The sequence below is a fragment of the Planococcus wigleyi genome (assembly GCF_014836985.1).
GTDB classification, from domain to species: Bacteria; Bacillota; Bacilli; order Bacillales_A; family Planococcaceae; genus Planococcus; species Planococcus notacanthi.
In genome coordinates this window covers 346,029-461,371 of sequence record NZ_JACSPU010000004.1, presented here as the reverse complement: position 1 = coordinate 461,371, position 115,343 = coordinate 346,029, and the positions used below count along the sequence as shown (strand labels likewise).

106 protein-coding genes, 1 tRNA gene, 1 other RNA gene, 1 pseudogene, 1 riboswitch and 4 other annotated features (1 of these 114 only partly in view) are annotated in these 115,343 nt (G+C 46.8%); of the genes and pseudogenes, 98 read left to right on the top strand and 11 right to left on the bottom strand.

Going from position 1 to position 115,343, the window contains the following annotated elements:
• Both pheS and pheT read left to right on the top strand, forming a co-directional pair.
• Positions 1 to 721 carry the 3' portion of a phenylalanine--tRNA ligase subunit alpha gene (gene pheS, locus H9630_RS13665; protein ID WP_191716016.1) on the top strand. 317 nt of this gene lie to the left of the window's left edge, so only the last 721 of its 1,038 coding nucleotides appear in the window; its start codon lies beyond the left edge, outside the window; it ends in the stop codon at positions 719 to 721.
• A gap of 14 nt (positions 722 to 735) precedes the next feature.
• On the top strand, positions 736 to 3,135 hold the full coding sequence (gene pheT, locus H9630_RS13660) for a phenylalanine--tRNA ligase subunit beta (RefSeq protein ID WP_191716015.1): 2,400 nt from the start codon (positions 736 to 738) through the stop codon (positions 3,133 to 3,135).
• A gap of 54 nt (positions 3,136 to 3,189) precedes the next feature.
• On the opposite strand, the gene rnhC is transcribed toward pheT, so the two are convergent.
• The gene (gene rnhC / locus H9630_RS13655; protein WP_191716014.1) at positions 3,190 to 4,122 is read right to left on the bottom strand and encodes a ribonuclease HIII; all 933 of its coding nucleotides are present in this window, start codon (positions 4,120 to 4,122) and stop codon (positions 3,190 to 3,192) included.
• A gap of 82 nt (positions 4,123 to 4,204) precedes the next feature.
• Here rnhC and zapA point away from each other — a divergent pair, with 82 nt between their 5' ends.
• The 36 genes from zapA (at position 4,205) to H9630_RS13475 (ending at position 44,395) form a co-directional block, all read left to right on the top strand.
• On the top strand, positions 4,205 to 4,465 hold the full coding sequence (gene zapA, locus H9630_RS13650; RefSeq protein ID WP_065537053.1) for a cell division protein ZapA: 261 nt from the start codon (positions 4,205 to 4,207) through the stop codon (positions 4,463 to 4,465).
• 5 nt (positions 4,466 to 4,470) lie between these two features.
• A complete protein-coding gene (locus H9630_RS13645; protein ID WP_191716013.1) occupies positions 4,471 to 5,007 on the top strand; it encodes a CvpA family protein in 537 nt (178 codons plus the stop codon).
• Between the two features lie 56 nt (positions 5,008 to 5,063).
• Entirely contained in the window at positions 5,064 to 6,773 is a 1,710-nt protein-coding gene (gene polX, locus H9630_RS13640) for a DNA polymerase/3'-5' exonuclease PolX (protein WP_191716012.1), read from the top strand.
• Positions 6,774 to 6,850: 77 nt separating this feature from the next.
• Positions 6,851 to 9,211 carry an endonuclease MutS2 gene (locus tag H9630_RS13635; RefSeq protein WP_191716011.1) on the top strand — a complete coding sequence of 787 codons (2,361 nt, stop codon included), beginning with the start codon at positions 6,851 to 6,853 and terminating at the stop codon, positions 9,209 to 9,211.
• A 23-nt stretch (positions 9,212 to 9,234) separates the two neighbouring features.
• A complete protein-coding gene (locus H9630_RS13630; protein WP_191716010.1) occupies positions 9,235 to 9,648 on the top strand; it encodes a DUF350 domain-containing protein in 414 nt (137 codons plus the stop codon).
• A 266-nt stretch (positions 9,649 to 9,914) separates the two neighbouring features.
• Entirely contained in the window at positions 9,915 to 11,606 is a 1,692-nt protein-coding gene (locus H9630_RS13625; protein WP_191716009.1) for an AMP-binding protein, read from the top strand.
• Between the two features lie 94 nt (positions 11,607 to 11,700).
• Positions 11,701 to 12,285: a TetR/AcrR family transcriptional regulator gene (locus H9630_RS13620; RefSeq protein WP_191716008.1), complete on the top strand. Its 585-nt coding sequence runs from the start codon at positions 11,701 to 11,703 to the stop codon at positions 12,283 to 12,285.
• A gap of 17 nt (positions 12,286 to 12,302) precedes the next feature.
• Positions 12,303 to 13,076 carry an enoyl-CoA hydratase gene (locus H9630_RS13615; RefSeq protein ID WP_191716007.1) on the top strand — a complete coding sequence of 258 codons (774 nt, stop codon included), beginning with the start codon at positions 12,303 to 12,305 and terminating at the stop codon, positions 13,074 to 13,076.
• Between the two features lie 20 nt (positions 13,077 to 13,096).
• A complete protein-coding gene (locus H9630_RS13610; protein ID WP_191716006.1) occupies positions 13,097 to 13,870 on the top strand; it encodes an electron transfer flavoprotein subunit beta/FixA family protein in 774 nt (257 codons plus the stop codon).
• A gap of 303 nt (positions 13,871 to 14,173) precedes the next feature.
• A complete protein-coding gene (locus H9630_RS13605; protein ID WP_191716005.1) occupies positions 14,174 to 15,139 on the top strand; it encodes an electron transfer flavoprotein subunit alpha/FixB family protein in 966 nt (321 codons plus the stop codon).
• 157 nt (positions 15,140 to 15,296) lie between these two features.
• Complete coding sequence (trxA, locus tag H9630_RS13600; protein ID WP_008431421.1) at positions 15,297 to 15,611, top strand: thioredoxin; 315 nt, start codon at positions 15,297 to 15,299, stop codon at positions 15,609 to 15,611.
• Between the two features lie 54 nt (positions 15,612 to 15,665).
• Positions 15,666 to 17,462: an excinuclease ABC subunit UvrC gene (uvrC, locus tag H9630_RS13595; RefSeq protein ID WP_191716004.1), complete on the top strand. Its 1,797-nt coding sequence runs from the start codon at positions 15,666 to 15,668 to the stop codon at positions 17,460 to 17,462.
• A gap of 37 nt (positions 17,463 to 17,499) precedes the next feature.
• Positions 17,500 to 17,675, top strand: a riboswitch (Lysine riboswitch).
• A gap of 140 nt (positions 17,676 to 17,815) precedes the next feature.
• Complete coding sequence (locus H9630_RS13590) at positions 17,816 to 19,054, top strand: aspartate kinase (RefSeq protein WP_191716003.1); 1,239 nt, start codon at positions 17,816 to 17,818, stop codon at positions 19,052 to 19,054.
• A gap of 378 nt (positions 19,055 to 19,432) precedes the next feature.
• Positions 19,433 to 20,047, top strand: coding sequence for a succinate dehydrogenase cytochrome b558 subunit (locus H9630_RS13585; protein ID WP_191716002.1), 615 nt, complete (start codon positions 19,433 to 19,435; stop codon positions 20,045 to 20,047).
• 45 nt (positions 20,048 to 20,092) lie between these two features.
• Positions 20,093 to 21,841 (top strand): succinate dehydrogenase flavoprotein subunit, encoded by a 1,749-nt coding sequence (gene sdhA / locus H9630_RS13580; protein WP_191716001.1) that lies wholly within the window; start codon positions 20,093 to 20,095, stop codon positions 21,839 to 21,841.
• Between the two features lie 22 nt (positions 21,842 to 21,863).
• Positions 21,864 to 22,634 carry a succinate dehydrogenase iron-sulfur subunit gene (sdhB, locus tag H9630_RS13575; protein ID WP_191716000.1) on the top strand — a complete coding sequence of 257 codons (771 nt, stop codon included), beginning with the start codon at positions 21,864 to 21,866 and terminating at the stop codon, positions 22,632 to 22,634.
• A gap of 123 nt (positions 22,635 to 22,757) precedes the next feature.
• Positions 22,758 to 23,225, top strand: a complete 468-nt coding sequence (locus H9630_RS13570) for an acyl-CoA thioesterase (protein ID WP_191715999.1) — start codon at positions 22,758 to 22,760, stop codon at positions 23,223 to 23,225.
• Between the two features lie 74 nt (positions 23,226 to 23,299).
• A complete protein-coding gene (locus H9630_RS13565; protein WP_191715998.1) occupies positions 23,300 to 23,752 on the top strand; it encodes a MarR family winged helix-turn-helix transcriptional regulator in 453 nt (150 codons plus the stop codon).
• 16 nt (positions 23,753 to 23,768) lie between these two features.
• A complete protein-coding gene (gene racE, locus H9630_RS13560) occupies positions 23,769 to 24,572 on the top strand; it encodes a glutamate racemase (protein ID WP_191716075.1) in 804 nt (267 codons plus the stop codon).
• A gap of 77 nt (positions 24,573 to 24,649) precedes the next feature.
• Entirely contained in the window at positions 24,650 to 25,399 is a 750-nt protein-coding gene (gene rph / locus H9630_RS13555; protein WP_191715997.1) for a ribonuclease PH, read from the top strand.
• On the top strand, positions 25,396 to 26,001 hold the full coding sequence (locus H9630_RS13550) for an XTP/dITP diphosphatase (RefSeq protein ID WP_191715996.1): 606 nt from the start codon (positions 25,396 to 25,398) through the stop codon (positions 25,999 to 26,001). The genes rph and H9630_RS13550 overlap by 4 nt, the downstream gene beginning before the upstream one ends.
• Before the next feature lie 144 nt (positions 26,002 to 26,145).
• Positions 26,146 to 26,219, top strand: a tRNA-Arg gene (locus H9630_RS13545).
• A gap of 205 nt (positions 26,220 to 26,424) precedes the next feature.
• A complete protein-coding gene (locus H9630_RS13540) occupies positions 26,425 to 26,724 on the top strand; it encodes a TIGR04104 family putative zinc finger protein (RefSeq protein ID WP_191715995.1) in 300 nt (99 codons plus the stop codon).
• An 87-nt stretch (positions 26,725 to 26,811) separates the two neighbouring features.
• Complete coding sequence (locus H9630_RS13535; protein WP_191715994.1) at positions 26,812 to 27,792, top strand: tetratricopeptide repeat protein; 981 nt, start codon at positions 26,812 to 26,814, stop codon at positions 27,790 to 27,792.
• Positions 27,793 to 27,894: 102 nt separating this feature from the next.
• Positions 27,895 to 29,181, top strand: a complete 1,287-nt coding sequence (gene tig, locus H9630_RS13530) for a trigger factor (protein ID WP_191715993.1) — start codon at positions 27,895 to 27,897, stop codon at positions 29,179 to 29,181.
• A gap of 173 nt (positions 29,182 to 29,354) precedes the next feature.
• Positions 29,355 to 30,626 carry an ATP-dependent protease ATP-binding subunit ClpX gene (clpX, locus tag H9630_RS13525; RefSeq protein WP_191715992.1) on the top strand — a complete coding sequence of 424 codons (1,272 nt, stop codon included), beginning with the start codon at positions 29,355 to 29,357 and terminating at the stop codon, positions 30,624 to 30,626.
• A gap of 226 nt (positions 30,627 to 30,852) precedes the next feature.
• Positions 30,853 to 33,180, top strand: coding sequence for an endopeptidase La (gene lon / locus H9630_RS13520; RefSeq protein ID WP_191715991.1), 2,328 nt, complete (start codon positions 30,853 to 30,855; stop codon positions 33,178 to 33,180).
• Complete coding sequence (yihA, locus tag H9630_RS13515; protein WP_191715990.1) at positions 33,177 to 33,761, top strand: ribosome biogenesis GTP-binding protein YihA/YsxC; 585 nt, start codon at positions 33,177 to 33,179, stop codon at positions 33,759 to 33,761. Before lon ends, yihA begins: the two co-directional genes overlap by 4 nt.
• A 314-nt stretch (positions 33,762 to 34,075) precedes the next feature.
• Positions 34,076 to 35,446: a glutamyl-tRNA reductase gene (gene hemA / locus H9630_RS13510; protein WP_191715989.1), complete on the top strand. Its 1,371-nt coding sequence runs from the start codon at positions 34,076 to 34,078 to the stop codon at positions 35,444 to 35,446.
• A gap of 84 nt (positions 35,447 to 35,530) precedes the next feature.
• Positions 35,531 to 36,361 (top strand): cytochrome c biogenesis protein CcsA, encoded by an 831-nt coding sequence (ccsA, locus tag H9630_RS13505; protein WP_191715988.1) that lies wholly within the window; start codon positions 35,531 to 35,533, stop codon positions 36,359 to 36,361.
• A 17-nt stretch (positions 36,362 to 36,378) separates the two neighbouring features.
• Positions 36,379 to 37,308, top strand: a complete 930-nt coding sequence (gene hemC / locus H9630_RS13500) for a hydroxymethylbilane synthase (RefSeq protein ID WP_191715987.1) — start codon at positions 36,379 to 36,381, stop codon at positions 37,306 to 37,308.
• Complete coding sequence (locus H9630_RS13495; protein ID WP_191715986.1) at positions 37,301 to 38,002, top strand: uroporphyrinogen-III synthase; 702 nt, start codon at positions 37,301 to 37,303, stop codon at positions 38,000 to 38,002. Before hemC ends, H9630_RS13495 begins: the two co-directional genes overlap by 8 nt.
• Positions 37,999 to 38,982: a porphobilinogen synthase gene (gene hemB / locus H9630_RS13490; protein ID WP_191715985.1), complete on the top strand. Its 984-nt coding sequence runs from the start codon at positions 37,999 to 38,001 to the stop codon at positions 38,980 to 38,982. Before H9630_RS13495 ends, hemB begins: the two co-directional genes overlap by 4 nt.
• Positions 38,979 to 40,265: a glutamate-1-semialdehyde 2,1-aminomutase gene (gene hemL, locus H9630_RS13485; protein ID WP_191715984.1), complete on the top strand. Its 1,287-nt coding sequence runs from the start codon at positions 38,979 to 38,981 to the stop codon at positions 40,263 to 40,265. Before hemB ends, hemL begins: the two co-directional genes overlap by 4 nt.
• A 153-nt stretch (positions 40,266 to 40,418) precedes the next feature.
• The gene (locus H9630_RS13480; protein ID WP_191715983.1) at positions 40,419 to 41,468 is read left to right on the top strand and encodes an AbrB family transcriptional regulator; all 1,050 of its coding nucleotides are present in this window, start codon (positions 40,419 to 40,421) and stop codon (positions 41,466 to 41,468) included.
• A 21-nt stretch (positions 41,469 to 41,489) separates the two neighbouring features.
• Positions 41,490 to 41,711: a binding site (T-box leader), on the top strand.
• Between the two features lie 50 nt (positions 41,712 to 41,761).
• The gene (locus H9630_RS13475) at positions 41,762 to 44,395 is read left to right on the top strand and encodes a valine--tRNA ligase (RefSeq protein WP_225218545.1); all 2,634 of its coding nucleotides are present in this window, start codon (positions 41,762 to 41,764) and stop codon (positions 44,393 to 44,395) included.
• Between the two features lie 159 nt (positions 44,396 to 44,554).
• On the opposite strand, the gene H9630_RS13470 is transcribed toward H9630_RS13475, so the two are convergent.
• Together H9630_RS13470 and H9630_RS13465 are read right to left on the bottom strand one after the other, a co-directional pair.
• Positions 44,555 to 45,352 carry an ATP-grasp domain-containing protein gene (locus H9630_RS13470; RefSeq protein ID WP_191715982.1) on the bottom strand — a complete coding sequence of 266 codons (798 nt, stop codon included), beginning with the start codon at positions 45,350 to 45,352 and terminating at the stop codon, positions 44,555 to 44,557.
• Complete coding sequence (locus H9630_RS13465; RefSeq protein ID WP_191715981.1) at positions 45,349 to 46,212, bottom strand: ATP-grasp domain-containing protein; 864 nt, start codon at positions 46,210 to 46,212, stop codon at positions 45,349 to 45,351. Before H9630_RS13465 ends, H9630_RS13470 begins: the two co-directional genes overlap by 4 nt.
• Before the next feature lie 72 nt (positions 46,213 to 46,284).
• On the opposite strand from H9630_RS13465, the gene H9630_RS13460 reads away from it, so the two are divergent.
• Positions 46,285 to 47,469 (top strand): bifunctional folylpolyglutamate synthase/dihydrofolate synthase, encoded by a 1,185-nt coding sequence (locus H9630_RS13460; protein ID WP_191715980.1) that lies wholly within the window; start codon positions 46,285 to 46,287, stop codon positions 47,467 to 47,469.
• A 51-nt stretch (positions 47,470 to 47,520) separates the two neighbouring features.
• Positions 47,521 to 49,224 (top strand): sensor domain-containing diguanylate cyclase, encoded by a 1,704-nt coding sequence (locus H9630_RS13455; protein ID WP_191715979.1) that lies wholly within the window; start codon positions 47,521 to 47,523, stop codon positions 49,222 to 49,224.
• Between the two features lie 61 nt (positions 49,225 to 49,285).
• Here the strand turns inward: H9630_RS13455 and H9630_RS13450 are convergent, their stop codons facing one another.
• From H9630_RS13450 to H9630_RS13440, 3 genes are read right to left on the bottom strand one after another with little or no spacing between them, the layout of a single operon-like run.
• Positions 49,286 to 51,082: a hypothetical protein gene (locus H9630_RS13450; protein ID WP_191715978.1), complete on the bottom strand. Its 1,797-nt coding sequence runs from the start codon at positions 51,080 to 51,082 to the stop codon at positions 49,286 to 49,288.
• On the bottom strand, positions 51,075 to 51,638 hold the full coding sequence (locus H9630_RS13445) for a PulJ/GspJ family protein (RefSeq protein WP_191715977.1): 564 nt from the start codon (positions 51,636 to 51,638) through the stop codon (positions 51,075 to 51,077). The genes H9630_RS13450 and H9630_RS13445 overlap by 8 nt, the downstream gene beginning before the upstream one ends.
• Positions 51,631 to 52,047, bottom strand: a complete 417-nt coding sequence (locus H9630_RS13440) for a type IV pilus modification PilV family protein (RefSeq protein WP_225218544.1) — start codon at positions 52,045 to 52,047, stop codon at positions 51,631 to 51,633. Before H9630_RS13440 ends, H9630_RS13445 begins: the two co-directional genes overlap by 8 nt.
• Positions 52,048 to 52,347: 300 nt before the next feature.
• On the opposite strand from H9630_RS13440, the gene H9630_RS13435 reads away from it, so the two are divergent.
• From H9630_RS13435 to H9630_RS13390, 10 genes are all read left to right on the top strand, one after another.
• A complete protein-coding gene (locus H9630_RS13435; RefSeq protein WP_191715975.1) occupies positions 52,348 to 52,746 on the top strand; it encodes a hypothetical protein in 399 nt (132 codons plus the stop codon).
• The gene (locus H9630_RS13430; RefSeq protein WP_191715974.1) at positions 52,739 to 54,154 is read left to right on the top strand and encodes a VanW family protein; all 1,416 of its coding nucleotides are present in this window, start codon (positions 52,739 to 52,741) and stop codon (positions 54,152 to 54,154) included. The genes H9630_RS13435 and H9630_RS13430 overlap by 8 nt, the downstream gene beginning before the upstream one ends.
• A 22-nt stretch (positions 54,155 to 54,176) precedes the next feature.
• The gene (locus tag H9630_RS13425; RefSeq protein ID WP_191715973.1) at positions 54,177 to 55,835 is read left to right on the top strand and encodes a GspE/PulE family protein; all 1,659 of its coding nucleotides are present in this window, start codon (positions 54,177 to 54,179) and stop codon (positions 55,833 to 55,835) included.
• Between the two features lie 4 nt (positions 55,836 to 55,839).
• Positions 55,840 to 56,880, top strand: coding sequence for a type IV pilus twitching motility protein PilT (locus H9630_RS13420; protein ID WP_191715972.1), 1,041 nt, complete (start codon positions 55,840 to 55,842; stop codon positions 56,878 to 56,880).
• A gap of 1 nt (position 56,881) precedes the next feature.
• Entirely contained in the window at positions 56,882 to 58,093 is a 1,212-nt protein-coding gene (locus H9630_RS13415; protein ID WP_191715971.1) for a type II secretion system F family protein, read from the top strand.
• Between the two features lie 123 nt (positions 58,094 to 58,216).
• Positions 58,217 to 58,681, top strand: a complete 465-nt coding sequence (locus H9630_RS13410; RefSeq protein ID WP_191715970.1) for a prepilin-type N-terminal cleavage/methylation domain-containing protein — start codon at positions 58,217 to 58,219, stop codon at positions 58,679 to 58,681.
• Positions 58,682 to 58,705: 24 nt separating this feature from the next.
• Positions 58,706 to 59,632: a type IV pilus biogenesis protein PilM gene (gene pilM, locus H9630_RS13405; protein ID WP_191715969.1), complete on the top strand. Its 927-nt coding sequence runs from the start codon at positions 58,706 to 58,708 to the stop codon at positions 59,630 to 59,632.
• A 2-nt stretch (positions 59,633 to 59,634) separates the two neighbouring features.
• The gene (locus H9630_RS13400; RefSeq protein WP_191715968.1) at positions 59,635 to 60,357 is read left to right on the top strand and encodes a PilN domain-containing protein; all 723 of its coding nucleotides are present in this window, start codon (positions 59,635 to 59,637) and stop codon (positions 60,355 to 60,357) included.
• Positions 60,354 to 61,142, top strand: coding sequence for a pilus assembly protein PilO (locus tag H9630_RS13395; RefSeq protein ID WP_191715967.1), 789 nt, complete (start codon positions 60,354 to 60,356; stop codon positions 61,140 to 61,142). Before H9630_RS13400 ends, H9630_RS13395 begins: the two co-directional genes overlap by 4 nt.
• 347 nt (positions 61,143 to 61,489) lie before the next feature.
• Positions 61,490 to 62,245 (top strand): prepilin peptidase, encoded by a 756-nt coding sequence (locus tag H9630_RS13390; protein WP_191715966.1) that lies wholly within the window; start codon positions 61,490 to 61,492, stop codon positions 62,243 to 62,245.
• 40 nt (positions 62,246 to 62,285) lie between these two features.
• Here H9630_RS13390 and H9630_RS13385 read toward each other — a convergent pair whose 3' ends face one another.
• Positions 62,286 to 63,812, bottom strand: coding sequence for an AbgT family transporter (locus H9630_RS13385; protein ID WP_191715965.1), 1,527 nt, complete (start codon positions 63,810 to 63,812; stop codon positions 62,286 to 62,288).
• 375 nt (positions 63,813 to 64,187) lie between these two features.
• On the opposite strand from H9630_RS13385, the gene H9630_RS13380 reads away from it, so the two are divergent.
• From H9630_RS13380 to pheA, 15 genes are all read left to right on the top strand, one after another.
• A complete protein-coding gene (locus H9630_RS13380; RefSeq protein WP_191715964.1) occupies positions 64,188 to 64,796 on the top strand; it encodes a Maf family protein in 609 nt (202 codons plus the stop codon).
• The gene (gene radC / locus H9630_RS13375; protein ID WP_290185165.1) at positions 64,790 to 65,482 is read left to right on the top strand and encodes a RadC family protein; all 693 of its coding nucleotides are present in this window, start codon (positions 64,790 to 64,792) and stop codon (positions 65,480 to 65,482) included. The genes H9630_RS13380 and radC overlap by 7 nt, the downstream gene beginning before the upstream one ends.
• A 94-nt stretch (positions 65,483 to 65,576) precedes the next feature.
• Complete coding sequence (locus H9630_RS13370; RefSeq protein WP_191715963.1) at positions 65,577 to 66,605, top strand: rod shape-determining protein; 1,029 nt, start codon at positions 65,577 to 65,579, stop codon at positions 66,603 to 66,605.
• 13 nt (positions 66,606 to 66,618) lie between these two features.
• Positions 66,619 to 67,503, top strand: a complete 885-nt coding sequence (mreC, locus tag H9630_RS13365; RefSeq protein ID WP_191715962.1) for a rod shape-determining protein MreC — start codon at positions 66,619 to 66,621, stop codon at positions 67,501 to 67,503.
• On the top strand, positions 67,500 to 68,030 hold the full coding sequence (gene mreD, locus H9630_RS13360) for a rod shape-determining protein MreD (RefSeq protein ID WP_191715961.1): 531 nt from the start codon (positions 67,500 to 67,502) through the stop codon (positions 68,028 to 68,030). Before mreC ends, mreD begins: the two co-directional genes overlap by 4 nt.
• A gap of 23 nt (positions 68,031 to 68,053) precedes the next feature.
• The gene (gene minC, locus H9630_RS13355; RefSeq protein ID WP_191715960.1) at positions 68,054 to 68,719 is read left to right on the top strand and encodes a septum site-determining protein MinC; all 666 of its coding nucleotides are present in this window, start codon (positions 68,054 to 68,056) and stop codon (positions 68,717 to 68,719) included.
• A 1-nt stretch (position 68,720) separates the two neighbouring features.
• Positions 68,721 to 69,521: a septum site-determining protein MinD gene (gene minD, locus H9630_RS13350; RefSeq protein ID WP_191715959.1), complete on the top strand. Its 801-nt coding sequence runs from the start codon at positions 68,721 to 68,723 to the stop codon at positions 69,519 to 69,521.
• A gap of 60 nt (positions 69,522 to 69,581) precedes the next feature.
• Positions 69,582 to 70,520: a nuclease-related domain-containing protein gene (locus tag H9630_RS13345; protein WP_191715958.1), complete on the top strand. Its 939-nt coding sequence runs from the start codon at positions 69,582 to 69,584 to the stop codon at positions 70,518 to 70,520.
• 241 nt (positions 70,521 to 70,761) lie between these two features.
• Positions 70,762 to 70,843 (top strand) — a sequence feature (ribosomal protein L21 leader region).
• Between the two features lie 14 nt (positions 70,844 to 70,857).
• Positions 70,858 to 71,166, top strand: a complete 309-nt coding sequence (gene rplU / locus H9630_RS13340; RefSeq protein ID WP_146557532.1) for a 50S ribosomal protein L21 — start codon at positions 70,858 to 70,860, stop codon at positions 71,164 to 71,166.
• A 2-nt stretch (positions 71,167 to 71,168) separates the two neighbouring features.
• Positions 71,169 to 71,498, top strand: a complete 330-nt coding sequence (locus tag H9630_RS13335; protein ID WP_191715957.1) for a ribosomal-processing cysteine protease Prp — start codon at positions 71,169 to 71,171, stop codon at positions 71,496 to 71,498.
• A 13-nt stretch (positions 71,499 to 71,511) separates the two neighbouring features.
• Complete coding sequence (rpmA, locus tag H9630_RS13330; RefSeq protein WP_008431505.1) at positions 71,512 to 71,802, top strand: 50S ribosomal protein L27; 291 nt, start codon at positions 71,512 to 71,514, stop codon at positions 71,800 to 71,802.
• A gap of 143 nt (positions 71,803 to 71,945) precedes the next feature.
• Entirely contained in the window at positions 71,946 to 72,461 is a 516-nt protein-coding gene (locus H9630_RS13325; protein WP_191715956.1) for a Spo0B domain-containing protein, read from the top strand.
• A 1-nt stretch (position 72,462) separates the two neighbouring features.
• Positions 72,463 to 73,752, top strand: a complete 1,290-nt coding sequence (obgE, locus tag H9630_RS13320; RefSeq protein ID WP_191715955.1) for a GTPase ObgE — start codon at positions 72,463 to 72,465, stop codon at positions 73,750 to 73,752.
• A 16-nt stretch (positions 73,753 to 73,768) separates the two neighbouring features.
• Positions 73,769 to 74,221: an ACT domain-containing protein gene (locus H9630_RS13315; RefSeq protein WP_225218543.1), complete on the top strand. Its 453-nt coding sequence runs from the start codon at positions 73,769 to 73,771 to the stop codon at positions 74,219 to 74,221.
• Positions 74,222 to 74,236: 15 nt separating this feature from the next.
• Positions 74,237 to 75,100: a prephenate dehydratase gene (gene pheA, locus H9630_RS13310; protein ID WP_191715954.1), complete on the top strand. Its 864-nt coding sequence runs from the start codon at positions 74,237 to 74,239 to the stop codon at positions 75,098 to 75,100.
• Positions 75,101 to 75,431: 331 nt separating this feature from the next.
• Here pheA and H9630_RS13305 read toward each other — a convergent pair whose 3' ends face one another.
• On the bottom strand, positions 75,432 to 75,965 hold the full coding sequence (locus tag H9630_RS13305) for a transcription repressor NadR (RefSeq protein ID WP_191715953.1): 534 nt from the start codon (positions 75,963 to 75,965) through the stop codon (positions 75,432 to 75,434).
• A 125-nt stretch (positions 75,966 to 76,090) separates the two neighbouring features.
• Between H9630_RS13305 and ruvA the strand changes: the two genes are divergently transcribed.
• From ruvA to dtd, 14 genes are all read left to right on the top strand, one after another.
• Complete coding sequence (ruvA, locus tag H9630_RS13300; protein WP_191715952.1) at positions 76,091 to 76,687, top strand: Holliday junction branch migration protein RuvA; 597 nt, start codon at positions 76,091 to 76,093, stop codon at positions 76,685 to 76,687.
• 18 nt (positions 76,688 to 76,705) lie between these two features.
• Positions 76,706 to 77,704 (top strand): Holliday junction branch migration DNA helicase RuvB, encoded by a 999-nt coding sequence (gene ruvB / locus H9630_RS13295; RefSeq protein WP_191715951.1) that lies wholly within the window; start codon positions 76,706 to 76,708, stop codon positions 77,702 to 77,704.
• A gap of 26 nt (positions 77,705 to 77,730) precedes the next feature.
• Positions 77,731 to 78,783 carry a tRNA preQ1(34) S-adenosylmethionine ribosyltransferase-isomerase QueA gene (gene queA, locus H9630_RS13290; protein WP_191716071.1) on the top strand — a complete coding sequence of 351 codons (1,053 nt, stop codon included), beginning with the start codon at positions 77,731 to 77,733 and terminating at the stop codon, positions 78,781 to 78,783.
• Positions 78,780 to 79,922 (top strand): tRNA guanosine(34) transglycosylase Tgt, encoded by a 1,143-nt coding sequence (gene tgt / locus H9630_RS13285; protein ID WP_191715950.1) that lies wholly within the window; start codon positions 78,780 to 78,782, stop codon positions 79,920 to 79,922. Before queA ends, tgt begins: the two co-directional genes overlap by 4 nt.
• 42 nt (positions 79,923 to 79,964) lie before the next feature.
• Positions 79,965 to 80,240 (top strand): preprotein translocase subunit YajC, encoded by a 276-nt coding sequence (gene yajC / locus H9630_RS13280; protein ID WP_191715949.1) that lies wholly within the window; start codon positions 79,965 to 79,967, stop codon positions 80,238 to 80,240.
• Between the two features lie 119 nt (positions 80,241 to 80,359).
• Positions 80,360 to 80,674 (top strand): post-transcriptional regulator, encoded by a 315-nt coding sequence (locus H9630_RS13275; protein WP_191715948.1) that lies wholly within the window; start codon positions 80,360 to 80,362, stop codon positions 80,672 to 80,674.
• 150 nt (positions 80,675 to 80,824) lie between these two features.
• Entirely contained in the window at positions 80,825 to 83,098 is a 2,274-nt protein-coding gene (gene secDF / locus H9630_RS13270) for a protein translocase subunit SecDF (RefSeq protein WP_191715947.1), read from the top strand.
• A 76-nt stretch (positions 83,099 to 83,174) separates the two neighbouring features.
• Positions 83,175 to 83,528 (top strand): LapA family protein, encoded by a 354-nt coding sequence (locus H9630_RS13265; protein ID WP_191715946.1) that lies wholly within the window; start codon positions 83,175 to 83,177, stop codon positions 83,526 to 83,528.
• A gap of 85 nt (positions 83,529 to 83,613) precedes the next feature.
• A complete protein-coding gene (gene recJ / locus H9630_RS13260; RefSeq protein WP_191715945.1) occupies positions 83,614 to 85,956 on the top strand; it encodes a single-stranded-DNA-specific exonuclease RecJ in 2,343 nt (780 codons plus the stop codon).
• Complete coding sequence (locus tag H9630_RS13255) at positions 85,947 to 86,459, top strand: adenine phosphoribosyltransferase (RefSeq protein WP_191715944.1); 513 nt, start codon at positions 85,947 to 85,949, stop codon at positions 86,457 to 86,459. The genes recJ and H9630_RS13255 overlap by 10 nt, the downstream gene beginning before the upstream one ends.
• 93 nt (positions 86,460 to 86,552) lie before the next feature.
• A complete protein-coding gene (locus H9630_RS13250) occupies positions 86,553 to 88,106 on the top strand; it encodes a glycoside hydrolase family 55 protein (protein WP_191715943.1) in 1,554 nt (517 codons plus the stop codon).
• Between the two features lie 25 nt (positions 88,107 to 88,131).
• On the top strand, positions 88,132 to 88,656 hold the full coding sequence (locus tag H9630_RS13245) for a type 1 glutamine amidotransferase domain-containing protein (RefSeq protein ID WP_191715942.1): 525 nt from the start codon (positions 88,132 to 88,134) through the stop codon (positions 88,654 to 88,656).
• A gap of 80 nt (positions 88,657 to 88,736) precedes the next feature.
• Positions 88,737 to 90,929, top strand: coding sequence for a RelA/SpoT family protein (locus tag H9630_RS13240; RefSeq protein ID WP_191715941.1), 2,193 nt, complete (start codon positions 88,737 to 88,739; stop codon positions 90,927 to 90,929).
• Positions 90,930 to 90,938: 9 nt separating this feature from the next.
• The gene (dtd, locus tag H9630_RS13235; RefSeq protein WP_191715940.1) at positions 90,939 to 91,379 is read left to right on the top strand and encodes a D-aminoacyl-tRNA deacylase; all 441 of its coding nucleotides are present in this window, start codon (positions 90,939 to 90,941) and stop codon (positions 91,377 to 91,379) included.
• 290 nt (positions 91,380 to 91,669) lie between these two features.
• On the opposite strand, the gene H9630_RS13230 is transcribed toward dtd, so the two are convergent.
• Positions 91,670 to 93,241: an SH3 domain-containing protein gene (locus H9630_RS13230; RefSeq protein ID WP_191715939.1), complete on the bottom strand. Its 1,572-nt coding sequence runs from the start codon at positions 93,239 to 93,241 to the stop codon at positions 91,670 to 91,672.
• Positions 93,242 to 93,541: 300 nt separating this feature from the next.
• Positions 93,542 to 93,781, top strand: a binding site (T-box leader).
• Between the two features lie 52 nt (positions 93,782 to 93,833).
• On the opposite strand from H9630_RS13230, the gene hisS reads away from it, so the two are divergent.
• From hisS to H9630_RS13210, 4 genes are all read left to right on the top strand, one after another.
• On the top strand, positions 93,834 to 95,117 hold the full coding sequence (gene hisS, locus H9630_RS13225; RefSeq protein WP_191715938.1) for a histidine--tRNA ligase: 1,284 nt from the start codon (positions 93,834 to 93,836) through the stop codon (positions 95,115 to 95,117).
• Between the two features lie 2 nt (positions 95,118 to 95,119).
• The gene (aspS, locus tag H9630_RS13220; RefSeq protein WP_191715937.1) at positions 95,120 to 96,904 is read left to right on the top strand and encodes an aspartate--tRNA ligase; all 1,785 of its coding nucleotides are present in this window, start codon (positions 95,120 to 95,122) and stop codon (positions 96,902 to 96,904) included.
• Positions 96,905 to 96,948: 44 nt separating this feature from the next.
• A non-coding RNA gene (ssrS, locus tag H9630_RS13215) (6S RNA) lies at positions 96,949 to 97,131 on the top strand.
• Between the two features lie 102 nt (positions 97,132 to 97,233).
• On the top strand, positions 97,234 to 97,998 hold the full coding sequence (locus H9630_RS13210) for a tRNA threonylcarbamoyladenosine dehydratase (RefSeq protein ID WP_191715936.1): 765 nt from the start codon (positions 97,234 to 97,236) through the stop codon (positions 97,996 to 97,998).
• 107 nt (positions 97,999 to 98,105) lie between these two features.
• Here H9630_RS13210 and H9630_RS13205 read toward each other — a convergent pair whose 3' ends face one another.
• Entirely contained in the window at positions 98,106 to 99,395 is a 1,290-nt protein-coding gene (locus H9630_RS13205) for a replication-associated recombination protein A (RefSeq protein WP_191715935.1), read from the bottom strand.
• A gap of 273 nt (positions 99,396 to 99,668) precedes the next feature.
• Here H9630_RS13205 and cymR point away from each other — a divergent pair, with 273 nt between their 5' ends.
• From cymR to mtnN, 15 genes and pseudogenes are all read left to right on the top strand, one after another.
• Positions 99,669 to 100,085: a cysteine metabolism transcriptional regulator CymR gene (gene cymR / locus H9630_RS13200; protein WP_191716070.1), complete on the top strand. Its 417-nt coding sequence runs from the start codon at positions 99,669 to 99,671 to the stop codon at positions 100,083 to 100,085.
• A 15-nt stretch (positions 100,086 to 100,100) separates the two neighbouring features.
• A complete protein-coding gene (locus H9630_RS13195; RefSeq protein ID WP_191715934.1) occupies positions 100,101 to 101,234 on the top strand; it encodes a cysteine desulfurase family protein in 1,134 nt (377 codons plus the stop codon).
• Between the two features lie 14 nt (positions 101,235 to 101,248).
• Positions 101,249 to 102,367 (top strand): tRNA 2-thiouridine(34) synthase MnmA, encoded by a 1,119-nt coding sequence (gene mnmA / locus H9630_RS13190; RefSeq protein ID WP_191715933.1) that lies wholly within the window; start codon positions 101,249 to 101,251, stop codon positions 102,365 to 102,367.
• A 14-nt stretch (positions 102,368 to 102,381) separates the two neighbouring features.
• A complete protein-coding gene (locus H9630_RS13185; protein WP_191715932.1) occupies positions 102,382 to 103,041 on the top strand; it encodes a tetratricopeptide repeat protein in 660 nt (219 codons plus the stop codon).
• A gap of 24 nt (positions 103,042 to 103,065) precedes the next feature.
• Positions 103,066 to 105,483, top strand: coding sequence for an SF1B family DNA helicase RecD2 (recD2, locus tag H9630_RS13180; protein WP_191715931.1), 2,418 nt, complete (start codon positions 103,066 to 103,068; stop codon positions 105,481 to 105,483).
• A gap of 410 nt (positions 105,484 to 105,893) precedes the next feature.
• Positions 105,894 to 106,103 (top strand) — a binding site (T-box leader).
• Between the two features lie 41 nt (positions 106,104 to 106,144).
• Positions 106,145 to 108,769, top strand: coding sequence for an alanine--tRNA ligase (gene alaS, locus H9630_RS13175; protein WP_191715930.1), 2,625 nt, complete (start codon positions 106,145 to 106,147; stop codon positions 108,767 to 108,769).
• Positions 108,770 to 108,858: 89 nt separating this feature from the next.
• Positions 108,859 to 109,125: an IreB family regulatory phosphoprotein gene (locus H9630_RS13170; RefSeq protein ID WP_191715929.1), complete on the top strand. Its 267-nt coding sequence runs from the start codon at positions 108,859 to 108,861 to the stop codon at positions 109,123 to 109,125.
• Positions 109,126 to 109,127: 2 nt separating this feature from the next.
• Positions 109,128 to 109,544, top strand: a complete 417-nt coding sequence (gene ruvX, locus H9630_RS13165) for a Holliday junction resolvase RuvX (protein ID WP_191715928.1) — start codon at positions 109,128 to 109,130, stop codon at positions 109,542 to 109,544.
• A gap of 13 nt (positions 109,545 to 109,557) precedes the next feature.
• On the top strand, positions 109,558 to 109,866 hold the full coding sequence (locus H9630_RS13160) for a DUF1292 domain-containing protein (RefSeq protein ID WP_191715927.1): 309 nt from the start codon (positions 109,558 to 109,560) through the stop codon (positions 109,864 to 109,866).
• Between the two features lie 125 nt (positions 109,867 to 109,991).
• Positions 109,992 to 111,116 carry an endolytic transglycosylase MltG gene (mltG, locus tag H9630_RS13155; RefSeq protein ID WP_191715926.1) on the top strand — a complete coding sequence of 375 codons (1,125 nt, stop codon included), beginning with the start codon at positions 109,992 to 109,994 and terminating at the stop codon, positions 111,114 to 111,116.
• Between the two features lie 91 nt (positions 111,117 to 111,207).
• Positions 111,208 to 111,813: an O-methyltransferase gene (locus H9630_RS13150; protein WP_191715925.1), complete on the top strand. Its 606-nt coding sequence runs from the start codon at positions 111,208 to 111,210 to the stop codon at positions 111,811 to 111,813.
• Positions 111,814 to 111,835: 22 nt separating this feature from the next.
• Positions 111,836 to 112,474: pseudogene (gene udk, locus H9630_RS13145) on the top strand (uridine kinase); the annotation flags it as partial.
• 80 nt (positions 112,475 to 112,554) lie between these two features.
• Positions 112,555 to 113,031: a transcription elongation factor GreA gene (gene greA, locus H9630_RS13140; RefSeq protein WP_191715923.1), complete on the top strand. Its 477-nt coding sequence runs from the start codon at positions 112,555 to 112,557 to the stop codon at positions 113,029 to 113,031.
• A gap of 132 nt (positions 113,032 to 113,163) precedes the next feature.
• Positions 113,164 to 113,892 carry a DUF1510 family protein gene (locus H9630_RS13135; protein ID WP_191715922.1) on the top strand — a complete coding sequence of 243 codons (729 nt, stop codon included), beginning with the start codon at positions 113,164 to 113,166 and terminating at the stop codon, positions 113,890 to 113,892.
• Between the two features lie 79 nt (positions 113,893 to 113,971).
• On the top strand, positions 113,972 to 114,676 hold the full coding sequence (mtnN, locus tag H9630_RS13130) for a 5'-methylthioadenosine/S-adenosylhomocysteine nucleosidase (protein WP_191715921.1): 705 nt from the start codon (positions 113,972 to 113,974) through the stop codon (positions 114,674 to 114,676).
• 57 nt (positions 114,677 to 114,733) lie between these two features.
• On the opposite strand, the gene pssA is transcribed toward mtnN, so the two are convergent.
• Positions 114,734 to 115,273 (bottom strand): CDP-diacylglycerol--serine O-phosphatidyltransferase, encoded by a 540-nt coding sequence (gene pssA / locus H9630_RS13125; protein ID WP_191715920.1) that lies wholly within the window; start codon positions 115,271 to 115,273, stop codon positions 114,734 to 114,736.
• Between the last annotated feature and the right edge of the window lie 70 nt (positions 115,274 to 115,343).

Here is a 115,343-nt window from a genome sequence, read left to right as displayed (position 1 = left end):
TTCGCATCCGTTGACGCGCGTTGTGGAAGAAATCGAAGACTTGTTTATTTCCATGGGCTACGAAGTGGCAGAAGGACCGGAAGTGGAAAAGGATTATTATAACTTTGAAGCGTTGAATTTGCCGAAAGGTCATCCGGCTCGCGATATGCAGGATTCCTTCTATATAACAGAAGATATTCTATTGCGTACACATACGTCACCGGTACAGGCGCGTACGATGGAAGCCAAAGGCGGAGAACCGATTAAAATCATCTGCCCAGGCAAAGTGTATCGCCGCGACAGCGATGACGCAACGCATTCGCACCAGTTCACGCAAATAGAGGGATTGGTCATCGGAGAAGATATCCGCATGAGCGACTTGAAAGGGACACTTTCCGTCTTCGCCAAGAAAATGTTCGGCGACGACCGCGAAATCCGTCTTCGCCCAAGCTTCTTCCCATTCACGGAGCCTTCTGTGGAAATGGATATTTCCTGCTTCAAATGCGGCGGCAGTGGCTGCAACGTCTGTAAAAAAACAGGCTGGATCGAAATTCTGGGCGCTGGAATGGTGCATCCGAATGTTCTTGAAATGGCCGGCTATGATTCAAAACGCCTGACTGGATTCGCTTTCGGCATGGGGCCTGAGCGCATTGCCATGTTGAAATATGGCGTTGAAGATATCCGTCATTTCTATACGAACGATGTCCGCTTTTTATCCCAATTCCAACGTACAGAACTTTAAGGAGGAAATAAAACATGCTCGTATCCATTAATTGGTTGAAAGACTATGTAAATACACAACAATTGCCACCCGCTGAATTGGGTGAAAAAATAACGCGTTCCGGTATCGAAGTGGACGCAGTCATCGACCGTTCGCATGGCATGACAAATATCGTCGTCGGCTATGTCGAGTCGTGCGTCAAGCATCCGGAAGCCGATAAACTATCCATTTGCCAAGTCAATATTGGCGAAGAAACCACTCAAATTATCTGTGGCGCACCGAATATCGCAGCTGGACAAAAAGTCATTGTGGCTCGTCCTGGCGCAAAACTTCCTGGCGATATCAAGATCAAGAAAGCGAAGCTTCGTGGAGAAGAATCCCGTGGCATGATCTGCTCGCTGCAGGAACTGGGCATTGAAGGCAAGCTGGTACCGAAAGCTTATGCAGAAGGTATCTATGTATTGCCGGAAGATGCGGAAACAGGATCTGACGTCATCACCAATTTCGATTTGGATGACACAGTGTTGGAACTGGGCTTGACGCCAAACCGTGCAGACGCGATGAGCATGCTTGGAGTCGCTTATGAAGTGGGTGCGATTCTTTCCGAAGAAGTGCAGCTTCCTGAAATCAGCTACAACGAAGTATCCGATACTGCGGCGTCAATGTTGACGTTGAATGTGGATGCACCTGAAGCCAATCCATTATATGTCGCAAAAGTGGTCCGCAACATCAAAGTACAGGAATCGCCAATGTGGCTGCAACAGCGTTTAATGGCAGCCGGCGTCCGCCCGCATAACAATGTGGTCGATGTCACCAACTACATTTTGATGGAATACGGCCAGCCGCTTCACGCATTTGATTACGATGCACTGGGAACTGGGAATATCACAGTTCGCTACGCCAAAGAAGGCGAAATGATCACTACGCTTGACGACGCAGAACGTAAATTATCCGGCCATCACCTGGTCATCACCAATGGTGAAAAACCAGTGGCGATTGCTGGTGTAATGGGTGGAGCCAACTCAGAAGTAAGTGATTCGACAACGACAGTTGTCATCGAATCGGCTTATTTTGCATCAGGATCTGTTCGCCAGACATCGAAAGATCACGGACTTCGCAGCGATGCAAGTTCACGCTACGAAAAAGGCGTTGATCCAAATCGTGTCATCCCGGCTGCAGAACGTGCGGCGCAATTGCTGTCTGAACTTGCCGGCGGGGAAGTATTGGCGGGATCAGTGGTATTTGACGAATTAAATAAAGAAGAGAAAATCGTTAAAGTTTCTCCGGATTTCATTAACAGCCGTCTCGGCATGAAAATTGCTTTCGAAGACATGCTGGACATTCTGAAGCGCCTGAAATTCGATACACAAGCAGTAAATGGCCAATTGGTGATTTCGGTACCAACACGCCGCCAGGATATTCAAATTCCTGAAGACGTGGTGGAAGAAATCGCACGCCTTTATGGCTATGACGAAATTCCAGCAACCTTGCCGGAAGCGGAAACAACGCCAGGCGGTTTGACGCCTTACCAGGCAAAACGCCGCATTGTCCGCAACCTGATGGAAGGCGCCGGTTTGCTTCAGGCGACGACGTATTCACTGACTTCCGAGAAATCAGCGAAGCAATTCGCTTTGGAAGAAACGGATACGACGCGTCTGTTGATGCCGATGAGCGAAGAGCGCAGCATCCTTCGCCAAAGCTTGCTTCCGCATCTTTTGGAATCTGTTACGTATAACACAGCGAGAAGAATGGATTCAGTGGCATTGTATGAAACTGGTTCAGTCTTCCTAAAAGGCGATAACGAGCTTTTGAACGAGCAGGAGCATTTGGCAGTCGCAATGACCGGTCTTTGGCTTGATAACAGCTGGCAGGGCGAGAAAAAGCCAGTCGACTTTTTCGTCCTGAAAGGCATTGTGGAAAGCCTTGCCGATAAACTTGGCGTCCAATTGACGTTTGAACGCGGCCAAATGGATGATTTGCATCCAGGCAGAACGGCATTCATCATGCACAACGGCCAACGCATCGGTGTTATGGGCCAATTGCATCCGTCCGAGCAAAAAGCACGCGACTTAAAAACAACGATTGTCATGGAATTAAACCTGGCAGCGCTGTTGAACCTGGAATCAGAAGCTTTGGTCTATACGCCAGTGCCGCGCTATCCATCCATGTCACGCGATGTGGCATTAGTCCTTTCGAAAATTGTCGAAGCGGCAACGATTGAAACAGTCATCCGCAACGCAGGCGGCAAGCTATTGAAAGACGTCCGTGTATTTGACCTATACGAAGGCGATAAAATGGAAGAAGGCAAAAAATCAGTGGCCTTCTCCTTGACCTACTTCGATCCTGAGAAGACCTTGACGGACGAAGAAGTCATCAACGCACATGATAAAGTATTGGCAGCATTGACGGAAGTCGGCGCTGAGTTAAGAAGCTAATTTATTTTTGACTAAAATAACCCCTCGAGAAATTTTCTCGAGGGGATTATTTGTCTATCCACGCCGTTTCCCAGCCAACACCTTCGCCTTCCCCGTATTCGCAAAATGCACCTTCGTCAAACTCTTCAAATATTCCTCACCATGCTTCAGCAAAATCTTCGCTGCCGCTTCATCAACAATTTTCCCTGCCCCTTTCGGCAACGTGACGCCGGCTTCAGCGCTCATGCGGTCCATTTCTTCGAGAAAAGCGACACGGGCGATGATGGAAGCACAGGCAACTGATACATGGAGACCTTCTGCTTTAGTGGAGAACAGGACGTTCTCGCGGATGATTTCAGGTTCTTCTTTGATGTGTTTGTAGTAGATGCCGCGCTCGGCAAATTGGTCAATCAGGATGGCGTCCGGTTTTTCCGGCGCGATCTCATGAAGCACATGCTTCAGCGCCTGATTATGCAAAAGCGCTTTTATTTTACCTTGTGACCAGCCCTGGCCTTGCACTTTGTTGTATTTATCATTTTTCAAAGTCAGCACTTTATGGGCAAATGCTTCCCTTAAGTCGGGTGCCACTTGGCGCATCCATGCATCGGTAAGCTGCTTGGAATCTTTGACGCCGAGTTCATGGGCGAGTTCGACTTTGTCTGCAGGTACGTAACAGGCGGCGACAGTAATCGGGCCAAAGAAGTCGCCTGTACCGGTTTCGTCAGATCCGAGGACGGACAGCTTGGCGAAGCCGTCAGGCAGTTTATCGCCTTTAGTGGATACAGTTTTTTCAACTGCTGATTCTGCAGCACCCCATTTAGCGGCTTCACGAGCGGCACCGTTTCCTTGGAACATAACTTTTCCGGAAGTATAGACGGTGACAACGGCATCTGGCAGTTTAGCGCTGAAGCGGGCATAGGGATTTTTGGATTGAATTTGGTTTTTCTGGTAATGCGAGATCACCTGGAGGAGACTTTCTTCCGGGAGTTTCAGAACTGTATTTGACATGGATACGTCACCTTTCTTTGATTCACAATCGGCTTGTGTTCATGGTATGATGGTCTATAGAATTCCAAAGGGGGATATTGCATTGTCAGAGCAACATAAAATTCACACGGTCGTTGATATCTATGGCAACACCTATAAAATGGTCGGTACCGAGACTTCCGGCCACATGCGCCTGGTCGCATCGATCGTCGACAGCAAAATGCGCGAGATCAATGCCTTGAATCCATCACTGGATCAGGCGAAGCTTGCGGTCTTGACTGCATCAAATGCGGTACATGACTATCTTAAACTGAAAGAGCAAGTTGAACAATTAGAAAATGAATTGAAAAAACTGAAGGGTTGACGCTAATGCTTGATATACTTTTACTCATCATCCTGCTTGGCGGCATCATCGTTGGCGCCAAACGAGGCTTTATTGTCCAGCTGATCCACATGGTCGGCTTTGTTGTCGCTTTGATTGTGGCTTATAAGTACTATAAACCCTTGTCCGAATACTTCACGTTATGGATTCCGTACCCGGCAGTAAATGAAAACTCGCAGTTCACGATCGTCGTAGACCAATTGGATCTGGATCAGACTTTCTATCAATTATTGGCGTTTGCGCTTATTTTCTTTGTAGTGAAGTTCGGGTTGCAGCTGATTGCCTCTATGTTTGATTTCTTGAAGTTTTTGCCGGTGCTCGGATTTTTCAGCAAGATTCTTGGAGCGGTACTGGGTCTTATCGAAGTTTACATCCTATTGTTCATTTTCATCTATGTGTTCGCGCTGCTGCCTGTTGATGCAGTGCAGAACCAATTGGAGAATTCGGGAATTGCCCAGTCTATGCTTGAACATACGCCTTATTTCTCTGAGAAAGTGAAAGAATGGTGGTATATTTATATGTAGTAGGAACTTCTCTCTTACGAGGGAAGTTTTTTTAATCGAAATGGGGAGGGCTCTCGTTGAATAAAAAAATCATCATCCGTACGCTTGAAAAGATAGCATTATATATGGAGCTTAAAGGGGAAAACCCGTTTAAAGTATCAGCTTTCCGAAAAGCCGCGCAGGCGCTTGAACTGGATCAGCGCAGCCTGGACGAAATTGAAGATGTTACGAAGCTGAAAGGCATCGGCAAAGGCACGGGAGACGTCATCCTCGAATTGATCAACGACGGCAAATCGACCGTTCTTGAAGAGCTTCAGGAAGAGGTGCCGAAAGGCCTCATCCCAATGATGAAGCTGCAGGGAATGGGCGGCAAAAAGATCGCCAAACTCTACAAGGAACTTGGCATCGATTCGATGGAAGCCTTGAAAGCAGCTTGCTTGAACCAGGAAATTCAAAAGCTTCCAGGGTTCGGGCCGAAGTCGGAAGAAAAAATCTTGAAAGAACTGAATGATTTTGAGACGAAACCTGATCGCCAGCCGATCTGGAAAACGGAAGAAACCGTGGCATTCATTGAAGACGTATTGATCACGATTGCGGAAGTCACTGAGTTTTCAGTGGCCGGCAGTTTCCGGAGAACCAAAGAAACCAGCAAGGATTTGGACTTCATCATTGCGACGGCTGAACCGGCGCTCGTGAAGGAGCAATTGCTGGCAGCGTTGCCTGTACAGGAAACGATTGCATCAGGAGAAACGAAAGTCTCTGTCACTGTAGATGTATTGGAACCGATCGATGTCGATTTCCGCCTGGTGGCGCCTGAAGAGTTCGTCACCGCTTTGCATCACTTCACCGGATCTAAAGACCATAATGTCAAAATGCGCCAATTGGCGAAATCCCAGAACAAGAAAATCAGTGAATACGGAGTAGAGCAAGAAGACGGGGCAGTTGTGACTTTTGCATCCGAGAAAGAATTTTTCGCGCATTTCGGACTGCCTTTCATTCCGCCATCCGTTCGTGAAGATGGGCGTGAGCTTGACCGCCTGGAAGAATTGCCTGAGCTGGTGGCGATTGAAGACATCAAAGGCGATCTTCATATGCACACCACCTGGTCGGACGGAGCCAATTCCTTGAAGGAAATGGTCGATGCCTGTGTGGCGAAATCCTATGAATTCATGGTCATCACCGACCATTCTCAATATTTGAAAGTCGCTAACGGCCTGACACCGGAGCGTTTGACGGAGCAGCATGGACTGATCCGCGAAATCAATGAGCAGTACCCGGCGATTGAAGTGTTGTCCGGAACAGAAATGGACATTTTGCCGGACGCCACATTGGATTTTGACGATGATATGCTGAAGCAATTGGATTTTGTCATTGCCAGTATCCATTCTAGCTTCCAACAGCCACAGGAACAGATCATGGCACGCATTTTGACTGCGATGAAGAATCCGCATGTCCACATGATTGCACATCCGACTGGCCGAATCGTAGGCCAACGCGAAGGGTACGATCCGGATGTTGAACAGATTCTGGATTGGGCCAAGGAATACGGCAAAATTGTCGAGTTGAACGCCAGCCCGTACCGTTTGGATCTTGCTGTCCCATATTTGGTGATGGCGCAGGAAAAAGGTGTGCCTGTCGCAATCAATACGGATGCCCATGCCATTGAAGGTCTGGAAGTCATGGAAACAGGCGTCAAGCATGCTCAAAAGGCATGGCTGAAAAAAGACAATGTAGTAAACACATGGTCGCTGGAAAAATTGAAAGCCTATTTGAATAAATCGAAGTAAATTAGTTTTTAAAATAAAATGAAGTTGTTTTTCGGAATATCTTTATTAATTTATCTGAAACGTTAGGAGGTTCTTAAATGATCGCAGAACGCGCGTTAAGAACACTTGAATTTTATAAAATCCGGGATGACGTGGCACGGTATTGCACATCGTCACTAGGAAAAGCCCATGTGGATAACTTGCTGCCATCTACAGATATCAACGAAGTTAATCGTTTGCTCGAAGAAATGGATGAAGGCGCACAAGTATTGCGTGTCAAAAATAATGTGCCGATGGGCGGTATTTTTGATATCCGTCTGCATGCACGGAGAGCGCAAATTGGCGGCAGCCTGAGCCCGATGGAGTTGATGGAAGTTTCATCGACCATCCGTGCCAGCCGCATCCTGCGCCAGTTTTTCGAAACGATCCAGGAAGAAGCAGTGATTCAAATTCCACATTTCCTGGAGAAAAAAGAATCGATGCCGATTCTGACAGCTCTCGAACATGCCATCAACATCTGTATTGACGATAACGGCGGCGTTTTGGACAGTGCGAGTTCTGAATTGCGCTCAATTCGCCAGCAACTGCGGACGCAGGAAAGCCGTGTCCGTGAACGGCTGGAAAGTCTGGTGCGCGGTAAAAATGCATCGAAAATGCTGTCGGATTCCATCGTCACCATCCGCAATGACCGTTTTGTTATTCCCGTTAAACAGGAATACCGCAGCCATTATGGCGGCATTGTGCACGATCAATCATCATCCGGGCAAACATTGTTCATTGAACCGGATGCCGTGGTACAGGCCAATAATGAAGTGCGCCGCCTGAAAATGAAAGAAAAAGAGGAAATCGACCGCATTCTGCAAATGCTGTCAGCACAAGTGCAGGAAGTGGCTCATGAACTATTTGATTTAGTGGAAGTGCTTGGGGAAATCGATTTGATTTTGGCAAAAGCGAAATACGGAGCTGCCCATAGAGGGACCAAGCCGACTATGAACACAGAAGGCTACATCAATTTGAAGAAAGCCCGCCACCCCTTGATTCCGAAAGATGAAGTGGTGCCGAATGATATCGAATTCGGCGGAGAAATCACTGCAATTGTCATTACGGGCCCGAATACAGGCGGTAAAACAGTGACGTTGAAAACAGTTGGCTTATCAACTTTGATGGCACAATCCGGTTTGCCGGTTCCTGCGCTCGATGGATCGGAACTGGCGGTATTCGATCAGATTTTTGCGGATATCGGCGATGAACAGTCCATCGAACAAAGCCTCAGTACCTTTTCATCCCATATGGTCAATATCGTTGATATCCTGACCAAGTTCGATGAGAATTCATTGGTGATTTTTGATGAGCTGGGTGCAGGTACAGATCCGCAGGAAGGGGCAGCACTGGCCATTTCACTGCTGGATGAAGTGCATGGCAGAGGAGCACGTGTCATTGCAACGACCCATTACCCGGAATTGAAGGCTTATGGCTTTAACCGTCCCGGTGTAGCCAATGCCAGTGTGGAATTTGACGTAGAAACACTAAGCCCGACTTATCGTCTGTTGATCGGAGTACCAGGCCGAAGCAATGCTTTTGAAATCTCCAAGCGACTCGGCTTACCTGAACATATCATCAGCCATGCCAAGAGCTTTACAGGAACTGACAGCAAAGCAGTCGATTCGATGATCGCTTCTCTTGAAAAGAGCCGCCGTGAAGCGGAACAGGACGCCGAAGAAAGCAAACAGGTGCTGGCGGAATCAGAACGCTTGAAAAAAGAGTTGGCGAAGCAGCTGGAAGAGTACGAACAGCAAAAAGAACGGCTTGAAGAAAAAGCGAAAGAAAAAGCCCGGAAAATCGTTGAGCAGGCACGGGCAGAAGCGGAAGCTGTCATTTCGGATCTTCGCAAGATGCAGCTGAATCAAAGCTCGTCTGTAAAAGAGCATGAATTGATCGATGCGAAAAAACGCCTGGAAGACGCGATGCCTCAAAATCGAATCCTGAAAAAAGCGGCAAAAGATAACGCAGCCAAACCGCTGAAAGCCAATGACGAAGTCAAAGTGATTTCCTTTGGCCAAAAAGGGACATTGGTTGAGAAAGTGTCGAAAAATGAATGGATTGTTCAAATCGGCATTTTGAAAATGAAGTTGCCGGAGTCTGATTTATCCTATACCAAACCCGAAAAACAGAAAGAGACCCGGACCATGGCAACCTTGAAAGACCGGGACAGCCATGTGAAGATGGAACTCGATTTGCGCGGAGAACGATATGAAGATGCCCTGGCGCGTGTTGAAAAATACCTAGACGATGCGTTATTATCAAATTACCATCAAGTATCGATCATCCATGGAAAAGGGACCGGTGCATTGCGCCAAGGTGTCCAGCAATATTTGAAAAAGCATCCACGGGTGAAAAGCTATCGTTTTGGTGAAGCAGGGGAAGGCGGCTCGGGCGTTACCGTAGCCGAGTTAAAGTGAGTTTCCGCAGAGGAGTATAGGACATGACAGAGAATGGATTTTGGACGCACCCAGTAGTCGAATCAGCTGGCTACTTCAGTGTGGTGGTATTGTGCCTGATCGTTGCCATGGTAATTTTTGAAATGGTGACAAAATATAATAACTGGGAACAAATCAAAAAAGGGAATTTGGCGGTAGCAATGGCTACAGGCGGAAAGATTTTTGGTGTCACCAATATTTTTCGCTTTTCAATTGAACAGCATAATTCCTTGTTCGAAATGATCGGCTGGGGATTGTTCGGTTTCACCTTGCTGATTTTTGCTTATATCCTGTTTGAGTTTCTGACACCTAAGTTCAAAGTGGATGATGAAATTGAGCAGGACAACCGGTCTGTCGGATTGATTTCAATGGTCATTTCTGTCGGTCTGTCTTTTGTGATCGGAGCCAGTATTCAATAGGAGTTGGATGTCGTGGAAAACTTAATCAAGATATTATTTGTATTTTGTGCAATCTTTCTGATTGTGGGAGTCATTTTTCTGTTTCTTTTCTAAAGAGCAGCGCCAGCCTTGGAGCTGGCTTTTTTCTTGCCTTAATCCAAGAATAGACAGATTTAAGCAAGATAGTACAATATATAAAAAATATAGTTTGTAAGCGGTATCATTTTTCTTTATAATTAAATATAGGAATATTCGCACGATTCTAAAAAAACTAGGGGGTCAAAAGAATGACTGAAAAGCCGTGGTTAGCCCATTATCCACCGGAAGTTCCGCACACGTTAACGTATCCCAGCATGCCGGTACAGGATTACTTAACAAAGGCATACAGAAAGTTCCCGAAAAAAATAGCCATCCATTTCATGGGGAGAGAACTTTCTTATGAAGAACTTTATCAATCCTCTATGAAGTTTGCCAACTACCTGCAGAAACTGGGCATCCAGAAAGGCGATCGGGTTTCAATCATGTTGCCGAACTGTCCGCAGGCGGTCATCAGTTTTTATGGGATCCTCTATGCCGGCGGTGTTGTCGTTATGACCAATCCGCTGTACACAGAACGGGAAATCGCTTACCAAATGAAAGATTCAGGAGCCCGTGCCATTATTGGGTTGGATATCCTGTTCCCGAGGATTTCGAAAGTATTGAAGGAAACGGATCTGGAAAATGTCATCGTCACAGGCATCAAGGATTACCTGGCATTCCCGAAAAATTTGGTTTATCCGTTTATCCAGAAAAAGCAATATGGCATGAATGTGAAAGTGGAACATCGTGGCATCAATCACTTGTTTACTGAAATCATGAAAACGGCGCAGCCGACTGTAGCGGAAACGCCATTTGATTTCGATGAAGATTTGGCTTTGCTGCAGTATACAGGAGGCACAACAGGTTCTCCGAAAGGCGTCATGCTGACGCATAAGAACCTCATCTCCAATGCAACAATGTGCGACAGCTGGCTATACAAAACAACGGACGGGGAAGAAACGATCATCGGAATCATCCCGTTATTCCACGTTTATGGTTTAACGACGGTCTTGATTTTATCGGTCATGCAGGGAAATAAAATGGTGTTGCTTCCGAAATTCGATCCGGAAACGGCATTAAAGACCATCAATAAGCAAAAACCGACGCTTTTCCCTGGAGCGCCAACTTTGTATATCGGCTTGATGAACCATCCTGACATCGCCAAATATGATTTGTCTTCCATTGAAGCCTGCTTGAGCGGTTCAGCACCACTGCCCGCTGAAGTACAAGAGAAATTTGAAGCATTGACCGGCGGGAAATTGGTCGAAGGCTATGGTTTGACGGAAACATCACCGGTAACCCACTCGAACCTGGTTTGGGGCGAACGGACAAAAGGATCAATCGGCCTTCCATATCCGGATACGGACTGCAAAATTTTTCAAACGGGCACTACCAATCCGATACCAAATGGGGAAATCGGTGAAATCGCTATCAAAGGGCCTCAGGTAATGAAAGGCTATTGGAACAAACCTGAAGAAACAGCCGCTACAATCGTCGATGGCTGGTTATTGACAGGAGACCTTGGCTATATGGACGATGAAGGCCATTTCTTTATCGTCGATCGCAAAAAAGACATGATCATTGCCGGTGGATTCAATATTTATCCGCGTGAAATCGAGGAAGTGCTTTATGAACATGAAGCTGTTCAAGAATGCGTCGTGGCAGGTATACCGGATCCGTATCGAGGTGAAACGGTAAAAGCATACATTGTGCTAAAAGAAGGCTATACTGTAACAGAGGAAGAATTCAATCAGTATTGCCGTGAACACCTCGCTTCATTTAAAGTGCCGCGCGTTTACGAATTCCGCAAAGAACTGCCGAAAACAGCAGTCGGGAAAATTCTGCGCCGTTCACTGGTCGATGAAGAGATTGCCAAGCAGAATGAAGCAGTGCCGTCTTAACGAAATAAGCTTGACACATTATTGAATAAACTATAATATGAAAATATGAATGAATCGCCATTCATATTTTCATATTTTTTTGGGTGGTGACAACATGGTAAAAAAGGATAAGCCGAAATACAAACAAATCATTGATGCGGCTGTTATTGTCATCGCTGAAAATGGCTATCATCAAGCACAAGTCTCGAAAATAGCCAAACAGGCAGGGGTAGCCGACGGAACGATTTATCTGTATTTCAAAAACAAAGAAGACATTTTGATTTCTGTATTCCAGGAAAAGATGGGTGTGTTCGTCAGCAAACTTGAACAGATCATCTCGCGTGATTTGGATGCTGCATCCAAACTGGGATTGATGATCGAAAGCCATTTTGAACTTTTGGCCGGTGACATCCATTTAGCGATTGTCACACAGCTCGAACTGCGCCAATCCAATTACGAAATCCGCATGAAAATCAATAATGTGCTGAGGGAGTATTTGAAGCTCATGGATCAGATCCTGGTTAAAGGCATGGAAGATGGAGAATTTGATCAAGCGATGGATATTCGTTTAGCAAGGCAAATGGTTTTTGGTACAATGGATGAGACCATCACCACTTGGGTGATGAATGATCATAAATATGATTTAGTCGAACTCGCACCACAAGTTCAGCGTTTGCTGCTGAAAGGTATGCAGGCTTAAAGGAAGGGGCTCATTGGATGGAATTTATCAGTTGGAAAAAAGAAGATGGAGTAGCTGTCGCGACGATTAATCGTCCACCGGCAAATGCACTGTCGCGTTCGCTCATTTTGGAAGTCGATGAATTGTTGAACCAAGTTGAGAATGATGAAGAGGTTCGCGTCATTGTCCTGCACGGGGAAGGAAGATTCTTTTCTGCAGGAGCTGACATCAAGGAGTTTACGCAAGTATCTTCAGGAGAAGAATTTTCAAAATTATCAGCGAGCGGCCAGGAAGTTTTTGAACGGGTTGAAACCTTCCACAAGCCTGTAATCGCGGCGATCCACGGAGCAGCCTTAGGAGGCGGATTGGAATTGGCAATGAGTTGCCATATGCGATTTGTCACTGAAAATGCTAAACTGGGATTACCGGAGCTTCAACTGGGCTTAATACCCGGGTTTGCTGGAACACAGCGCCTGCCAAGATATGTAGGCTCAGCGAAAGCGGCTGAAATGCTGTTGACGAGCGATCCGATCTCCGGTACCGAAGCTGCACAATACGGTTTGGCTAACCGTGCTTACGCTGAAGAAGACCTGTTAACGGAAACGCTTTCAATCGCCCGTAAAATTGCGAAGAAAAGCCCGGTTTCCGTCAAAGCGGCGATTGGGATGCTGCAGTACACAAAGCCTGCGTCTTATCATGAAGGCGTAAATGCAGAAGCACAATCTTTTGGAACTGTCTTTGTTTCAGAAGATGCAAAAGAAGGAATCCAGGCATTTCTGGAAAAACGTGAAGCACAATTTAAAGGGAAATAATACTTGGGAGGTTTACGTTCATGAACATTTATGTATTGGTAAAACGTACGTTTGACACAGAAGAGAAAATCGTCGTTTCTGGTGGACAAATCCAGGAAGACGGAGCGGAATTCATCATCAATCCTTACGATGAGTACGCAATTGAAGAAGCCATCACAGTCCGTGACGCGCACGGCGGCGAAGTGACTGTAGTCACAATCGGCAATGAAGAAGCAGAGAAACAGCTGCGTACCGCACTTGCGATGGGCGCTGACAAAGCCGTCTTGATCAATACAGAAGACGATGTTGAAGAAATGGACCAGTTTACTTCTGCGTACATACTGGCTGAATACTTGAAAGACAAAGAAGCTGATTTGATTTTAGCAGGGAACGTAGCAATCGACGGCGGATCTGGGCAAGTCGGACCGCGTGTGGCTGATTTGCTTGGCATCAACTACGTAACGACAATCACCAGCTTGAGCATTGAAGGCGAAACAGTTACCATCGTCCGCGATATCGAAGGGGATGCGGAAGAATTGGAAACATCCTTGCCGCTTCTGGTTACAGCTCAGCAAGGGCTGAACGAGCCTCGCTATCCATCGCTTCCAGGAATCATGAAAGCGAAGAAAAAGCCGCTTGAAGAATTGGAATTGGATGATCTGGACATCGAAGAAGACGATGTAGAAGCTAAAACCGAAACAATCGAAATCTACTTGCCGCCGAAAAAAGCGGCCGGGCGTATTCTGGAAGGCGACATCTCCAACCAGGTTACAGAATTGGTCGGACTATTGCGCAACGAAGCAAAAGTTATTTAATTGAAGAAAAGCGAAGGTGCCCGTTCAGCTCTGACGGGCATAAGACAGACCAGCGAAGTGGCGCTCTTTGCCGCACAGCTGGGTTGGCTTATGACCCAAAGAGCTGGGTACCGGAGTCTGGACAAAGAAAAGCAAAGGTGCCCGTTCAGCTCTGACAGGGGTAAGACGATCTGGCGAAGCGGCATGTTTTCAGCCGCACAGCCAGAGTGCCTTGCATCCCGAAGAATAGGCTACTTTCCATTCGACTGACAGCAAGTAACGGTTCCATATAATTTTCACATCTACTTAGGGGGTAAACGGACTATGGCGAAAAAAGTATTAGTTTTGGGCGAAACGCGTGAAGGCGCTTTGCGTAATGTCTCATTTGAAGCAATTGCGGCTGCCAAGAAAATTTCTGGCGGCGGAGAAGTAGTAGGCGTTCTGATTGGGGATTCGGTTGCTGATTTTGGTGCTGAATTGATTGCATACGGAGCAGACCGTGTCGTAACGGTAGAACACCCGCACTTAAAGTCATACACGTCTGACGGCTATGGCCAAGCATTTATGGCAGTCGTTGAACAGGAAAACCCGGAAGGCCTTGTCTTTGGCCACACAGCAGTCGGAAAAGACCTGGCACCGAAAATCGCTTCCAAGTTGCAGGCTGGATTGATTTCGGATGTAACGGATATTGAAGGCGAAGGCGATGAAGCTGTCTTTATCCGCCCGATCTTCTCTGGTAAAGCATTTGAAAAAGTGAAGCTGAAAGAAGGCATCGACTTTATCACAGTGCGTTCGAACAACATTGCACCACTTGAACGCCAGGAGCGTACAGGCGAAGTTAGTTCATTGTCTGTAGATATCACGAACCTTCGCACCATCATTAAAAACGTTGTCCGCAAATCTTCTGAAGGTGTCGATCTTTCGGAAGCGAAAGTCATCATCGCCGGTGGCCGTGGCGTGAAGAGTGCTGAAGGATTTGAGCCATTGCAGGAATTGGCGAATCTTCTAGGCGGCGCTGTTGGCGCGTCCCGTGGCGCATGTGACGCAGATTATTGCGATTACTCGCTTCAAATCGGACAGACAGGGAAAGTGGTTACACCGGACCTGTATATTGCAGCCGGCATTTCCGGAGCGATTCAGCACATGGCGGGTATGTCCAACTCGAAAGTGATCGTGGCGATCAACAAAGATCCAGAAGCGAATATTTTCAAAGTAGCAGATTACGGCATTGTCGGAGACTTGTTTGAAGTCATCCCGATGCTGACAGAAGAATTCAAGAAAGTAATGTAATTTTGGATGGCGGCGGGTCTACAAGACTCGCCGCCATTTTCTGTTTAACGCACCCAATTGACGGGTAATGGAAGAGTAGGCAAATAAATAGCTGTTGTTTTTAACGCATGCTATACTCTGTATATAGTTTGGTTTTAATCATAAGGAGGAATTATTCATGGCAATCGTACACGGTACAGATCAGAACTTTTCACAAGAAGTATCAGAAGGACTCGTTTTAGTAGATTTTTGGGCAACTTGGTGCGGACCATGTAAAATGATTGCTCCAGTGCTGGAAGAGTTAGACGCTGAAATGAGCGATAAAGTTAAAATCGTAAAAGTTGATGTGGATCAAAACCAGGAAACAGCTGGAAACTACGGCATCATGTCAATTCCGACTTTGCTATTGATGAAAGACGGAGAGACAGTAGATAAAGTAGTTGGTTTCAGACCAAAAGAAGCATTGGCTGAATTGGTTGAAAAACACGCATAATTCTTAACCGGGTCCAGTGATGGTGCCCGGTTTTTTAATAGGGTGAGATAAAAGATGGCTAACGAATTGATTCAGCATAAATTAGCAATATTGCCTGATCAACCAGGCTGTTATTTGATGAAGGACCGCCAGAATACCGTCATTTATGTCGGCAAGGCGAAAGTTCTTAAAAATCGCGTGCGCTCCTACTTTACGGGAAGCCACGATGCAAAAACCCAGCGTTTGGTCAATGAAATCGAGGATTTCGAATACATCGTGACATCTTCCGATAAGGAAGCGCTGATTCTTGAATTGAATTTGATCAAGAAATACGATCCGAAATACAACATCATGCTGAAAGATGACAAAAGCTATCCGTATTTAAAGATTACCGGTGAGCGCCATCCGAAGCTGATTACGACCAGACATGTCAAAAAAGACAAAGGCAAGTATTTCGGTCCGTATCCGAATGCTTATGCCGCGGCAGAGACGAAAAAGTTGCTGGACCGCCTGTACCCATTGCGGAAATGCCATACCATGCCGGACCGGGTTTGTTTGTATTATCATTTGGGGCAATGTCTTGCGCCATGCGTCAAGCCTGTAGAAAAAGAAACCTATCAGGAAATGATCGACGGCATCAGCAAATTTCTAAATGGCGGTTTTCGTGAAGTCAAACAGGAATTGGTCGAGAAAATGTCTGAAGCGGCAGAAAATCTGGAATTTGAGCGGGCCAAGGAATACCGTGACCAAATTTCGATGATTGAAACCGTTATGGAAAAACAGAAAATGGCGATGAATGATTTCACCAATCGCGATGTATTTGCTTATGCGGTCGATAAAGGCTGGATGTGTGTGCAGGTCTTTTTTGTGCGCCAAGGCAAATTGATTGAACGGGATGTTTCGCTTTTCCCGCTTTACCGGGACCCGGAAGAAGAATTTTTGACTTATCTTGGCCAGTTTTACGAAAAACCGAACCATGTTAAGCCCAATGAAATTCTCCTTCCGGAAGCGGACGATCCGGATATGCTGAAAGAATGGCTCGGAGTCCGGGTGCTCGTTCCGCAGCGCGGCAAGAAAAAAGATTTGGTGGCGTTGGCGAAGAAAAATGCCGAGATTGCCATTAAAGAGAAATTTCAGCTATTGGAGCGCCAGGAAGAACGGACAGTCGGTGCATGCGTAGATTTAGGTGAAGCAATGAACATTGAAACGCCTTTGCGCATCGAAGCGTTCGACAACTCGCATATTCAAGGTGCCGATGCGGTGTCTGCAATGATTACGTTCATTGACGGCAAGCCTTCTAAAAAAGATTACCGGAAATACAAAACGCGAAACGCTTCCAAGCCCGATGATTATGCAGCGATGCGTGAAGTGATCCGCCGGCGCTATTCACGGGTCTTGAAAGATGGATTGCCTTTGCCGGATTTGATTGTCATTGATGGCGGCAAGGGACAAATGGAATCAGCCCGTGAAATTCTGGAAGATGAACTCGGCTTGTCGATTCCGATTGCCGGTTTGGCAAAAGACGCCAAGCACCAAACGTCCCAATTGCTCTATGGTTCACCTCCTGAAGTGGTTCCGTTGAAACGGACCAGCGAAGCATTTTACTTGATGCAGCGCATTCAAGATGAAGTCCACCGTTTCGTTATCACGTTCCACCGGCAGCTGCGCGGCAAGAATTCGATCCAGTCCGCTTTGGATGGCCTTGAAGGAGTTGGCCCGAAACGCAAACAGCAATTGCTGAAGCATTTCGGTTCCGTCAAAAAAATAAAAGAAGCTTCTATAGAAGATATTCAACAAGCGGGAATCCCGTTAGCTTTGGCGACATCCATCAATCAGCATTTTGCTGAGGAGACATTGCCAAGCGATTCATAACATGTTATCGTAAGACCATAATTGAATCACTTGGAAAAGTGATGATAGAGGCGCGAACGTCAATAGTAAGCATTTGGAGATTTGCAGAATCCGTGAAGAATGTTGAAAGGGGCGGTCGCCGAAGTGTGCGTATTTACTGCTGTTTCGCATGCTGGTTCTGCATTTAAGAAGTGCAGAGCTGTCAGAGTCAATCTCTGGAGGGCTATCTCACATGGACGTTTTTCGTACATGATAAAAGAGGTAGTTTGCCGCGGTTGCGGTGAGCTGCCTCTTTTTGTGTCTTTGCCCGGGAGTTATGCTGTTTCCTGGCTAGGCATGTTGAGGGCCACATACTAAATGTGGGAGTGGATGGAATGGAAACGATCGTCATGAAATTTGGAGGCACGTCTGTTGCTACACCTGAGAAAATCATTGGAGTGGCAGAAAGAGCCATTCGAGAAAAAGAAAAAGGAAAACGCGTAGTCATTGTGGTTTCGGCAATGGGCAAGACAACAGATACGCTGCTTGGGTTAGCAGGGGAAATCTCAGCTGAGCCGCCGAAACGGGAAATGGATATGCTATTGGCTACAGGCGAGCAGATTACCATCTCGTTACTGGCTATGGCCTTTAAGAAGCTTGGCCATGAAGCGCTATCGTTTACGGGGTGGCAAGCCGGAATTGAAACAGAGTCTGTTCCGCGAAATGCCCGGATTGAACAAATTCACACGGAACGGCTTGAACGCGTGCTTGACAATGGTTATTTATGTGTAGTGGCTGGATTCCAAGGGGTAGATAAAATCGGTAACATCACCACCCTTGGCCGGGGAGGTTCCGATACGACCGCAGTCGCACTTGCGGCAGCGCTCGGAGCTGAAAAATGCGAAATCTATACCGATGTCGACGGTGTCTACACTTCCGATCCACGTTTTGTAACAGGTGCACGGAAGCTGGAACAGATTTCATATGACGAAATGCTCGAACTCGCTAATCTGGGAGCAGGTGTGCTACACCCGCGTGCAGTTGAATTCGCAAAAAACAATCGCGTACCATTATCGGTCAGAGCAAGTTATTCAGACGAGCCTGGCACAATCATACAAGAGGTGATCACTGTGGAAAAAAACTTAATCGTCAGAGGTGTAGCGTTCGAACCTGGGGTAGCGCGTGTAACTGTCATTTACAAAAAACCGTTTAACGGATCGCTGGCAAATATTTTTACCAAGTTGGCAGAAAATCAGATCGACGTTGATATTATTGTTCAAAGCATCAGTGATGAATTTCCTCCTTCGGTATCGTTTTCCATCAGCCAGGAAAGCTTGGAAGAAACACGCCGCGTGTTGACTGAAGCTCAAAGTGATATTGGCTTTCTTTCCATGAATGTGGAAATCGGCCTATCGAAAGTCTCCATTGTCGGGTCAGGCATGGTATCAAATCCAGGGGTGGCTGCACGGATGTTTGATATTTTGAGAAGTCAAGACATCCCAGTGAAGATGGTCAGCACATCTGAGATCAAAATTTCAGTGGTAGTGCCGGAAACGGATATGAAGAAATCGGCAAATGCTTTGCACGAGGCCTATGGACTTTCAGAACTTCAGGTGCATCAAGACATATCTTGAATTAAAAACGGTGTACGTGAAAATATTCACAAAATGTTCAAATTCTCAATAGCAATGCTGCGATAATCCCGACAACAGTGGAATACAGCAGAAACAGCTGAAAAAGCGATTCTCAATTAGAGAATCGCTTTTTCGCATAAATCTAATAAAACGGTTACATTCACATAGGTTTTCCCCCTTATGCGGCGTGAAGCCCCCCTTTTTAATGTAATAACTATCTGTTTAAAAGGGATTCGTTGCCTTGACGCTCTCAGAGGGGGGGAGTACAATAAATATGTCATATTCTTGTATCATGATGGTGTTGCGGCTTCAGGTGCTTTCGTCAATTTTTCGTTTGCTCTGGACGCTGCCAATCAATGTTTTGAGGGGGGTAAAATTTTGGATAACAATCGTGAATTTTTAATGCGCAGGCTGCACTCATTGTTGGGGATCATTCCTATCGGTTTATTCTTAACGCAGCACTTAATCGTCAACCATTTTGCAACTCAGGGTGTGGAGTCATTCAATAAAGCATCCGAATTTATGGCTAATCTTCCATTCGTCATTTTCCTGGAGATTTTTGTCATCTATTTACCAATCTTGTATCATGCGTTTTATGGCCTATACATAGCGTTTACTTCGAAGAACAATCCTGGCCATTATAGCTATTTGCGCAACATTCTGTTCGTTGCACAGCGCTATACAGGTGTCTTCCTTGTAGTCTTCATCGCTTGGCACGTATTTGAAACAAGATTCCAAGTTGCAATCGGAGCAGCTGCTGCAGCTGATTTCAACATGATGGAAAACATTTTAAGCAACCCGTTCATGCTGGCATTCTACATCGTCGGTGTCTTGGCTGCAGTCTTCCATTTATCAAACGGACTTTGGTCTTTCCTTGTTACATGGGGAATCACACAATCCGAAGCATCTCAACGAAATGCAACATATTTCACACTTCTAGTATTTATTGTATTATCGATCATTGGTATCAGAGCATTGTTTGCATTCGTTTAAGAATGTTTCAATCATTGGTGAACTAAAAGAGGAGTGAATACTAACATGGCGAAGGGCAAAATTACGATCGTCGGTGGCGGCCTAGCTGGCCTAATGGCAGCAATTAAAGTTGCAGAAGCAGGTTCTTCCGTCGATTTATTTTCAATCGTTCCCGTTAAACGGTCCCACTCAGTATGTGCGCAAGGCGGGATCAACGGAGCGGTTAATACAAAAGGTGAAGGGGATTCCCCGGATATTCACTTTGATGATACTGTATACGGAGGCGACTTCCTTGCGAATCAGCGTCCCGTAAAAGCAATGGCGGATGCAGCACCTGGAATTATCCGGATGTTTGACCGCATGGGCGTTATGTTCAACCGTACGCCGGAAGGCCTTTTGGACTTCCGCCGCTTTGGTGGAACGATGTACCACAGAACAGCATTTGCCGGTGCAACAACTGGCCAGCAATTGCTATACGCATTGGACGAGCAAGTTCGCCGCTACGAAGTGAGCGGACTGATCACGAAATACGAAGGCTGGGAATTCCTGGGTCTTGTTCTTGACGAGCAAGGCGTCGGCAAAGGGATCACAGCTCAAAATATGACGACTATGGAAATCAAATCGTTCCGTGCAGATGCTATCATCATGGCAACTGGCGGACCGGGGATCATTTTCGGGAAATCGACGAACTCTGTCATCAATACAGGTTCAGCGGCTTCTATCGTCTATCAGCAAGGTGCATACTACGCAAACGGCGAATTTATCCAAATTCACCCGACAGCGATTCCAGGAGACGATAAACTGCGCTTAATGTCAGAATCAGCTCGTGGGGAAGGCGGACGTATTTGGACATACAAAGACGGCAAGCCTTGGTATTTCCTTGAAGAAAAATATCCAGCTTACGGAAACCTGGTTCCACGTGATATTGCAACACGTGAAATCTTCGATGTCTGCGTCAACCAAAAACTCGGCATTAATGGCGAGAACATGGTCTACCTGGATCTTTCACACAAAGATCCTAAAGAGCTTGATATCAAACTAGGCGGCATCATTGAGATCTACGAGAAATTCACTGGTGATGACCCTCGCAAAGTACCAATGAAAATCTTCCCGGCTGTCCATTATTCAATGGGTGGATTATGGGTCGATGACCACCAAATGACAAGCATCCCTGGCGTTTTGGCAGCGGGTGAATGTGATTATTCTCAACACGGCGGTAACCGTCTAGGTGCGAACTCATTGCTTTCAGCGATTTACGGCGGTATGGTCGCAGGACCAAACGCTATTGAATATGTAAATGGCCTTGATGTGTTGGCAGAAGATCTTCCTTCGGCTATTTATGAAAAATACGAAGCAGAAGAGCAGCGCAAATGGGAAGAAATCCTTGCATTGAACGGCACAGAAAACGCTTATGTCCTCCACAAAGAGCTTGGCGAATGGATGACGGACAATGTAACAGTAGTACGCTACAATGATCGTTTGCAGAAGACGGATGAGAAACTCCAGGAACTGCTTGAACGTTTCAACCATATCAATATTACTGATACACAGCTTTGGAGCAACCAAGGCGCAATGTTTACACGCCAGTTGCGAAATATGCTACATTTAGCACGAGTGATCACAATCGGAGCGCTTAACCGTAACGAAAGCCGCGGAGCTCACTACAAACCGGAATTCCCGGATCGTAATGACGAAGAATTCCTTAAAACGACTATGGCTAAATTTAATGGCAATGATGCACCTATCTTCCACTATGAAGAAGTCGATACATCGTTGATTCCACCGCGCAAACGTGATTACTCAGCAAAAGCATAATCTAGAAGGGAGCTAATTTACCATGGGTGAAGCAGCAAAGACGGTTATATTTGAAATCGAACGCCGAAACTCTACGGATGAGAATTCGTATTGGGAAAAGTTCGAATTGCCATATAAAGCGAATATGAATGTCATCTCGGCATTGATGGAAATTCGCCGTAACCCTGTCAACATGGAAGGGAAGAAAACCACTCCTGTAAACTGGGACATGAACTGTCTGGAAGAGGTTTGTGGAGCATGTTCAATGGTCATCAATGGCAAAGCGCGTCAATCATGTACTGCTTTGGTCGATCAGTTGGAACAGCCAATCCGCCTTCAGCCGATGAAGACATTCCCTGTTGTCCGTGACCTTGTCATTGACCGCAGCCGTATGTTCGACTCGTTGAAGAAAGTTAAAGCATGGGTGCCGATCGATGGTACGCATGACCTTGGAGACGGACCACGTATGCCTGAGCGCAAGCGCCAATGGGCTTACGAATTGTCTAAATGTATGACTTGCGGTGTATGTCTTGAAGCATGCCCGAACGTCAACGATAAATCCGATTTCATCGGAGCTGCACCACTTTCACAAGTTCGCTTGATGAACGCGCATCCAACGGGAGCAATGAACCGCGATGCACGTTTGAATGCGATCATGGGTGAAGGCGGACTTGCAAGCTGCGGTAACTCTCAAAACTGTGTGGAGTCTTGTCCAAAAGGAATTCCTTTGACAACTTCAATCGCAGCGTTGAACCGCGACACGACTGTTCAAATGTTCCGGAACTTCTTCGGAAGCGACAGAATGGTTGACTAGTATCCACTAAAACCCCGCTGCGGCGGGGTTTTTATTTTGTCCTGTTTAGAAAATGCCTGCTCTTTTCTCAAGTTTTTGATATACTAGGAAAATGAAGAAGTTGAGCCAGTGGAGGTTTTTTCGATGAAAGCAAATTATATTGAGAATTTCAATGAGTGGAGCCGGGAATTTTCCTTTTCCGCTCCGGTGCAAGTGCGGTTTTCTGAAACCGATATGTTCGGTCATGTGAACAACACGGTACCGATCGCTTATTTTGAATTTGCACGGATTGAATTCATGAAAGAGATGGGTTTGATGCAGCGCTGGTTGGAAGCTGGCAATGAATTATTTCCTGTCGTCGCGGATATGCAAGTGGATTTTGTGCAGCAAGTCTTTTTTGATGAAAAATTGAGTGTCTACGTCAAAATCGCGCGTGTCGGAACTTCTTCGGCAGATGTCCATTATTGGACTGTCAACGAAAAAGAGGAAACATGTTTCACTGGGAGAGGGACGATCGTCCAGATTTCGAAAAAGACTGGAAAAGGCCATCCTTGGTCCGAGCAAGACATCGAATTGCTGCGTGCCGAACAGTTGGCGACCGTTAAAAAATAAGTGAGTTCTTGCTATATCAATAAAAAACCTTCACTATAAGAAGAAGATGGTTTTTCAAGGAGTGGTAATTATTAATGAATGATGACAAGCAAGGCATCAGCCATGATTCAGAACGTATCGCATTCATGGAAAAGGAACTGCGTTACATTTCAGGGATCATTAAGCAAAAAGGCCGGGAGATTCTGAATTCCTATACGATTACACCACCTCAATTCGTTGCATTGCAATGGCTGTTTGAACATGGCGACATGACCATCGGCGATTTGTCGAACAAGATGTATTTAGCGTTCAGCACAACGACGGATCTGGTCGATCGCATGGAAAAGAACGAACTCGTTGTCCGTATCCGTGAAGAACAGGATCGCCGTGTCGTGCGGATCAAATTATTAAAAGAAGGCGAGCGGGTCATTGAAGAAGTGATTCAAAAGCGCCAGGAATATTTGAAAACGGTATTAGCGGATTTCACAGTAGACGAAGCGGAACAATTTGCAGCTTTGCTTGAGAAACTGCATACAAACATGAAATAGGATAGAGGCGATGACGTTGAATGCGCCAATCGGAGTAATTGATTCAGGAGTCGGTGGACTTACCGTCGCAAAGGAAATAATGAAACTATTGCCGAATGAGCAAATTTACTATATCGGTGATAATGCCAGGTGCCCTTATGGCCCGCGTCCGCTTTCGGAAGTACGGACCTATACGTGGCAAATGGCTAATGCATTGATGAAAAAGAATATAAAAATGCTGGTCATCGCTTGCAATACCGCAACAGCAGCAGCGCTGTATTCTCTTCAGAAACACTTGCCGATCCCTGTAATCGGTGTAATCTTTCCTGGAGCCAGAGCTGCAATCAAATCATCAACAACAAAAAACATTGCCGTTTTGGGCACTTTAGGGACAGTGCAAAGCGGTGCCTACGAGAAAGCAATCTTGTCGCTCGTTTCTGCTTCCCACGTCGTGCAGCTGGCATGCCCGCGTTTCGTTCCTTTGGTTGAAAGTGATGAATACGAAGGTGAATTCGCTCACCGCATTGTCCAGGATACGTTAGCGACAATTGCCCATGAAGAATTCGATACCGCCATTTTAGGCTGTACCCATTATCCGTTGCTGCAGGGATTTATTGAAGAAGTTCTTGGTGATACGGTCCATGTGTTATCTTCAGCAGAAGAGACAGCAAAGGATGTAGAACGTTACTTGAGCTATAAAGATCAATTCGCAGAATGGAAGCAGCCGCCGGTGCATCGTTTTTATACATCAGGCTCTACACAGATTTTCGGTTCCATCATCCAGAAATGGCTGGGGATTGAGGAACCGCTGATCCATTCGATTCGCTTTCCCAAAACCTGATGGCTTCCGGCTGTCAGGTTTTTGTTGTTGTCAGGGAAATATGGTAAGCTATTTGAGCATATATGAGGAGGATTTTTATGACACGAATAGATAATAGACAAACAAACGAACTGCGTCCCGTATCAGTGGACGTCGACTACTTGATTCATCCGGAAGGCTCGGTTCTGATTACTGTCGGACAGACAAAAGTCATTTGTACAGCGACGATTGAAGATAAAGTACCCGGCTTTTTACGCGGGCAAGGCAAAGGCTGGATTACTGCTGAGTACTCCATGCTGCCGCGCGCTACCAACAGCCGGAACCGCCGCGAGGCTTCAGCCGGCAAAATTGGCGGACGCACAATGGAAATCCAACGCCTGATTGGCCGTGCATTGCGTGCTGTAGTCGACCTGGAGAAGCTGGGTGAGCGTACTTTATGGATTGACTGCGACGTGATCCAGGCGGACGGTGGAACGCGCACAGCATCCATTACAGGCGCTTTTATCGCGATGACAATGGCCATCAGCAAATTAGAATTGCCGGCATTCCCGGTAACGGATTTTCTTGCAGCGACAAGTGTAGGCGTTTCTGCTGAAAATGGACCGATCCTTGATTTGAATTACGTTGAAGATTCAAGTGCGGAAGTTGATATGAACTTGGTGATGACCGGTGCAGGCCATTTTGTGGAATTGCAGGGAACAGGCGAAGAATCCACTTTCACACGTGCCCAATTGAATGAGTTATTGGATCTTGGAGAAGCGGGAATCAGCCAATTGATTGCCATGCAGCGTCAGGCATTGGGTGAAATCGCTTTGCGTGTTGGTGAAAAGGTGCCGGCAGAACTATGAAAAAAATCGTAATCGCAACTCAAAACAAAGGCAAAGCCAAAGATTTCGAAACCATGCTGTCTCCATTCGGCTATGAAGTGCTGACTTTGCGGGACGTGGCAGAGGATATGGACGTGGAAGAAACAGGCGTGACATTTGAAGAAAATGCTATTTTGAAAGCTGAAGCTGTAGCGGATGCGCTTGGCATCCCGGTTATATCAGACGACAGTGGATTGGAAATTGACGCGTTGAACGGGGAACCGGGGGTCTACTCAGCGCGCTATGCAGGCCTCGCTAAGAGCGATGACGCAAATATCGACAAAGTGCTCGAGAAATTGAGTGGCGTGCCGGACAGCGAGCGTACAGCGCGTTTCCGGTGTGTGTTGGCTGTCGCAGCTCCTGGACAGAAGACCGAAACCTTTTCGGGGTCATGCGAAGGAATGATCCTTCATGAGCGCCGAGGCAATCATGGTTTTGGCTACGATCCGATTTTCTTCGTGCCTGAACAGGATAAAGCAATGGCTGAACTTGAGCCTCATGAAAAAGCGGCAATCTCTCACCGCGGCAATGCTTTGCGCAAGTTGCAGGAAAGCCTGCCGACATGGATGAATAAACAAGAATAAATGCCTGTAAATTAATTTTAATGTTTTTTTAAAATAGCATTGACTTTTATTCAAATCATTTCTATAATTAAAATTGTCTTTCGTTAGAAAAGCGAAGCCGCCAGCATCAGCAGGCGCCACAGTCTGGACTCTAAGAAAGCTTTGGTCTCAGTAGCTCAGCTGGATAGAGCAACGCCCTTCTAAGGCGTCGGTCGGGGGTTCGAATCCCTCCTGGGACATTATAGGAATGTACATAGTACACGAAAGAAACCTCCTCATCGTTCATTGAACGGCGGGGAGGTTTCTTTGTGTATGCAACAGGTGATTTTTCATCTCTGAACTACCGGCTTCTATATGGCTTTTTATATTCGCTTTTGGCGTGAATTTTAAGGAGAGTGAAACTAAATCCTGCTTAAGACGTAATACTTATAAGGAGGTTTTTTTATGCCAGTATGTGAAAGATGCGGAACTCAATGGACTTGGAAGCAGTCGATCATGGCCTCCTGGAAAATCCATGGCCCCATGCACTGTCCGAATTGCAAAGGCAGTCAATATGCAACACCAAGATCTCGGCAACGAATGACGCTGATCAATTGGATGATTCTTTTGCCTTTGCCATTTGCAGTCATTTTGGATTTTCCATTGGTTTATACAGTCGGCATGATGATTGGATTGTTGGCAATTGGCCTGTCCCTGATTCCGAAATTTCTGCAACTGACCAGCGAACAGAAAGCTTTGTGGTGATGGGCAATCATTATTCCAACAATAAGGTTTTTATTTTCGCTCTAACGGGAATATGATATGATTATGAGATACAAAAGAGGTGGTAGGATGCGGAAGAAATATCGCGATTTAAAGCGCAAGGGGAATGTCATTGTTTTTCCGACGACCGTAACACGTTTGTTGTCTGAAGGAATGACCTATTTAAAAGAAGAAAAGTACGAAGATGCCCGTGACAGTCTATATCAAGTTTTGTCATATGAACCTGAACACGCAGCAGCCCTCGGCGGTTATGCCTATTGCCTCTATGAGCTTGGGGAATTCCAGGAAGCGCTAGAAGTGTGCCGTGAATTATTGAAGATCGGACCGATTCATTACCTGGAAACGATGGAATTATACATAAGTATTTTGATGCAAGTCCGCGAATTTGAAGAAGCGGAAAAAATGATTGAAGCTCTAATAGAAGAAAAAGTGTTGCCGGAAGAACGGCTGGAACAATTCCAGCAATTGCGTGACTTGAACGAACGCATTGCAGCAAATGCGGCATCTGAAAAAGTGGATGCTTCGAAGTACGCCATCGATACATTTTTGGCGCTTCACCCTGCGGAACAAGAGCAATTGATTCTGGATTTGCCGACGACTTCCTATCAGGCTTTGAAGAAGAAGCTGATTGCGATCATCGAACATCCGGAAGCCGATCTCTTGACGAAGACATACATATTATTCATGCTGTTCCAGGAAAAGATCGATGCGGAAGTTTCCGTCCGAAAATTTCATTACCAAGGCACATTCAGCATCAATGAATTGCCGGATCCGGTGAACAACAGCCGAATCCGGAAAATCACCGCTATCATCGACAACGAGCTGGCGAAGGATCCGACTCGTCTAGAGATGGTCAAAGAACTGTTTGAACGGCATATTTATCTATTGTATCCGTTCATCTGGGATGACTATAATGAAGAAGACGTGGCGCAGGGGTATATGGATTACACAGAAGGGCTGTTCAGCGGAATGACTTCATTCAGTGAAGACGAAAAGCTGCTCGAGCTGATTCAGCAGGCCGAACTTTGGTTCGAAATGCGCAATGGGTAGAAATAGTTGAACCTGTCGGCATGTGTGCTATAATATTGAAGTTGTCAAAATTCGTATAAAACGTAAAATGACTTTGTAGAAAATGTTTGGAGGGCTTATAATATGTCAGCAAAATGGGAAAAACAAGAAGGTAACACAGGGGTTCTTACAGTTGAAGTTCCTGCAGAAGAAGTAAACGCCGGTCTTGATAAAGCGTTTAAGAAAGTTGTTAAAGAAATTAACGTACCAGGTTTCCGTAAAGGAAAAATGCCTCGTCAAATGTTCGAAAAACGTTTTGGCGTAGAATCACTTTACCAGGACGCTTTGGATTTCATCTTGCCTGACGCTTACGCGAATGCAGTTGAAGAAGCAGGAATCAACCCGGTTGACCGTCCTGAAATCGACATTGAAACAATCGAAAAAGGCCAGCCTCTTGTATTTACAGCGAAAGTGATTGTAAAACCAGAAGTTGAGCTTGGCGAATACAAAGGTCTTGAAGCATCGAAACCTGATACTGAAGTGACTGACGAAGACATCGAAAACCAGTTGAAAGAAAACCAGGAGCGTATGGCTGAGTTGACTGTTAAAGAAGACGAAGCAATCGTTGAAGGCGATACAGCTGTTATCGATTTCGAAGGATTTGTTGATGGAGAAGCTTTTGAAGGCGGCCAAGGAAATGATTATTCCCTTGAAATCGGATCAAACTCTTTCATCCCTGGATTTGAAGAGCAATTGGTAGGCGTTAAAGCTGGAGAAGAAAAAGACGTTGAAGTCACTTTCCCAGAAGAATACCACGCTGCTGAACTTGCAGGCAAAGCTGCAACATTCAAAGTGAAAGTAAACGAAGTTAAAGGCAAGGAACTTCCAGAGTTGAACGACGAGTTCGCTAAAGAAATCGACCCTGAAGTGGAAAGCCTTGAAGCGCTTCGCACGAAAATGAAAGAAAGCCTGATTGCTGAGAAGAAATCTGCTGCTGATGCAACGCTTCGCGACGAATTGGTTCAAAAAGCTGCTGAAAACGCAACAATCGATATTCCTCATGCAATGATCCACACAGAAATGGACCGTATGATGAGTGATTTCGAACAGCGTTTAACTCAACAAGGCATGAACCTTGAATTATACTTCCAGTTCTCTGGGCAAGACGAAGCTGCACTTCGTGAGCAAATGCACGGTGATGCTGAAACACGCGTACGCGTTTCATTGACACTTGAAGCTATTGCTGAAGCTGAAAACATGCAAGTTACTTCAGAAGACATCGACAAAGAGCTTGAAAAAATGGCTGGTCAATTCAACATGGACATTGAACAGATCAAAACAGCTCTAGGTGGAACTGAAATGCTTGAGAACGATATCCGCATGCAGAACACAGTTGAGTTCCTAGTGGACAACGCTAAAATCGCTGAATAACACATAAGCAACATATAAAGAATTAGGAAACAAGGTGCGGAGACGCACCTTGTTTTCCACTACATAGAACACTGGAATTATACTTAGGATGCCAAGAAATTGACTGTGAATCTAATTAGTTGCTACAATTACGATAATCTTGTAAGATAATGGCTTGAATAGGGGTGAATACATTGTTCAAATTCAATGACGAGAAAGAGCATTTAAAATGTTCATTTTGTGGTAAACCACAGGAGCAAGTTCGTAAACTGGTCGCAGGACCAGGTGTTTATATTTGTGACGAATGTATTGAGCTTTGTACGGAAATCGTAGAAGAAGAGCTTGGTACAGACGAAGAAGTAGAATTCAAAGAAGTGCCTAAGCCAAAAGAAATTCTGGATATTTTAAATGGCTATGTCATCGGCCAGGAAAAAGCGAAGAAATCGTTGGCTGTAGCAGTTTATAACCACTACAAACGCGTCAACTCAAACAGCAAAATCGATGATGTCGAGTTGTCGAAATCTAATATTGTGTTGATCGGACCAACAGGAAGCGGGAAAACCTTGCTTGCACAAACTTTGGCCCGCATTCTGAATGTGCCGTTTGCGATTGCAGACGCAACTTCATTGACTGAAGCTGGTTATGTCGGAGAAGACGTAGAAAACATTCTACTAAAGCTGATCCAAGCTGCAGACTATGATGTGGAGCGCGCAGAAAAAGGAATCATCTATATTGATGAGATCGACAAAGTGGCACGCAAATCCGAAAACCCATCGATTACACGCGATGTTTCCGGTGAAGGCGTACAGCAGGCCCTTCTGAAGATTTTGGAAGGAACCACTGCAAGTGTTCCACCTCAGGGCGGACGCAAGCATCCACATCAGGAATTCATCCAAATCGATACGACGAACGTTCTGTTCATCGTAGGCGGTGCTTTCGATGGAGTAGACCAAATCATCAAACGCCGTCTCGGCAATAAAATCATCGGTTTCGGTGCAGATCCGAACAAGGAAGAATTGGATGAGAAATCATTGCTTAGCCAATTGATTCCGGAAGATCTGTTGAAATTTGGTTTGATTCCAGAGTTCATCGGCCGTTTGCCTGTATTGGCAAGCCTTGAGCAATTGGATGAAAAAGCTTTGGTTGAAATCTTGACTGAACCGAAGAATGCATTGATCAAGCAATATCAGAAGATGATGGAACTTGATGGCGTTAAATTGACTTTCGAGCCTGGTGCACTTGTTGAAATTGCGAAATTGGCAATTGAACGCAAAACCGGTGCCCGTGGACTTCGTTCAATTATCGAGAATATCATGCTTGAAGTGATGTTTGACCTGCCTTCACGTGAAGACATCGTTGAATGTGTCATCACAAAAGAAACTGTTGCGGATAGCGTACAGCCTAAACTGATTTTGGAAGATGGCTCCGTATTCGTCAACGACAATAATGAGAAAACATCCGCGTAAAATGAGTGGAACTTCACGCAGTGGAAAAGTCTCACTGAGTGGCAGTTGAACCAATCAAAAGGATGATACGGGCTGACTCTGATCGTGCGCATCCGCGCATTTCGGAGTTGGCCCGTTTTTATTAGAAAAGCGGAAGCACCTGTCAAGGCTGCGATATGTCTTATAACCTTAAAAACTTACTTACGATTGTTTCTTGTTGAAAATATTCCCGGAGGTGACTTCCCAGATGGCGAAGAAAAAAGTGACGAAAAGTGTGCCATTACTGCCATTGCGCGGACTTCTTGTATTCCCGACGATGGTATTGCATATAGATGTAGGCCGTGAGCGTTCGGTGGCTGCATTGGAACAGGCATTGCTGGATGACAACATCATCTTTTTGGCAACTCAAAAAGACATGAGTACAGAGCAGCCGGAGAAAGACGATCTCCACAAAATCGGTACGCTGGCATATGTCAAGCAGATGCTGAAATTGCCGAATGGCACAATCCGTGTACTGGTTGAAGGTTTGGAACGCGGACAAATGAAGAACTACGAGGAAGGGGAAGACTTCACGATTGTTGAAGTGACTTCTTTCCCGGACGAAACAGAAAGAGATGCAGAACAAGACGCCCTAATGCGTTTGTTGCTTGAGCATTTTGAGAACTACGCGAAGAGCTCGAAAAAAGTCAGCACAGAAACGTATAATACCGTTGCTGATATTGAAGAGCCTGGCCGTTTGGCGGATATGGTCGCTTCCCATCTTTCGATGAAAGTGGCTGCCAAGCAGGAAGTTTTGGAAACATTCGATATCAGCAAACGCTTAGAGCTTTTGATTACCCGTCTCCATAGTGAACAGGAAGTCGTAGATCTGGAAAAACGGATCAACCTTCGTGTGAAAAAAGCGATGGAGCAGACGCAAAAAGAATTTTATTTGCGCGAGCAGATGAAAGCGATCCAAACGGAACTTGGCGACAAAGACGGCAAATCAGCTGAAGTGGTCGATCTGAAAAAACGGATCGAAGAAGCGAAAATGCCGGAATCCACTCAAAAAGTGGCTTTCAAAGAACTGGACCGTTACGAGAAACTTCCTTCCGCAGCTGCAGAAAGCGGCATTATCCGCAATTATATCGAGTGGTTGGTAACGATTCCGTGGTCGGAAGCGACAGATGATCGTCTGGATATCAAATACGCAGAAGAAGTGTTGGACCGTGACCATGATGGACTGGAAAGCGTCAAAGAACGCGTACTGGAATACTTGGCTGTCCAGCAGATGACCAATTCATTGCGTGGCCCAATTCTTTGTCTGGTCGGACCTCCGGGTGTCGGGAAAACGTCCTTGGCGAAATCGATCGCCGAATCCCTGGACCGCAAATTTGTCCGCGTTTCACTTGGCGGCGTCCGCGATGAATCGGAAATCCGAGGCCATCGCCGGACGTATGTCGGTGCGATGCCAGGCCGTATCATACAAGGAATGAAAAAAGCGGGAACCGTTAACCCGGTCTTCCTGTTGGATGAAATCGATAAGATGTCGAATGATTTCCGCGGCGATCCATCTTCGGCGATGCTGGAAGTATTGGATCCAGAACAGAATAATTCGTTCAGTGACCATTACATTGAAGAAACGTATGATCTTTCCAATGTGCTTTTCATCGCGACAGCCAATGATTTAGGATCAATTCCTGGACCGCTGCGTGACCGGATGGAAGTCATTTCAATTGCGGGCTACACAGAAGTCGAAAAACAAATGATCGCTAAAAACCATTTGGCACCGAAGCAAATGAAAGAACATGGTTTGACGGAAGAACAGTTGCAGTTTGATGACGAAGCTTTGCTTAATATCGTCCGCTACTATACGCGCGAAGCGGGTGTCCGTGGACTGGAACGCCAAATCGCTTCAATCTGCCGCAAAGTAACCAAGCAAATTGTCTCAAAAGAGAAAGACCAAGTGAAAGTCGGCGCAGAAGAAGTGGAATCGTACCTTGGAAAACGCAAATTCCGTTACGGAATGGCTGAAACAGAAAACCAAATCGGCGTGGCTACTGGCCTTGCCTATACAACAGTCGGCGGGGACACGCTTCAAATCGAAGTTTCGCTGTCAGCCGGCAAAGGCAAATTGCAGTTGACCGGTAAACTGGGGGACGTCATGAAAGAATCTGCACAAACGGCATTGTCGTTTGTCCGTGCCCGTGCTGAATCTCTGGGGATCGATCCGAATTTCCATGAATCGCACGATATCCATATCCACGTTCCGGAAGGCGCTGTTCCAAAAGACGGCCCTTCAGCGGGGATTACCATCGCGACTGCTTTGGTATCTGCTTTAACGAAACGTCCGATCCGCCGTGAAGTCGGCATGACGGGTGAAATCACCTTGCGCGGCCGCGTTCTGCCAATCGGCGGAATCAAGGAAAAAACCTTGAGTGCGCACCGTGCTGGATTGAAAACCATCATCTTGCCGCTTGACAATGAGCGTGACCTGGAAGATATACCAGAAACAATCCGTGAAGAGCTGACCTTTAAACTGGTTTCTCAAGCGGATGAGGCATTGGAAATTGCCTTAGAAGGAGAAAATGAATGAAAGTTAATCATGTAGAACTAGTCATCAGTGCCGTCCGTCCGGATCAATATCCGGAAGACGGTTTACCGGAATTCGCTTTAGCCGGACGTTCAAACGTCGGGAAATCGTCTTTCATCAACAAAATGATCGGGCGCAAAAGCATGGCGCGCATCTCATCTAAACCCGGCAAGACACAGACCTTGAACTTCTATAAAATTGAAGAAAAGCTGTTCTATGTCGATGTTCCCGGATACGGCTATGCCAAAGTATCAAAAAGCGAACGGGAAGCATGGGGCAAGATGATTGAAAGGTACATCACAGACCGCGAACCATTGCGTGCTGTGATCCAAATCGTCGACTTGCGCCATCCGCCAAGCAGAGACGATATCGCGATGTATGATTTCATGAAGCATTACGGCATTCCATGCATCATTATCGCGACCAAAGCGGATAAAATTCCAAAAGGCAAATGGGACAAGCACAAGAAAATTGTGCGCACCACATTGGATATGGATAAAACCGATCCATTGATCATTTTTTCGTCTGAAACCGGTCTCGGCAAAGACGAAGCCTGGAAAGAAATCGAAAGCAGAATGCAATAAATTCAAGCGCAGCCTCCGGGCTGTGCTTTTTTTATTGGAAATAGCTCCTTCTTCCATAGATTTCCCTCTGCCTAACTGCTCTTCAATCGCCCGCCTGAAGCGAATCCATCTCTCGCGATAGTTTGAGTTGACAGGTAATTCCGACTAAGAGCGTTATACTTGTAGACGTCAGACACCTTTGCTACTATTAATTTATAATAATTATAAATAAGGACTATATTCATGCCTTGTTCACAAATTCAAAGGCATTTTAAAGATGATAAGTGGTATACTAAATCTAGAGGAAATATGAACGTGAAAGGTGTTTTGTACCCATGCATACATTAGTAGTCGGGGTGAATTATCGCTCTGCACCCGTGGAAATTCGCGAAAAGCTTTCATTTATTGAAAATGAGCTGCCACAGGCGATGCAGGCGTTAAAAGAACAAAAAAGCATATTGGAGAACGTGATCGTGTCCACTTGTAACCGGACGGAAATCTATGCGGTCGTGGATCAGCTTCACACTGGGAAGTATTATGTGAAGCAATTTCTTGCTGACTATTTTGGCTTGCCACAAGAAGCCATTTCCCAGTATTTATTTGTCCATGAGCAAGATCAAGCAATTGAACACTTATTCCGTGTAACAGCCGGCATCGACTCAATGGTATTGGGTGAAACGCAGATTCTTGGGCAAGTAAAAAACAGTTTCCTTGCAGGCCAAGAGCACGGCACTACAGGTACGGTGTTTAATCAATTGTTCAAGCAAGCTGTTACATTGGCGAAAAGAGCGCATTCTGAAACGGCCATCGGCGAAAATGCCGTGTCGGTATCGTATGCAGCAGTTGAACTCGGCAAGAAGATTTTTGGTACGCTTAAAAACAAACATGTTGTTATTTTAGGTGCCGGAAAAATGGGTGAATTGGCCATCAAGAACTTGCAGGGGAGCGGAGCTGACCGTATCACTGTCATTAACCGTACATTCGAGAAAGCGGAACTGTTGGCAGACAAATTCGGCGGCAATGCAAAACCGTTGAACCAATTGCAATGCGCATTGCTGGAAGCGGACATTCTGATTTCATCAACCGGCTCGACTGACTTTGTCATCGATCTTGAATTGATGCAGTTTGTGGAAAAACTACGCAAAGGCAAACCGTTATTCATGGTGGATATCGCAGTTCCACGTGATATGGATCCACGCATCGGCGACTTGCCGAATGTCTTCTTGTACGACATTGATGACATGCAAGGCATCGTAGAAGCGAATTTGGCAGAACGTGAACGCGCGGCTGGCCAAATCATGACCATGATCGATCAGGAAGCACTTCAGTTCAACGACTGGCTGACAACGCTTGGCGTTGTTCCGGTAATTTCTGCGCTGCGCCAAAAAGCGCTTGGCATACAGGCTGAGACCATGGCAAGCATTGAAAACAAAATGCCGGATCTGACTGACCGTGAAAAGAAAATTCTCAACAAACACACCAAATCGATTATCAATCAATTGTTGAAAGATCCGATTCTGCAAGCGAAAGAAATGGGCGGAGCGCCTAAGTCACGTGAACAATTGGAATTATTCATGCAAATTTTCGGGATCGAAGAAGACGTTGAAAAAGAAATTGAAAAGCAGTCGCAAGCTGCACAAAAGAAAACGGAAAAAGCCGTTCTCGAAACCCAACAAGCAACTGAAACTCCCAAATATTCATTTTAAGCTTTCTTAAAGAGGCGTTTTCGGATCTATATGTTAAAATGTAGAGACGGAACGCCTTTAACTATGGAAACGAAGGGGAATGGGATGGCTGATATAACAATGGCAAGGCTGCACGAAGCTATGGTTATACTATATGCTGTCAGCCTTGTTTTTTATTTTATAGATTACTTATATAAAGAGAAAAGAGCCAGCCGGATAGCCATGACGCTGCTCGGCATTGTATGGGTGCTGCAGACGGTCTTCCTGGTGCTGTATATCGTTGAGACTCAACGATTTCCGATACTGACTTTATTCGAAGGCATTTATTTTTATGCCTGGTTGCTGGTGACGCTGTCGCTCGTATTGAGGATTTTCTACCGTTTTGATTTTGCTGTATTCTTCATCAACATCATTGGATTCATCTTCATGACGATCCACACCTTCGCGCCGGTCCAGATCGAGCGTTCGCCTGTCGGGGAATCGCTGGTCTCGGAATTATTGTTCATCCATATCAGTTTCGCGATTTTATCCTATGTGGCATTTTCCTTGTCATTCGTTTTTTCGGCGCTTCACATGATCCTTTACCGATTATTGAAGCAGAAAAAATGGACAAAGCAATGGAGCAGCTTGCCGTCACTCAGCCAAACACAGCAATTTATGACGATTTCGATTCTCGTCGGGATTTCGCTGCTGTTCGTGTCATTGGTGCTCGGGCTGCAATGGGCATTTATTTCACTTGCTGCATTTTCTATCTTCGACATGAAGATTGTCGGATCGTTCATCTTGCTGGTGGTCTACAGCTTTGTGCTGTGGTGGCACCGCAAAGGCTCGTTGAATGGGATGAATTACGCGCTGGCACATACGTATGCATTTTTATTGCTGCTGATCAATTTCTTTTTAGGCAGCCGATTATCTGAATTTCATTTTTGGTATTAAAGAAGGGTAGGATTCATTTGAGAAAAATTATTGTAGGTTCTAGAAGAAGCAAGCTGGCATTGACACAAACCAACCAGTTCATCGAAAAAATGAAAGCGGCGGGATCGCCTTTTGAATTTGAAATCAAGGAAATCGTTACGAAAGGCGATCGCATTGTCGACGTCATGCTATCAAAAGTCGGCGGTAAAGGTCTTTTCGTCAAAGAAATCGAACAGGCGCTGTTCAATAAAGAAATCGATTTTGCTGTCCACAGCATGAAGGATATGCCTTCTGTCTTGCCGGAAAGCCTGACTATCGGCTGTATTCCAGAACGTGAAGATCCGCGCGACGCTTATATCGCCAACGGCCATGTGAAATTATTGGAACTTCCGGTTGGAGCAGTTGTTGGGACAAGCAGCTTGCGCCGCAGTTCACAGCTTTTGCTGTTGCGTCCAGACCTTGATATCCAATGGATCCGCGGCAACATCGATACACGTCTTGCGAAATTGCAGGCAGGCGATTTTGATGCCATCATTTTGGCTGCAGCCGGCTTGAAACGCATGGGGTGGAAAGATGACTTGGTTACAGAATTCCTGGAAGTCGACGAATGCCTTCCGGCTATCGGACAAGGCGCATTAGGGATTGAATGCCGCGAAGACGATACAGAACTTTTGGCGGAACTGGCTAAATTGAATCATGAAGAAACCGCCTTGGCTGTTAATGCAGAGCGTAAATTCCTGCGTGACATGGACGGAAGCTGCCAAGTGCCGATTGCAGGATACGGAACAGTGAAAGATGGGGAAATTACATTTACAGGATTGATTTCTTCGCCGGAAGCGGATCAGGTATTCAAGGAAACATCAATCAGCCGTGACCCAATTCAAGCAGGCCGTGAAGTGGCTGAGAAAATCAGTGCACAAGGCGGATACGATTTGATTCAACGCGTTAAAGCTGAGAGCAATGTCTGATAAAGATCTTTTGCTTCAAGGCGAAACCATCGTTTTCACCGGTTCGAGAGAGCCGGAGGAAGCGGTTCGCCGTGCACAATCACTAGGAGCGGAAACGCTTTATGTGCCGCTCGTCACCACCTTGATCCGCCGGTTGGACAAGCCGGACCTCGGTGGCTACGACTGGCTGATTTTCACGAGCCGCACCAGTGCACAGGCATTTTGCCAGCTCGATGAAAACGTGACCGCGAAAATTGCGGCTGTCGGCGACCAGACGGCTGCTGTGCTGCAGCAGCATGGCTACACCGTTGATTTCATCCCGCGGGTTTTTAGTGCCGATCATTTCATTCAGGAGTTTCCGGTGGTTTCCGGCAAAGTCAAATGCCTGTTCATCAAAGGCAATTTAGCGAAAAACACGATTGCTTCGATGCATATGCAAGTGGACGAGTGGACGGTTTATGATACCGTGCTGGACTTGAAGAATGCGGAAAAGCTAGTGCAACTGAAAGATGTCATCATTCTATTCGCCAGTCCTTCTGCTGTGTCGGCTTACCGGCAGGCAGGAGGAGACTGGTCGAATATCCGTACCGCTGCCATTGGCCATGTTACACAAGGGGCTATCGAGGCAAACGGCGGAAAAGTCGATTTTACTCCGAAGAAATACACTTATATGGAAGTCATCAATGAAATAGCGAAAGGAAGTTTTTCAAAATGAAAGAATTGAATTTTAATCGCCATCGCCGTTTGCGTGGTTCTGCCAATATCCGTTCAATGGTCCGCGAAACGAGCTTACATAAAGAGGATTTCATTTATCCGATTTTTGTCGTTGAAGGCGAGAACATTAAAGAAGAAATTTCTTCAATGCCGGGTGTTTTCCATTACTCATTGGATAAATTAGGCGAGGAACTGGACGAAGTTGTAGATCTTGGAATTCCTTCTGTTATTTTGTTCGGTGTGCCAAATGAAAAAGATGCGGTCGGTTCGCAAGCTTATCACGACCATGGCATTACACAGGAAGCGATCCGCTTTGCGAAAGAACGCCATCCGGAATTGGTGGTTATCGCTGATACTTGCCTTTGCCAATATACCGATCATGGCCATTGCGGTGTAATCGAAAATGGCGTCATCTTGAACGATGAATCCCTTGATTTGTTGGCGCGCACTGCCGTGTCTCAAGCAAAAGCAGGAGCTGACATCATTGCGCCGTCGAATATGATGGACGGCTTTGTTGCAGCGATCCGTTATGGACTGGACCAAGCCGGTTTTGAAAACACACCGATCATGTCTTACGGCGTCAAGTATTCATCCGCCTATTACGGACCTTTCCGTGAGGCAGCACACAGCACTCCTCAATTCGGAGACCGCAAAACCTACCAAATGGATCCGGCAAACCGCATGGAAGCATTGCGTGAAGCCACTTCTGACATTCAGGAAGGCGCAGATTTCATGATCGTCAAACCGGCATTGTCTTATTTGGACATCATCCGTGAAGTACGCGATAATTTTGATATTCCGATTGTTGCTTACAATGTTTCTGGCGAATACGCCATGGTCAAAGCAGCAGCGGCAAACGGTTGGATCGATGAAGAGAAAATCGTTTTGGAAACACTGCTCAGCATGAAGCGCGCAGGAGCAGATATCGTGATGACGTATCACGCAAAAGATGCAGCACGCTGGCTGGAGGGAACTAAATGACATACGAAAAATCATTGGCAGCATTCACTGAAGCAAAAAAATTAATGCCGGGCGGCGTCAACAGTCCGGTCCGTGCGTTTAAATCGGTCAACATGGACCCGATTTTCATGCAATCCGGCAGCGGGGCAACCATCACCGATATTGATGGCAATACGTATATTGACTATGTCCTGTCTTGGGGACCGCTGATTTTGGGCCATGCCCATCCGGAAGTGGTCAAGGCGATTCAGGAAACGGCAGCGCTTGGAACTTCGTTCGGCGCACCGACTGAACTTGAAAATACCATGGCCAAGTTGGTTATGGAACGTGTCCCTTCGATTGAAATGGTCCGCATGGTTTCATCCGGAACAGAAGCGACAATGAGCGCATTGCGTGTGGCACGTGGCTACACGGGACGCGACAAGATCCTGAAATTTGAAGGCTGCTACCATGGCCATGGCGATAGCCTGTTGATCAAAGCCGGGTCAGGCGTTGCGACTTTAGGATTGCCTGATTCTCCAGGAGTTCCAGAATCGATCGCTAAAAACACCATTACAGTTCCATATAACGATCTGGAAAGCGTGCGTTTGGCATTCCAGGAATTCGGCGACGATTTGGCTGCAGTCATTGTCGAGCCGGTTGCCGGCAATATGGGCGTTGTGCCGCCAAATGAAGGCTTTTTGACAGAGCTTCGCAATTTGACTCATGAAAATGGCACGATTTTGATTTTTGATGAAGTCATGACCGGTTTCCGTGTCGGCTTTAATTGTGCACAAGGCTATTTCGGCGTTACCCCGGACATGACGTGCCTCGGCAAAGTCATCGGCGGCGGGTTGCCTGTTGGGGCATTCGGCGGCAAGCGTGAAATCATGCAACAAGTGGCACCAAGCGGGTCGATCTATCAGGCAGGTACGTTGTCGGGCAATCCGCTTGCAATGCGGGCAGGATACGAAACGCTGTCCCGTTTGACGGAAGAAAGCTATGACGTCTTTATCGAACGCGGCGACCAGCTTGAAAAAGGATTCCGTGAAGCGGCGACGAAATACAACATCCCGCATACCGTGAACCGTGCAGGATCAATGATCGGTTTCTTCTTCACAAATGAAGACGTAGTCGATTTTGAATCAGCAAAAACTTCGGACACCGAGTTGTTCGCAGATTATTACCGCTTGATGGCGGAAGAAGGCATCTTCCTGCCGCCGTCCCAGTTTGAAGGCATGTTCCTATCGACTGCCCATACGGAAGAGCATATTGCGAAAACCGTTGAAGCATTCCATACCGTATTTGCTAAACTGGCACGTTAATAAAAGAAAAACAGGCCGAGGCTTCTGGAATTTTCAGAGGCCCCGGTTTTTTGTATGGAAAGAACACCGAACGCCAGCCTGCATACTCCACAGATGCCCTTGTTTCCTGTACCATAGAAAACAACTAAGGCACTTGGGAAAGGAGGAAAGGCCGTGAAGTCATTTATAGTAACGGCAGTTATTGCGATTGCTGCAGGGGCGGTATTTGAAGCGGTCGGCATGTTTCTGCCTTGGCTGCTGGGACCGATGTTCGCACTTTTGCTCGTCAATCAATTCACCAAAATCCCCCTCTACTGGCCACGATTCCTGCGGACAGTTGGACTGGTGATGCTCGGTGTGCAAATCGGTTCATCGTTTACACGCGATGCGGTGTTATTGATGGCGATGGACTTGCCTTATATGGCGTTCATGACGGTTTCAGTCGTGGCCTTGTCGGTTGCTCTCGGTCTGCTGTTCAAGCGGATGGTTCATGAAAGCCTGGGAACGAGCTTGCTTGGTTCCATACCGGGTGGATTGGCGCAGATGGTGGTTTTAGCTGAAGAAATCCCTTCGGCGAATATCACCGTCGTGACGATGATGCAGACCATTCGCATTTTCATGGTGGTGACGATTGTCCCCTTCCTGACGATTTTCTTACATGGCAGAGGGGCAGGGGAAATGGAAGAGCAGCTGTTCACTTTCTCGCCAGGCTTATTCCTGTTGGCACTTGCTGTCAGTTTATTATTGTATGCGGGTATGAAGAAGATTAAATTTCCTGCCGCTGAACTGTTGGCACCCATCCTGGCCATGGCGATTGTCCAGGCCGTGTCGGGGGATGTCCTGATTGATATGCCGTATTGGCTCATTGCCATTGCACAGGTCTGCATCGGTGCGAACCTTGGCCTACAGATGGAAGGCATCGGCGATAAGCTGACGTTCCGGTTGGGTGCTGCGATTGTGTTGAATAATGTGCTGCTCATCAGTTTTACTGTATTGATTGCTTACATCCTTGCAAACTGGCTGCCTGAATACATATTCCTCGACTTCTTTCTAAGTGCAGCACCCGGTGGCATAGCGGAAATGGCCATCACCGCGCTCGCTGTTGGAGGGGACGTGGCACTCATCACCGGATTCCAGCTGTTCCGGCTGTTCTTTATTCTATTGGTGGCCGCGCCGCTTGTGGCATTCATTGTAAAAAAACTTGACGCTAAAACCGGATATTGAGTACAATAAGAGTAATTAGATATTTATGCGTTGATGAGGATAGTAGAATGTGTGTGCATTTCAGAGAGAAGGCCGATTGGTGAGAGGCTTTCATGGACCCATATTTGAATGTCACCTCGGAGCAGTTGCCGTGAAATGAGTAGCGGGAACCGGACTTAACATCCGTTATGAAACTTGAGAGCCAGGTGTGCAAGTAGACCTGTGTATAAAGGTGGTACCGCGAAAAACTCCTTCGTCCTTTACAGACGACAGGAGTTTTTTGCGTTCTATCAGAAATAAGAGGAGGAATTCCAATGACTGAACAAATGTCTACTAAGTACGATCCGCAATCCATTGAGAAAGGCCGTTACGATTGGTGGGTCGACAAAAAATTCTTCGAAGCGAAACCGGAAAGCGGCAAAACACCGTATACCATTGTGATTCCCCCGCCGAACGTTACCGGCAAGCTGCATTTAGGGCATGCCTGGGACACGACATTGCAGGACATCATGACACGCATGAAACGCATGCAGGGCTTTGACGCATTATGGCTGCCTGGAATGGACCACGCCGGCATTGCGACACAAGCGAAAGTAGAAGGCAAGTTGAAAGAAGAAGGGCGTTCACGCTATGATTTGGGTCGTGAAGCATTTCTTGAAGAGTCGTGGAAATGGAAAGACCAATACGCGGGACATATCCGTGAGCAATGGGCAAAACTGGGTCTTGGCCTTGATTATTCCCGTGAGCGGTTTACGTTGGATGCCGGTTTATCAGATGCGGTGCGCGAAGTTTTCGTAAAACTCTATGAGAAAAAGCTTATCTACCGCGGTAAATACATCATCAACTGGGATCCGGCGACGAAAACCGCCATTTCGGATATTGAAGTTATCTACAAAGACGTACAAGGTGCGTTTTACCATATGCGCTATCCGCTGGCAGATGGCAGCGGCCATATCGAAATCGCGACGACGCGTCCGGAAACGATGCTGGGCGATACAGCGGTTGCGGTTCATCCGAAAGATGAGCGCTACCAGCACTTGATCGGCAAAAAAGTGATCCTGCCAATTATCGGCCGTGAAATGGAAATCGTTGCGGACGACTACGTGGACATGGAATTCGGAAGCGGTGCTGTGAAAATCACACCGGCTCATGACCCGAATGACTTTGAAATCGGCAACCGCCACAACCTGGAACGTGTGCTGATTATGCACGAAGACGGTACGATGAATGAAAACGCCGGTAAATACGAAGGGCTCGACCGCTTCGAATGCCGCAAGCAGATCGTCAAGGACCTGCAGGATTTGGATGTGCTGTTCAAAATCGAAGAACATATGCATTCTGTAGGACACTCAGAGCGCAGTGGAGCAGTTGTTGAGCCTTATCTGTCCACACAATGGTTTGTTGACATGAAGCCTTTGGCTGCCGCTTCAGTGGAAGCGCAGAAAAACGAGACGGGCGTTAATTTTGTACCGGACCGTTTCGAGAAAACCTACCTGCACTGGATGGAGAACATCCGCGACTGGTGTATTTCACGCCAGCTTTGGTGGGGACATCAAATTCCAGCCTGGTACCATAACGAAACAGGTGAAATTTATGTAGGGCACGAAGCACCGGCGGATGCTGAAAACTGGACACAGGACGAAGACGTTCTGGATACGTGGTTCTCGTCTGCATTATGGCCGTTCTCAACGCTCGGCTGGCCGAAAGAAAACGATGACCTTAGCCGCTACTATCCGACCGATGCGTTGGTTACAGGCTATGACATCATCAATTTCTGGGTATCCCGGATGATTTTCCAGGCACTTGAATTCACAGGTGAAAAACCGTTTAAAGACGTATTGATCCACGGCCTTGTACGCGATGCGGAAGGACGCAAAATGTCCAAATCACTGGGCAACGGAGTTGATCCGATGGATGTCATTTCTCAATACGGTGCAGATTCCCTGCGTTACTTCCTGGCTACTGCTTCATCTCCAGGACAGGATCTCCGCTACTCGAACGACAAAGTCGAGTCGGTTTGGAACTTTGCCAATAAAATCTGGAACGCTTCCCGTTTTGCATTGATGAACATGGAAGGCATGACGTACGATCAAATCGATTTGTCCGGCAAGAAATCCGTAGCCGATTCATGGATTCTGACCCGTTTGAATGAAACCATCGAACAAGTGACGGATCTTGCAGAACGCTATGAATTCGGTGAAGTGGGACGTTCCCTTTATAACTTCATTTGGGACGATTTCTGTGACTGGTACATCGAGATGGCGAAATTGCCATTATACGGTGAAGACGAAGAAGCGAAGAAAATGACGCGTTCAGTCCTTGCTTATGTATTGGACAACACGATGCGCCTATTGCATCCGTTCATGCCGTTCATCACAGAAGAAATCTGGCAGAACTTGCCGCATGAAGGCGAATCAATCACCATTGCAGCATGGCCGACAGTGGACGGTTCCTTGACCGACCAAAGCCAGTCTTCAAGTATGAAGCTGTTGATGGATGTGATCCGTTCGGTACGGACTATCCGCGCAGAAGTGCAGTCGCCGATGAGCAAGAAAGTGCCGTTGACGATTTCAGCGAAAGACGCCGGCACGCATGCAGTGCTTGAAGCGAACGCTGCCTACATCGAACGTTTCTGTAACCCGGAAACATTGACGATCGGCCAAAATATCGAAGCTCCAGACAAATCGATGTCAGCGGTTGTATCCGGTGCTGAATTGTTCATGCCGCTTGAAGGCCTGATCGATATTGATGCCGAACTTGCGCGCCTGCAAAAAGAACTGGAAAAATGGGCAAAAGAAGTGAAGCTCGTCAGCGGCAAATTGTCGAACGAACGCTTTGTTTCGAAAGCTCCTGAAGCCGTTGTTGCAGAAGAACGTGCAAAACAAGCCGATTACGTGGAAAAACACGCAACGGTTGAAAAACGCATTGAAGAATTGCAGAACCTGTAAGTAATACAAAAACCGCTTTCCCAAATGGGAGAGCGGTTTTTTAGCTTACATAGCTCTAAACCAGCTATATAAATATGGAAACTAAATACTCACTTCGAATTTGCTGAATCTCTTTGCGCCGGCGAGACTGCGGGCCAGACGGAGCGATTTATAAAGCTCTTACTGCGGCCGATCTTCCCGGCGAAACGGGGCATGCTTTTCCAGTTTCCGAATATGCTCCACTACTAATTCAGCGATGTTTTTGTCATGCGTTTCGTAGAAAGAACGGGCGCCGACGGGATCTTCGATTTCATTGAATAGATGGCGTCCGTCTTTTAATAGAAGAAAGTCGATGCCGATATAGTCGCTGTTCAAGGCACGGGCAATTCGCAAGACGTCTTTTTCTTGGGCAGCACTCAAGACGTATTTCTCAGCATGGCCGCCAAGTGAATAATTGGCTTTAAAATCATCAGTGGAACTACGTTTAACCGCACCGACGACTTCTGTGCCAACGACATAGGCGCGAACGTCTGCCACATGTTCAACAACCGGCTGGAAAATCAGCGGGGAAGAGGCAGGTGGAATTTCCTCAGCCGATTGAACGAGCCAGACTTCCGAGCCGCCGTGGCCATCCGCAGTTTTGGCGACGCACGGAAACTCCATGGCTTCGCGGAAAGTCGGTACCGCCGGAACACCGAGCAATAAAAGCAGTTGATAGCTTTGCCATTTGTCGTTGGCGGTGCGGTTGACTTCGGCGCGGTTCACTAAATGGATGCCTTGATCTTCAAGAAAACGGGCAGCTTCCGGACGCCGTGAGCGGAAAAGAGTGATGCCGCCGCGCAACTTATCCACAAGCATAGCCAAACCTTCTTCGCTCCAGTCGTCCCATTGAATCAGATCAAAATCACCAAAGCGCTGCAGCTCTTCAATAAACCCGTGATTGCGTCCGGCATCTTTAGTTTCATAAAGAAGTTTCATGCTAAGTCCTCCCGTATATAAGCGATCATGGCGTCTGCAACATTAACTCCCGTGACATTGAGGATATTGCGGATATGGGCAGCGGCATTCACTTCACAAACCAAGGGCTGGTCGTTTTCACCAAACAACAAATCGACACCCGCAAACGTTGCACCAACTGCTTCAGCAGCCGATAAGGCGAGTTCCCGTTGTGATTCCGTCAGTTCTATGGGTGAAGCGACACCGCCATTGGTGATGTTGGCGCGGAAATCGGTTTCCGAATGGCGGTACATGGCAGCCACAATCTGTCCGCCGACGATATTGACACGGATATCGCGCCCCCGGCTGGAGGCGATAAACTCTTGGAACAAAAAATCGATGCCCCGCAGGCTGTCGACTTTTTCGTAGAATTGTTCCTCAGTATCAATTAAGTAGACCTTCATGCCAAAAGAACCATGCCCTTCCTTGATGACCATCGGCAACCCGAGACGATCAATGACTCTTTCGAAATAGCCCGAATCCAGTATAGAGAAATTCGGATAGACTTTCGGCGCCACAATGGTCCGTGGCATCGGCAAACCTTTTGCAGCCAATTGGACGTATTGTGTGGCTTTATTATCACATAAATCAATGACAGAAGGGTCATTATAAACTGGGACTCCCCGGCTTTTCAAAAAATATCCAAGCAATATATCTTTATCCAATAAAATTGCGAAATCAGGTATACTGAAAGTAACAGATAAATCCATGACAGTTTCGTAATTTTTCATGATTTTGACAGTGATGCCAGCACGTTCTGCTGCTTCGGCAACAAGCCTGGCCTGATCTGCAAACTTATCGGAAACTAAGCTTCCGTTGTAAATAACCCAACAACTCGTCATATCCATTCCACCTTCGTGCTATAATCATACTCAAAAAGTGTATCATGTTTACCGCAGAAAAGAGGCTTCAAAATGATAATTGGACTCGAACAATACAAAGACAAATGGAATATTCATACAGATGCTTCGATTCAACCCGGTCTGGAAGCTATTACAGGGGCATTGGACGAATTGGGGAACCCGCATAAAAACGGTAGATTCATTCATCTGGCTGGCACCAACGGCAAAGGATCGACAGCTACATTCCTGTCGGCAATCCTTCAGGCGCATGGCTACAGTGTCGGGAATTTCTTTTCTCCTTGCCTTGAAGATCTCCATGACCAAATCCAAATGAATGGAGAGCCGATCGACCCAGTGGAACTTGAGCAAGTGATGGAGCGGTTAAGCAAAATAAAGACACCGTTAACGGATTTTGAACTCTTGACGGCGGCCGCCTTTATCGCTTTCCAGCAGCAGGCACCTGATTTTTCCATCATTGAAGCAGGCATGGGGGGAGCGCTTGACAGCACGAACGTCATCAATCCCGAACTTTCCATCATTCCATCCATTTCCATTGAACACACGAATTTTCTGGGAGAAACTATAGAAGAAATTACACGCCATAAAGCAGGAATCATCAAGAAATGGAAGCCGGTGGTCATAGGGGAACTGCCGCTTGAGTCTCTGGAAATCATCCAGGAGACAGCTGACCGTTTACATGCAGAAATCATCCGGCCGGCTGGACAAATTGACGTACCGCTGAAACTGAAAGGGCCGCATCAACAAAAAAATGCCCAACTGGCGTTGGAAGCCGCTAAAGAACTGCTGGGCCTGAACTTTAGCGAGGAAAAAGCGGGGCTTGGGCTTTCTTCAGCTACTTTGCCGTACCGTTTTGAAGAAGTATTTCCTGATGTTATTTTTGACGGTGCCCATAATCAGGCGAGTGCCGAAGCCTTGATTGCTACCATAAGAGACACATTTCCGGATGACCCTATCCATATTGTCATGGGAATCTTCAAAGATAAAGATTATCGAAGCGTACTCCGCCATTTGGAGACGATCAGTGATCATTTCACCTTTGTAGACTTTGATAATGAACGGGCATTGCCAGCTGCAGAACTATTTAAAGAAAGTTGCAGTAAAAGAAAGACAATTACAAATATATGTGATATATTACCTGTATCGAATAACAAAGAAAAGACTATAGTCACAGGTTCGTTACATCTTCTTACACTTCTTCGAAACTCAGCGAACGTCTTTTTCAAGAATTACCAATAAATCATACCCTGGTCTATACCTCACTAATTCGTTTCAGAAAGGAAAGATGTCATGGGGGAGAAATTTAACCGAAAAATCGTTTTATGGTGCCTATGGGCATTGATTGTTCCGGCAGGCTTAGTGATTGTTTACCGTTTCTTCCCGCCATCTGTAGCAGATCCGTGGAATTTAATGGCGTACATTCTGTTTTTTATTTTGATGAGTTTGATGCCGATGAACATCAATGGAGCCTCGACATTTTTGGTGCAATGGGTAACAGTGGCGCTGTTTCTGAAATATGGACTTTTTATCGAAATGCTGATATCCCAATTGAGCATGTTGATTGTGCTGTACCGTATTCGAACCAATGAAGAACAATCGGTGCGGATTCCTTTCAACTCGCTGATGTTTTTCTTTGTCTCATTAATAGCTGGACTGGCTTTTATAGGGGCAGGCGGCCAAATCGGAACATTGGAAATGTCGCATGTCATTTTGTATGGCTTAATATTCCAGGTGCTTTCCGTATTGATTAATCAAGTCATTTATCACTTATATGACTACACGACAGGTGGGCGGAGCAAATTCTTTTCGGTCGATGCCATTTGGGATTTTGCCTTGATGTTGGTGATTTTCCCGTTTGCGGTCGCTTTGTATTTGTTTGAGTCGCATATCGGAATTCCGGCGCTTGTATTGCTGGGTGTGCCATTTTTCATTATGGCAGCGGTCATGAAAAAGTTCACCAGCTCAGAACAAGTCAATATTGACTTGAAACGGGCTGGAGATATCGGACATCAGCTTGCAGATCGCCTGGAAGCGAATGAAGTGCTTGACCAATTTGTTGTAGAGGTTGCCAAGATGTTCAAAGTTGAATATGCCTATATCGTCGATTACCGTGATGGCCAACAGCAAATGTTGCGGCTTTATGAAAATAATCAATTGCAGGCCCGTGAAATTGAGTCCCTTCCTTATAATCGGGGGGTTGCTGGACATGTCATCGTCACCAACGACTCGTTCATCTTTGATGAAAAAAGCCAATGGGCAGATTATGTCACCGGCAACCTGCCAGAAGATACAGAGAGTTTGATGGCCACGCCGATTGCCCGAAACAATAAAACCGAGGGTGTACTGATTTTAGCTTCTAAAAAGAAATACGCTTTTGCCAAGCACCAGCTTCAAATTTTGGAAATCCTCAGTACTTATTTCGCCGTATCGGTGGAAAAAGCAGGGTATATGCAAAAAGTCATTGCCAAAAGTGAGCGCTGCGGATTGACCAAGTTATATAATTATCGCTATCTGGACGAAAGTCTGGAAAGTTGCATTAAAGAAATGAATGAAGGCCGTCTCGAGCAATTGTCATTAGTGATGATGGACATCGATCATTTCAAGAGCATCAACGACCGTTACGGACACCAAAGCGGCAATGACATCCTCATTCAGCTGGCTGATATTTTGAGAGAAGAATTCGGCGATGAAGGAACCATCGCCCGTTACGGCGGCGAAGAATTTGTCATCCTGTTGTCGAATTACAGCAAAGATGTAGCGGTGCTGCTGGCAGAAAACCTCCGCAAACGCATCGAAAAGCACGACTTCGTAATTGAAAACGACTTGGGGGAAGACCGTAGCCAACAAATCGTCCACATCACTTTAAGCATCGGCGTATCCACTGCACCGGACGACAGCGATGAAGGCATGTCGCTGATCCGGAATGCCGATAGGGCGTTGTATATTGGAGCGAAACAGGCGGGACGGAATAAGGTTGCGGCGTATGTGAAATAGAGCACAGAAAAAAGACGGGATAAACTTCCGTCTTTTTTCTGTAATAATAAAGAATTTAATGTTAATCCGGACCAAGACTTCGACCTTTTTTTATTGGATCGATTATATTTTGCGGCATGATGACACTGCTTGTGTAATCAATTGTGTTTCTAAAGGTATCCAATAACTCATGATCGTAAATTATTTGAAGACGCGAAGCGGCATTTTCTTGGTTTTCTCTTGTTTCATAATAATGATTATTTATTTTTTGATATGGTTTTACAATTGTTGTTATATCGGGAACATCTCTGCACCAGTATAAGAAGCTTTCATAACGCCACTCATTTCCGGGCGATCTAAAACCAAAACGACATTCTTCTTTGGTGCCCGTTTGAGCTGTTTTTTCCCACTCAGAAAGGTTGGCTTTTGATTTTCCACGCATTGCATTCAAAACGATATTATTTGCAGCTACTCCTCCGATAATTTTCGTATTGGAGCCAAAACCATACATTTCCATAGTACCGGTAGAATAAAAGAACCCGTTAACAGTGCTTGGAGTATCTTGAAATTCAGATAAGTTGGATAAAATAAAGTTTCCATCTGCAAATACTATTAAGGAACCTCGAGGATTGGTACTGGTATTTTCTTTTATGCCAGACACTGTTACATATTGAATAGATACTTTTCCTTTTACAAACATAGTGAAATTTGCTTGAAGATTCACTTTGTTAATATTTACGTCGCCATTTACATAAATTCTTTTTCCATCAATTGAAACATTTTCAAAGGTAGTATTAGAAGAATTTCCAATCGTAAAATTTTTATTCACATAAATATTCTTATCAAATTTTATATCAGTGTTGTTTCCTCTAATGGTTAAATTTTCATTATAACTGGTCGAACTTTTAATATTCTGATCTGAAGTATAGGCTATGCTTGCGGATATTCTGGAATAGGAGCTTCTATCAATATTAAATTCTTCGGTAAAGTTTACAGGTTTTATTTTTTCGGATTCATATTGGATGGAAGGGGCATAGTTAGTAGCAAATATATTTTTAGTATTCTCTCTACTCAACTCATCATAGTTTCTGTTAGAAAAATCTCCAGTGATATGCTGTGCATAGGTTCTGTCGAAATAGTCTTTAAAATTATAAGCTTTTCCACCCAAATTAAGCTTGCTGTTCACTAAATTATTTTCACTGTCCATAGTTTTAAGTGAGCGTGGCAAAACACTTTGAAGCCATCCTCCATCCCCATGTCCATTGTTAGTGGAGAAAATATTCCCTGCAATATTCATATCACCTGTAATTTCAGAGCCACCATTAAGTAAAAGGTTTCCTCCATCTTCACCGCGTTTCAATGTAGATACAGTATAATTAAGCACTTTTTGTATATCATCAGCACCCATTTCTAGTGTTTCATATACAGTGGATTCTTGTTTGCCCTTATAGCCGGTGCTTTTAAAAACTAACTCTTTCCTAGTCTTACTACCGCTTCCATCTGATATTTCTTTTACTTGATCAATACAAGTTCTGAATTTGCCATCACCTGTTTCATCAGCCAACGTTATTTCTTTGCCGGTAGAGCATCTGAAGCCGAGTATTACATTATTGAAGTGGCTTTCAAATTGAGAGTTTGTCATTCCGTTTGTATAGCTAGCTGGAAATATTTTTAATTTGGCTGAGACTTCTTTTTCGATTCTTTCTATTCCCTTAGTAGCCAAATCTTCAGACTGAACTATATGCTCTCTTGTTACATTTTTTTGAGCACCATTAAAGGTCATTGCCATTAAACTGGCTCCGAGAATGCTAAACAATAGAACTAACATTAATGTAAGCAGCAGGGAATATCCTTTTTCATTAACAATTAGTTTATTCATCTCGAACCTCCCTGGAATCATCAATTATAGTTATCGTATTTTCAAATTTCATTGAATGCATCGTTTTGTCTTTCATTGTCTCAAGCGTAAAAATGATAGTATAGGCATTTGTATCCTCTTTCTTCTTAATTACTGTTGGAGAGAGGGCAGTACAATCATTTTTTAGAAGTTTAATATTATTATAAAAACTGACTTCCTTATCCTTTACTATGACTTTGCCGTTTTCAAATCCAGTTTTGTATATTTCTGTAGTTCCTGCCACAGCTCCTGGTTTTTTTACTTCAATAAAAGAATTGTTAACTCCGGAAGTACATTGGTTTTTTAAGCTTATTTGAGATTTTTTTAACACAAAGAGATCTTTTACCATACTTGCCATGATTAAATCCGCTTCATCTCTAAGTTCTGATTCGACTTTTATTCTTTGATAATTTGAATAGCCTTGAAAAAGAACGGAGAACGCGAGGGCTCCAACAATACCTACGATGATTATGGTAGCAAGCAATTCTACCAAGGTAACTCCTTTGTGATCTTTAATAATTTTTAAGCCCTTATTCATATGGAATGTATCCTTCCACAGAACTTTTATGTTTTGAACTTTCGGAGTTTACTGTGACCACGATGTTTAAGAGTGTAAACTTATTATATTCATCCGCTGTTTGAGTTACTTTAATAGTTACTTTGTATTTCTTATTATTCATTTCAAATGAATTTAATGCTTTTCCTTTGCTTTCATTTACTTTGGTAGGGGGAAAAGGGGAAATAAATTCAGAAGGGTTGGCCTTAACCCTTTCTAGATAAGCATCTGCTAAATTAATGACAACCAACTTTTCACTATTGCTTACCGCTAAACGATTTGTATTCGCAAATACCGCCATAAAACTCATTAATACAATCGAAAGTATGACCAGTGAAGCCAACACCTCTACCAATGTGAAACCTCTTTCGTTCTTCGTCAAATACCACATAAAAAAATCACCCGCTTATGTCTAAAGTCATGGATACATTTAATAAAAATTAACCGTACTGTTATATATACCATTTTCTTTTTGAACTGACTAGATTATTAATGGAAATTTTTATATCTAAAATAGTATATTAGTAATGAAATTTATTTTTGTTATTCGCTATTATTTATACCATTTATCTTGTATTATAGCTATATCAGATGGGATACTTTAACTGTTTCTATTACTTAAATTTACAATTTCGAGGGAATAGCAAATAAAATATTCTTATCAGCGCATAATTTCACAGGAGGAGTTTAAATGGTCCGTATACTTATCTTCATTATAGTAGCTGCTATTGCTATGGCGCTTGTTTACTTCATAGGAAAGAGCAGTAGCAAAAAGAAGTTCATGATTCTTCTTGGAAGCGGCATCTTGGCTGCGGCAGTTGGAGTATTCATGCAGACGGCATTTCCGTTATACCAGTCCTTATTAGGAATGCTGGCGGTGGCATTGATTGCAGCGATGATCTATATGAAAGTGCTCGAAAAAGAACAAATGAAAAATGAGCAATTGCTTGAAGAGCGGAGAAGCAATAAAAGCCGAGTGCAGCCGAGTTCAACCGTAATAACAAACAAACGGTTTGAAGAACCTGCAGCCGATAAAACGTATGGCATGAAGTCGATACCAGTCGTTGGGGAGGAACAGAAAGTTGAATAATAAAGTTTTTGGAATGACCTTTGCAGCAATTATGGGATCTGCACTACTGTTTTTTGGAGTCGCCAATGCAGGAGCGGCCGTTGTGGATAAATGGATATTCCCGACTGAAAAATTTGGTGATCATACGTATATTGGCACGACAAATGTTTCGAATATGGATGTTGCCAGTGCCATGGCTCAATTTTCCGGCACAGCTGAGTCATTTCGCGCCTCTTCTGAACTATTGGTGACTTACCAGGATGCAACAGCGAAGTATCCACTCAATAATGCCAATATTCTATTAGAAGAAACAGCTGCCCGCGCTCAAACGGGTGTTCAAAATACTTTTGTGTTTGATCTTCAAGAACAAACGACAAAAAAGTTTTTAGTTGCCAACTTCCAAGCGGCTGAATTTTCCAATATAGAAGTGGAACGCATCACCATGAAGCTGGAGCAGGCACTTGAATCAGGGCTTGCACAAACGCATGTGACAATCAGTGACGATTCACTGGCTGTAGATCGTGAAACGGTCTCTGAAGTTGTGTTTCCACAAGGTTCAACTGGCGAAGGTGCAGCGGCTGTCATTTCAGCGATTGATGAAATTCAAATTGCGCCTGGTGCGAAATTTTCCTTCTTGGAGTTCTTAGGTCAGCTTCCGCCGACCGGAGCCACTGATAAAGAGCTGACAAAAATTGCTTCAGCCATCTATGCAGCTGTGCTTGAAACAAACTTTACGGTTGATGAACGCAGCATTGGAACTTCAATTCCAAAAAATATTCCGGTTGGACAAGAAGCTGCCATTAACCGTTCTCTTGGAGTGGATTTGGTCTTCACCAATCCCAACGCAAGTTCATTTACATTAAACACAGAGCTCACAGGAGATTCGTTGATTGCTTCATTGAGTGGGTTTCCGTTGGTCTATGACTATGCGCTTCAGACCAGCGGCAAAGAAACAGTCGAACCCCGTTTGATTAAGCAATACAGTGCTTTTGTGACTGCAGGGAAAGCGGTAGACGAAGAAGGCAGTGAAGGGATCCGGATTCACGTCAATCGTTCCGTAATTTCGGACGGAAATGAATTGGAACTCGAGTCGATTTCAACAGACTTTTATCCTCCGGTTAACCGTGTGGAAATTTATCCGTTGGAAACCGAACCAGTTTCAGTAGAAAGTGTGCCAGGAACGAATGGAAGTGAAACTCCAGACGGTGAAACGGAAGAAGGGCTTACTGAAGGCGGGCAAGTGCCGGCAGATTCATCCGGGGAAGGCGCTGGTGATCAACCAGCTGGAGATGGCAGCTCAACTGGCAATTCCGAAAACAAACAGGATCCTGAAGGCAACGAAAAACATACCGAGAACCCTGGAACAGATGGGGATGCCAAGTCGAGTGAACCTGTATACGACAAGGGCGGGAATTTGGTAAACCCTTAATCGGTTTTAAGGAGGAAAAAGAGTGGCGAAAATACGAAAGCGACTGGGGGATATCCTGGTCGAACATGGGTTACTAACGCAAGATGATTTAAATGAAGCTTTACAGACGAAAACAGCGGATCAGCGAATTGGGGATGCTCTCTTGCAGCGCGGCTTGATCACGGAACAGCAATTGATCGAGACGCTTGAAGTGCAGCTGGGCATTCCGCATGTTTCCCTATTCCGCTATCCTTTCGATAAGAACTTGTTCAATATGGTGCCGAAAGAAATGGCGAAACGGAACCAGCTAGTTCCGTTGAAAGTTGAAGGGGATAAATTATTTCTGGCGATGACCAATCCGATGGATTACATCGTCATCGATGATCTCCGTTTAATGACAGGGTTTCAGATCCAACCGGCGATTGCTTCAAAAGAAGATGTCTTAAAAGCAATATCCAAATACTACGATGAAGAATCGTTCGATGATTTGATCGGCGAATTGCCTGTAACCAAACAGGACCAACAGGAGGATATGGGCGACTTGGATGCGCCCATCGTCCGCCTGGTGAGCCAGATCCTGTCGAATGCCGTTTCACTGAAAGCCAGTGATGTTCATATGGATCCTCAGGAGAACCGCGTCTTGATTCGTTATCGGATTGACGGCTCGCTCCGGACTGAACGCATTTTGCCGAAAGCCATGCAAGGAATGATCACGGCGCGAATCAAGATTTTGGCGAACCTCGATATCACCGAAAGCCGGATTCCGCAGGATGGACGGATCAAGACCAATGTCGATATGCGCCCCATCGATTTGCGTGTTTCGTCGCTGCCGACCGTATACGGTGAAAAAATCGTTATGCGTATTTTGGATCTGAGCGCTAACTTGACCGATATTTCGAAGCTTGGCTTTAATGACTTGAACATGGAACGTTTTATGCGCGAAATCGATAAACCTAATGGCATCATTTTGATATCAGGTCCGACGGGATCGGGGAAATCGTCAACGCTGTATGCAGCCTTGAATAAATTAAATAGCGAAGAAGTCAACATCATCACTGTTGAAGATCCGGTAGAGTACCAGCTTGAAGGCATCAACCAGATTCAAGTGAATACCAATGTCGGGTTAACGTTTGCGGACGGACTTCGCTCGATTCTCCGCCAGGATCCGGACATTGTCATGGTCGGAGAAATCCGCGACAAAGAAACGGCCGATATTTCCATCCGTGCGTCGCTTACCGGACATTTGGTATTGAGCACCATCCACACCAACGACTCAATCGCTTCGATCACGCGTTTGATGGACATGGGAATCGAACCCTTTCTCGTCACCGCTTCACTGAATGCGGTGGTCGCTCAGCGCTTGATCCGGAAAGTTTGCCGGGATTGCCGGGAAATCCATCAAGCAACCGAACGCGAAAAACATATCTTTGAAAAAAGAGGCTTGTCGATCGATACGATCGCCCGTGGCAAAGGATGCTCGCAATGCAATATGACCGGCTACCGGGGACGTATGGCCATCCATGAAGTACTGGTGGTTAACGAAGAAATCAAAGACATCATCAACCGAAACGGCACAGCGGGCGAAATTCGTGAAGTCGCCATCAGAAACAAGACGATTTTCCTGATTGATGATGGCCTATTAAAAGTGAAGGAGGGCATGACGACAACAGAAGAAGTTCTGCGCGTTGCCATGATGGACTAAGCCTATGCCGACAACTTATATAGATGAAATTTTAACAGCCGCAATCAATTTAGATGCTTCTGATATTCATTTGACCGTTGGAATTCCTCCTGTTTTCCGTTTAAACGGGGAATTGCGCCGTTACGGAAAAGACAACGTCAGCTATGAGCAAACAAGAGAAATCAGCAAACTTCTGATTCCGGAAAGGTCTTTTGATAAATTTCTGGAAAAAGGAGAAATGGATTATTCCTATTCATTGCCGGGGGTAGCCCGTTTCCGTGTCAACACGTTCCATCAGCGTGGATCTGATTCCCATGCTTTCCGGACGATTACGACAGGTGTTCCGACAATCGATCAACTCAAAATGCCGGATATTTTGAAGGTGCTTTCAGAGTCTCAGCAAGGACTGATTTTGGTTACAGGCCCTACCGGATCCGGCAAATCGACGACGCTTGCATCCATGATCCGCCACATCAACGACAATATGTCGAAACACATCATCACCTTGGAAGACCCGATTGAATACTTGCACAGGCACGGAAATTCAATTATTAACCAACGCGAAATTGGATCTGATACACATTCCTTCGCCAATGGATTGCGCGCAGCATTACGGCAAGACCCCGATGTTATTTTAGTCGGCGAAATGCGGGATCTGGAAACCATTACAACGGCGATCACTGCAGCGGAAACCGGCCATTTGGTTATGGCGACCTTGCATACTTCAAGTGCTGCTTCGACAATCGAGCGCATCATAGATGTGTTTCCGGCCGGCCAGCAATCCCAAATCCGCACCCAATTAGCAGGTGTCTTAAAAGCTGTCGTTTCGCAGCGCTTGTTGCCGACAGCCGATGGCAAAGGGCGGGCGTCTGCTACAGAAATCATGATCAACAACACCGCGATCTCGAATTTAATCCGCACGGAAAAAGTGCATCAAATACCCAATGTCATTTTGACGAACCGCGCAGCGGGGATGCATATGATGTCTTCATCTATCCAGGAGCTTTTGGCGAATGGGAAAATCGCCCGCCATATCGCCCACCCTTATCTGAAAGGGGAAGGATAATATGGCGCGTTTTAAATACGAAGGACGCGATACGAAACAAATAAGAACCGGCATCGTCACTGCCGGAAACCGCAGGGAAGCCATCATCAAACTTCGAGATGATGGCATTAAAGTCATCGATATGCGGGAAATTGAAACCACTACGCTGCAAAAAGACATCACCATCGGGAATCCGGTGAAGCGGGACCAGTTCATCATGTTCCTGCGCCAGTTTTCCACGTTGATGCGCGCTGGTGTGACAATCGTCGATACCATCCGTATCCTATCCCAACAAGTCGAATCAAAAGCGTTGGCCAAGACGCTGGCCATGGTCGAGGACGAATTGCGTAAAGGCAATACCTTATCCGATAGCCTGGCTAAGCACCCGAAAATCTTTGAGCCCTTGACTATCAACTTGATCAAAGCGGGAGAGATGTCCGGGAATATTGACGAATCATTGGAACGCTTGGCAAATCATTACGATAAAGCGTACCAAACCCGCCAGAAAGTGGTTTCCGCCATGTCTTATCCCGCAATCGTCGGCGTATTGGCAATCGGCGTAGTCATTTTCCTGTTGGCAACTATCGTGCCGATGTTCGTGGATATGTTCGCAGGATTCGGAGGGGAACTTCCGTTGTTGACGCAAATCGTCATGCAGTTAAGCGATTTGACCATCAGCTATTGGTACTTGATCGTGCTGGCTATTTTGGCACTTATCTTTGCATACTGGCTGATGAAGCGAAGCCTGCAAGGGCGCCTCGTGCTGGATACTATGCTTTTGCGCATGCCGATATTCGGAAAGATCTTTAAGAAATCGGCGTTGGCACGGTTAACGCGGACTTTGAGCTCGTTATTCACCAGTTCTGTACCCATTCTTCAGGCGTTGACCATGGTCGAAAAAGTGGTTGGCAATGAAGTGATGTCGAAAGTGGTGCTGGCGTCCAGGGATTCCTTGGAGCGGGGCGGTTCACTGACCGAACCAATGCGCGACCATTGGGCATTTCCGCCATTGATCCCGCATATGATTTCCATCGGCGAACAGACAGGATCTCTCGATCACATGCTGCTCAAAGTAGCGGAGTTTTATGAAAAAGAAGTGGATGCAGAGACGGATCGGTTAAAAGCATTGATTGAACCATTGATGATTGTTTTGCTCGCCGCCCTAGTCGGGACTATAGTCCTTTCTATCATGCTCCCGATGTTCGAAATGTTCAATAACGTAGACACGATGTAGTAGTAACTATACAAATAAATGTTAAAAATTATATATTTCTCTATTGCTTAATTAGAGCCACTTGATATAATAAAGCAGTAAGAAGGAAGTACTAAAAATTTAGCAAAAACAGGGGGAACAGAAATGAAAAATTTCGTTCAGAAAAAGTTAAAAGATCAAAAAGGGATGACTTTAATCGAGCTATTGGCCGTTATCGTAATCATCGCTATTATTGCTGCAATTGCTATTCCAGCGATTGGGAATATTATTGAGAATAGCCGTTATAGTGCGGTTAAGTCGGATGCTACGAATGTATTGAACGCTGCTCAACTTTATTATACTGAAAATCCGCAGGGGCCTGCAGATGCTAAGCCTTTAACTGTAGCTTTATTAAAGTCTGATGGCTTCCTTGAAAGTGAAGGGAAAATTCCAGCTGATGCTACTTTGGTACGTGGCACTACGTCTAAATCATTAGAATTAACTACTACTGCAATTGATTTCTCTGGAGGTAAAAAAGTTCAGTTTACATCAGCTACTATTAAAGCTATAAATGCGGATAAGACAAAAGGAAATTCAGTAGTAGCAGCGACGCCACAAGTAATTCAATAAGTCTTTAACTTAGGAGCTGAAAAAATGGCCTTACCGTTTTTATCGAAAAAAGCACGCGTCGTGACAATTACTATAGAAGAAGATGCCATCCGGTACGTGGAATTGAAATCCATAGAACCGCTTCACATTAGCCTGGCGGAAGAGATGGTTCTTCCTGCAGGCGTTATCAGAGATGGTGAAATTGTCGACGTAAAAGCGCTTGGATCGATACTCGGTGAGGCTGTCAATCAGTGGGGTCTCTCTAAGAAGTCAGTCCGATTCCTCGCCCCTGACGAATTCGTTATCATCCGCAAAGTGGCATTTCCCCAAGGCGTCAAAACCGATGAACTGAAAGGCCATTTCTTTATCGAAATCGGTTCGACTCTTTATCTTCCCTTCGAAGATCCCGTCTTTGACGTTGTGCCTTACAACGGCAATAAAGAAGTGCTCATCATCGCTTCCAAGGAATCTGTCGTCAATACCTATGAACAAGTACTGGATCAGGCGAAGCTGAAAGCAGCAGTGGCAGACATCACGCCGCTCGCTTTATATCGTCTGGCGCATGTGCAGCATGATTTCATTGAAGATGAGCACATCATGATGATCGATCTGCAATCAAAAAAAATGACGGTGTCCATTTTCCATGAGCATTACCCCTTGTTCATGCGGCCGGTCGAATTGAATCTCACGGAAGAAGAATTACTCAATCCGGATATTTTTATAGAAGAGATTGAAGCGGAAATCGAGAAGCTCATCAATTTTTACCGCTACAGCATGAACGCGGGTGAAGCCACCATCACAAAAGTGATCTGCAACGGCTTCGGCGATTGGCCAGAACTTCAGTCGCGGCTTGAAAGCCGGCTCTCCGTTCCGGTCTATCCTATTGTAATGAAATCCATCCCTACCGAATTAAACGACAGCGTTCCTGAACGTTTTAACCGTGCCATCGGTTTAGCCCTGAAAGAGGTGTGAACATGTTAGTTGATATTAATTTATTGCCGCAAAAGGAACGGGAACGTCCTGTTTTTCTTTTTGCGGTGTTTGGAATTTTATTGGTGGCTGTTTTCATCTGGGCGACCTTTTTCTTTTTGGCACAGTCACAGGCTAATCAACAGGCAGCAATCGATGCAGAATATACACAAGTCGCCGCTCAAAGCGAAGCGATCCGCACGCAACTCGCGGCTTCAGTCGGACTGAACGAAGAGCAGCAATTAAAGGCGACGGTCGATTGGGCAGAAGGCTACCAATTCGATACGGTGCCGTTGCTTAGTGATTTGGTATCCAGATTGCCGGAGCGCGGATTCTTTGATTCCTTTTCCTTCGTGAAGCCGAACTTGGCTACGTTGACGATTCAATTTGATACAGCCCGCGAAGCGGCATATTACTTGTCACAATTAAAAGCTTCCGAGTTGCTGGATTCCGCAAAGCTGGATTCGGTGACAAATCAAGAATTGGAATTGCTGGAAACAACAGAAGAAGGCGCTGAAGTTGCAGAAGAAAAAATTATTGAAAATCCACGCTATTTGGCAACGTACAGTCTGGTTTATGTAGATGAACGTTTGCCGGCAGTAGAAGAAATTATCAATGCTGATGGAACCGTTACGGAAGTGCCGGCTACTGAAGATGCATCTGCCGAAGAAGTTCCAGCAGAAGAAGCGGAAACCGTTCCTGCCGAAGGGGAGGGTGACGTTCAATGAGCAGTTTATCAAAGCGCCAGAAAGAAATAGCTATGCTGGTCTTGGCGGTACTGTTATTGATAGGGAGTGCAGCCTATTCCTATTTTTCCCTCTACGTTCCAGCTAGAGACGCTCGCTTGCAATCTGAACAATTGCTGACCTCGGAAAACGAAGTGCTGATGTCTTTGCAGGCGCAGCAAGAAGCTGCACCGCCAGCTGAAAAAATTAGTACACGTGAATTGCAGCATAAAGTCACCATTGAACCTTTGACGGATTTGATTCTCTTGCAGGTTGAACAGGCCGAGCTGCTGTCTGAAACACTCGTCACTTCCGTCAATTTCGCCGAAGCGCCATTGACGGTGTTGCAGCCGGTCGAAGGCCTGGAGAATGTTCAGGAAGTCATCACGACAGTGGAGTTCAATGCCACAGACTATATGAGTATTATCACTTTCATCAAAGAAATTGAAGCGATGGAGCGCATCATGGTCGTCGGCGGGATTGACTTCACTTCAACACCGGAAGTTACAAAAACGGAGCAGGAAGGGGAACCGTTAACCGTTTCCGTTTCATTCTCAGCCTTTTACCGTCCGGATCTCGTTGAACTTGCGGAGACGCAATTGAAAGTCGATTCCCCGGCACCTGCCAAAAAAGTAAATCCGCTGCCTCAAAATGACGGCACCAGCCTAGTCATACCCGACCAAACAACTGACGAAGAAGTGGAAACGGAAATTTCGTCAGACGGTTCACAAACTGAAGTGAATGTGGAAGTAAATGTAGAGGAACAGGAAAAAGCGTCAGACCAGTAATACAGGTAAGAGAGAAATCATCGTGATTTCTCTCTTTTTGATAAATTGGGGTTAAAAGCTTCGTTTTGCAGAAGTATAGACCGTTCTGCAAACAAAGGGGCGGATTTTGCAAACAACCGATGTTATTCTGCAAACAAATTCAGCATTCTGCAAACAACCGGGCAAATTCTGCAAATAAATCCAGTATTCCGCAAACAAAAGCTCTGCCAATCGCTTTTCGCCCGCGAAAAGCCGCCATCATCCGTTTTTTTTAGTAAGATTTAGAGCGAAATACCGAAGACTCGCGATGAAAGTAGACTGTTTGACGAAATATCGCCAACAAATAAATTAAAGCAAAGAGGGTTTCTATGGTACTGACTTATTCTGTTTTCATTTCACTGTTCGGGCTCGTCTTTGGATCGTTTTTCAATGTGGTGGGCTTGCGCGTGCCGAAAAAGGAATCGATCGCTTATCCGCCTTCCCATTGCACCAATTGCCAGCGCCGATTGACCGCGCTTGACCTGGTGCCGGTGTTCTCTTATCTTTTTCTGAAAGGCCAATGCCGGACATGCGGTTCGAAAATCCATTGGGTCTATCCGTTGATGGAAGCAGTCACGGCGGTTTTATTTGTGGCGTCGTACTTGGTGTTCGGGTTTACGCCGGAGCTGATCGTAGCGCTCTTGTTCGTTTCAATGCTGGTGATCATCACCGTGTCGGACATCGCTTATATGCTTATTCCGGATAAAGTGCTGCTGCCGTTTGCGGTGGTGCTGCTGGGCTTGCGTTTGGCCATTCCGCTTGATCCGTGGTGGGATAGCCTGCTCGGCGCTGCCATTGGATTTTCATTGCTGTTCCTGATCGCTGTCGTCTCCAAAGGCGGCATGGGGGGCGGGGACATCAAGCTGTTCTTCGTTATCGGATTGGTGCTCGGAACAGCCGGCACCTTGATGACCTTGTTCTTTGCATCGTTCATCGGCGCGATCGTCGGCATCATTCAGCTGCGCGTAACGAATAAAGGGCGCAAGACACCGATTCCGTTCGGCCCCTCGATTGCAGCGGCCGCCGTCATCGTCTATTTCTGGGGCGAGGCTATGCTTGCTTGGTACTGGAATTTTTGGCTATAAAAAAGCTCAAGGGACATGTTCCCTTGAGCTTTTTGTTACTTTATTTTGAATAAAGAATTGGTGATGCAGGACCCAGATCAAGACCAAACAGCATCCAGACGATCAGCATCAACGACCAGAAGATCATGAAGAAGATGGAGTACGGGAACATGACCGAAATCAATGTACCGATGCCCATTTTCTTATCGTATTTCTGGGCAAAAGCGATGATAATGGCGAAATACGTCATCAATGGCGTGATGATGTTCGTCGATGAATCCGCGATGCGGTAAGCCATCTGCGTCAGTTCAGGCGAGTAGCCGAGCTGCATCATGATCGGAACGAAGACCGGCGCCATCATCGCCCACTTCGCAGAAGCTGAACCGATGAACAGGTTGATGATTCCAGTGACCACGATAAAACCAATGATCAACGGGATGCCTGTCAAATTAGCGGCTTCAAGTGCTTCAGCTCCGTAGACGCCAAGCACCATTCCGATATTTGATTCTGTGAAATAAGCAACGAACTGTCCGGCGGTGAAAGCCAGGACGATGAACATGCCCATGGCAGCCATCGTATCCGTCAAATGCGCAGCGACGTCTTTATCGCTGCGGATATTCTTGGTGGCGATACCGTAGAACAATCCAGGGATGAAGAACAGGATCGTAATGATCGGCACCAATGAACTCATAAATGGTGACTGGACAATGCCGCCGTCTTCAGCGCGCAAGACGCCGTTTTCTGGAACGATCAACAACGCAGTCAGGATAATTCCGACCAATACGGAAATCCCAGCCCATAGCAGACCTTTCTTTTCTTCAGCTGTCAAGCCGTTCAAGTCTTCGCGGTATTGCCCTTTGTATTCACCAAGGCGCGGTTCAACCACTTTTTCCGTAACAATTGCACCGACGATAGTCAACAGGAAGACCGAAGCGATGATGAAGTAATAGTTCATGGCAATGTTCATGCCTTCTGCATAAGTCGGATCGATGATCGCTGCTGCCGCGATTGTCATTTCACCGAGCATGGCATCAGTGGCAGACAGCAGCAGGTTTGCCGAGAATCCGGCGGATACACCGGCAAATGCTGCGGCAAGACCGGCCAATGGATGGCGTCCGAGCGCCGCGAAAATGACAGCACCAAGTGGGGGAAGGACCACATACCCGGCGTCAGAAGCAACACTGGACATGATTCCGGCGAATACCAGTCCTCCTGTGATCAAGAACTTCGGAACGGATAGGACGAAAGCCCGTAGTACAGCACTGATGAGTCCTGTGCGTTCCGCAATTCCGATACCCAACATGGTGACCAGGACAACGCCTAGCGGAGCGAATCCGATGAAATTATCGACCATGCTGGCAAATATGTATTGAATGCCTTCTGCATTCAGCAGGTTCTTGACTTCAATGATTTCGCCTTCCTGGCCCGGATGTTCGACGGTAATGCCAATTGCCGAGATGATAGAGGAAATCACAAGGACGGCAAGTGCGAGCAGGGCGAACAAGGTCACCGGATGAGGCAGCTTGTTGCCGATCAGCTCGATGCGATCGAGCGATTTCTGAAATAAACCTTTGCGCTTTGTCTTCAAAAAAGACAGCTCCTTTGCTAAAAGAATTGGTGAAAATTATTTCATAATAATAATTTTCAGAAATTAAAAGCCAAATTTCATTATAATAGCTCTTTTTAATGAAGTGAATCGCTATACAAAAGTGCCAATAATGCTAATTTTGAATAATGTTAAAAGATTTTTGTGCTTGACATAAAAACCTTGTTGCGACAGCTTTTGTCGGATGTTCGTGAACAAAGCAAATGTGAATTTTAGATGGCAGCATACAGCGCTTTCAAGAAAAAACTAACTGAAAAATGATTTTTGAACGCCTGCTGAAGGGCAAAAATCATTTTTGATGGTTTGTTGAGTGCTGTCAGGGATGGTATGATTCTTGAAAAAAGGAGAGATTTCCCCATGAAATTCAAATCAGATTTCCCCGTCATTCTAGCTTCACAATCACCGCGCCGCCAGGAACTGCTTAGTATGCTTGGCGTTCATTTTCAAGTTATCCCGAGTCTCCAGGACGAACCCGATCCGCAGGACTTCCAAACGCCGCTTGGCTACGTATTGGCATGTGCTGCTCAAAAAGCGCAGGAAGTGGCAAGTGCCCATCAAGAAGCTGTGGTCATCGGCTCTGATACTATTGTCGTCCTGGATGGTGAAATCCTATTGAAGCCGAAAAGTAAAGAACAGGCCAAGAGCTATCTTCAGAAATTATCCGGCCGCACACATGAAGTCATTACGGCGGTGACGGTCGTAAAAGGTAATAGCGAGCAGTCCTTCCATGAAGCCGTCAACGTGACGTTCTTCGAATTGCCGGAAGCCTGGATCAACGCCTATATTGAAACCGAAGACCCTTACGACAAAGCAGGTGCTTATGGCATCCAAACGGTATCCGGTTTGTTCGTCAAAGGCATTCAAGGAGATTACAACGCTGTTGTCGGCTTGCCGGTTGCGGAACTGACGCAGAAACTCGCAGCTGCTGGGTTTATTTCGCTAGAAGGGAGCGGTGTCCGATGCTGAACGACGCGCCGTTGATGATCCGTGACGTCCACATTGCGGACCGTCCCCGAGAACGCCTGGTCAACCAAGGGGCATCGGCATTGTCCAATCAAGAGCTGATTGCCATCCTGCTGCGCACCGGCAGCAAGCAGGAGTCGGTGCTGCATTTGGCCAATCGGGTGCTGACCCATTTCGAACAGATCCAGGAAATGAAAAACGCCACCATCGAAGAGATGGTGGCGATCCATGGCATTGGCCGGGCAAAGGCTGTCCAGCTGCTTGCGGCTGTAGAACTTGGCCGGCGGCTGTCATCCAAGCAGACCGATACGAAATTCACCATCCGTTCCCCGAAAGATGCGGCTTCCTATTTAATGGCCGATATGACTTCGTTGAAACAGGAGCATTTTGTTGTCTTGTTCCTCAACATCAAAAATCAGGTCATGCACCGCCAAACCATTTTTGTCGGCAGCCTGAACGCCTCCATTGTCCATCCCCGTGAAATTTTCCGTGAAGCGGTCCGCCGTTCTTCAGCTTCGATCGTCTGCGCCCACAACCATCCTTCCGGCAATCCTGCGCCATCACCTGAAGACATCGATGTCACGAAGCGCCTCGTCGAAGCCGGCAGCATCATCGGCATCGAACTGCTGGACCATGTCATCATCGGTGACCACCAATTCATTTCCCTGAAAGAAAAGGGGTTCATGTAGCACTGTTTATTTTTTTTCTTTTCGTCTATAATGAGTGGTATTGTGTCAACGCAATTGCCGAAATACCGGCTTGTTACAGAAAGGAAGAAAACCTGTGCTTGGATTTGGTTCAAAAGATGTTGGAATTGACTTAGGTACTGCAAATACATTGGTGTACATTAAAGGCAAAGGAATTGTTCTGCGTGAACCTTCCGTTGTCGTTAAAAATAAAAATACGGGAGAAATCGTCGCTGTCGGCACCCAGGCGAAAAACATGATGGGCCGTACAGCAGAGTCGATCGTCGCTATCCGTCCGATGCGTGATGGCGTCATTGCGGATTACGATATGACCTTGGCGATGATCAAGCATAATCTTGTCGAAGCAGCGAAAGCGGCAGGGGGCAAATGGAAAAGCGGCAACGTCATGATCTGTGTTCCCTATGGCATCACTTCTGTTGAACGGCGGGCAGTTTTGAACGCAGCCCGTTCAGCCGGCGCACGTGAAGCCTATACCATCGAAGAGCCTTTCGCAGCGGCGATTGGAGCGGATTTGCCGGTTTGGGAACCTATGGGCAGTATGGTCGTCGATATTGGAGGCGGAACGACTGAAGTAGCGGTCATTTCACTTGGCGGCATCGTTTCAAGCGACTCGATCCGTGTAGCCGGAGATGCACTGGACACTGAAATCATCCAGTATATCCGCAAGACGTATAACGTCCTGATCGGTGAACGGACAGCTGAAGCACTGAAAATGGGTGTCGGATCTGCCCGCATTATGGAAGAGGCTGAAAAAGACCTTTCGATGGAAATTCGTGGACGTGATTTGTTGAGCGGTTTTCCGAAAACGCTGCAGATCACTTCGGGTGAAATTGTGGAAGCCCTTAGCGAATCGATTACTGCGATTGTAGCAGGCATCAAATCGACGCTTGAAAAGACGCCGCCTGAATTAAGTTCAGACGTCATGGAAAACGGCATTGTTTTGACAGGTGGAGGAGCGTTGCTTAAGAACCTCGACCGGGTCATTTCAGATGAAACGTCCATGCCGGTCTTTATTGCCGAAAATCCATTGGACTGTGTCGCACTTGGCACCGGCAAGGCATTAGAGAACATGGACCAATTCCGCCGCCAACTATCAATCAAATAAGGAGGATGGCAATATGCCACAGCTTTTAACGAACAAGCGGCTGATTTTGCTGCTGTTGGGTGTCATCCTGCTCGTTGCACTGATTTCTTTTTCGCTCCGTGACCGCGGCAATGTGTCGCTGCCGGAACAAATCATAAAAGATGCTGTTGGAGCTGGGCAGTCGGTATTTTCACGCCCTGCTCATTTTGTCACTGGGATTTTCGATAATGTCGATTCATTATTGAACACATTTGAGGAGAACGAGCATCTGAAAACGCGCTTAGAAGAATTTGCGGGCGTGCAGGCTGAAGTCAAAGATTTGCGTTCTGAAAACGCAGAATTGAAACAACTCGTAGGAAAAGAAGAAGACTTGCGCGATTACAACCCAATCCAGGCTACCGTTATTGCACGGAACCCGGATCAATGGGAAGAGAAAATCATTCTTAACCGTGGCTCCAACCAAGGAGTAGCGGAGAATATGGCGGTCATGACTGCAACAGGCCTGATCGGCAAAGTGACGTTGACGACTCCGACAACGTCAACGGTTGAATTGATTTCCACGCTCAACCCGAACTACCGCGTATCCGCGATGGTCGTTGGCGGGAAAAAAGACGTTTTCGGTTTGATCGAAGGCTATGACGCGGAACGCCATGAACTGCTGCTTAAGCGGATCGATGCCAATGTTGAATTGAAAAAAGGCGATCAAGTCGTATCAAGCGGGCTCGGCGGGATTTTCCCGAAAGGCATTTTAATCGGCACCATCACCGAAATCACCATAGATGAATTCGGGTTGACTAAACTGGCTTATGTGAAACCGGCAGCCGACTTCTCCTTATTGGACCACGTCGTCATCGCTGACCGTTTGATGCCGGAAGTGGACGGTGAAGACAACGGCGTGACTGGAGACGATGAATCATGATCCGTTTCCTTATCCCGTTAATCTGCCTCGTCCTGTTTTTCATGGAACCGGTTTTCGGCCTTTTTTCACCGCTTAATATTGGCGGCGAATTAAATTATATTGTGCCGCGCTTCCTGATAATGTTCCTGATTTTCCTGACTTTGTACTATGATTTAAAGCATGCGATGTTCTATGGATTATTTTTCGGGCTCTTGTATGATGTCTTTTACATTGATATTATTGGATTATATTCTTTTTTGTATCCAGCCACTTGTTTGGCAGCTGCATTTGCTTTCAAGCGAATTCCGCAGAACTTGGTGACGGCGACACTTCTGACGCTCGTTTTGCTGGGCGTATTCGAATTTTTGCTTTACCAGTTCTTCCTGCTGATTTCATTGACAGGAATGCCGCTCGGTACATTTTTGGCGACTCGGCTCTGGCCGACGATGGTCGCTAATTCAATCTTCCTGGTGATGCTCGGCTGGGTGTTCAAATCAGTAATGGTCACGCAGCTGTCGGAGCGTGACACTAAAATAGGGTTATATTAAAGAAAGCGCAGGTGACACATTTTTTGAAAAATCTCGTTAACATTAAAGGGAAAAATAAAGGCCTCGTGCTGTATCTCGATGACCAATGTGCCTACACGGATCTATTGGCCGAGTTGAAGGCGAAGGTGTCGGATCCTGCGCTTGACAGTGATACTGAAGTGACGGTTCATCTGAATAAACGCTATTGCACCGACAGCCAGATCAAAGAAATCAGCGACATTGTTTCGACCAATCCTCATCTGAAGGTAGTTGCGACAACGAGCGATATCCTGACGGTCGAAGAAAGCGATCAGATGATCCTTGAACGCCAGTCGGAAACATATGTCGGCATTGTGCGTTCAGGACAAGTTGTCAAAGCGAACGGCGATCTGGTCGTCATTGGCGACGTCAACCCGAACGGCCGCGTCGAAGCGGGCGGCAGTGTTTACGTGCTGGGCCGGCTGAAAGGTGCGGCGCATGCCGGAACCAAAGGCAACCGGGACGCAGTCATTGCAGCCTCTTGGCTGGAAGCGACGCAATTGAAAATCGCTGACGAATTGGAAACCATGACAGACGAATTGTCCAGCTTATCGGAACAACCGGAAATGGAATGTGCTTATTTACATACAAACGGCACCATCATCATTGACCGTTTGCAGGAATTGCGGTTTATTCGTCCGCAAATTTCAACGTTTAAAGGAGGAAGCTAGTGTGGGAGAAGCTATCGTAATTACATCAGGCAAGGGAGGCGTCGGTAAAACGACGACAACCGCCAACCTCGGCACTGCATTGGCTCTTCAAGGGAAAAAAGTATGCCTGATCGACACTGACATCGGGTTGCGCAACCTTGACGTTATCCTCGGTTTGGAGAATCGCATCATCTATGATTTGATCGACGTCTTGGAAGGCCGCTGCAAAGTGCATCAAGCACTTGTCAAAGACAAACGCTTTGATGACATGCTGTATCTTTTGCCTGCTGCTCAAACCGCAGACAAAAACGACGTCAATCCGGAACAGATGAAGGAATTGGTGACGGAATTGAAGAAAGACTATGATTTCGTTATCATCGATTGCCCAGCCGGTATCGAGCAAGGCTACAAGAACGCTGTTGTTGGAGCGGATCACGCAATTGTCGTGACGACGCCTGAGATTTCAGCTGTCCGTGACGCTGACCGCATCATCGGATTGCTTGAGCTGGAAGAGAACATCGACGCTCCGCGTTTAATCATCAACCGCATTCGTCCGCATTTGATGAAAGCGGGAGAAGCGCTGGATGTCAATGAAATCACCACTCACTTGTCGATCGATCTTCTGGGCATCATTGCAGATGACGAGCGTGTCATCTCAAGTTCGAACAAAGGCGAGCCGATCGTCATGGACCCATCAAATACCGCAGCACTCGGCTACCGCAACATTGCGCGCCGTTTGCTAGGAGAATCGGTACCGTTGATGAGTATGGAAAAAGCACCGCCAAGCCTGTTCACCAAAATCAAAGCCGTTTTCACTAAATAAGATTGTTAGAGCCCTCGCTGTCCAAGCGGGGGCTTTTTTAAAACTTACGGGAGGTGTGGCATGAACGATTTTTTACTCGCACAGATGGTTGCAGCAGAACGTTTGCCGAACGCACATGAATCCAAGGCAGCGGTTTTAGCCGAACTGAAAAGTTCATTGGCTGGTGCCAGTGGTGAGCAGCGGACGGCTGCTTTGTTGAAAAGGGAATTGGATCTGCCAGGCGAAACGATTTTCTTGAGTGATGTGCACATTCCTTATAAAGAGGGAACAGCGCAAATCGATTTGCTTTTGATTCATGAACAAATGGTCTGCGTACTGGAAGTGAAGAACATGGTGGGCGAGTTTTATTTTGATTCCATCAATTTTCAGTTTCACCGGATCATCGATGGGCGCAGGGAAGGAATGCGCAATCCGGAAGCGCAGCTCCACCGGGCGGTCCGTGCCGTCAGCAATTTTCTCGGCGTCTCCGTACATGGTGTAATCGTACTTGCGAGCCGGTCCGGCAAAGTGGTGGAGGCGCCCAAACATTATCCGGTCGTGTCACTCGACTATTTGCCATTTCACCTGGAGCAGCTGATGCAAGGTTCGAATCTTTTTGATGCACGGGCGCTAGCTTCCAAGTTGCGGGGACTGCCGGTGCGCAATTCGAGCCGCCGCTGGCTCGAGCGACACAATATTAGCTTCGACTCCTTGCGACTCGGTGTAACTTGTCCAAGCTGCCGCACCTGTTCACTTGATTGGCGTGAGCGCAAATGGAAGTGCGTAGTCTGCGGGTTTTATTCGCAGGATGCACATGAAGTGGCGCTCCAGGAATATGCCGTATTGTTTGGCGATAAACTCGACACCGGATTGGCTTATCGGCTTCTCGGAGTCGAAAACAAATATGTTTTATACCGATTGTTGCAAGGGTCGGCAATTCAAGGCGATGTGCGCGGAAAACGCCAAATAGTCGAAGACCGGCAATTGCTGCGGGAGTATTTTGGTCGCATTTATCGCTGACCGCACCTCAACTGGCAAAGACCGCACCTCGCGCCCGGATAACCGCACCTCAACTGGCAAAGACCGCACCCCGCAAGCGGACAAGCGCACCTCACGCACCAAAGAGCGCACCTCGCACCGACAAAATCACTCCTCACAACCATTTGCCTAACCACTCATCACCAATTTCTCGAAACCTCACATTATCTATTGACGCGACACGCAATGGCGTGGTATTATTCTAATGTTATGTTTGTAGCGTACCATGCTGCAACCGCTCGAATCAGGTTACCTTAAGCATTCGCTCCGGCGAGTCACCTGAATAGGCGAGTCTTATTTTAAGAGGAGGTGCAAGGATATGTACGCGATTATTGAAACTGGTGGAAAACAAATCAAAGTTGAAGCAGGCCAAGAGATCTACGTTGAGAAATTGAACGGAGAAGCTGGGGATGTTATCACATTTGACAAAGTTCTATTTGTAGGTGGAGACGATACTAAAGTGGGTGTTCCTTTTGTTGAAGGAGCTACTGTTACAGCCAAAGTTGTTAAAAACGGCAAACAGAAAAAGATCACAGTCTTCAAATATAAAGCTAAAAAGAACTACCATAAAAAACAAGGTCACCGTCAGCCATACACGAAATTGACTGTCGATGCGATCAACCTGTAAGAATGATACAAGTTACTGTAAAAGAAACCTCAAAACGCATTTCGTCTTTTGAAATGTCAGGCCATGCGGATTATGCTGAACACGGGCAAGACCTCGTATGTGCTGGAGCGTCTGCTGTCTCTTTCGGAGCGGTGAACGCCATCATGGAGCTGACGGGAATCGAACCGGACATTCAGCAGGCAAACAGCGGCTTTTTAAAAGTTGGTTTTCCGGAGAACCTGGATGACAAGACGGACGAGCAGGTTCAACTGCTTGTACGCGCAATGATTGTTTCATTGAAAACGATTGAACAAGACTATGAAGAATATATTAAAATAACCTTCACAGCTTAGGAGGTGGGACAGAATGTTAAGATTAGATCTTCAGTTTTTTGCATCCAAAAAAGGTGTAGGTTCAACGAGAAACGGACGTGACTCTGAATCTAAACGCCTTGGCGCAAAACGTGCAGACGGCCAAGAAGTTACTGGTGGTTCAATTTTATACCGTCAACGCGGGACTAAAATTTATCCAGGTGAGAACGTTGGACGCGGCGGAGACGATACACTTTTTGCTAAAATCGACGGAGTCGTACGTTTTGAACGTTACGGACGCGATAAGAAAAAAGTTAGCGTATATCCAGTTGCACAAGAAGCTTAATACAAAACGAAAAGGGCTGCTTTCGCAGTCCTTTTTCTTTTGAAATTTATAAGCGCGGGCCCTGTCGGCTGAACGCATTATTTTAGGAAATTCCTGCGAACTCTTGGTATACTGGAATAAGAAGCTGAATCGGGACGTGACTTATGGAAAAGACAATCACAGTGGCACAATCGCTTCGGCATGCGCGCCATGATTTTTTAAATGAATTGCAATTGATCAAAATGAATTTGGATCTGGGCCGTCTGCAAGAGGCGCAAGAAATAATTCGTTCGCATGCCGAAGCGGCTATGCATGCCAGCCGGCTGTCTGATATCGGGCTGCCGCTGACAGAGGAATGGCTGTTGACTGCAAATTGGCGTTTCCCGGGATTTAATTTTCACGTCGAATGTTCGGCTGCTAAAGCACCGACTCATTTGGACGCAGCATTTCGGCTTTTTCTGGAGAGTTTTGTGGAAGCGGCCAAAGGGCGCCTGGAACCTTATCAGGCGTTTTATGGCACGGTTTCATTGGCTTCCAGTTCCACGCTGTTTGAAATGAAAATTACTTGTCCGGGGAATTGGCTGGATTTGGACGTTTTAGAAGTACAGGGATTCACGGCACGAAAAGAGTGCAGCGAAAACAACACATTGATTGTTGTGCGCGCACAGATGGAGGGATAATATGTTTGTCGATCACGTAAAAGTTTATGTTAAAGGTGGCGACGGCGGGGATGGCATGGTTGCATTCCGCCGCGAAAAATATGTACCGAACGGCGGCCCTGCCGGCGGAGATGGCGGCAAAGGCGGAAATATCGTCTTTATCGTTGAAGAAGGATTGCGCACGCTGATGGATTTCCGCTACAAACGGATCTTTAAAGCCGAACGCGGAACACACGGCATGAGCAAGAACCAGCATGGTGCCAAAGCTGAAGATACATTGATCAAAGTTCCGCCGGGCACAGTCGTTAAAGACGTGGATACCGGTGAAACCATTGCTGATTTGGTGGAACATGGGCAGACAGCAGTCATCGCAAAAGGTGGCCGCGGCGGACGTGGAAACTCTCGTTTCGCAACGCCTGCAAACCCGGCGCCAGAGCTTTCTGAAAAAGGCGAACCGGGCTTTGAACGCAATGTCATTTTGGAGCTGAAAGTGTTGGCGGATGCCGGGCTTGTCGGATTCCCAAGTGTCGGAAAATCGACGTTGTTGTCGGTTGTTTCTGCTGCAAAACCAAAAATCGCTGAATATCATTTCACGACGATTGTCCCGAATCTGGGCATGGTCGAAACAGAAGACCAGCGCAGCTTTGTTATGGCCGATCTTCCAGGATTGATCGAAGGCGCTCACCAAGGCGTTGGACTGGGCCATCAATTCCTTCGCCATATTGAACGGACGCGTGTCATCATCCACGTCATCGATATGTCAGGTCTTGAAGGACGCGATCCTTATGAGGATTACGTCACAATCAATGAAGAACTGAAGCAATACAATATGCGTTTGACCGAACGTCCGCAATTGATCGTTGCGAACAAAATGGATATGCCGGAGTCGGAAGAGAACTTGGCGAAATTCCGTGAAAAATTGCCGGAAGATGCCCGCATTTTCCCGATTTCTGCTTTATCCCGCAAAGGATTGAACAATCTCTTGTTCGCCATTGCTGACGTTATTGAAGTGACACCTGAATTCCCATTGATCGACGAGGAAGAAGCTGAGTCAGAAAGCACGGTCTTGTACAAACACGAAACCGATGCAGATGGATTCAGCATCACGCGTGAGTCTGATGGCGCATTCGTGTTGTCCGGTTATGCCATTGAACGCATGTTCAAGATGACCGACTTCTCACGTGAAGATTCGATTCGCCGATTTGCCCGCCAAATGCGCGGTATGGGAATTGATGATGCACTCCGTGAGCGCGGTGCAGAAAACGGCGATACGGTTCGCCTGCTTGAATTCGAATTCGAATTTATGGATTGATGCGGAGGTAGCTTGAATGAAGGATATTTCGGAACAACGGTATTATTTAGTGCGTGAAGACGTTTTGACGGAAGCGATGCAAAAAACGCTTGAAGTGAAAAAAATGCTGCAGAACGACCGCATTTCCATTATGGACGCGGTCAACAAGACAGGTCTTTCACGCTCTGCGTTTTATAAATATCGGGACGCTGTATTTCCGTTCCATTCGATCGTCAAAGAACGGATCCTGACGGTTTTCCTGCAACTGGAAGACCGCTCGGGAACGCTCGCGACGCTTCTGCAGTCAGTCGCTGAAAACGGCTGCAATATTTTGACCATCCACCAGACCATTCCGATCCAAGGGCGTGCGAATGTCACACTGTCTTTGGACGTAACGGCGATGGACGGGGATTTGGACGTATTTTTGCAACAGCTGAAAAAGCTCGATTTCGTCGAGTCGGCTGATGTGGTATCAAGTGGATCATCTTAATGGAGGAATGTTTAAATGACTGGACAAGCTGTTGATACACGAATTTCATATTTAGGGCCGGAAGCGTCATTTACACACCTTGCGGCAACAAAAGTTTTCCCTGAAGGTACCCTGGTGCCATTTACGACCATCCCTGAATGCATAGAAGCAGTGGCAGAAGGCAGCGTGGATTACGCTGTCGTGCCACTGGAAAATGCGTTGGAAGGATCAGTTCCATTGACAGTGGATTATCTATTTCACGAAGCGCAATTGTATGTGACGGCGGAAGTATTGTCGTCGATTCAACAACATTTGCTGGTACATCCGGATAACCGCAATGCGGAATCGTTTGAAGCGATTTATTCACATCCGCATGCATTGGCGCAATGCCATAAATTCCTGTTTTATACATACAAGAATACGCCTTTGGAGCAGTACAGTTCGACAGCGGCTGCAGCGAAGATGGTTGCCGAATTGCCGGAGCGCAACATTGCGGCTATCGCCAACGAATTTTCCGCCCATAAATACGGGTTGGACATTCTGCAGCGTGACATCCACGATTTCCATTTTAACCACACACGCTTTTTCGTGTTGTCGAAGTCTGATCACAAATTGACAGACCCGACGCATGACGATCAAATCAAAACAACGTTGATGATCACACCGCCTGACGATGACCGTTCAGGTGTCCTGCACCAGATCTTGTCCGTTTTCGCATGGCGCCGATTGAACTTGAGCAAAATCGAATCGCGCCCATTGAAAACCGGCCTCGGCGATTATTTCTTCATCGCTGATGTACTGGCGGACGAAAAAGACGCCATGATGCGCGGTGCGTTCGAAGAGCTTGCGGCACTTGGCTGTACAGTAAAAACCTTAGGATCGTATTATACGTATAAATGAAAAAGAGAAGCCCCGCAGCGGTTTTCGCTGCGGGACTTCTAGCTTTTAGGCAATAAATGATTAATTAGAAGAATAAGTAGCCAGTTTATTAGCTTTATAGCCAATCCTGCACCCCAGGCGGATGCTTTACGTGGACTTGCGAAGCGATAGAGGAGCCTGTCTTTTCCCTTCGCCGTCTTGCGCTCTGGCTTCTTGCGTAAGCTATGCGCTAAGCGGCCGAAGCGTTGTGTAAGGGCTATCCTTTTTAAAAATTGCCATAGCTATACCTAAGCATTCAAAACAAAAAACCCACAATCCGGCCAAATGCAGAATCATGGGCTCCATCAAAACCTTATTCAATTTCCTCCAACAAAAATCCGTTATCCCGCATCGCCTGGACAGCTTTTTCAAGCGTCGCGTTATCAGGTGCAGTGATGGTATGGAGATGCGTGCCGTCTGTCAGTTCCAGCAAGTAGCTGGCGCCGGTTTCGCGGACGCGCTTCATGAAAGCTTCAACTTCCTGGATGTTTGACACATGGATGCCGGCTGTCAGTTCGCCGTATACCGGATGCTCAATCGACACATCTTTCACTGTGACGCCCGATTCAACCAGCAGTTTCAGTTCGCGTTCGGTGTCTTCAGCCTGATGGTGGCAGGCTATGCGCCGGCTTGCTTCTTCTGTCGCCCGGTCAGCCAGGTACAGATATCCTTGGCTGGTCGCGATGATGGGCTCGCCTTTTGCCTTCAGTAACGTCATGTCGCCGACGATGACTTGGCGGGACACGCTGGTTAAAGCGGCCAGTTCACCGCCAGTCAGTGGTTGTGTTGACGTTTTTATTTTTTCCAGCAGGAATTGGCGCCGCTGTTCGCCGAATAATTTTTTCATTAGATTCCCTCGCTTATTGACTCGTTCTCTTTATCTTATCATGTGCCACTCGACAACGGGTTTATTTCGTCTAAAGCAGCTGAATATGCTATAATTATAAAGTTGAATTGAAGGAGAGACTGTCCATGTACGATTACATAAAAGGCAAGGTTACACGCGTAACGCCTGAATATTTAGTGATAGAACAACAAGGGATCGGCTGGCAGATTTTCGCGCCGAATCCGTATTCTTTCGGCAGTGATGAATTGCAGGTCTTTCTGCATCATCATGTCCGTGAAGACGCGCAATTGCTGTTCGGTTTTCCGACACTGGAACAACGCGAATTGTTCCGCAAGCTGATTTCGGTATCGGGCATCGGCCCCAAAGGCGCATTGGCGATTTTGGCCAGCGGACAGCCGCAGCATGTCATCGAAGCGATCGAACGGGAAGATGAATCCTATTTGGTGAAGTTCCCGGGTGTCGGCAAGAAGACGGCACGCCAGATGATATTGGATTTGAAAGGCAAGCTGACCGAGTTTTTCGGCGATCCTTTCGATCCGGAAGAGACAACTACATTGCTGTCGAACGACCAGGCAGAACTGGAAGAAGCGATGCTGGCACTGGGTGCTCTTGGCTATTCAGAACGGGAAATCACCAAAGTCAAACCACAGCTGCGGGATTTGGACCTGGATACAGAAGGCTTCATGAAAAAAGCATTGCAATTGCTGCTTAAACAAAACTGATGAAAGGAGGCGAACGGCATGGAAGACCGCATTATCGACAGCGAGATCTCGGAATTTGATGAGCGTTTTGAACAATCCTTGCGTCCGCAATTGCTGGGCCAGTATATCGGGCAGCAGAAAGTGAAACACAATCTGCAAATTTTCATCGAGGCAGCGAAAATGCGCCAGGAAAGCTTGGACCATGTGCTGTTGTACGGGCCTCCTGGACTCGGGAAAACGACACTCGCTGCTGTCATCGCCAATGAAATGGAAGTCAACATCAAGATGACCAGCGGACCGGCAATCGAGCGTCCGGGTGACTTGGCGGCAATCGTGTCGTCATTGGAGCCTGGAGATGTGCTGTTCATTGATGAGATCCATCGCTTGAACCGTTCGATTGAAGAAGTGCTGTATCCGGCAATGGAGGATTTCTGTTTGGATATCGTCGTCGGCAAAGGTCCGACGGCGCGTTCTGTCCGGCTGGATCTGCCGCCGTTCACTTTGATTGGGGCGACGACGCGCGCAGGCGCTTTGTCTGCACCGCTGCGCGACCGTTTCGGCGTCTTGTCGCGCCTGGAATACTACGATACAGAAGCACTGACGGATATCGTCATCCGCAGCTCGAAATTGTTCGAAGCGGATATCGATCCGAACGCAGCTGTCGAAATTGCCCGCCGTTCCCGTGGAACTCCGCGCATCGCCAACCGGTTGCTGAAGCGCGTGCGTGATTATGCGCAAGTGCGCGGCACCGGGTCCATCACGATGGACATGGCGGAACAGGCTTTGGAAATGCTGCAGGTCGATCCGCTTGGATTGGATCATATAGACCATAAATTATTGACGGGCATGATTGAACGTTTCCGCGGCGGCCCGGTTGGACTGGATACCATCGCAGCCAGCATCGGGGAAGAGTCGACGACGATTGAAGACGTCTATGAACCGTATTTGCTGCAGATCGGATTTATCCAGCGTACGCCGAGAGGCCGCACTGTAACGCCGCTTGCCTATGAACACTTTAAAATGGAGATGCCTGAATGACTAAATTAAATACACCACCCACAACATTGAATGTACAAGATTTTGATTTTGAACTTCCGGATGAATTGATCGCCCAAACACCGCTGCTGGACCGTACGTCGAGCCGGCTACTGGTCATGAATAAAACCACCGGCAACACGGAGCACCGCCATTTCCGCGACATCACCGAGTATCTGCATAAAGGCGATACGCTGATCCTCAACGATACGCGTGTTTTGCCTGCACGCCTGATGGGTGTCAAGGAAGATACAGGAGCCAACATCGAATTGCTGCTGTTGAAGCAGATAGAAGACGATGTATGGGAGACGTTGGTCAAACCAGCGAAAAAAGTGAAAGTCGGAACCGTTGTTTCATTTGGAGAAGGTTTGCTGCGTGCTGAATGCACCGGCATCCTGGACCATGGCGGACGCCATTTCAAGATGATCTACGATGGCATTTTCTACGAAATTCTGGACGAATTGGGCGAAATGCCATTGCCGCCATATATCCGTGAAAAACTGGAAGACCAGGATCGCTACCAGACTGTTTTCGCGAAAGAGCGGGGAAGTGCGGCGGCACCGACAGCAGGGCTTCATTTCACCGATGAGCTATTGGAGGAAATCCGGGCAAAAGGAGTCAATATCGCCTTTATCACACTTCACGTGGGACTTGGAACATTCCGGCCGGTATCAGTAGATTCGATTGAAGACCATGAAATGCATTCGGAATTTTATCGCATTACACAGGAAACGGCTGATTTGATCAATCAAACAAGAGCACAGGGGGGACGCATCATTTCGGTCGGTACGACTTCGACGCGCACCTTGGAATCCGTTGCCCAGAAATTCGGAGGCGAGCTGCAGGAAGACAGTGGCTGGACCGATATCTTCATTTTCCCAGGCTATGAATTCAAAGCGATCGATGGGTTGATCACCAATTTCCATTTGCCGAAATCGACGCTCGTTATGCTCGTCAGCGCATTGTCGAACCGTGACCATATTTTGAACGCTTATCAACAAGCTGTAAATGAACGCTACCGTTTCTTCAGTTTCGGAGACGCCATGTTCATTGAGCCACAGAAAAAGGAGACTCACCAATGACAGCAGCAGTAACCTATGAACACATCAAAACCTGCAAACAGACCGGCGCGCGCCTGGGCATTGTCCACACACCGCACGGTTCGTTTGAAACCCCGGCATTCATGCCCGTCGGCACGCAAGCGACGGTCAAAACCATGTCACCTGAAGAGTTGAAAGCCATGAACGCCGGCATTATCCTCAGCAATACGTACCACTTGTGGCTGCGTCCCGGCAATGATGTCATCAAAGAAGCAGGCGGCCTGCATAAATTCATGAACTGGGACCGTCCGATTCTGACGGATTCCGGCGGGTTTCAAGTGTTTTCACTAAGCGAATTCCGCAACATCAAAGAAGAAGGCGTCCATTTCCGCAATCACATGAACGGCGACAAGCTGTTCCTGAGTCCGGAAAAAGCGATGCAGATCCAAAATGACCTGGGTTCTGACATCATGATGGCTTTTGACGAATGCCCGCCGTTCCCGGCGACGCATGAATACATGAAAGCCAGTGTCGAACGCACGTCCCGCTGGGCAGAACGCTGCCTGGAAGCGCATGCCCGCAAAGCGGACCAAGGCTTGTTCGGCATCATCCAGGGCGGCGAGTACGAAGATCTTCGCAAACAAAGCGCTCAGGATCTGGTGTCACTTGATTTTCCAGGCTATGCCATCGGCGGATTGTCCGTAGGTGAGCCGAAAGATGTCATGAACCGTGCGCTTGAGTTCACAACGCCGTTGATGCCTGCCAACAAACCGCGTTACCTGATGGGCGTCGGATCTCCTGATTCGTTGATCGACGGCGCTATCCGCGGCATCGATATGTTCGATTGTGTCTTGCCGACGCGCATCGCCCGTAATGGAACATTGATGACCAGCACGGGCCGATTGAACATCAAAAATGCGGCATTTAAACGTGATTTCGGACCGATTGATGAGAAATGCGATTGCTATACATGCAAAAACTATTCGCGCGCCTATGTCCATCACTTGATCCGAGCAGATGAAACATTCGGAATTAGGCTTACTAGTTATCATAACCTGCAATTTCTGTTAAACTTAATGGAACAGGTGCGTCAAGCGATTCGCGAAGACCGTCTGGGAGATTTCCGCGAAGAATTTTTTGAAGCATACGGTTTCAATAAACCCAACGCTAAAAATTTCTGAGTTTGTACGAGAATAGAGAAAGTGAAAGGGGGAAAATGAATAATGGAAACTTTAATTGCGTTATCACCTTTACTATTAATGTTCTTGCTAATGTGGTTTTTCATCATCCGTCCTGCCCAAAAACGTCAGAAGGCAACGGCAAACATGCAGTCCGAATTGAGACGCGGCGACCGCATCGTTACAATCGGCGGATTGCACGGACTTGTGGATGCAGTTGACGATGCAACTGTCTACATCACAGTAGCGGATGGCACGCGCATGCAGTTCGAGCGCCAAGCAATCGCGAAAGTAGTGGAATCAGCGAAATCGACAATCTAAACAAGTAAAGGAACGCCTTCGACTGTGAAGGCGTTTTTTTCATGATTAAATAATATTTTATTCTAAATTTTCCAGTTGCGAGGTACAATGGATACAGTACATCGGAAAGGAGTATACGCATGACGAGTCACCCTGAGCAATTCGAATTCGTTCTGCCGGCCCTTCAGAGCAAACGCAGTGAATTTCATCATTTTGAATACGATACGTTTACAGAACAAGACTTATGGGAATTTTGTGTGAAGAAAAAATGGCGAAAAAAAGATATAGAAACCATGCATCTCTATGAAATGATCAATGACATCATGGACATGACCGCTTCCGACTTTTTGGCTTATCACCAAGTGGAGGGTTTAAAAAAAGCGCGCTGGAACGATGACAGCACACTTGAGAACATCGAACATCTTTTGAGGCCGTCCCCGAAAAAAACGAAGTAAAATAACCGATGAACATTTCATCGCTCAAGCAGATTGCTTTTGTTGATTCGATCTTTTATTCAACTCATGTCCAGTTGCATTTGACAGCAATCAGCGGCTGTTTCATAATGATAGTGCTGTGTTTTACACACCCGAGGAGGAAGTTTACATATGAAAGCAAGAGGTCGCATTATCGCCTTTTTCTTACTGGTTATTGTACTGATAGGAATCATTGGCACCACAAGTTTACCCATCGCTAAAGACATTCGGCTAGGCCTGGACCTGCAGGGCGGCTTTGAAGTGCTCTACGAGGTGGAAACCTTAGATGGCAAGGAAGTTACGGAAAAAGTACTGACGGATACAACAGATGCGTTGATGAACCGGATCAACGTATTGGGTGTCAGTGAACCGGTCATCCAGATTGAAGGGGACAACCGGATCCGTGTCCAATTGGCGGGAGTAGAAGATCAGTCTTCAGCGCGCGAATTGCTGTCGACTGAAGCGAATCTGACTTTCCGTGATGCACAAGATAATTTGCTGCTTTCCGGAAATGACCTGAAACAAGGCGGGGCGACCGGAACGTTCGATCAGAACGGCAATCCGATTGTCACACTGGAATTGAACGATCCCGGCAAGTTTGCGGAAGTGACGGAAGAAGTTTCCCAAATGCCGGCACCGGATAATGTGCTGGTCATCTGGCTTGATTTTGAAGAAGGCGTGGATTCCTTTGCGGAAGAACGCATGAAGGCAGACCCGAAATTCGTCTCGGCACCGAGTGTGCAGCAACGGATTTCATCACCATCCGTTGAAATTTCGGGGGCGTTCACTGTGGAAGAAACACAGAACCTGGCAGGAATCTTGAATGCCGGTGCGTTGCCGGTAAGCTTGACGGAAATCTATTCGACTTCTGTCGGAGCCCAGTTCGGTGAACAGGCACTCGACCAGACCATAGTCGCTGCAGCAGTCGGTATTTCACTGGTTCTGCTGTTTATGCTGGTTTATTACCGCTTGCCCGGAATGGTGGCAGTCGTCACCTTATCGACCTATGTGTACCTGATCTTGCTGGTGTTCGAATGGATCGGCGGCGTTCTGACTTTGCCGGGAATCGCAGCAATCATGCTTGGTGTCGGGATGGCAGTTGATGCCAACATCATCACCTACGAGCGGATACGCGAAGAAATGCGTGTCGGCAAATCGGTTCAAGAAGCGTTTAAAGTAGGAGCTCGCTCTTCTTTCTCCGCGATTATCGATGCCAATATTACGACGCTGCTGGCAGCTATTGTATTGTTCTATTTCGGAACGAGTTCCGTGAAAGGATTTGCAACGCTGTTGATCATTTCCATTCTGGTCAGCTTCCTGACAGCTGTATGGGGATCTCGCCTGTTGCTTGGGCTATGGGTCCACAGTGGTGTGCTTGACAATAAATTCGGTTTGTTCGGTTTGAAGAAATCGACTATCCATGCAAGAGAAGAAGGGTTGGAAATCACAGACCTTTCAACACGCTTTGACCGTTTTGATTTTGCGGGCCACCGCAATAAATTCTTCTTGGCTTCGATTGTCCTGATCATTGCAGGAATGGCCGTAATCGGTGTGTTCCGTTTGAACTTGGGCATCGACTTCTCCAGCGGTACACGTGTGGAAATCGCATCAGAAGCGGCGTTGTCGAAAGAGGAAGTGCAGACTTTCCTGGACGGCGCAGGCTATGAAACGGAAGATATCGTCATTTCGGGTGATGCATCCAATATCGGCGTAGCCCGGTTTAACGAGGAATTCAGTCAGGAAGAAATCAATAGCCTGAAAGCGGTCGCTGCCGAAGAATTCGGTGCAGAACCGAATATTTCGACCGTGTCGCCTACAGTAGGCCAGGAACTGGCTAAAAATGCATTGTATGCGCTGGCGATTGCCGCTCTCGGCATCATCATCTATGTAGCCTTCCGTTTTGAATGGCGCATGGGTGTAGCCTCGGTAGTGGCATTGATTCACGATGCATTCTTCATCGTTGCCGTCTTTAGCCTATTGCGGCTCGAGGTGGATATCACCTTTATCGCGGCAGTTCTGACAATTGTCGGGTATTCCATCAATGACACGATTGTGACATTTGACCGAATCCGGGAAAATATGAAACGTATGAAGAAAATCGATTCTTTCGAGCAGTTGGAAAAGGTGGTCAACGTATCGCTTCGCCAAACGCTTGGCCGTTCAGTCAATACGGTATTGACCGTGGTACTGGTGGTTATTGCGCTATTGATCTTTGGCGCGCCATCGATCACCAACTTCTCCATCGCCTTATTGATCGGTTTGATCGCGGGAACTTACTCTTCAATCTTTATCGCTGCCCAGCTATGGCTGGTACTGAAAAAAGGCGAGTTGAAGAAAAAAGGCCCGATCGACATCGAGAAGAAAGAGCAGGAAAGCAAATGGGGTTCTGACGAGCCTGTTGTATAAGTTTAGAGTTGAAATGGAACAGGGTATAGTTACTATGACCTTGTTCCATTTTTTTATTTTGAGAGGAGAATCCACAATGAAGTTACAATGGCTTATTTTAATTGGACTTGTATTTGCAGTAATTATTGCGGTGTTCGCCGTTGTCAACGTTGACGAAGTGCCTGTCAATTACGTATTTGGTGAAGCTGAATGGCCATTGATCCTGGTTATCCTGGCATCGGCATTGCTTGGATTTTTGCTCAGCGGTGTGTTGGCGATCATCCGCAACTACCAGATGCAACGTAAAGTAAAGGCGCTGCAAAAAGAAATGGCGGTCAAAGAAAACTTGATTGCCACACAGCAAAATGAAATTGGGGAGTACCAGAAAGCCGGTGTAGTGCCGGAAGCCCAGGTCGTCACCAACGAAGAACAGACTAAAGAGCAATTCTGAAAAAATGAACCTTTCGGTGTAGTTGCCGAAAGGTTTTTGTCTGTGAATTTTTGCTGTATAATGAATCGGTGAGGAAGTGATACAGATGATTGAATCCAAAAAAAGATGGCGTTTGACGACGCCCGATGAACAGACAGTTGAGGAAATCCGGAAAGAATTGAATATATCGTCCGTATTGGCAAAAATTTTAGTGACGCGCGGACTGAATACTCCAGAAGCAGCCCGTACGTTCATGGAAATGGACGTCAGCGGCATACATAATCCATATTTGATGAAAGATATGGATGTGGCAGTCGAACGGATCCGTGCAGCCATCGATAAGCAGGAAAAAATTGTTGTCTATGGCGACTATGATGCGGATGGCGTTACAAGCACGACTGTCATGATGACTGTGTTGCAGGATTTAGGGGCTGATGTGTCCTTTATGATACCGAACCGATTTAAGCACGGATACGGTCCGAATACGGAGTTATTCCAACAGGCGTATGACAATGGCACAAAACTGATTGTGACTGTCGATAACGGCATCTCAGGCATTGAACAAGTCGATTTCGCCAATGGATTGGGAATGGACGTCATCATCAGCGACCACCACGATATCGGGGAGGCTTTGCCGAACGCGCTGGCGGTAGTCCATCCGCGCCATCCGGAAGGCAATTATCCGTTCGGAGAGTTGGCCGGTGTCGGCGTGGCATTTAAAATGGCACATGCCTTATATGAAGAAGTTCCTGATCATTTGATTGAACTGACAGCGATCGGTACGGTGGCTGATTTGGTTCCGCTTCACGGTGAAAACCGGTTGTTCGTCAAAGAAGGCTTGGCCGCATTGATTGATTCGCCGAGTCCTGCGATTGCCGCGTTATGTGAAGTGGCGGGCATCAAGCAGCAGGACATTACGGAAGAAACGATCGGTTTCATGTTCGGCCCGCGCATCAATGCCATCGGCCGTCTGCAGGATGCGGATCCGGCTGTGCAGATGTTCCTGACTGATGATGCAGCAGAAGCGCGTTCACTGGCTTCCGGTCTGGACGTATTGAATAAAGAGCGTCAAGCCATCGTCAAGCAGATTTCTGAAGAAGCGATGCAGCAAGTGGAGCAGCGCTATCCGAACGGTTCACCACGTGTCATCGTGGTGGCTCAGGAAGGTTGGAATCCAGGAGTTGTCGGCATTGTTGCTTCGAAACTGACAGAGAAATTCTACCGTCCGTCGATTGTCTTGTCGCTGAATCCGGAAACCGGAAAAGCAAAAGGTTCTGCCCGCAGCATCGATGGTTTTCATTTGTATAACGAGCTCGCCAAGAACCGGGACATTCTGCCTCATTTTGGCGGGCACCCGATGGCAGCCGGTATGACCCTAGAAGCGAAAGATGTCGACGAATTGCGCGAACGGCTCAACAAACAAGCTGAAACCAGCCTGACGGAAGAAGACTTGCTGCCGGTCGTGGAAATTGATATTCCACTCCGTTTGGATGAAATCGATATTGCAGCCATCGAATCCATGCGTCTTTTAGCGCCATACGGCATGGGCTTTGCCAAACCGAAGTTTTATCTGGAAGGCGTTAAAGTGGCATCTATCCGAAAAATCGGAGCCGCGCAAAATCACTTGAAGATGGAATTGACGCAGCATGCCGCTTCACTGGACGCTGTTGGTTTTGGTATCGGACCGGTCGGTGACGAGTTGACCCCTGATGTCAAGATCGACGTGATCGGTGATTTGCAGATCAATGAGTGGAACGGCCGCAAAAAGCCGCAGCTGATGGTGGAGGATGTCCGCACGGATCAATGGCAATTGTTTGATATCCGCGGCATCCGCCAAGTGTCGCGCTGGTCGAAGCTGATTCCTCAGGAAAATCAGGTTTACTTGGCTTTCAAAGATGAAACGCCGGCACTTTTCCAGTCATTCCTGCCGCAGCCGATCTGCATGGCTTCTCAATTGGATGAACTTCCCGGCAACAAACATCACTTGGTGCTGTTGGACTTGCCGGAATCGGAAGAACAATTGGCTGAAGTGCTGGCAAAATTGAAGCCGAAGCGCATCTACGCACATTTCCATGCCAAGGACTCTCAGTATTTTGAGCAGATTCCGACCCGTGAACAATTCAAATGGCTGTTTGCTTTCATCAAAAAACGCGGTACATTCGATTTCAATAAACATTGTGACGAACTGGCAAAACACAAAGGTTGGACGCGGGATGCATTATTTTTCATGCTGCAGGTGTTTTTTGAACTCGGTTTTGTTACACTTAACAATGGCGTTACCGAGATTGCACAATCGCCGAGCAAAAAGGATTTGTCGGAAGCGCCGATCTACAAAAAGCGCGAACAGCAGATTGCCCTGGAGCAGAAGCTTTTGTATGCGTCTTATAAAGATTTAAAAGAGTGGTTCGATGCGAAAGTGTCTGCCAAGGAGGAAGAAATATGGATTTGAAGAAGTACATCACTATTGTTGAAGATTGGCCGAAACCAGGAATCCAGTTTAAGGACATCACTTCGTTGATGGACAATGGAACTGCCTATAAGTATGCAACAGACCAGATCGTTGAATACGCAAAAAAAGTAAATGCTGAAATTATTGTAGGACCGGAAGCACGTGGATTCATCATTGGATGTCCAGTTGCTTATGCACTTGAGCTTGGCTTTGCCCCTGTCCGCAAAGAAGGAAAATTGCCGCGCGAAGTCATTCGTGCACAATATGGCCTTGAATACGGATCTGATGTGTTGACTATGCACAAAGACGCCATCAAACCGGGACAGCGCGTCCTGATCACTGATGACTTGCTTGCTACAGGCGGAACAATCGGCGCGACAATCAATCTGGTTGAAAAACTGGGCGGAATCGTCGTCGGCTGCGCATTTTTGATCGAACTGACTTATTTGGATGGCCGCAAGAACTTGAACGGCTATGACGTAACGACTTTAATGCAATATTAATAACGAATCTCTTCGCCTTTTGGGGCGGGGGGATTTTTTTCTAGCATCAAGGGTATGGATACATAATAACTGGATTGTGGAGGTGACGGGAAAATGAAACTGGAAAAAGATCACGACCCCCGATTAAATGCTGCATGGATCAGCCGATACTTGGACGATCGCACACCTCTTGAAAAAATTACCCGCGAAACTGAACAATTCTTTACAGCCATCAAAAAGGATTTTGCCCTCAGCGAACACGCACGGCGAAAAATGACGTTCACCGAAAGATTGTGGTCTTTTTTTGCTGAACCGTTCTCGATTGAAGATGAGCACAATTTTGGAACAAAAGTTGAAGGAAACCAGGCAGTGCCGGAATGGAAAGATCGGTTGGATGCCGAATACCGCAAACTTGGTGCGACGATTCAGCGCCGTGTCAATGTTCGGGATTACGGAGCTGTAGGAGACGGAGAAACGGATTGTACAGAAGCATTCAAAAAAGCTTTCGGCGCCGGGGCCGTGGAAGTGAAAGTCCCTGCAGGCGTTTTTGTAGTGGAGGGTTTGCGCTTGCCATCATGGACCCGTTTGGTCGGAGCAGGAAAAGGGCGTACCGTTTTAAAACTGCATCCGAAAGCTTCCCGAAAAACCCGGTTGCTGACCAACCGTAATTATGTATCCGGCAACCGCAATATTGCCGTGGAAAAACTGACTTTGGACTGGAATGTCGAGCGTCTCGGTGACATTGAAATGACCAGTGCTGGGGGGAACTATTCCAGTTGCCTGACCTATGCCCATGTCACATACGGTTGGGTCATAGACGTCGATGCGCTAAACCCAGGGCTTCATTGCTTCGATATTACGGCTTCATTATATAATTATGCAGGAGACGGATTGCGCGGGAAACGCGGCAGCCGCTTTGTCTGGCTGGACGGGGTAACGGGGTCAGGATTCGGCGATGATGGGCTGACGACGCATCACAGCGACTATATTTTCGTCTCCAATTCTCATTTCAGCGATCCGAGCGGACGGGCACATAAGCGTGGATTCTCCAACTCCAATGGTTTTGAAGTGGATGATGGCTCAAGACATGTCTGGCTTTCCGATAATTCCAGCACGCGCTGCTTTGGCGGAATTGAAATTAAAGCCCATGCCAATTCTTCTGCTGCCTCTGGTGTCCATATTTCAGGGCATCTGTCGGTCCATGACAACCGTTCGTTCAATTTCCGTCATATCGGCCACCACAAAAAAGAAGATCCCGAATCGCGTTCGGCTTTCAACATCCGCGCTCAGCGGCTGGTGTCGATCGAACCGATCGAAACTCCCCTTTATGAAGGGTCTACGCCCCGCTCGCTGGTTGTTTCAGGCTACCGCAATGTTGCCATCAACCGTTTTCTGTTTGTCGGAAACCCGGATTACGATTATAAACGGCAGCCGGCAGCCGCTATTCAATACCGGGCTGCCTGTGTTTTGCTGGCCAATGGCGTCGTGAGGGACTTCACGACCGCTGGAGCAGACTTATCGATTGCAGGAGGCGAACAAAGCGCGCGAAATGTCAGGGTTCAGAATCTTGTCAGCCTGGCTTCAGCGGAACAGGCTGTAACTGTCGGCAGAGGCAGTGAACTGGTGCAGCTCGAGGACATCAGAAAGCGCAGTTCTCATTTATGGTGAATCGATACTAAAAGGAGGAAATACCATGAGGTTAGCTGGAAAGAAAGTGCTTAGTTTTGTTCATCATGAATTTGAAGATTTGGAACTTTGGTATCCGATTTTAAGGCTCCGCGAAGAAGGTGCCCATGTCGACATTGCCGGGGAAGAAGCGGGCGTCAGTTATATCGGCAAATATGGCGTTCCTGCAAAATCCGACATGACATACGGGGAAGCTCTTGCCAATCAATACGACGCAATTTTGGTTCCCGGCGGTTGGGCACCTGATAAAATCAGGCGTTTTCCTGAGGTTTTGGAAATGGTTTGCCATATGGACGACCAGCAAAAGCCAATCGGCCAAATTTGCCATGCTGGTTGGGTACTTATTTCCGCCAATATTTTAAACGGCCGAAAAGTCACCAGCACACCAGGCATAAAAGACGATATGGTCAACGCCGGCGCGGAGTGGCTGGATGAACCGGTCGTCGTCGATGGGCACTTGGTGTCAAGCCGCCGGCCGCCGGACCTGCCGGATTATCTCCGTGAATTCATTAAAGTGATTGAGAACGGCTAACAAAGCTTTACATTTAGCCACTTTGTTTTTTATAATAGAAAGATATACTTTTGGAAAAATTTAAAGCAAGGTGGGCAATTATGGCGAAAGATCTAGTGAGAACAGCTGAAGATGTATTCGAGATGGTTGCGTCTTATATGAATGCCGAACATGTGAAAACGATTAAGAAGGCGTATCAAGTTGCGTACGATGCCCACATGGGACAGTTCCGTAAATCGGGAGAACCTTATATTGTGCATCCGGTGCAGGTGGCTGGAATCCTTGCAGAATTGCAAATGGACCCAGCTACCGTAGCAGCGGGCTTTTTGCATGATGTGGTAGAAGACACGGAAGTCAGCCGTGAAGACATCGTCCGTGATTTCGATGAAGAAGTGGCAATGCTGGTCGACGGCGTGACCAAGCTGAGCAAAATCAAGTATTTATCAAAAGAAGAACAGCAAGCGGAAAACCACCGCAAAATGTTTGTGGCGATGGCACAGGACATCCGTGTCATTTTGATCAAACTGGCTGACCGCCTGCATAATCTTCGGACACTGAAATACCAGTCTGTCGAAAAGCAACGCATCAAAGCAAATGAGACACTGGAAATCTTTGCTCCGATTGCGCACCGCCTTGGAATCAACACCATCAAATGGGAATTGGAAGATACCGCGCTGCGTTACTTGAATCCGCAGCAGTATTACCGGATCGTCAATTTGATGAAAAAGAAACGGACCGAACGGGAAGAATATTTGAATAACGTCATGGGGGAGATCCGCACGCAGCTCGACGAAGTCGACATCAAAGCGGATCTTTTCGGGCGGCCGAAACACATTTACAGCATCTACCGGAAAATGGCGATGCAAAACAAGCAATTTAATGAAATCTATGATTTATTGGCAGTCCGCATTACGGTCGAAAGCATTAAGGACTGCTACGCAGTGCTGGGAATCATCCATTCCACGTGGAAGCCGATGCCGGGCCGTTTCAAGGACTACATCGCCATGCCGAAGCAGAACCTGTACCAGTCGCTTCATACGACGGTCATCGGGCCTCAAGGGGATCCATTGGAAGTGCAGATCCGTACAGAAGAAATGCACCGGATTGCCGAATACGGGGTAGCAGCACATTGGGCTTATAAAGAAGGCAAAACCATCGACAAACCGAAAAGTTCCGTCGATTCGCGCTTGTCATGGTTCCGGGAAATTTTGGATTTCCAAAATGAATCCGATAACGCCGAAGAATTCATGGAGTCGTTGAAATACGACTTATTTTCCGATATGGTCTATGTCTTTTCGCCAAAAGGCGACGTCATCGAAATGCCGGCTGGATCTTGTCCAATCGATTTTGCTTACCGTGTCCATTCGGAAATCGGCAATAAAACCATCGGCGCCAAAATAAACGGCAAGATGGCACCGCTCGATACCGAATTGCATACAGGGGACATCGTTGAAATTTTGACGTCCAAGCAATCTTTCGGACCTAGCCGCGATTGGCTGAAAATCGCTAAATCGACACAGACCAAAAATAAGATCAAGCAATTCTTCAAAAAGCAATTGCGTGAAGACAACGTCCAAAAAGGCCGCGATTTGATCGAGAAAGAAATAAAATCGCAGGAGTTCCCAGTGAAAGAAGTGCTGGCCAACGAAAACATCAAGCGCGTCTGCGAGAAGTTCAATTTTGCGGGCGAAGACGATATGTACGCGGCGGTCGGCTTTAACGGCATCACGGCACAGCAAGTCGTCAACCGATTGGCTGAAAAAATGCGCAAAAAGCGTGAGCAAGAAGAAGCCATCGAGAAAATCACCGTTGAAATGAAATCCAACACACCGAAAAAACAAACGGAATCAGGTGTCATCGTCAGAGGCATCGACAATATGATGATCCGCTTGTCCAAATGCTGCAACCCGGTGCCAGGAGACGATATCATCGGGTTCATCACCAAAGGCCGCGGGGTATCTGTACACCGCACCGATTGCCCGAATATCCATGCCGATGAAAACGATCGGCTGATTCCGGTTGAATGGGAAATCGACGGCGCAGGGGATAACAAATCCTATCAAATCGATATTGAAGTCCAGGCATACGACCGTACCGGTTTGATCAATGAAGTCATGCACATGGTCAGTGAAACGAAAACGACCATCACCGCAGTGAGCGGCCGTGCGGACAAAGACAAGATTGCAACGATCAACCTTTCCATTATGATTCCGCATATCACACACTTAAACCGTGTCGTTGAACGGATCAAATCGATCCCGGATGTGTATTCGGTCGAGCGTGTGACGAATTAAGGAGGCACTATGAGAGTAGTTCTGCAACGTTCTAAAAAAGCATCAGTGACAGTCGATGGCGATATAACCGGAGCCATCAGTTCCGGATATGTGCTGCTCGTCGGCATCACTCATGAAGATACAGAAAAAGACGCTGATTATCTGGCCGGCAAAATTGCGCAACTTCGCCTGTTTGAAGACGAAGAAGGCAAAATGAACCGGTCGATCCTCGACAACGGAGGCGAGATCCTGTCGATCTCCCAGTTCACGCTCTACGGCGACGTCAAAAAAGGACGCCGGCCAAGTTTTACATCAGCTGCGCGGCCGGAAACGGCTGAACCGCTTTGGCAGGCCTTTAACGACGCTTTGCGCCACCAAGGTCTCGTAGTCGAAACGGGCGTCTTCGGCGCTATGATGGACGTCCAATTGGTCAATGATGGCCCGGTGACGATTTTAGTGGAGTCTAAATAGAAAAATGTTGAGAAGTACGGGCGAAATGGCCTGTGCTTCTTTTTTTCGCTTGGATATAGGCGAATCCTGGGGTATACGCACGGATTGTGGCCGGATACGCTCGCTTTTTAAGAAATACGCACGTTCATAGGAAAATGCGCACGTTCAACAGATTTTGCGCACGTTCAACAAGAAATACGCACGCAACGCAAAAATGCGCACAAAAAAAGCGCGGAGAAAAATTCTCCGCGCTTTTTTATCCCGCTTTTCTTCAGTGGAGGATGAAGAATCCCACTAATTAAAGTCTCTCTTTATTCGCCTAATTGGGCATCGAAATAATTGATGACGCCGGTGTAGAGGCCTAGCGCCGCTTGTTCTCTGAATTGATCGGTAGTCAGGACGCGTTCTTCATTGAAGTTGCTCAGGAAGCCAAGTTCGACAAGAACGGCGGGCTGCCGGTTTTCACGGAGCACCAGGTAGTTGCCGCGTTGGACGCCCCGGTCATGCAATGTCAATTTACCGCCAAGACCGGCATTCAGGTATTCGGCCAATTCTTTTTGGTAATCCTGCTGGTAATATGAGGTGAATCCAGAAATACTGCTGTCTTCAGTGGCATCGTAATGGATGCTGATAAAAGCATCTGCTCCAGCTTGGTGGCTTCCAGCTACACGTTTGCGGAGATCCACGTAAGTATCGGATTGCCGCGTCATGACGACTTCAGCACCTGCCGCGTTCAAATGGTGGGACAGGATTTCAGCTGTTTTCAGCGTCAATTCTTTTTCTTCTGTTTTGCGGACGCCGACTGTGCCGCCGTCATTTCCGCCATGCCCCGGATCAAGCACGATGGTGACGCCGTTCAACGTGCCTTTTTTGCGGTCAGGCACGTCTTTTTGTTCTTTTTCAACAATTGCTTCTTCTGCTGATACAACCCATTCAGCCACAAAGGCTTTTTGGCCGTCCGGCAATGAAACGTGGTACCATTCGCCTTGTTTATCGATCACCGCTAATTCGTCGCCGGCATTCGCGCGGCTGGCAACTTCGGATGCAGTCGTTGCCTCAGTCCGCAGATTCGTGCCGTCGGTTAGGATTGTGACAGACTCATTGGTGTCATTCGTTACCGTTTCTGCGGTCTGATCGGACAATTGGCCATGAAATGCATAGACCCAGCCGTTTTTGTCTTTGGCCAATTGGATCTCAACCCAATTGCCTGCCATGGAAACGACAGGGAAAACTTCACCTTTATTGACCGTCTGTTGAATCTTCGAGCTGAGGTCGGGTTTCGAGCGGACATTTAATGCACTGACAGCAATTTCAAAAGAGGCGACTTTGGAAAGTGCATCTTTTTTCTCTTCCGGCTTTTCTTCGTCAGCCGGCTGCTCTTTTTTCACTGCTTCGTCGGTGACATTCAAATACTGTTTGGACACGAACCCGCGTGTGTTGCGGAAGTCGATTTCAACCCAGTCACCGGCTGTGCTGATCACTTGGGCTTCGTCGCCGGCATTCATTTTCGTCAATACGGCCGCCGAGAGGTCAGCCTGCGCACGGACATTCAAGCCATTGACGGATGAAACGGCTGTCTGGCCGGCGGCTGTCTGTTCCTCGCCTTCGCCGGTCGTTAGCCAAGAGGCGATCCAGCCTTCTTTGCCATCAACCTGAACTTCCAGCCAGTCACCTTCTTTTGAAAGGACAGAAGCGGTCTGCCCCTGTTCCAAATCACCGGTTACGCTGTAAGACAGGCCAGGGCCTGAGCGGATATTGACAGTGGTGCCGGTAATTTCGACAGAGCCATTGTCAGCGGATACATGGCCTTGGTTAAGCGGCGGAAAGCTGCCGGCTATGAATAAAAAGAATAATATAAGTACGATTAACCATTTGTGCCTCATTCAATACCTCCTAAAACAAAGTTCTCTACAATAGTATCAAAAAACTGACGCCTTGTGTCAAAAAGGTTGACAAGCCTCCAGTGAGTTATTAAGATTGATTTATCCCGCTTTAACGGGCAGTAAGACTCCCACTTAAAAAAGATGGAGATCCACTGCCCGTAACAGTCCGATTGAGGCCGACAGGATGTCGGTTACATAGGCGTTGCCGCAGGATGCGGCGTTCTTAGCCTATGTTCCGCTTTTCTTCAGTGCGGGATAAAGAATCCTCACTGAGTGAAGTTTCTCTTTATTATACTTATATATTTGCTGACGACGAAGAAAGTAATTGCATGATTTGGCTGAAAAGAGAAGGAAAGTCTTAGGCTGTAAACTTTCCTGCAGACAACTGTGATGAAAAACACTTTCGAGGCTTTTTTCTGAAAAGCGCATGCCGCCTATTAGGAAAAAACGGAACCGGCCGTTACCCGGAATGAGAGGATGCATCGTTTTGCATCAACTAGGGTGGAACCGCGGAAGCTAATACAGGCTCTCGTCCCTTGCGTAAAGCAAGGGGCGGGAGCTTTTTTGTATGGAAAAACAGAGGAGTGAAAACATGGCTAATATTCAAGCACCACGGGGCACTTACGATGTGCTGCCCGATCAATCCGCCAAATGGCAGGAAGTAGAACAAAAAATCAATGATTTGTGCAGGCTCTACCAATACAAGGAAATCCGCACGCCCATCTTTGAACACACGGAATTATTCCAGCGCGGTGTGGGCGACACGACAGATATTGTCCAAAAGGAAATGTATACTTTCCAGGACCGCGGCGACCGCTCACTGACGCTGCGTCCGGAAGGCACAGCTTCAGTTGTCCGTTCATATGTGGAAAATAAATTATTCGGCATGCCGGACCAGCCGGTAAAATTATTCTATACCGGCCCGATGTTCCGCTATGAACGTCCGCAGGCAGGCCGCATGCGCCAATTCGTTCAATTCGGTGTAGAAGCGATCGGCTCGAAAGACCCGGCTATCGATGCGGAAGTCATTTCACTCGCAATGGACCTTTACCGTTCTGTCGGCTTGGAAAAATTGCGTCTGGTCATCAATTCGCTTGGGGACACGGAAAGCCGTGTGGCGCACAAAGAGGCGTTGATCCAACATTTTGAACCGAGCATCAATGAATTCTGCGGCGACTGCCAAACACGCCTTGAGAAAAACCCTTTGCGCATCCTTGATTGCAAAGTGGACCGCAACCACCCCTTGATGGCTACTGCGCCGTCACTGGCTGATTATTTAAATGAAGAATCGCAGGCTTATTTCGATGAAGTGCAATCGTATCTGTCGAGCATGGACATCGACTTCGTAGTCGATCCCAACTTGGTGCGCGGCCTTGATTACTATAACCACACCGCCTTTGAAATCATGAGCGATGCAGAAGGTTTTGGCGCTATTACGACTTTGGCGGGCGGGGGACGTTATAACGGCCTTGTCGAAGATCTTGGCGGACCGGAATCTCCGGGGATCGGTTTTGCGATGAGCATCGAGCGCTTATTATTGGCGCTTGAAATGGAAAAAGTGGAAATCGGCCAATCCAATAACTTGGAAGTCTACGTCGTGGCGATGGACGAGTCGACGAAGAAAAAAGCTTTTTCAGTCGTTCGCGATCTGCGGATGAACGGCATTTCAGCGGATATGGATTTCACAGGCCGCAAAGTGAAAGCGCAGATGAAATCTGCAGACCGCAAAGGCGCCGGATTTGTCATTGTCATCGGCGAAACGGAGCTGGAAAGCGGAAAAGTGGCATTGAAAGAAATGGCGACGGGTGAACAACAGGAAATGGCATTCGAAGAAATCGCTGGAACCATATTGAAAAAGAAATCACTGGAGGAATAGACATGTCAAGAACGCATTATTGTGGGGAAGTCAACGAAACTGTCATTGGACAACGTGTTACATTAAAAGGATGGGTACAAAAACGCCGGGACCTTGGCGGTTTGATCTTTGTCGACGTCCGTGACCGTTCAGGAATTGTCCAAGTGGTCTTCAATCCGGAAATTTCAACAGAAGCTGCTGCAATCGGTGAATCCCTGCGGAACGAATTCGTAGTCCACATCGACGGCTTAGTCGTGGCACGGTCAGAAGGCCAGATCAACGCAGCGATGAAGACCGGGAAAATTGAAGTGCAGGTGGATCACGCAGCCATCATCAATGCAGCGAAAAACCCACCGTTCGCCATCGACGACAATAACGATGTCAATGAAGATCTGCGCTTGAAATACCGTTATTTGGACTTGCGCCGTCCGGCGATGTACGAAACGTTCAAAATGCGTTCAGACGTCACCAAATCGATCCGCCGCTTCTTGGATGAAGAAGGTTTCATTGAAGTCGAAACACCAATTTTGACGAAATCGACTCCTGAAGGCGCACGTGATTACCTGGTGCCGAGCCGTGTCCATGATGGGGAATTCTACGCCTTGCCGCAATCGCCGCAGCTTTTCAAGCAAATGCTGATGGTTTCCGGATTCGACAAATATTACCAGATTGCCCGTTGTTTCCGTGATGAAGATCTTCGTGCTGACCGCCAGCCGGAATTCACGCAAATCGATATGGAAATGAGCTTCCAGACGATGGAAGACATTATCGGAATGAATGAACGCCTAATGGTGCAAATGATGAAGGATGTCAAAAATATCGATATCGAACCGACTTTTCAGCGCATGAGCTACACAGAAGCAATGGACCGCTTTGGATCAGATAAACCGGATGTCCGTTTCGGCCTGGAATTGGTCGATGTATCGGATTTGGTAAAAGATTCAGCATTCAAAGTTTTCACTGGTGCAATTGAAAATGGCGGCCAAGTGAAGCTGATCAACGTTAAAGGGCAAGCTGCCAATTATTCACGCAAAGACATCGATGCACTGGGTGCATTCGCTGCAGTTTACGGAGCAAAAGGATTAGCTTGGCTGAAAGTTGAAGAAGAAGGCGTCAAAGGACCGATCGCGAAATTCTTCGAAGGCGAAGCAGCAACTGCTTTGACCGAACGTGCAGAAGCGGAAGCAGGGGATTTATTGCTGTTTGTAGCTGATAAGAAAACGGTTGTCGCAGATGCGCTTGGCGCACTTCGCTTGAAGTTCGGCAAAGAACTTGGCCTGATCGACAACTCGATCTACAAGTTCCTGTGGATTACGGACTGGCCGCTATTGGAATACGATGACAAAGATGGCCGCTATTATGCAGCCCATCATCCTTTCACAATGCCATTCGAAGAAGACTTGGAAAAATTGGCGACAGAACCGCAAAATGTCCGTGCACAAGCCTACGATCTTGTGTTGAATGGCTATGAATTGGGCGGGGGATCTTCGCGTATTTACCGCCGCGAAATTCAGGAGCAGATGTTTGAAGTACTGGGCTTCAGCAAAGAAGAAGCCAATGCGCAATTCGGATTCCTTATGGAAGCTTTCGAATACGGAACGCCTCCGCATGGCGGGATTGCATTCGGCCTCGACCGTCTTGTGATGCTTCTTGCAGGACGCACAAACTTGCGCGACACCATTGCTTTTCCGAAAACAGCTAGCGCCAGCGATTTGCTGACGGATGCGCCGAGCCCGGTTTCAGGTGCACAGCTTGATGAATTGAGCCTATCGTTGAACATTCAGAATAATAAAAAAGTATCAGAGTAAAAAGCTTGTCTAAATAAAAAAGGTGTGCTAACATACGTTTATAGAGAATCCTGATGTGTTCGTTTTAAGCAATTCGATTTTGACCCAACATTATGTCGTCGGGAGATCGGATTTCACCATGGCTAACATGCCTTAACGGGAAGTTATAAGTGGTGAAGAGGTCACCCACCTGCTTTCAGCGGGTTCAAACGATGCGCACCAACAAAGACGGCACGATTGGGATTCCTAATTAAAAAATCATTTTTATCCCTCCGGCAATTAATTGTCGGAGGGATTTTTATTGTGTATAATTCCTATTATGCGTATCAACTTTGAAAGGCAGTGGCTTAATGTTACACCAATTCTCCAGAAATGAATTAGCAGTAGGAAAAGAAGGAATCGATTTATTGAAAAACGCGACAGTCGCCATTCTTGGCATCGGAGGCGTAGGCTCATTTGCAGCAGAAGCATGCGCACGCAGCGGCGTCGGCACCATCATCCTGGTGGATAAAGACAATGTTGACATCACCAACATCAATCGCCAGTTGGTCGCCAATCTGTCCACTGTTGGGCAGTCAAAAGCAGGTGTCATGAAAGACCGCATTGCGGACATCAACACGGAATGCAAAGTAATTTCCTTGCATATGTTCTATACCGAAGAAACGTATGAGGAATTCTTCAGCTATAATCCGGACTATGTAATTGATGCCTCCGATACAATGATCTACAAAGTCCACTTGATGGAAGAATGCTATAAGCGCGGCATCAAAATCATCGCAAGCATGGGAGCGGCCAATAAAACCGACCCAACACGCTTCAAAATTGCGGATATTTCCAAGACACATACCGACCCACTTGCGAAAATCATCCGCAAGAAGCTGCGCCAAGCTGGAATCTACAAAGGCATTCCAGTTATCTTTTCGGATGAAAGCCCGATCATCGTCCGCGAAGATGTCGTAGAAAATGTCGGCAAGCCCGATGCAGCCATCCGCAAAGCGCAGATGCCGCCGTCCTCAAATGCCTTCACGCCATCGACAGTCGGCTTGATTGCAGCGAGCTGGGTAGTCAACGACATCACAAAGTCCATTCCCATCACGCGTGTCCGCATGAACTGACCAGCCGCCGGCTCTTAACCTTGAGCCGGCTTTTCTGTGCTGTTTTAAAGATTCCAGACAGAGAAAAAGCCATTTCCAACGAAGGAAATGGCTTTGCTAAGAAAACATCATTTTTTATTTTTCCGGAAACTCTTCAGTTTTTCATAGATCCCGGCAAATTTCTTTTCTTCACCGGCGACGACCGGTTTGTAGAACTCTGCCGATTTTACTTCTTTCGGCAAATAGTCCTGATCGACCCAGCCCCCAAACGAACCGATCGGAGAGTCGTGAGGATAGCGGTAGCCGCCGTGCCCAAGCTCCGCGCTGCCTGCGTAATGGGTATCGCGCAGATGCAGCGGGATGTCGCCAACTTGGCCTTTGTTGATGGCTGCAGTGGCAGCATCGATTGCTTTGTAAGCTGAATTGGATTTTTCGGACAAACACATTTCTGCTACAGCTTGGGCGAGCGGGATGCGCGCTTCAGGAAGGCCGAGCCGGTCTGCAGCCTGGCAAGCTGCCAGCACGTGTCCACCGACTGCTGGGTTGGCTAGCCCGATATCTTCGTAGGCCATGACCAATAAGCGGCGTGTGACTGCCGTCAAATCCCCGTTTTCCAGCAGATGCGCCAAATAATACATAGCGGCATTGACATCGCTGCCGCGAACGGATTTTTGGAGGGCAGACAGCAGGTTGAAGAAGTGGGATCCTTTTTTGTCGCCGAATACGCCGACGCGCTTGATCATCTGTTCGACCATCTGATCTTCCACGATGTATTTGCCATCGCGTTCATCAGAAGCGATGACGATTGACTCAAGCATCGTCAATGCTTTGCGTGCATCTCCGTTGGTGCCTTCCGCGATGCGTTCGACTTGTTTCGCGGAAATGTCAATTTCTTCACTGCCAAGGCCGCGCTTGGTGTCGGTCAAAGCCGCATTCAAGAGCTGAACGATATCTTCCTGCGTTAATCGCTTCAGCTGTTTGATTTCACCGCAGCGAGAACGGATTGCGGGGTTGACATCATGGAATGGGTTTTCCGTCGTCGCACCGATGAGGACGATCGATCCACTTTCGACATGGGGCAGCAAAGCATCTTGCTGGAGTTTGTTGAAACGATGGATTTCATCCAAAAACAGCAAGACTTTCCCGGTCATCCGTGACTCGGTCACCACCTCTTCGACATCTTTCTTGCCGGAAGTGGTGGCGTTCAAGGCGATGAACGGCAAATTGGATGTGCCTGCGATCGCGTGGGCGATGGAGGTCTTGCCGATTCCGGGCTCACCGTATAGCAGCATAGACGGCACGTGGCCGTTGCTGATCATTTTATAAAGAGCCGTATGCGGCCCGATAACATCTTTTTGTCCGACGACTTCGTCGATGGTGCGGGGGCGCATACGGAAAGCTAAAGGTTCGTTGTGCATAAGAAAACTCCTTCCGTACATTCGTTCTATCAGTATAGCGTTTGAAGTTTCAAAAGTCATTGCAAGTCCATTCGGCCCAATTTATGCTATACTGTTTTGAAGAATATCGGTGTTTGTTTAGCGTGGATCAGTTATTTATTATTAGCATTATTCTGCTAATTTCATCCTTTAAATCGGCTGTGCTTTTGCAGGATTACTGGTGGCACAACTGATTTGCTTCATTTCTTGACCGGCTAATTATAAATTCAATTTATTAAACTCAGAGGTGCAATGATGAAAATATCAACCAAAGGCCGTTACGGTCTGACCATAATGATCGAATTAGGAAAACAATACGGGGAAGGCCCGCTTCCGCTGCGCAAGATTGCTGCAGAAAATGATTTATCGGAAGCTTACCTGGAACAGCTCGTAGGACCACTCCGCAACTCGGGACTTGTGAAAAGTGTCCGCGGAGCATATGGCGGTTATATGTTGACCCGCCATCCACGGGAGATTTCTGCAGGAGATGTCATTCGCGTGCTGGAAGGGCCGATACAGCCGGTCGAAGGCATTGAAGACGAGAAACAGCCCCAGCGCGAGCTATGGGTGCGCATCCGTGATGCAGTGAAAAATGTACTCGATACAACGACTATTGAAGATTTGGCCAAAGCCAATAACGGTGAAACTGAAAGTTATATGTATTATATATAAAGGAGTTAGCAAATCATGAATCGAATTTATTTAGACCATGCAGCGACTTCTCCGATGCATCCTGAAGTGGTGTCCACTTTTTCAGAAGCACTTGGAACGGTCTATGGCAATCCGTCGAGCATACACGGGACCGGAAGAGCCGCCCGCAAGGCATTGGACGACGCCCGCAAATTACTGGCTGACAGCATCCACGCTGATGACACGGAGATCATTTTCACCAGCGGCGGAACCGAAGCGGACAATTTGGCGATCTTCGGCACTGCTGCCAAAAAAAGCGGCAAACACATCATCACGACGGTCATCGAACATCATGCAGTTCTGCATGCTTGTGAGAAACTGGAACGGGAAGGCTACGACATTACTTATCTGGCGGTTGATGAAAATGGCCAGGTCCAAGCAGAAGACGTGAAAAATGCGTTGCGTGACGATACAATTCTAGTGTCGGTGATGCTGGGCAACAATGAAGTCGGCACCATTCAGCCGGTCGCTGAAATTGGTGAACTGCTGAAAGGGACAGGCATTACGTTCCACACGGATGCTGTCCAGGCATACGGTGTGCTGCCGATTGATGTTGAGAAATTGAACGTCGATTTATTGTCCGTATCCGCACACAAGCTGAATGGACCGAAAGGCGTCGGTTTTCTATACCAGCGTAAAGGAACAGCGGTAAGTCCGTTGTTGTATGGCGGAGAACAGGAACGCAAACGCCGTGCAGGAACAGAAAACGTACCGGCAATTTCCGCATTTGCCAAAGCTGCAGAAATTTCATTGTCGACGATGGAAGAGAAAACTGCGGCATATGAGCACTACAAAACCATCTTCAAATCCGCATTGAATCAGCAAGGCATTGATTACAAGGAAAACGGCAGCAATCAACTGCCGCATATTTTAAATCTCAGCATTCCAGGCATCGAGATCGAATCGTTTCTGGTCAATCTGGATTTAGCGGGAATTTCAGCTTCAAGCGGGTCCGCCTGCACAGCCGGGTCAATTGATCCTTCCCATGTGCTCGTGGCTATGTACGGTGAACAAGCTGCTGAAATCCGCAATTCCATCCGATTCAGTTTCGGATTCGGATTGGCGCCTGAGGATATTGAACAAGCTGCTGCAAAGACAGCTCAAATCAGCCAGCGTTTGGCGTTAAAATGAAAAGGTGAGAGATAATGACTGCAAAAGCACCACAAGATACACGTGTTGTCGTCGGCATGTCCGGAGGGGTCGACTCTTCGGTTGCCGCTTATTTATTGAAAGAACAGGGTTATGATGTCATTGGCATCTTCATGAAGAACTGGGATGACACCGATGAAAACGGCGTCTGTACAGCGACGGAAGATTACGAAGATGTTATCCGTGTCTGCAACCAGATTGGCATTCCGTATTATGCCGTCAATTTTGAAAAGCAGTACTGGGATAAGGTTTTCACATATTTCCTGGAAGAGTACAAAGCAGGGCGTACACCGAATCCTGATGTCATGTGCAACAAGGAAATCAAATTTAAAGCATTCCTTGAACACGCTTTGAGCCTGGGTGCAGATTATTTGGCGACCGGCCATTACGCACAGGTAGAACACGCGGCAAACGGGGAAACAAAAATGCTGCGCGGCAAAGACAACAACAAAGACCAGACGTATTTCCTGAACCAATTGGATCAAAGCCAATTGTCTAAAGTGATGTTCCCGATCGGCCATATGGAAAAGAAAAAGGTCCGTGAAATCGCATTGGAAGCTGGACTTGCAACAGCAACGAAAAAAGATTCCACAGGCATCTGTTTCATTGGCGAACGCAATTTCAAGGAATTCCTTGGGCAATACTTGCCGGCTCAACCCGGCCAGATGGAGACGTTGGAAGGCGTCAAAATGGGCACGCATGACGGTTTGATGTATTACACGATCGGCCAACGGCAAGGGCTTGGCATCGGCGGCGCCGGCGACCCTTGGTTCGTCATCGGTAAAGATTTGAAAAAGAATGTTTTATACGTTGGGCAAAATATCCATCACGATGCTCTATTCTCGGATAGCCTGACTGCAGTAAACTTAAGCTTCACGTCAAATACAGCACCGACCGGCATTTTGGAGTGCACAGCGAAATTCCGCTACCGCCAACAGGATGTCGGCGTTACAGTGGAATTTAAAGGCGAGGAAGCCATCGTGACATTTGCAGAACCGGTCCGTGCCATTACACCAGGACAAGCCGTTGTTTTTTATGACGGCGAAGAATGCCTGGGCGGCGGAACCATCGACCGTGTCTTTAAAAATGGCACGCGTTTGGAATATGTAGGGTAATGGGAGAGACAGCGATGAATTACAACGAAACCGGTATACAGGCTTTACAGGAAGGCAACACGGAAGAAGCGATCAAAGCTTTTACACAAGCGATTGAAGAGCAGCCGGATAATCCGCTTGGCTACATCAACTTTGGCCATGTGCTGACTTCCATGGACGAAATCGACCGTGCAGAACGTTTTTTCCAAAAAGCAATCACGCTTGATGAAACCTCGGCGACGGCTTATTACGGCCTCGCCAATCTTTATTTCAATTCAGAGCGTTACGAAGAAGCATTGAAGTTATACGAAAAAGCGCTGCAATACGAATTGGAAGGCGCAGATGCGCATTTCATGATCGGCAAATGCTTCGAAAAGCTGGAGCAGCCTAAATTGGCGCTGCCTTATCTGCAGCGTGCAGTAGAGCTGGATGAAGGCGATGTCCAGGCTCGCTTGAGCTATGGCATCACTCTGGCATCAATGGAATTGTTCGAGCTGGCAGAACCGCAATTTCTGCAGGTGCTTGAACAGGATCCGAACCACTCGGACGCCCATTACAACCTGGGTGTTCTTTATGCGGTTTCCACCAACCGCACGGAAGATGCCATGCATCACCTGAAACAAGCATATACACTTGATGACCGCAATGAAATGGCGCGCTACGCGTACGATATGATCGCAACAACACTGGAATAGCCACGTGAAAAGGAGACGACAGAAATGACCGGACAAATCGATTTATTTCAAGAAGAAAAACAGTTTGTATTAGGGCATCCTGTCGTCTCGATTTTTCACAATCCCCAAAATTTATTCTCCATCGCGAAAGTGAAAATCCAGGAAACCAACACCCCTTATACCGAAAAAGAAATCATCGTGTCGGGCTATTTCCCGATGCTGACCATGGAAGAGCAATACCGGTTTACCGGAGTGGTGAAAAACCACCCCCGATACGGCGTCCAGTTCCAGGTGGAAACCTTCACCAAGGAAGTGCCCGAAACTGAACAAGGCATTATCCATTATCTGTCGAGTGATATGTTCAATGGCATCGGCCGCAAGACGGCTGAAACCATCGTCAAAAAACTTGGCAAAGACGCCATTAAAAAGATTTTGGAAGATCCGGATGCATTGGACAAAGTGCCGCGTCTGTCAGACGATAAAAAAGACACGATCCGTGCGACGCTGCAGATGAATCTCGGACTTGAGCGCGTCATGATCCAGCTCAACGACTGGGGATTTGGCCCGCAAATCGGGATGCGGATCTACCAGGCTTACCGTGAAGAAACCATCGATATTTTGACGAAAAACCCTTTCCAGCTGATCGAAGAAATCGAAGGCATCGGTTTCCAGCGTGCCGATGAACTGGGAATGAAACTCGGCATCACCGGCGCCCACCCCGACCGCATCAAAGCATCTATCCTGCATATCCTTAACCAGGCATCCTTGTCGGATGGGCATGTTTATGTCGATGCTAAAACCTTGATCCCAATGGTTAAAGAAATGCTTGAATCGCGCCAGCAGGCAGAAATTCCGATTGATGCGATCTCCAAAGCAGCCATCGAATTGAACGAAGAAGGCAAAGTCGCAGGGGAAGAAACGCGGCTTTATTTGCCATCGCTTTATTATTCGGAAGTAGGCATTGCGACCAAACTGGAAACCTTGCTGGCAGAGCAGGAAACCCGCACGAAATTCCCGAGTTCAGAAGTCCGCAAAGCACTCGGAGAAGCGGAAGAGCGGCTTGGCGTCAATTACGCTGAAACGCAGGTGGATGCCATTGAAAACAGCATCAACTCATCGGTCATGATTCTGACGGGCGGCCCGGGTACCGGCAAGACGACCGTAGTCCGCGGATTGGTTGAAATCTACGCAGAGCTGCATGGTTTATCTCTGGATCCAAAAGAGTACGCCAAGAAAAAAGAACCATTTCCAATCATCCTGGCAGCACCGACAGGACGGGCGGCCAAACGCTTGAGCGAATCGACCGATTTGCCGGCGATGACCATCCACCGCTTGTTGGGTTTTAACGGACAGGAAAAAGACGAAGAAACCGAAAAGGAAATCGAAGGCAAATTGATCATCATCGACGAAATGTCCATGGTCGACACTTGGCTTGCGCACCAGCTCTTGAAAGCCGTTCCGGAAGATGCCCAATTGATTTTTGTCGGGGACCAAGACCAATTGCCGCCGGTAGGACCGGGGCAAGTGCTGCGGGACCTGCTTGAATCAAAACGGATTCCTACGGTGGAATTGACCGAGATTTACCGCCAGTCTTCAGGATCTTCCATCATCGAGCTGGCGCACCAAATGAAAAAAGGCAAATTGCCGGAAGACATTACCGCGAAAACAGCAGACCGCTCATTCATTAAAGCGGGAGCGGATCAAATTCCATCAGTGGTTGAAAAAGTCGTGAAAAGTGCCTTGTCGAAAGGCCATTCAATCAAGGATATCCAAGTGCTGGCGCCGATGTATAAAGGACCGGCAGGAATCGATGCCTTGAACCGGCTGATTCAGGAAATGGTCAACCCGAATGCCGACGGCAAACGCAAAGAACTGGTATTCGGCGACATCACCTACCGCATCGGCGACAAAATCCTGCAGCTGGTCAACCAGCCGGAAAGCAACGTCTTCAATGGCGACATGGGCGAAGTCGTAGCCATTCTCAAAGCGAAAGAAACAGTCGAAAAGCAGGACATGCTGGTGGCGTCTTTCGACGGCATCGAAGTGACCTACGAACGCAGCGACCTGAACCAGCTGACGTTGGCCTATTGCTGCTCGATCCATAAATCGCAAGGGTCGGAGTTCCCGACCGTCATCATGCCGGTTGTCCGCGGCTATATGAAAATGCTGCGTCGCAACCTACTTTACACCGGCATCACCCGCAGCAGGGATTTTCTGATCCTGTGCGGAGACCCTAGCGTTTTCCGTTACGGTGTTGAACGGACGGATGACATGCAGCGGATGACTACCTTGAAAAACCGTCTGGCAGTTGCAGCAGAAGAACCGAAAACCGAACAGCAAACCATGGAAAAAGCCGAAGCCGTCCAGAGCGGACCGGTCAGTCTGACCACGGAAAACGTCCACGCTATCCACCCGATGATTGGCATGGAGGGCATCACACCGCAGAAATTCATGGAAGCTTGATGTAGTAAATTGCAAAGATAGATTGCGATGTTGCTATTTCTCAAAACTGCTTAGCTATTCCGCGGGAGCAGCGGAGAAATTGATTGCTTCTGCATAGCGAAGCTAGCTTTGTCTGAATAATATTGATTGATCTATTTTGGTCGGTATCTTCCTGTGGAATTGGTACAAGCTAAAGAACATGGATAGAACCTAGCGAACTGAGCGGTTCAAGATGTACACGTAAAAAGCTTGTTTTTCCATACCGGTTGCTTGGGCGCTAACCCGCGGAAAGCGAGCGCCGAAACGGAAAGCAACCACTCCAATTGGGAAGATTTTTGATTCATGTTCAAAAACATCCGCCTGAAGCGATTTCTTCACCCTTCTATTGACATCACTCCAGGCTTTTTCTATAATTCAAATTAGACTGATAGACAAACACATTGATGGAGACAGTATAAAATCGCATCCGGACAGAAACAGGGCCCCAGGCTGAAAGGCCCCGACGAGATTTGATTTTAGAAAGCTACTCCGGAGTGCAGCTAATCCCTGCCGTTGAACCGCGTTAAGGTGTTCGAGAGACATGAAGCTTTTGGCTTTGTGTAACTAGGGTGGTACCGCGAAATAAAGCCTTCGTCCCTTTTTTGGGATGAGGGCTTTTTATATTGTTGAGGAGGAAAAAAAGATGAAAAACTTGAAAGCTGAAGACATCAGACAAATGTATATCGATTTCTTTAAAGAAAAAGGCCATGACCAGGAACCGAGCGCACCGCTTGTGCCATTTGAAGATCCGTCCCTATTGTGGATCAACAGCGGCGTGGCGACATTGAAGAAATATTTCGATGGCCGTGTCATTCCTGAGAATCCACGGATCGTCAACGCACAAAAATCAATCCGGACGAACGATATCGAAAACGTCGGCAAAACAGCACGCCACCATACATTCTTTGAGATGCTCGGCAATTTCTCCATCGGTGAATACTTTAAAACCGAAGCGATCCACTGGGCGTGGGAATTCCTGACTGATGACAAATGGATTGGTTTCGATCCGGAGAAATTATCCGTAACGATCCATCCGGAAGATGAAGAAGCATATGGCATTTGGTTGAATGAAGTCGGCGTTCCTGCTGAACGCATCATCCGTCTGGAAGGCAACTTCTGGGACATCGGCGAAGGCCCGAGTGGCCCGAACTCGGAAATTTTCTACGACCGCGGCGAAAGCTACGGCAATGATTTGAACGACCCTGAATTGTATCCGGGTGGCGAAAACGACCGTTATTTAGAAATCTGGAATTTGGTTTTCTCTCAGTTCAACCACAATCCCGACCATACGTACACACCGCTTCCGAAACAGAACATCGATACAGGAATGGGCTTGGAACGCATCACTTCCGTTGTCCAAGACGTACCGACAAACTATGACACGGATCTGTTCATTCCGATTATCCAGAAAACCGAAGAAATTTCAGGTAAGAAATATGGCCAAGATGCCGATATGGATATGGCTTTCAAAGTAATCGCTGACCACATCCGCACCGTGGCATTTGCAATCGGGGACGGAGCGCTTCCGTCGAATGAAGGCCGTGGCTATGTATTGCGCCGCTTGCTGCGCCGTGCTGTACGCTATGCGAAAAAGCTGGGCGTCGAGAAACCGTTCTTGTTTGAACTGGTTCCAGTGGTCGGGGACATCATGAAAAACTTCTACCCGGAAGTCAGCGACAAACAGGACTTTATTATCCGCGTCATGAAGCTTGAAGAAGAACGTTTCCACGAAACGCTGCATGATGGCTTGGCTATATTATCGTCCGTTGTAGAAAAACAAAAAGCGGCTGGCCAGACGGAAATTCCAGGCGAAGACGCATTCCGATTGTATGACACGTACGGCTTCCCAGTAGAGCTGACGGAAGAATATGCGGAAGAGGAAGGCATGGCGATTGACCATAAGGGATTCGAAGCAGCGATGCAGGCACAGCGTGACCGTGCAAGAAATGCGCGTCAAAATGTCAATTCAATGCAGACGCAATCGGAAGTATTGGGCAATATTAAAGACAACAGTGAATTTATCGGCTATAGCCAAACGGTATCCGATGCGCAAGTGCTGTTCATCATTAAAGATGGCGAATTAGCAGAAAGTGCCCACGAAGGGGAAGAAGTTCAAGTTATCCTGGACCAGACGCCATTCTATGCGGAAAGCGGCGGGCAGATTGCAGACCACGGGACATTGAGCAACGATTTGGTTCAAGCAGCTGTACTGGATGTCAAAAAAGCGCCGAATGGCCAGAATCTTCATTCTGTACGAGTTGAAACCGGTGAATTGACGAAATCCACTGTCCACGCACAAGTCGATGCTTCAGAGCGCCGCCACACGGTCAAGAATCATACAGCGACGCATCTTCTGCATCAAGCACTAAAAGATGTTCTAGGCACGCACGTTAACCAGGCAGGATCTTACGTAGGACCAGACCGTCTGCGTTTCGACTTCTCGCATTTCGGCCAGGTGACGACAGAAGAATTGGAGACGATCGAAAAAATCGTCAATGAAAAAGTCTGGGAAGGCATTGCCGTCCAGACCGGCTACCATAATTTGCAGGAAGCAAAAGAAATGGGTGCGATGGCTTTATTCGGCGAGAAATACGGAGATGTTGTCCGTGTCGTTGAAATTGGCGGCTACTCACTTGAACTATGCGGCGGTGTCCATGTAACGAATACATCGGAAATCGGTTTGTTCAAAATTGTTTCAGAAGGCGGCATCGGCGCCGGCATCCGCAGAATTGAAGCTGTTACAGGAAAAGGCGCTTACGAAAGTTTGAAAGACAGTGAACATATCTTGGAACAGGCATCCGGCCTCTTGAAATCATCTCCAAAAGACATGGTCCAAAAAGTCCAGTCTGTCCAAGCGGAAATGAAATCTCTGCAACGTGAAAACGAATCGCTGCTTGCAAAAATTTCCAATGCCCAATCTGCCGGCATTCTAGACAGCGCGCAAAAAGTAGGCGATATTACTGTCCTGTCCGTTAAAGTTGAAGCGAAGGATAATAACCAGCTGCGCCAGATGATGGATGACCTGAAAACGAAAATCGATAAAGCGGTGATCGTTCTTGGGGCAACAGATGGAGAAAAAGTCATGCTGGCGGCGGGTGTTACGAAAGATTTAGCCAGTGGGGAATATCACGCTGGCCAAATCGTCAAACATGTGGCAGAACTGTGCGGCGGCAAAGGCGGCGGACGTCCGGATATGGCAATGGCAGGCGCCAAAGATCCTGGAAAATTGGACGCGGCGCTCGAATCAGTCTATAGCTTAGTGAAATAGGTTTAATAAATCGACGCTATCGGTTATAATGGAAATCAGACAGCAGGAGTAAGTATTCCTATTCAAAATCCGAAAGCGAGGTGCTTGTCGTGAGTTCATTTGATCGAACTATGAAATTCGATTCTTCTGATGAGTCGATGGAGCAAGATGTGAAGCAAGTGATGCTTCAAGTCCATGCTGCACTTGAAGAAAAAGGCTATAACCCGATCAATCAGATTGTCGGATATTTATTATCAGGTGATCCGGCTTATATTCCTCGCCATCAGGATGCGCGAAATATGATTCGCAAACTGGAACGGGATGAAATTCTGGAAGAGCTTGTAAAGTTCTATATTAAAAAGAATAACGGGGAATAATCATGCGTATAATGGGACTTGATGTCGGATCGAAGACAGTCGGCGTCGCAATCAGCGACCCGATGGGCTGGACAGCTCAAGGAATCGAAACCGTCAAAATAAATGAAGCGATCGAAGAATTCGGAATGGCCCGCCTTGGCGAGCTGATCAAGCAATATGAAGTGACCGAAGCGGTCGTCGGCTACCCGAAAAACATGAATAACTCTATCGGGCCGCGCGCTGAAGCTTCCGAAAGATTTGCAGCTTTGCTGAAAGAAGCGTATAGTATACCGGTGGTCCTATGGGATGAACGGCTTACGACGTCGGCAGCAGAAAAGATGTTGATCTCCGCGGACGTCAGCCGCAAAAATCGCAAAAAAGTGATCGACAAGATGGCGGCAGTCATGATTTTGCAAGGCTATCTTGATTTTAAAAAATGATGAGGTGACACAAATGGAACACGGACAAGAGCACATTACAGTCGTGGACGAAAACGGCAACGAACAATTATTTGAAGTATTGTTCACATTTGAATCAGAAGACTTCGGAAAATCATATGTTTTGTATTTCCCGGTAGGCGCTGAAGAAGATGAAGAAGGCGAAATTGAAATTCATGCATCTTCCTTCACGGAAAACCCTGAATCAGACGAAACTGTTGGCGGCGGAGAACTTCGCCCGGTTGAAACTGATGAAGAGTGGGACATGATCGAAGAGATGTTGAATACGTTCCTTGACGAAGAAGAAGAAAACGAAGAACTATAAAAATGGAAGGGACGGAATTGTTTGCTGATTCCGTCTTTTTCTTTTGTGCACTTTTCTTGTATACTGATAGAAGTTGAGACAATTAAATCAACTTTTGCAGAAGAGAAAAGCTGGGGGGGGAACCCGTGGAGAAACCGTCAAAAAAAGAGATCATGTTTGAACGCATGAAAGAAAAAAAGAAGGAAGTGAGAGTCGTCCGACGCATCGTCTTAATAGTCGCGCTGATCCTATTGGTCATCATCGGAATCGCAGGCTTTCAAACCTACAATTACATCACGAACGGCCTGGAACCGGTTAATCCGGATTCTGAAGAAGTGGTTACTGTCGAAGTTCCAATCGGTTCGAGTCTAGACAGTATTGCAGCATTGCTTGAAGAAAACGGCATTATCGAAGATGCCCGCATCTACAAATATTACGTTAAATTCAACAATGAATCCGAATTTCAGGCAGGGACATACGACTTGTTGCCATCCATGACATTGGATGAAATTACGGAAAGCCTGAAAAGCGGAAAAGTCTACCGCGAGCCGTTATTCACCATCAATGTTCCGGAAGGTTTGACTGTAGAAGAAATTGCTGAAAATGTCATCGCGAAGAAAACATCGTTTACGGCAGAAGAGTTCTTGGAGAAAATTCAGGATCCTGCTTACATCGAAGAACTGATGGTCAAATACCCCGATCTGCTGACGGATGAGATTTTGAATGAAGACATCCGCTATGCGTTGGAAGGTTATTTGTTCCCAGCAACTTATCCGATCTACGATGAAGACCCATCGCTGACGCTGATTATTGAGCAAATGCTCGATACGACACAAGCAAATGTCATGCAATACCAAAGCGTTTTGGAAGAACAAGGCGAGACCCCACATTGGCTTCTGACATTCGCTTCCCTACTGGAAGAAGAGGCAACGGCTCAATCAGACCGACAGACCATCGCCAGCGTATTCTATAACCGACTGAACGATGACATGCCATTGCAGACGGATCCAACGGTCATTTATGCGATGGGCGAACACAAGGATCGTCTCTTCAATACAGATTATGAGTTTGAACATCCATTCAGTACTTACAAGAATAAAGGGCTGCCGCCTGGACCGATTGCAAATGCTGGAGGTTCTTCGATTGAAGCGGTGTTGGATCCCGCTGAAACCGAATATTTCTATTTCTTGGCTGATTCTACAGGTACGAATCATTTTGCCAAGACCTATGAAGAACATTTGGCCAACCGGGATGAACATATCGGTAAGTAAAGCCATCGAGAAGGAAGCGCCCTCGCTTTCCTTCTCTTTTTATGGTAAGATTTGAAGTAATTTTTGCTTAGCCGAAAAGGAGCTTTCCAGTATGGTGAACAATCAATTATCAACGACGCTTAAAGCGGTTCAAGCTTATGCAGCGGCACATCATGTGCCGATTATGGAAGATCAGGGAATCCGGGAACTGGTGGATTTACTGAAAGCACAACAACCCGAACGGATTTTGGAAATCGGTTCAGCCATTGGATTTTCAGCAATTAAAATGGCTGAGGCACTGCCGGAATGTACAGTGGATACGGTTGAACGGGATGCTTCCCGCTATGAAAAAGCGGTTGAATTTATTGCGCAATCAGGTTTCGGGGAAAAGATCCGCATTTATCATGCAGATGCATTGGAACTTGCCTTATCGGAACTGAAACCACAGTATGACGCTATTTTTATCGATGCCGCCAAAGGCCAGTATGAACGCTTTTTCGACAAGTACGAAAGCTTATTGGCAACAGGCGGAATTATATATTGCGATAACATGGCGATGCATGGACTCTCTGACATTCCACTGTCCGAAGTTCCCAGAAGAAAACGTACAATGATCCGTAATCTTGCAGCATTTAAAGAACATATGCTCCATCACCCTGCTTATGACACGCAATTATTGTCAGTGGGCGATGGCATTATGATTTGCAAAAAGAAATGAACACACTAAAAACGAGGTTTGCAAGGAGCTAAACAACATGTCTAAGAATCGGCCGGTCGTTATTGGGATCGCAGGGGGTTCGGGCTCGGGGAAAACGAGTGTCACGAACTCCATTTATGAAGTATTTAAAGAAAACTCAGTGGTGGTAATCGAACAGGACTATTATTACAAAGACCAAAGCCATTTGGCCTTCGAAGAACGCCTGGAAACAAACTATGATCATCCATTGGCATTTGATACAGATCTGCTGATTGAACACATCAATGATTTGCTGGAACGCAGACCAATCGAAAAGCCGGTCTATAATTACGCTTTGCACACCCGTGCAGAAGAAACGGTGCTAATTGACCCGAAAGATGTTATCATACTGGAAGGCATTTTAGTGCTTGAAGATTCACGCCTGCGCGATTTGATGGACATCAAGCTGTTTGTCGACACGGATGGCGATTTGCGGATCATTCGCCGTTTGTTGCGCGATATCAATGAACGCGGCCGTACCATCGATTCCGTCATCGAGCAATATTTGACGGTTGTCCGCCCAATGCACAACCAATTTATCGAGCCGACAAAACGCTATGCAGATGTAATTATTCCAGAAGGCGGGCAAAACGAAGTGGCGATTGATTTAATGGTCACAAAAATCAAAACTATTCTTGAATAGATTGTTAAACTATAATATGATGAGACCAGACTGACGGTTGCACCTATGCATCCAGGTCAGCAGTTGAAGGAGTGGAAAGAATGGCTAACGAAAAACAATTTCCAATGACAGCTGCAGGAAAGCAGAAGTTGGAAGACGAACTGGATTTCTTAAAAACGGTAAAAAGAAAAGAAGTAGTGGAACGGATTAAAGTAGCCCGCAGTTTCGGAGATTTGTCCGAGAACTCAGAGTATGATTCTGCGAAAGAAGATCAGGCTTTTGTAGAAGGTCGTATTTCGACGCTTGAATCGATGGTCCGTAACGCCGTTATCATAAATGAAAACGAATCAAATAAGGATATCGTTCGCTTGGGGACGACTGTGACATTTATAGAAGTTCCAGATGGCGATAAAGAATCCTATACAATCGTCGGATCAGCAGAAGCGGATCCTTTAGAAGGCCGCATTTCAAATGATTCTCCTATTGCGAAAAGCATGATCGGCCGCACAATTGGTGAAAATGTGAAAGTATTGACGCCTGGCGGAGAAATGGAAATCAAAATCCTTTCTATCACGTGATGGAAGCGGCCATTCTGCATACAGGATGGCCGTTTTTCATTAACTTTACTCGATATGAAACGAAATTATCGTTGAAACGTCAAATTTGTCATGAAGATTATATGTTAAACTTACAAGAAAGGGGGACATCCAATGACGAACGAAGAAAAACCGTATCCCTCTCGTTTGAAGAAAAAGAAAGAAAAAAATCGGTCAAATTCCATTTTGAACATCATGATCGGTCTGGTATTTGCATTGATTCTCATTATTGGAGTTTCTATGCTATTTAGCGGAGGGGACGATCAGGCGAACGAGTCTGAAGAAGTGGCAATCTCAACTGGTACCGAAGAACAAACGAGTGGCTCTGATGACGGTGAAAGCGCAAGTGCCGGTGACGAGGATGAAGACGCTGAAGCAAAAGCTGAAGAAGAAGCAGCCAAGAAAGCTGAAGAAGCAAAAGCTAAAGAAGAAGCAGCCAAGAAAGCTAAAGAAGAAAAAGAAAAAGAAGAAGAAGGATCTGTCACAAAAGGCGGAACCATCACACGTGAAGATTCGAGCGATCCGATTGTAGACGAAACAGTGATCAATACAAGCTGGGAGCCGGTTGGCACCAAGCAAAAAGGAGACCATGTTTCCGTTTACCAGAAGGATTCTGTTGACTGGAATGAAAAAGTCAAAGCTGTTTCCTATGCAACTGGTCTTGACTCAAACAATATGTACGTCATGATGATCAAAAATGGCGGAGGCCCTCAGAAATCGATTGCGACTGTACAGTCTAAAGACGAATCTGAGAAATACCGTGTCCATTTGGAATGGGTGGATGGCGAAGGCTGGAAACCGGTGAAGATGGATGTATTGAAAACGCTGCAAGGCGCCTATTGATAAAGGCGTCTTTTTCTTTGCTAGTATGAGTAATTGAAACAGGTTAATATAAATCGACGCTGGAATGAGGAATGCAAAAATGAAAATCGGTGTGATTGGTGCGATGGAAGAAGAAGTTCAATTATTGAGAAGCCGACTGGAAAGTCCGCAGACTGAAGAAATCGCTAAATGTGAATTCACTTTAGGTACATACGCAGGCCAGGAGATCGTGTTGTTGAAAAGCGGCATCGGCAAGGTGAATGCTGCAATGTCTACAACGATTCTCCTTCAGCAATACCAGCCGGATATCGTCATCAATATCGGCTCTGCAGGAGGTTTTGATGAAGAACTCGAAGTTGGGGCAGTCGTCATATCGGATGAAGTTCGCCATCACGACGTGGATGTTACAGTCTTCGGCTATGAAATGGGACAAGTCCCTCAATTGCCGGCTGCATTCACTTCGAACGAAGAATTGATTGAACTGGCAATTAAAGCAGTCAAGGAAATGGGACAGCATGATTATGCAGTCGGATTGATCGCAACTGGCGATTCGTTCATGAACGATCCTGAACGTGTTGCCAAAGTGCGTGAATATTTCCCGACGATGAAAGCAGCTGAAATGGAAGCGGCTGCGGTTGCACAGGTCTGCTATCAATTCGATGTTGCCTTTGTGGTAATCCGTGCTTTATCAGACATTGCCGGAAAGGAATCATCGGTATCTTTCGATGAGTTCCTGCCAGTGGCAGCTAAACATTCAACGGAAATCGTCTTTAATGTCATCAGCCAATTGGCAGCACGCATTTAAGCTTCCCGAAAGACAACAAAAAAGCTGAGGACGTTTTCTCAACGTCGCTCAGCTTTTTTAAACTTTTCTCAAGGTGAATGTGCTGACCATCAGCAATGAACAAAGGATGAACAGGAACATAAAGACGACCGGTGAAAAAGCTGGCACCCCAAAGTATGAAAGGGTGATGACTGTACCTGCTGCAGTAATCGGCAAACCGGTAAAATAACCTGTCGCATCTGAAATGTTGAAGCGTGCCAGACGGAAAGCGCCGCACGAAATGTAGATAACAGTAAAAACCATTCCGACAAAACCGAAATCTGATAAAACGAGCTGGTACATTAAAATTGCGGGTGCAACACCAAAGGATAATATGTCACTCATTGAATCGAGCTGTTTGCCTAAATCGGATTCCTGATTGAACTTTCTTGCCACCATACCGTCAAAGCGGTCCAAAAAAGCCGCGATAAATATAAATAGCACACTATAGCTATATGATCCATTTAAAGTGGCCATAAGAGAGGCACCACCAAACATCATATTACCGATTGTAATAATGTTCGCTGTCTGTGACCTCAACTTTTTTATGGTGTGATCCATTCTTTCTGTAATTAACAATGGAAAACACTCCTTCTTTTTTGTAAACTTGTTCACTCTATTATACTGTGAAAGGTAAAAAAATGGTAGA

Bases quoted from the DNA above. Each gene is read 5' to 3' on its own strand.
- hisS (WP_191715938.1), top strand. From the start codon at position 93,834: ATGGCTAATATTCAAGCACCACGGGGCACTTACGATGTGCTGCCCGAT.
- H9630_RS13240 (WP_191715941.1), top strand. From the start codon at position 88,737: ATGGCGAAAGATCTAGTGAGAACAGCTGAAGATGTATTCGAGATGGTT.
- H9630_RS13325 (WP_191715956.1), top strand. From the start codon at position 71,946: ATGGAAAAGACAATCACAGTGGCACAATCGCTTCGGCATGCGCGCCAT.
- pheT (WP_191716015.1), top strand. From the start codon at position 736: ATGCTCGTATCCATTAATTGGTTGAAAGACTATGTAAATACACAACAA.
- H9630_RS13305 (WP_191715953.1), bottom strand. From the start codon at position 75,965: ATGAAAAAATTATTCGGCGAACAGCGGCGCCAATTCCTGCTGGAAAAA.
- H9630_RS13535 (WP_191715994.1), top strand. From the start codon at position 26,812: ATGCGGAAGAAATATCGCGATTTAAAGCGCAAGGGGAATGTCATTGTT.
- alaS (WP_191715930.1), top strand. From the start codon at position 106,145: ATGAAAAACTTGAAAGCTGAAGACATCAGACAAATGTATATCGATTTC.
- H9630_RS13565 (WP_191715998.1), top strand. From the start codon at position 23,300: ATGAATGATGACAAGCAAGGCATCAGCCATGATTCAGAACGTATCGCA.
- H9630_RS13210 (WP_191715936.1), top strand. From the start codon at position 97,234: ATGTTACACCAATTCTCCAGAAATGAATTAGCAGTAGGAAAAGAAGGA.
- sdhA (WP_191716001.1), top strand. From the start codon at position 20,093: ATGGCGAAGGGCAAAATTACGATCGTCGGTGGCGGCCTAGCTGGCCTA.
- H9630_RS13185 (WP_191715932.1), top strand. From the start codon at position 102,382: ATGAATTACAACGAAACCGGTATACAGGCTTTACAGGAAGGCAACACG.
- rplU (WP_146557532.1), top strand. From the start codon at position 70,858: ATGTACGCGATTATTGAAACTGGTGGAAAACAAATCAAAGTTGAAGCA.
- H9630_RS13380 (WP_191715964.1), top strand. From the start codon at position 64,188: ATGAAATTCAAATCAGATTTCCCCGTCATTCTAGCTTCACAATCACCG.
- mreC (WP_191715962.1), top strand. From the start codon at position 66,619: ATGCCACAGCTTTTAACGAACAAGCGGCTGATTTTGCTGCTGTTGGGT.
- H9630_RS13265 (WP_191715946.1), top strand. From the start codon at position 83,175: ATGAAGTTACAATGGCTTATTTTAATTGGACTTGTATTTGCAGTAATT.
- rpmA (WP_008431505.1), top strand. From the start codon at position 71,512: ATGTTAAGATTAGATCTTCAGTTTTTTGCATCCAAAAAAGGTGTAGGT.
- H9630_RS13245 (WP_191715942.1), top strand. From the start codon at position 88,132: ATGAGGTTAGCTGGAAAGAAAGTGCTTAGTTTTGTTCATCATGAATTT.
- lon (WP_191715991.1), top strand. From the start codon at position 30,853: ATGGCGAAGAAAAAAGTGACGAAAAGTGTGCCATTACTGCCATTGCGC.
- H9630_RS13475 (WP_225218545.1), top strand. From the start codon at position 41,762: ATGACTGAACAAATGTCTACTAAGTACGATCCGCAATCCATTGAGAAA.
- H9630_RS13390 (WP_191715966.1), top strand. From the start codon at position 61,490: ATGGTACTGACTTATTCTGTTTTCATTTCACTGTTCGGGCTCGTCTTT.
- H9630_RS13455 (WP_191715979.1), top strand. From the start codon at position 47,521: ATGGGGGAGAAATTTAACCGAAAAATCGTTTTATGGTGCCTATGGGCA.
- cymR (WP_191716070.1), top strand. From the start codon at position 99,669: ATGAAAATATCAACCAAAGGCCGTTACGGTCTGACCATAATGATCGAA.
- H9630_RS13275 (WP_191715948.1), top strand. From the start codon at position 80,360: ATGACGAGTCACCCTGAGCAATTCGAATTCGTTCTGCCGGCCCTTCAG.
- recD2 (WP_191715931.1), top strand. From the start codon at position 103,066: ATGACCGGACAAATCGATTTATTTCAAGAAGAAAAACAGTTTGTATTA.
- ruvX (WP_191715928.1), top strand. From the start codon at position 109,128: ATGCGTATAATGGGACTTGATGTCGGATCGAAGACAGTCGGCGTCGCA.
- yihA (WP_191715990.1), top strand. From the start codon at position 33,177: ATGAAAGTTAATCATGTAGAACTAGTCATCAGTGCCGTCCGTCCGGAT.
- H9630_RS13605 (WP_191716005.1), top strand. From the start codon at position 14,174: ATGGCGAAAAAAGTATTAGTTTTGGGCGAAACGCGTGAAGGCGCTTTG.
- H9630_RS13635 (WP_191716011.1), top strand. From the start codon at position 6,851: ATGATCGCAGAACGCGCGTTAAGAACACTTGAATTTTATAAAATCCGG.
- H9630_RS13625 (WP_191716009.1), top strand. From the start codon at position 9,915: ATGACTGAAAAGCCGTGGTTAGCCCATTATCCACCGGAAGTTCCGCAC.
- recJ (WP_191715945.1), top strand. From the start codon at position 83,614: ATGATTGAATCCAAAAAAAGATGGCGTTTGACGACGCCCGATGAACAG.
- H9630_RS13590 (WP_191716003.1), top strand. From the start codon at position 17,816: ATGGAAACGATCGTCATGAAATTTGGAGGCACGTCTGTTGCTACACCT.
- H9630_RS13415 (WP_191715971.1), top strand. From the start codon at position 56,882: ATGGCGCGTTTTAAATACGAAGGACGCGATACGAAACAAATAAGAACC.
- H9630_RS13470 (WP_191715982.1), bottom strand. From the start codon at position 45,352: ATGAAACTTCTTTATGAAACTAAAGATGCCGGACGCAATCACGGGTTT.
- ruvB (WP_191715951.1), top strand. From the start codon at position 76,706: ATGGAAGACCGCATTATCGACAGCGAGATCTCGGAATTTGATGAGCGT.
- H9630_RS13395 (WP_191715967.1), top strand. From the start codon at position 60,354: ATGAGCAGTTTATCAAAGCGCCAGAAAGAAATAGCTATGCTGGTCTTG.
- H9630_RS13445 (WP_191715977.1), bottom strand. From the start codon at position 51,638: ATGAATAAGGGCTTAAAAATTATTAAAGATCACAAAGGAGTTACCTTG.
- H9630_RS13435 (WP_191715975.1), top strand. From the start codon at position 52,348: ATGGTCCGTATACTTATCTTCATTATAGTAGCTGCTATTGCTATGGCG.
- dtd (WP_191715940.1), top strand. From the start codon at position 90,939: ATGAGAGTAGTTCTGCAACGTTCTAAAAAAGCATCAGTGACAGTCGAT.
- trxA (WP_008431421.1), top strand. From the start codon at position 15,297: ATGGCAATCGTACACGGTACAGATCAGAACTTTTCACAAGAAGTATCA.
- H9630_RS13315 (WP_225218543.1), top strand. From the start codon at position 73,769: ATGAAGGATATTTCGGAACAACGGTATTATTTAGTGCGTGAAGACGTT.
- H9630_RS13135 (WP_191715922.1), top strand. From the start codon at position 113,164: ATGACGAACGAAGAAAAACCGTATCCCTCTCGTTTGAAGAAAAAGAAA.
- H9630_RS13195 (WP_191715934.1), top strand. From the start codon at position 100,101: ATGAATCGAATTTATTTAGACCATGCAGCGACTTCTCCGATGCATCCT.
- H9630_RS13160 (WP_191715927.1), top strand. From the start codon at position 109,558: ATGGAACACGGACAAGAGCACATTACAGTCGTGGACGAAAACGGCAAC.
- H9630_RS13630 (WP_191716010.1), top strand. From the start codon at position 9,235: ATGACAGAGAATGGATTTTGGACGCACCCAGTAGTCGAATCAGCTGGC.
- tgt (WP_191715950.1), top strand. From the start codon at position 78,780: ATGACAGCAGCAGTAACCTATGAACACATCAAAACCTGCAAACAGACC.
- radC (WP_290185165.1), top strand. From the start codon at position 64,790: ATGCTGAACGACGCGCCGTTGATGATCCGTGACGTCCACATTGCGGAC.
- hemB (WP_191715985.1), top strand. From the start codon at position 37,999: ATGAAAGAATTGAATTTTAATCGCCATCGCCGTTTGCGTGGTTCTGCC.
- greA (WP_191715923.1), top strand. From the start codon at position 112,555: ATGGCTAACGAAAAACAATTTCCAATGACAGCTGCAGGAAAGCAGAAG.
- mtnN (WP_191715921.1), top strand. From the start codon at position 113,972: ATGAAAATCGGTGTGATTGGTGCGATGGAAGAAGAAGTTCAATTATTG.
- rph (WP_191715997.1), top strand. From the start codon at position 24,650: ATGACACGAATAGATAATAGACAAACAAACGAACTGCGTCCCGTATCA.
- H9630_RS13420 (WP_191715972.1), top strand. From the start codon at position 55,840: ATGCCGACAACTTATATAGATGAAATTTTAACAGCCGCAATCAATTTA.
- aspS (WP_191715937.1), top strand. From the start codon at position 95,120: ATGTCAAGAACGCATTATTGTGGGGAAGTCAACGAAACTGTCATTGGA.
- H9630_RS13400 (WP_191715968.1), top strand. From the start codon at position 59,635: ATGTTAGTTGATATTAATTTATTGCCGCAAAAGGAACGGGAACGTCCT.
- H9630_RS13570 (WP_191715999.1), top strand. From the start codon at position 22,758: ATGAAAGCAAATTATATTGAGAATTTCAATGAGTGGAGCCGGGAATTT.
- secDF (WP_191715947.1), top strand. From the start codon at position 80,825: ATGAAAGCAAGAGGTCGCATTATCGCCTTTTTCTTACTGGTTATTGTA.
- uvrC (WP_191716004.1), top strand. From the start codon at position 15,666: ATGGCTAACGAATTGATTCAGCATAAATTAGCAATATTGCCTGATCAA.
- H9630_RS13645 (WP_191716013.1), top strand. From the start codon at position 4,471: ATGCTTGATATACTTTTACTCATCATCCTGCTTGGCGGCATCATCGTT.
- yajC (WP_191715949.1), top strand. From the start codon at position 79,965: ATGGAAACTTTAATTGCGTTATCACCTTTACTATTAATGTTCTTGCTA.
- hemA (WP_191715989.1), top strand. From the start codon at position 34,076: ATGCATACATTAGTAGTCGGGGTGAATTATCGCTCTGCACCCGTGGAA.
- H9630_RS13620 (WP_191716008.1), top strand. From the start codon at position 11,701: ATGGTAAAAAAGGATAAGCCGAAATACAAACAAATCATTGATGCGGCT.
- pilM (WP_191715969.1), top strand. From the start codon at position 58,706: ATGGCCTTACCGTTTTTATCGAAAAAAGCACGCGTCGTGACAATTACT.
- H9630_RS13540 (WP_191715995.1), top strand. From the start codon at position 26,425: ATGCCAGTATGTGAAAGATGCGGAACTCAATGGACTTGGAAGCAGTCG.
- hemL (WP_191715984.1), top strand. From the start codon at position 38,979: ATGACATACGAAAAATCATTGGCAGCATTCACTGAAGCAAAAAAATTA.
- mnmA (WP_191715933.1), top strand. From the start codon at position 101,249: ATGACTGCAAAAGCACCACAAGATACACGTGTTGTCGTCGGCATGTCC.
- H9630_RS13230 (WP_191715939.1), bottom strand. From the start codon at position 93,241: ATGAGGCACAAATGGTTAATCGTACTTATATTATTCTTTTTATTCATA.
- ccsA (WP_191715988.1), top strand. From the start codon at position 35,531: ATGGCTGATATAACAATGGCAAGGCTGCACGAAGCTATGGTTATACTA.
- H9630_RS13495 (WP_191715986.1), top strand. From the start codon at position 37,301: ATGTCTGATAAAGATCTTTTGCTTCAAGGCGAAACCATCGTTTTCACC.
- H9630_RS13550 (WP_191715996.1), top strand. From the start codon at position 25,396: ATGAAAAAAATCGTAATCGCAACTCAAAACAAAGGCAAAGCCAAAGAT.
- H9630_RS13410 (WP_191715970.1), top strand. From the start codon at position 58,217: ATGAAAAATTTCGTTCAGAAAAAGTTAAAAGATCAAAAAGGGATGACT.
- H9630_RS13460 (WP_191715980.1), top strand. From the start codon at position 46,285: ATGATAATTGGACTCGAACAATACAAAGACAAATGGAATATTCATACA.
- obgE (WP_191715955.1), top strand. From the start codon at position 72,463: ATGTTTGTCGATCACGTAAAAGTTTATGTTAAAGGTGGCGACGGCGGG.
- H9630_RS13255 (WP_191715944.1), top strand. From the start codon at position 85,947: ATGGATTTGAAGAAGTACATCACTATTGTTGAAGATTGGCCGAAACCA.
- ruvA (WP_191715952.1), top strand. From the start codon at position 76,091: ATGTACGATTACATAAAAGGCAAGGTTACACGCGTAACGCCTGAATAT.
- sdhB (WP_191716000.1), top strand. From the start codon at position 21,864: ATGGGTGAAGCAGCAAAGACGGTTATATTTGAAATCGAACGCCGAAAC.
- pheA (WP_191715954.1), top strand. From the start codon at position 74,237: ATGACTGGACAAGCTGTTGATACACGAATTTCATATTTAGGGCCGGAA.
- H9630_RS13150 (WP_191715925.1), top strand. From the start codon at position 111,208: ATGGTGAACAATCAATTATCAACGACGCTTAAAGCGGTTCAAGCTTAT.
- tig (WP_191715993.1), top strand. From the start codon at position 27,895: ATGTCAGCAAAATGGGAAAAACAAGAAGGTAACACAGGGGTTCTTACA.
- rnhC (WP_191716014.1), bottom strand. From the start codon at position 4,122: ATGTCAAATACAGTTCTGAAACTCCCGGAAGAAAGTCTCCTCCAGGTG.
- H9630_RS13345 (WP_191715958.1), top strand. From the start codon at position 69,582: ATGAACGATTTTTTACTCGCACAGATGGTTGCAGCAGAACGTTTGCCG.
- H9630_RS13250 (WP_191715943.1), top strand. From the start codon at position 86,553: ATGAAACTGGAAAAAGATCACGACCCCCGATTAAATGCTGCATGGATC.
- H9630_RS13610 (WP_191716006.1), top strand. From the start codon at position 13,097: ATGAACATTTATGTATTGGTAAAACGTACGTTTGACACAGAAGAGAAA.
- H9630_RS13205 (WP_191715935.1), bottom strand. From the start codon at position 99,395: ATGCACAACGAACCTTTAGCTTTCCGTATGCGCCCCCGCACCATCGAC.
- H9630_RS13440 (WP_225218544.1), bottom strand. From the start codon at position 52,047: ATGTGGTATTTGACGAAGAACGAAAGAGGTTTCACATTGGTAGAGGTG.
- H9630_RS13465 (WP_191715981.1), bottom strand. From the start codon at position 46,212: ATGACGAGTTGTTGGGTTATTTACAACGGAAGCTTAGTTTCCGATAAG.
- mreD (WP_191715961.1), top strand. From the start codon at position 67,500: ATGATCCGTTTCCTTATCCCGTTAATCTGCCTCGTCCTGTTTTTCATG.
- H9630_RS13615 (WP_191716007.1), top strand. From the start codon at position 12,303: ATGGAATTTATCAGTTGGAAAAAAGAAGATGGAGTAGCTGTCGCGACG.
- H9630_RS13335 (WP_191715957.1), top strand. From the start codon at position 71,169: ATGATACAAGTTACTGTAAAAGAAACCTCAAAACGCATTTCGTCTTTT.
- H9630_RS13450 (WP_191715978.1), bottom strand. From the start codon at position 51,082: ATGAATAAACTAATTGTTAATGAAAAAGGATATTCCCTGCTGCTTACA.